The sequence below is a fragment of the Sulfuritalea sp. genome (assembly GCF_031426875.1).
GTDB lineage: Bacteria > Pseudomonadota > Gammaproteobacteria > Burkholderiales > Rhodocyclaceae > Sulfuritalea.
In genome coordinates, this window is sequence record NZ_JASJPC010000008.1 from 55,280 (window position 1) to 166,719 (window position 111,440).

Consider the following 111,440-nt stretch of genomic DNA (forward strand, 5'->3'; position numbering starts at 1 on the left):
CGCTCGGCCAGCGCCTTGCATTCCTCGACGCCGTCGGCCATGACCACGCCGCCGCCGGAAATGATCACCGGGAATTTGGCCTGCGCCAGCAGTTCGGCCGCTTCGTTGAGGCTCTTCTCGCCGCCCGGGCCGCGATCGAGGCGGAAGGGCTGGGGAATCTCGCAGGTGATGTCGCCGTAGAAATAGTCGCGCGGGATGTTGAGCTGGGTCGGGCCCATTTCGCTCATGGCACGGTCGAAGCAGCGGCCGGTGTATTCGGCCATGCGCTTGGGATTATTCACATGGCCCTGGTACTTGGTGAATTCCTCGAACATCGGCAACTGGTTGGCCTCCTGGAAGCCGCCCAGGCCCATGCCCATGGTGCCGGTTTCCGGCGTCACGAGCACCACCGGGCTGTGCGCCCAGTAGGCGGCGGCGATGGCCGTCACGCAGTTGCTGATGCCGGGGCCGTTCTGGCCGATACAGACGCCGTGGCGGCCGGAAACGCGCGAATAGCCGTCGGCCATGTGGCCGGCGCCCTGCTCATGCACCACCGGGATCAGGCGGATGCCGGCCGGGGCGAAGATGTCCATGGCGTCCATGAAGGCCGAACCCATGATGCCGAACATGTCGGTCACGCCGTTGGCGACCATGGTTTCGACGAAGGCTTCGGACGGGGTCATGCGGGTCGGGCCTTCGGGCACCGTACGCGGGTCTGGCTTGCTCATGATCTGCTTGCTCTCCTCGATGGGGAATCGATAAATCGGTACCGAATCGATACCGAATCGATACCAAATGTTCCGATATTCAAAATCAGACCCGACTTTAGAGGCTAAAAAAGCGAAAGTCAATAAAAAATGAAACATCTTGTACCGATAAATCAAATTCGCTATGATGCGTGGACCATGAATGAACCAAGATCGACTCCCCAGCCGGAACCGCTGCGCATCGACGGCGACACCCCGGCCTTGCGCCTGTTCGCCCTGCTCGAAGTCATCGCCGGCCGCGACCAGTTCTTCAACCTGCAGGGCCTGGTCGACGAAACCGGCCTGCCCAAGCCGACCGTGCATCGCATGCTGCAGCAGCTCGAAGCCGCCGGCATGCTGCAGCGGGAAAGCGACGGCCGCCACTACAGCACCGGCCTGCGCCTGCGCCGGCTGGCCGAGAACCTGCTGCTCAACAACACCGTACATGGCGCGCGCCACGCGGTGCTGCGCAAGCTGGTCGAGGAAGTCGGCGAAAGCTGCAACATCACCGCGCTGTCGGGCAGCGAAGTGCTCTATCTCGACCGCGTCGAGACCGTCGCGCCGCTGCGCTTCTACCTCCATCCGGGATCGCGCGTGCCCGCCCACTGTTCGGCCAGCGGCAAGCTGTTCCTGGCGCAGATGAGCGCAAGCCAGCGCAAGCGCCTGCTCGAACAGGTGCCGTTGGAGCGCTACACGCCGCGCACCATCACCGACCCCACCCTGCTGGAAGCCGAAATCCGGCGCGTGAAGCAGGACGGCCATGCCTGCGACGACGAGGAGTTTCTGCCGGGCCTGTTCTGCGTCGCCATGCTGGTGCCGGCCGCCGACGGCGGCCGCTCGAATACCGGCATCGCGATCCAGGCCCCGGTGATGCGCCTGTCGCACGACCGGCTCGGCGAACTGTTGCCGCCGCTACGCCGCGCCGCGGAAGCCATCGCCGCGATCGACGCCGCGGCGATGCCCTCAGCCGGCGGCCGGGCCAGCGCGTGACGGAAAACCTTGCCGGTGGTCCCGACCGCGAGGTCTCGGTGCGCGAGACCTTCGGCATCGATGTCGACCTGAGGGTGCCGGCCTTCGGCGAGCGCGACGACCACGTGCCGGAAATCGACACGGTGTACCGCTTCAACCCCGAGGTGACGCTGGCCATCCTCGCCGGCTTCGCCAACGATCGCCGGGTGATGTTGCAGGGTATGCACGGCACCGGCAAATCGACCCACATCGAGCAGGTCGCGGCGCGGCTCAACTGGCCCTGCGTGCGCATCAATCTCGACGGCCACATCAGCCGCCTCGACCTGGTCGGCAAGGATGCCATCGTACTCAAGGACGGCCTGCAGGTCACCGCCTTCCAGGAAGGCATCGTGCCCTGGGCGCTGCAGCGGCCGGTGGCGCTGATCTTCGACGAATACGACGCCGGCCGCCCCGACGTGATGTTCGTGATCCAGCGCATCCTCGAACGCGACGGCAAGTTCACCCTGCTCGACCAGAACCGCGTGATCAAGCCGCATCCTGCGTTCCGCCTGTTCGCCACCTCGAACACGGTCGGGCTGGGCAACCTCTCCGGCCTCTACCACGGCACGCAGATGCTCAACCACGCCCAGATCGATCGCTGGAACATCGTCGCCACACTCAACTACTTGCCGCACGCCGAAGAGGTCGCGATCGTGCTGGCGCGCGTGCCGGGCAAGGACAACGAACGCGGCCGGCAACTGGTCGGCTCGATGGTCGCGGTGGCGGACCTGACGCGCAAGGGCTTCGCCGTCGGCGACCTGTCCACGCTGATGTCGCCGCGCACCGTGATCAGCTGGGCGGAGAACTGCGAAATCTTCCGCGACCCGGCGCTGGCCTTCCGGCTTTCCTTTCTCAACAAGTGCGACGATGCCGAGCGACCCATCGTCGCCGAGTACTACCAGCGCTGCTTCGGAGCCGAACTCGACGAATCCTGGATGCGCTCGACGCATCGGGAATGAGCGCTGTTCGGCAGGCGCAACAGATTGAGGAACTCTGCGCCGCCACGCTGCGCGCCCTGACCGGCGACAGCGAACTGCATTACGCCGGGCATCGCCTGCAACGCGGCTCGCGTGTGATTCCGGCCTATGCGCCGCATCTGCAAACCAACGCCACCGCTGACGATTTCGCTGCCTGCCGCGCCGCCGCCGACGGCATGGCGCTGCGCCTGCTGCACAGCGATGCCGACCTGCACCGCGGCCATTGCCCGTCCGACCCGGTCGAGCGGCTGATCTTCGAACTGCTCGAACAGTTGCGCGTCGAGACCCTGGTGCCGACGGCCATGCCGGGCATGGCCGGCAACCTGCGCCTGCGCTTCGAAGCCTGGTCGCGCGCCTTCCACGCATCGGGACTGACCGACAGCAGTCTCGGCATCCTGCTCTACACCGTGACGCAGATCTGCTGGTCGCGCCTCAATGCCCTGCCGGTACTGGAAGAGGACTTGATCGAGACCACGCGCGCCGGCATTGCGGCGGTGATCGGCACGCCGCTGGCCGGACTGCGCCGGTCGCGCCACGACCAGGCAGCGTTCGCCCTGCATGCGCTGGCCATCGCCCGCATCGTCGGCGAGCGCGTGCGCGCCGAAGACGAAGATAGCAGCGACGAAAGAGATGCAGCAAAGGAGGCTGCAAAGCGCAGCTTCGCCCTGCTGCTGGATTTCGAGCGGGAAGAAACCGAAGCCTTCGCCGCCACAAGCTCGGGCGAGAGCAAGGCGTTCAAGGAAAGCGAATCAGGCTATCGCGTGTTCACCACGCGCTTCGACGTCGAAGTGAATGCGGCCGGGCTGGTGCGCAAGGCGCTGCTGGTCGAATACCGCCGGCGCCTCGATGCGCGCGTGGCACGCCAGGGCATCAACCTCTCGCGCCTGGCGCGGGTGTTCGCCGCCGTGCTGACCACGCCCGAGCGCGACGGCTGGCGCTTCGATGAGGAGGACGGGCGCATCGACGGTCGGCGCCTGGCGCAACTCGTCAGCTCGCCGGCCGAGCGCCGCCTGTTCCGCCAGGAGCATTTGCGGCCGCGGGCCACCAGCGCGGTCGGCATCCTGATCGACTGCTCCGGCTCGATGAGCGGTCTGGCCGAAACCCTGGCAACCCTGGTCGACATCCTGGTGCGCGCGCTGGACATGGCCGGCGTCGACAGCGAGGTGCTGGGCTTCACTACGGGCGCGTGGAACGGCGGCCGTGCCTGGAAGGAATGGCAGGCCCAGGGCCGACCGCCGCAGCCGGGGCGGCTCAACGAGGTTTGCCACCTGGTGTTCAAGAATGCCGGGCGCAACTGGCGGCGCTCGCGTGCCAACATCGCGGCGCTGCTCAAGGCCGACCTGTTCCGCGAGGGCATCGACGGCGAGGCGGTGGACTGGGCCTGCGACCGCCTGCTGGCGCGCACGGCCGAACGGCGCATCCTGCTGGTGATTTCCGACGGCTGCCCGATGGACAGCGCCACGGCCCTGGCCAACGACGCTTTCTACCTCGACAACCATCTGAAGGAGGTCGTAGCGCGGCGCGAACGCCAGGGTAAGGTTCAGATCCTCGGCTTCGGCGTCGGGCTCGACCTCAGTCCGTTTTATCGCCGTGTCGCCAGCGCCAACTTTGCGCAGGGTCTCGACAACCAGCTGTTCTTCGACATCGCCGGCCTGCTGCGCAAGCGCTAGCAGGCTCCGGGTCAGGACTCAGCGGGTTCGAAGGTGCTCGCCATGTCCGCCGCGGCGCGTTGCAGGCTGGGCACGAACTCCAGCGCGCGGCCGATCGAGAGCCGCGCGACCGGTGCCTGCAGGGCCACGCTGGCGATCATGCGGCCTTTCGCATCCATGACCGGCACGGCGATCCCGACCACCCCGGCCTGGAGTTCCTCGTTGTTCAGGCCCACCTTGGTGATCGCGATGCTTTCCAGCTGAGCCTCGATGGTCGCGGCGTCGGTGATGGTGTTGTCGGTGTAGCGCTTGAAACTCAGGGACTCCAGGATCCGGCGCCGCTTGGCCCTGGGCATCTGGCTGAGGAACAGCTTGCCGCTCGAGGTGCAATGCAGCGGCACGCGCGACCCCGGCTTGAGGTTGGCCTTGAGCGACCAATCGGTTTCGATGCGATCGATGTAGATGATCTCGTCGCCGCCGAACATCGCCAGGTTGCAGGTTTCGCCGATCTCATCGACCAGGCGGCGCAGGATCACGCGACGTTCGGCACGGACCGAGTTGTTGGTCATGACGTCGAGGCCGAAACGCGCCAGGCGATGTCCGACGCCATAGCTCTTGCCGGTCGGTTCGCGCTGCATCAGGCCGGCGGCTTCGAGCATCGAGAGGATGCGGAAAGCCGTTGCAGGCGGCAGGCCGGACTGCTCGACGATTTCGGACAGCGCCACCGGACGTTCCGACTTCACCACGATTTCCATGATGGCAAAGGCCCTCAAGGCTGCCGCCGACACGTTGCTGGCTTCGGTCATTGAAGCTCGACTCCACAGGATTGCGATGGCATCAGTATATAAGCGCGGCAGGCCGCATGAATCATAAATATCAAAAAATGGAATAAATATTTTCGTTAATGCGAAATTTAGTTGGAAATTTTGGTTAAGGTCGCGTATATTTCAAAAAAACGAAACACGTTGTTTCGTTTACCAGCCCACCAGAAGGCCACCGCGCAACACAGACCCAGAACAACGTCAGGAGGAGACCACCATGCAACTCACGACCCCGAAACTGTTCCGCGAAGTACTGTTTTTCCTGGCAGCGCTGTTTGCTGTCACCGGCGCCATCGGCCAGGAAAAATACCCGCAGCGCCCAATCGAATTCATCGTGCCCTGGGGACCGGGCGGCGGCGCCGATCAATTGGCGCGCAAGCTGGGCAAGCTGCTCGAAGCCGACCTCAAAACCTCGTTCCCGGTGATCAATGTTCCGGGCGCCACCGGCAATACCGGCATGACCAAGCTGCTCAGCGGACAGGCCGATGGCTATTCGATGGCCATCCTGATCGGCGACACCGCCGCGACGCTGGTCGCGGGCGGTGCGCGCTGGAAGCTGGCCGACGTCACGCCGTTGGCTATTGCCATCCGCCAGCCGTCCGGGCTCTTCGTCAAGGCCGACAGCCGCTTCAAGACCTGGAACGACGTGGTCGCCGAAGCCAAGGCCAAGCCCGGCACGCTCAAGGTGGCGATTCTCGGCTTCGGCAGCGCCGACGACATCACGATGAACTTCCTCGCCGGCAAAGGCATCAAGGTGATCGGCGTACCCTTCGCCAGTCCCGGCGAGCGCTACAGCTCGATTCTTGGCGGACACGCCGACCTGCTGTTCGAGCAGGCCGGCGACATCCACAGCTTCCTCACCAGCAAGCAGATGCGGCCGCTGATCGTCTTCGGCGAGGAGCGCATGGAAGAGTTCCCGGATGTCGTCTCGTCCAAGGAAGCCGGCCTCGAAATCTACCTGCCGCAGTTCCGCTCGCTGGTGATGAAAGCCGGTACCGACCCGCAGCGCGTCAAGCTGGTGGCCGACGCCATCGCCCGCGCCGTGAAGTCGCCCGAGTACGCGGCCTTCCTCAAGGAGTCGCTGGCGCGCAAGGACAGCTTCCTGCCGGCTTCCGAGGCGCAGACCTTCATCGCCGGCGAGGTCGACACCATGCTGAAATTCAGCCCCAAGAAGTAAGACGGCCCAAATCGAACCGGAACGGGAATAGCCATGCTGAACCGCTTGCTGCGCGCTGCGCCCTACCTCGTGGTGCAGTTGGCCGCGATATATCTCTACCAGGTGGCGGGCCGCATCGAGTTTCCGGCGGCCCCGGGCCGGATCGGGCCGGATTTCTGGCCCAAGTCCATCCTGGTGCTGCTGGGCCTGGTCTGCGTCTATGAAATCATCAAGAACCTGCTGATCGGCGAGACCTTCACTGCGGCCGGCCTGCTCGAAAAACTCATGAAGGACAGCGGGGCAAACGCAGGCGAGGAGAAGCTGCGCAGCTACCCGCTGCTGCTCGTCAGCGGCATCGTGCTGACCATCATTTATGTCGTCACCATCGACAAGCTCGGTTTCTTCCTCGCCACGATCGCCTACCTGGCGCTGTTCATGGTCATCGGGCGCTATCGGCGCTGGGGCGTCATTGCCATCGCCAGCGTGCTCGGTGCGCTGGGGTTGATGTTCATTTTCATGAAAGTGGTTTACGTGTCCTTGCCGCTCGGGGTCGAGCCTTTCTCGGCGGTTTCGCTCTGGCTGCTGGCAACCATGGGAGTACATTGATGGATGCCCTGATCCACCTCGGCAACGGTTTCCTGCAGGTGCTGCAGCCGGCCAACCTGCTGGTGCTGTGCATCGGCCTGGTGCTGGGCATGCTGGTCGCCGTGCTGCCCGGCCTGACTCTGGTGATGGGCGTGGTTCTGGCGCTGCCTTTCACCTACACCATGGAATTGCTGCCGGCGATCATCCTGCTGACGGCCATGTATGTCTCCGGAACCTACGGTGGCGCCTTCACCGCGATCCTGTTCCGCATTCCGGGCGAGCCGATCGACGTACCCCTGCTGTGGGACGGCTACACCATGGCACGCCAGGGCCAGCCGGCCAAGGCCCTGGGCTGGACCCTGTTCGCCGCGCTGGGCGGCGGCCTGATCACGACCCTGGTCATGGTGCTGGCATCGGGGCCGGTAGCCAAGTTCGCCCTGACATTTTCGTCGCCCGAGTACTTCGCCATCATCATCTTCGGCCTCGCCAGCGTGGTATCGCTCGGCGGCGGCTCGATCACCAATGCCGCCATCAGCCTGATGCTCGGCCTGCTGATCGCCACCGTCGGCGTCGATTCGATTTACGGCGCCGAGCGTTTCGCCTTCGGCGTGTCCTTCCTCCAGGATGGCATCGAGTACCTGCTGGTGATGGTCGGCGCCTACGGCCTCGGCGAGGTGTTCACCCGCATGGAAAAAGGCTTTGCCGGCGACGGCACGACGGCCGATACGGATCGCCGCATCAGCACCGAATTCCCGACGCTGGCCGAGATGCTCAGGCTCAAGATGACCTTCCTGCGCAGTTCGCTGGTCGGCATCGTGGTCGGCATCATCCCGGGTGCCGGCGCCACCGTCGCCTCCTTCGTCGCCTACGGCGCCGAAGGCCAGTACGGCAAGCGCGGCAAGGAACTCGGCAGCGGCATCGCCGAAGGCATCGTCGCGCCGCAGACGGCAGCGACCTCGTCGGTCGGCGGCGCGATGATCCCGCTCTTGACCATGGGCATCCCCGGCAGCGGCGCCACCGCCATCATCCTCGGGGCCTTCCTGCTGCACGGCATGCAGCCTGGACCGCAGGTCTTCGTCACCTCGGGGCCTTTCGTCTATGCCGTGTTCGCCTCGATTTTCCTTGGCGTCATCGGCATGTGCATCATCGGCTACTTCGCCATCAAGCCCCTAGTCAAGGTGCTCGAACTGCCCGAGGCGGTGGTCTCCGCGTTTGTCGTGCTGTTCTGCTTCATCGGTGCCTTCGCCGCGCGCAACAACCTGTCCGATCTCTACGTCATCATGGGCTTCGGCATCCTCGGTTACCTGTTCGAGAAGTTCGATTTCCCCATTGCACCGATGGTGCTCGGCGTCATTCTCGGGCCGCTGGCCGAAAGCTCTTTCATGACCATGATGGTCAGCCACGGCAACGACTGGACGGTACTGATGGGACGGCCAATCAGCGCCACCGTCATGGTGCTGGCAGTAATTGCACTGGTGTATCCGATTCAACGACAACTGCGCGAACGAACCCGGCGCAACGGAACATAGCGGCAGCGAGGCCGCATCGGCATGGACAAGATCGTCACCCCCCTGATAAACGCGGCGCGCGCGGCGCAGCGCCAATTCGAACAGTGCAGCCAGGAGCAGGTCGATGAGGCCGTGCTTGCCGTCGGCTGGGCCATCATGGAGCCGGGGCGCAATCGCACGCTGGCGGAAATGGCGGTACGCGACACCGGGCTGGGCAACGTCGAGGACAAGATTCAGAAGAACTACCGCAAGACCCTCGGCCTGCTGCGCGACCTCAAGGGCGTCAGGACGGTAGGCGTGATCGCCGAATACCCGGAACTCGGCCTGGTCGAAATCGCGCGCCCGGTCGGCGTCGTGGTCGCCATCACGCCCTCCACCAACCCCGGGGCGACACCCGCCAACAAGATCATCAACGCCCTCAAGTGCCGCAACGCGGTGATCGTCGCTCCGTCGCCCAAGGGGCTATCCACCTGCGCCGCGCTGGTCGGCTACATCCACGCCGAACTGCAGAAGCTCGGCTTGCCGCTCGACCTGGTCCAGCACCTGCCGGCGCCGGTGACCAAGGAAGCCACCCAGGCGCTGATGAAGCAGGCCGACCTGGTGGTGGCCACGGGATCGCAGAACAACATCCGCGCCGCCGCGACCTGCGGCACGCCGGCCTTCGGCGTCGGCGCCGGCAATGTCGCCGCGATCGTCGATGTCGGCGCCGATCTCGATGCGGCCGCTGCCGCAATCGCCGCCTCGAAAACCTTCGACAACGCGACCAGTTGTTCGTCGGAGAACAGCGTCATCGTTCTCGATCAGGTATATGCGCAGGCGGTCGCCGCACTTCAGGCCGTCGGCGGCATCGTGCTGAACAGCGACGAGAAAGCCCGGCTGCAGGCGGCAATGTGGCCGCAAGGCAAGCTGTCGAGCGCGGTCACCGCGCAGGCGGCGGCCAGGCTTGCCGAACTGGCGGGACTGACGGACGAGCGATTCAGGCACGCCCGCTTCCTGATGGTCGAAGAAACCGGAACCGGTCCGGCCTATCCGTTTTCCGGCGAAAAGCTGTCGCCGGTGCTGACCGTCTATCGGGCGCGCGACTTCGACGATGCCTGCCGCCTGGTCGGCGACATCTATGCCTTCCAGGGCGCCGGCCACTCGGTCGGCATCCACACCGACGACGACGCGCACATCCTGCGCCTCGGCCTGGAACTGCCGGTCAGCCGCGTCATCGTGAACCAGGCGCACTGTTTCGCCACCGGCGGCGCCTTCGACAACGGCCTGCCGTTTTCGCTGTCGATGGGTTGCGGCACCTGGGGCGGCAACAACTTCTCCGACAACATGACTTACCGGCAGTACATGAACACCACGCGCATAGCGCGCAAGATTGCGCCGCGCATGCCGAGCGACGAGGAAATCTTCGGCGACTACCTGCGGCGGCATGGTGCCTAGGCATACTTTCCCCAATCCCGACCGAGAGCCTGCGGCCATGCAAAGAACCATCCGCGACCATGTGGATCACCAGGCGGCCGAGCGTCCCGAGGCGACCTACCTGATCGCTCCCGAAAGCGGGCGCAGCATGAGTTTCGGCGCGCTGCAAAGCGCCTCGCGCCGCCTTGCGCACAGCCTCATTGCGCGCGGCATCGAGCCCGGCGACAAAGTCGCCCTGCTGATGCCGAACGGGTACCAGACCTGCCGCCTGTTCGTCGGCGTCATGTATGGCGGATTCTGCGTCACGCCGATCAACCTCCTGGCACAGGCCAGCCAGCTGGCCTACGTGCTCGAGCACTGCGACGCCAAGCTGGTCTTCGTCTCGCCCGACCAGCTCGGACGCCTGAACGAAGCGCTGACTGCCGTCCCGCGTTCGATCGAAGTGGTGGTCTGCCATCCGGATGTCGAGGAATTCATCGAGGGCGCAGAAACCGAGGCTGGCCTGCCGCCGCTCACGGAGGATTCCGCGGCATTGCTGATGTACACCTCGGGTACCACGGGCAAGCCGAAAGGCGTGGTGCTGAGCCACCGCGCGGTGATTGCCGGCGGCGAATATGTTTCCCGCGCGCATCAACTGACCGAGGCGGATCGCGTCATGGCCGTGCTGCCGCTGTACCACATCAACGCGCAGATCGTCACCGCCACCGCGCCTCTGGTGCATGGCGGCAGCCTGGTGCTGCCGCAGCGCTTCAGTGCCTCAACCTTCTGGGAGACTGTCGCCGCACAGCGCTGCACCTGGATCAACGTGGTGCCGACCATCATCGTCTACCTGCTCAACGGCGCGACGCCGAAGGACAAGGGACTCGACACCTCCGCGGTGCGCTTCTGCCGCTCGGCCTCGGCGCCGTTGGCGCCCAGCCACCACCGGGCCTTCGAGGACAAGTTCGGCATCGGCATCATCGAGACCATGGGCCTGACCGAAACCGCAGCGCCCTGTTTCACCAACCCGCTCGACCCAACGCGACGCAAGATCGGCAGCCCGGGCCAGGCCTACGGCAACGCCGCGAAAATCATCGATGCCACGGGCAAGACCCTGGCGCCGTGCCAGACCGGCGAGATCATGATCCGCGGCGACAATGTCATGCAGTGCTATTACAAGAATCCCGAGGAAACCGCGAAGAGCATCACCGCGGATGGCTGGCTGCATACCGGAGACCTCGGCTATCTCGACGAGGACGGCTTTGTCTTCGTCACCGGCCGCCTCAAGGAACTGATCATAAAGGGTGGCGAGAACATCGCACCGCGCGAGATCGACGAGGCCCTGCTCAGGCACCCGGCCCTGCTCGAAGCCGCCGCCGTAGGCATTCCCGACGACAACTACGGCCAGGAGATCATGGCCTGCGTGGTGCTCAAGCCGGACCAGACCTGCTCCGAGGCGGAATTGCGCAGCTACTGCGAGGCTGCGCTGGGCAATTACAAGACGCCGCGCCAATTCCGCTTCGTGCAGGAGCTGCCGAAGGGCCCGTCGGGCAAGGTGCAAAGGCTGAAGCTGCTTGAGCTCCTTGCTGCGACGACGCAAAGAGACAGTCCCTAACCGAAATTGCCGGTGGCGCGCCTTGGGCAGCCCACATCCTTCAAAGCGGGCCAAGCCTCAAGTTTTCAATGCGCCGCATCGCAAGTCGAAACGCATTGTGCATTGCGTTTTGACGTCACAGATTCCGATTTCGTTTCATTTGTCGGCTTCCCTATCGATTTGTCTTGCCAGCGGAGACGGTTTTTAACGATAGTTCGCGCATGCAATATTGAAACGTATCGTTTCATATTTACACTGATGCGGCGCCGTAGAAACGTACGGCAGGGAGGAAGCGGGGATGTCCTTAGTTTTCGACTACATCGTAGTCGGCGCCGGATCGGCGGGCTGTGTCCTGGCCAATCGGTTATCGGAGGATCCCCTGAAAAGCGTCCTGCTGCTCGAGGCCGGCGGCGACGACTGGAATCCCTGGATTCACATTCCGGTCGGTTACTTCAAGACCATGCATGACCCGAAGCTGGACTGGTGCTATCTGACCGAACCGGATCCGGGCATCGCCAATCGCCAGCTCCAATGGCCGCGCGGCAAGGTGCTGGGCGGTTCCAGTTCCCTCAACGGTTTGTTGTACATTCGCGGCCAGCGGGCCGACTACGATCACTGGGCGGATTTGGGCAACCCGGGCTGGCGTTACGACGATGTGCTGCCCTATTTCCGGAAGTCGGAAGACCAGCAGCGCGGGGCCAACGAGTATCACGGAGTCGGCGGGCCGCAGAAGGTTTCGGATCTTCGCCTGAATCGCCCGATCGCCGACCACTTCGTCAGGGCGGCCCAGGAAATCGGCATTCCCTTCAACGAGGATCCGAACGGGGCGGAACAGGAAGGCGTCAGCTATTTCCAGCAGACGGCACACAAGGGGCTGCGCTGGAGCACGGCAAAAGGCTTCCTCAAGCCCGCGCGTCGACGCCCGAATCTGCAGCTTGAAACCCGCGCCCAGACCACGCGCGTGCTGTTCGAGGGCAGGCGTGCCGTCGGTGTCGAATTCATGCAGGGCGACCATAGGCGACAGGCCACGGCCAGAGCTGAAGTGATCCTGTCGGCCGGTGCGATCGGTTCGCCACAGATTTTGCAGTGTTCAGGGATCGGCTCCGCCGGACTGCTGCAGCGGGTGGGCGTGCCGGTGGTGCTCGACTTGCCCGGGGTGGGAGAAAACCTCCAGGATCACCTTCAGGTCAGGCTGGTGTTCAAGACCCGCGAGCGCACGCTGAACGACGAGGTCAATAGTCCGCTGAACAAACTGTGGATCGGCATGCAGTACATCCTGTCGCGGACCGGCCCGCTTACGCTGGCCGCGAGTCAGGTCGCGATCTTCACGCGCTCCGGCCCCAATGTGACCCGGCCGGACATCCAGTTCCACATGCAGCCACTGAGCGCGGACAAGCCCGGTGAAGGGGCGCATCGCTTTTCCGCCTTTACGTCGTCGGTCTGTCAACTGCGCCCGTTCAGCCGCGGACGCATCGAAATCAAGTCGGCCGATGCCCTGAAGTACCCGACGATCCATCCGAATTACCTGTCGGATCAACGGGATTATCCGGTGGTCATAGGCGGCATCAGAATGGCCCGCCGCATCGCGCAAGCGCCTGCGCTGGCTCCCCATATTGTTTCCGAATTCGTACCGGGGGCGCAATTCCAGACCGACGCGCAACTGCTCGACGCGGCAAGGCGCTACAGCCAGACGATCTATCACCCGGTGGGCACCTGCAAGATGGGCACCGACTCCTTGGCGGTGGTCGATGAGCGGCTCAGGGTGCGCGGCATTTCCGGATTGCGCGTGGTCGATGCGTCGATCATGCCGGAGATCGTCTCCGGCAACACCAACGCGCCAACAATAATGATTGCCGAGAAGGCCGCCGACATGATTCGCCAGGATGCCGGCAAGTGAAGAATTTTGGAATTGCCCATGAGGCAATGGTGGACTCCTTGTGATCCGACGGATTCCGGAGTCCGGTTTTTAAAATAACGGAGGAGGCAATGATGGCGACTTTGATACGGAAATTCTTGATGGGTGCCGTCGCGGCAATGCTGGTCACCGCCGGCGGCATGGCACAGGCGCAGCAAGTGACGCGGATGAAAATCCAGACGGCGGTTCCGACCGCGAGCATCTACTTCGACTTGATGAAACGCTTCGGCGAACGCGTGGACAAGATGTCCAACGGCCGCATCAAGATGGAGATCCTGCCCGACGGCGCAGTGGTCAACGCCTTCGAGATCCTCGACGCGGTGGACAAGGGCGTGGTCGACGGCGGCTTCGCCTGGACGCACTACTGGTCGGGCAAGAACAGTGCGGCGGCCCTGTTCTCGAATCCGGCCGCGGGCTCCGGCACCGGCATGGACCAGATCTCGCACATGGCCTGGCTGTCGCAGGGCGGCGGCAATGCCCTCTACGAAAAGCTCTACGAACAGGGCCTGAAGATGAACATCAAGCCCTTCATGATGCAACCGATGGGTCCCGATCCCTTCGGCTGGTTCAAGACGCCGATCAACTCGATCGCCGACATGAAGAAAATGAAATACCGCTCGCCTCCCGGATTGACGGGCGAGGTTTTCAAGGAAATGGGCATCACCGCGGTGGCCATGCCGGGCGGCGAGATCGTTCCGGCCGCACAGCGCGGCGTGATCGACGCGGCCGAATGGATCGGTCCGGCGGACGACATGATTCTCGGCTTCCATAACGTGTTCAAGCATTACTACCTGCAGGGTCTGCATCAGTCGTCGGACATCGGCGAGATACTGATCAACAAGACGGTCTGGAACAAGCTGCCGGCGGACCTGAAGGCGGTGGTCGAGGGCGCCGTGATGGCGACTATCACCGAAACCTACGCCTTCAATGTGGATCGCAACGCGAAGGCGCTGGAGAAGCTGCAGAAGGATCACAAGGTCATCGTGCATGACACGCCGAAGGAGTTCTTCGCCGCCTTCCTCAAGGCAACCAACATCGTGTATGACCGCGAGGCGGCGCGCAATCCCTTGTTCAAGGAAGTTCTGGAATCGCAACGCGCCTATGCCAAGGTCGTGGTGCCTTACTGGACCAAGATCAACGGCCTGTATTACGGTCTCGGCGCCGAAGCAGTCGCCCACAAATAGTCGCCGCCAAGCGCGATCATGGCGGTGCGCGGCGGAAGCCGTGCACCGCATTCAACCTGCTGGAATACGCTTGGATACAGGACTCATGACCGGACATCCCTCAAAACTGCTGCGCATCGCGCACGCGCTCGATCCGATCGCCATCTGGACCGGAAAGCTCACCGCATGGCTGATCATCCCGATGGTGCTGTCGCTGGTCTATGAAGTCGTGGCGCGCTACGTCTTCGATTCGCCGACGCTGTGGGCCTACGACATGACCTTCATGCTCTATGGCGCCTTCTTCATGCTGGGATCGGCCTATACGCTGCAGCGCAAAGGGCACATCCGCACCGATTCGCTCTACGGCGGTTGGTCGCCGCGCACCCAGGGCATCGTCGATGCGGTTTGCTATATCGTGATGTTCATGCCCTTCGCCGCGATATTCCTGTGGTTCGGCTGGAGTTACTTTCTCAAGGCATTCATGACCGGCGAACGCTTCGTCAGCAGTCCCTGGATGCCGATCACCTGGCCCTTCAAGATGGCCATGCCCCTGACCGGATTGCTGCTGGCGATCCAGGGCGTCTCAGAATTCTGCAAGAGCCTCGATGCCGCGATAAGCGGACGCTGGCCGGAAGGCGCCGGACAGACCGGCCTCGGCAGGGAGGCGACATGAGCAACGAAATTTTCGGGCTGCTGGCCCTGGTGGCCCTGTTCGGCATCATTTTCATCGGCTTTCCGATCGCCTTCACGCTGGGCGCCGTGGCGCTCGGCGCCGGCTTCATCGCGTATGGGCCGATGGTGTTCGATCTCGCGGTGCTGCAGACCTTCTCGGTGATGAAGGACACCGTGCTGGCCTCGATTCCCTTCTTTCTGTTCATGGGCTTCCTGCTCGAACAGTCCGGCCTGATGGAGCGCATGTTCACTGGCATACAGCAGTTGCTGGCCGGGCTGCGCGGCTCGCTTTACCTGGCGGTGCTGATCACGGCGACGATTTTCGCGGCGGCCACGGGCATCGTCGGCTCGGCGGTGACCCTGCTCGGCGTCATGGCCGGGCCGGCGATGATCAAGAGCGGCTACGACACCAGGCTCAGCGCCGGGGCGATCGCCGCCGGCGGCACGCTGGGCATACTGATCCCGCCCTCGGTGATGCTGATCGTCATGGGGCCGGTGGTCGGGGTGCCGGCGACGGACCTGTTCGCCGCGGCGGTGATCCCGGGCCTGCTGCTGTCCACCATCTTCACCATGTGGTGCCTGGTGCGCTGCTGGCTCAATCCGGCGCTCGGCCCCGCGCTGCCGCCGGAAATGCGCGCCAGCTCGATGGCAGCGGTGGTGCGCGACCTGGTGATCGGCGTCGTGCCGGTGATCGTGGTGATCATCGCCACGCTGGGCGTGATCCTGATGGGCATCGCGACGCCGACCGACGCCGGCGCGGTGGGCTGCGCCGCCGTGTTCATCCTGACGCTGCTCTCCCGGCGCATGACAATGGCGAAGATACGCCGCTCGGCCTACCAGACGCTCGAGGTATCGAGCATGATCCTGATGCTGGTCACCGCATCGAACCTGTTCGGCGCGGTGTTCTCGCGCCTGGGCAGCGCCGAGTATCTGGCCAGCCTGCTGACCAGCCTGGCCCTGCCGCCGACGCTGATGCTGATCGTGATCCTGGGCCTGATCTTCATCCTCGGCTGGCCGCTGGAATGGGTGCCCATCGTGCTCATCGTGGTGCCCATCGTGCTGCCCATCGTCCAGGCGCTGAACATCGACCTGATCTGGTTCTGCACCCTGGTCGCGATGACGCTGCAGACCGCCTGGCTTTCACCGCCGGTGGCGCTGTCCGCCTATTTCCTCAAGGGCGTGGTGCCGCAATGGGAACTCAAGGATATCTACGCCGGCATGGTCCAGTTCATGGTCCTGCAACTCGTGGGAGTCGGCCTGGTGCTGGCATTTCCGCAATTGGCAACCTGGCTGGTCACCCGCAATTAGAACCGGAGAGACTCCAACATGCTAGCCAAAGACGTCATGACAACGGCGATCCTCACCGTGACACCCGATACGGATGTGGGGGAGATCGCCCGCACTCTGCTCGATGCCCACATCAGCGCAGTTCCCGTGATCGCCCAGGACGGCAACCTGGTCGGCATCGTCAGCGAAGGCGACCTGCTGCACCGCGCCGAGGCGGAAACGCGCCGCCGTCCGTCATGGTGGTTGCGCCTGCTGGCAACTCCGGAGGAATCGTCGGAGCGCTACTTGCGGGAATTCGGCCGGCGTGCGCGCGATGTGATGACCCGCGACGTGATTACCGTCGAGCCTGATACCCCGCTCACCGAAATCGCCGCCATGCTCGAAAAATTCCACATCAAGCGCGTGCCGGTGATGGAGCACGGCAAACTCGTCGGCATCGTCAGTCGCGCCAATCTGCTGCGCGGCGTGGCGACGTGGCAAAAGCCCAGCGATGTCCGCATCGAGGACTCGGCCCTGCGCAGCTTGTTGCTGAAGGCGCTGAGCGAAGCCGACCTGCCGATGCACCTGGTCAATGTCACGGTCACCGACGGCGCGGTGGAGCTTTGGGGCGTGGTGGACTCGGAGCTGCAGATCGAGGCGGCACGCGCCGCGGCGGAAGCCACGGTCGGCGTGCTGCGGCTGGAAAACCACCTGGTCCGGAAACGCTGACCACGCGGGTGGCGCCGAAATCCCTGCGCAAGGCGAAACGCTGTGCTGGGATAGACTTCGGCGTCACCACCCGCCGGCAAGGATCGGGTAACGGGGAAAAATCCACCGAGGAGACGGGACATCAAGCGAAGCAAGGCCCTGACGGGTCAATATCACACGGCGGCATGGGTCGAGTCCGGTGCGGATGAGTCGCAGGAAGGCGTGGATGAGGAAACGAGCGAGGACATCCGGCGCCTGCGGCCGCTGACCGTCCTCGAACACCTGAGCGAAGCGTCGCAGCCGCTGACCCTGGCGCAGCTGGCAAGCATGATGCGGGTGCCGAAAAGCACCCTGATGCGGCTTTTGCGGGCGATGGAAGCGCAGGGCTATCTGCTGCACATGCCGGCCGAACGCGGCTATGTGCCGGGAACCCGCTCGACCACCCTGGCCCTGCGGATGCTGCGCGGCTCCAACATCCGGCGCGACTGCCGGGCGGTTCTGCGCAACCTGGTCCGCTCGCTCGGCGAAACCTGCAACCTGACCGTACCGGATGCCGGCCGCGTACTCTATGTGGAACGCATAGACACGACGGCGCCGCTGCGCATGCATCTGCAGCCCGGCATCTGGGTGCCGATGCATTGCACGGCCAGCGGCAAGCTGTTTCTCGCGTCGATGCCGCTGCTGGAAAGGCGCGGCATCCTGGACCAGATGCCGCTGCCGCGACATTCGCCGCGCACCATCACCGAGCGCCGTGAACTTGACGCGGAACTGGATCGAATCGCCCGCCGCGGGGTGGGCATAGACAACGAGGAGTTCGTCCTGGGCATGGTCGCCGTGGCAGTGCCGGTGCGAGGCGAGGACGGCAAGCTGGTGGCGGCGGTTGCCTGTCACGCGCCGACGGCACGCCGCTCGCTGGATGAACTGCTGAACTGCGTTCCGGAGTTGCGCACGGCGGCCAATGCCATGCAGCGAATCCTGTGCCCGGCAAAATACTGACCGTGCGCGGCAAGGACTGAACGTCCAAATCTGTTGATCTTCCAATCGCCACGCAGCAGACTCGCGGGATAATCCGGGTTTGCCGCCGAATGGAAGTTCCGATGTTTGCGCATGACGCCTGTTGCCCTTTTGCTCGGTCAGTCCCGGCCGGTTTGCAGTGACGCGACTCATCCTCGCCCTCATGTGGCTGCTGCACTGGCTGCCGCTGCCCGTGCTGGCGGTCTTCGGCCGCGTGCTCGGCCTGGTCTTGTATGTTCTGGTGCGCGAGCGGCGGCAGGTCACCCTGACCAACCTGGGCCTGTGCTTTCCGCAGCTATCGCCGGCCGAAAAGTCGACGCTGGCGCGCCGCCACCTGATGGCATTCGGCCGCAGCTTCCTCGAACTCGGGCTCTGGTGGTGGGCCTCGCCGGCGCGCATGCGGCGCCTGGTGCGGCTCGAAGGCGCCGAGAAGCTCGCCGCCTACAAGGGCCGCCCGGTGATCCTGCTGGTGCCGCATTTCGTCGGCATCGACGCCGGCGGCATGCGCCTGGCGCTGGAACTGGAGCGGGGACTGGTGGCGATTTACACCCACCAGAAGAACCGCGTCTTCGAGGCGGCGATGAACAAGGGCCGCTGCCGCTTCGGCAACTTCGAGATGGTGTCGCGCCAGGAAGGCACCCGCCGCGCGCTCAAGGCGGTGAAGGCCGGCCGCGTTTTCCATTACTCGCCGGATATGGATTACGGCCCCAAGGAGTCGGTCTTCGTGCCCTTCTTCGGCGTGTCGACGGCCACCATCACCGGCCTGTCCCGCCTGGCCCGACTGACCGGGGCGACCGTGATCCCGCTGGTGACGCGCATGGAGAACCGGGGTTGGCAAACTCGCTACGTCGCCACGGTCGGCGAACCCTGGGCGGACTTTCCCGGCGCCGGCGAGCTTGCGGACGCGCGCCGGCTGAATACCTTCATCGAAGCCGAGGTGCTGCGCTCGCCGGAACAGTATTACTGGCTGCACAAACGCTTCAAGACGCGGCCGCCGGGCGAAAAAGGGCTTTATTGACCCCTCAATTGCCGAAAGTTGGCGCTGGCGACACGGCGTATGCTCCGCCCATGAAGATACGCTTCACCAAGATGCACGGCCTCGGCAACGATTTCGTCGTGCTCGACGCCATCAACCAGGACTTCGTGCCGACGCCGGCGCAGGCGCGCTGGCTCGCCGACCGGCACTTCGGCGTCGGCTGCGACCAGATCCTGGTGGTCGAGCGCGCCAGCGCGCCCGGTGTCGATTTCCGTTACCGCATTTTCAATGCCGACGGCGGCGAGGTCGAGCAATGCGGCAATGGCGCGCGCTGCTTCGTGCGCTTCGTGCATGAGCAGGGACTGACGAGCGCGCGCGCGATCCGCGTCGAGACCCAGTCCGGCCTGATCACGCCGCGGCTGGAAGCCGACGGCCAGGTCACCGTCGATATGGGCGTGCCGCGCTTCCTGCCGGCCGAGATTCCCTTCGACAGCCCATTGAGGGAAATGAGCGATGCCGTGGTGCAGCCGCTCGACGTGAACGGTACGCAGATCGACATCAGCGTGGTCTCGATGGGCAACCCGCATGCGGTGCAGGTGGTGGCCGACGTCGACGTCGCGCCGGTGGCGACGCAGGGCCCGCTGATCGAAACCCACCCGCGCTTTCCGCGCCGGGTCAATGCCGGTTTCATGCAGATCGTGGACCGCCACGCGATCCGCCTGCGCGTCTATGAACGCGGCGCCGGCGAAACCCTGGCCTGCGGCACCGGCGCCTGCGCTGCCGTGGTGGCCGGCATCCGCCGCGGCCTGCTAGATACTCCGGTGCGCGTCGCGACGCGCGGCGGCGAACTGTCGATCGCCTGGGCCGGCAGCGCCGCCGACGGCGCCCACCCGGTCCTGATGACCGGCCCGGCGACCACCGTATTCAACGCAGAAATCGAACTCCCGAACAACCTCACAGAAAGCTGATATGAAATCGGAAGACGTCGCCCGCTATCTCCACGATCACCCGGAATTCTTCGACCAGTATGCCGACCTGCTGACCCTGGTCACGCTGCCCGATCCGCACAGCGGACGCGCCATCTCGATCACCGAAAAGCAGCTGTTCAACCTGCGCGACAAGGTGCGCACCCTCGAATCGAAACTGGTCGAGCTGATCAGCTTCGGCGAGGAGAACGACGTCATTTCCGACAAGGTGCATGGCCTGGCGGTGGCCCTGATCGCCGCCGGCGACCTGGCCGGCGTGGTGCGTGCGCTGTATTCGCATCTGGGCGGCGCCTTCGCCGTGCCGCATGTCACGCTGCGGCTATGGGGCATCGGGTCCGGCGACGGGAATGAATTCGCCGCCGTGGCGGATGGCGTCAGGGACTTTGCCGCGCGCCTGCAGCAACCCTACTGCGGCACGACGAAGGAACAGCAGGCGCTGGCCTGGTTCGGCGATGCCGCGGCGAATCTGCGTTCGATGACCCAGTTGCCGCTGCGCGACGCCGCCGGCAACTGCTTCGGCCTGCTGGTGATGGCCAGCGACGAGCCGGACCGCTTCTATCCGGAGCTCGGCACGCTCTACCTGGAACGCATCGGCGCCATGGCCGCGGCGGCCCTGCTCAGAGTCGCCGCCTGAGGCAATGGACGGTTCGGTCGAGCAGTTTCTCGCCGAACTGGCCCTGCAACGCCGCGCCAGCCCGCATACCATCGCCGCCTATCGCCGCGACCTGGAGCGCCTGACGGCGCTGGCCGGCGAACTCGCACCGGCGGCGCTGCAAACACCGCAGCTCAGGCGCGGCCTGATGCAATTGCATGCCCGGGAACTCGCGCCGCGCTCCATCGCCCGCACCCTCTCGGCCTGGCGCAGCTACTACAGCTGGCTGGCGCGACGCGGCGCCATAGCGCTGAATCCCGCGGCCGGCCTGCGCGCGCCGAAACGCCCGCGCAGCCTGCCCAAGGCGCTGGGCATCGACCAGGCGGCGGCCCTGCTCGACCGCCCGGCCGCGAGCGAGACCCGCGACCCGCTGCAACTGCGCGACGCCGCGATGTTCGAACTGCTGTATTCCTCCGGCCTGCGCCTGTCCGAACTGGTGAGCCTCGACTGGCCCGGCGGGCTCGATCTGGGCGCCGGCGAAGTCACCGTCACCGGCAAGCGCGAAAAGACGCGCAAGGTGCCGGTCGGTGACCAGGCGCTCGCCGCCTTGCGGGCGTGGCTGGCGCTGCGCCCGCAATTCGCGCCGGACGACCAGCCGGCGCTGTTCACCGGCCGCCACGGCACCCGGCTGACGGCACGCCAGGTGCAAAGCCGCCTCGCGCAATGGGCGCAACGCCAGGGCGTCGGCGTCCATGTACATCCGCACATGCTGCGCCATTCCTTCGCCTCGCATGTGCTGCAAAGCTCGGGCGACCTGCGCGCAGTGCAGGAAATGCTCGGCCACGCCAGCATCGCGGCGACGCAGATCTATACCCATCTCGACTTCCAGCATCTGGCGAAGATCTACGACGCCGCCCATCCGCGCGCGAAGAAGGCCTGAAAAGTCCTCGCGCGCCGGGCCGGCGGGCCGGCGCGCCGGTCTACAATGCAGGCCCAGCCCCATTCACGCATCCCGCCCTGCCATGTCCCTGCGAATCGGAATCAACGGCTACGGCCGCATCGGCCGCTGCTTTCTGCGCGCGCTGCAGGAATCCTCCCTGCGCGACCAGCTCTGCGTGGTGGCCATCAACGAGCCGGCCGACATCGAAAGCATGGCCTACCTGACGCGCTTCGATTCGACCCACGGCCGCTTCCCCGGCAAGGTCGAGGTATGCGGCGAAACGCTGTGCATCGACGAGTGGTGCATTCAGGTGTCGCATGCCCGCACGCCGCAGGAAGTGGACTGGCGCGCGCTCGATCTCGACCTGCTGGTCGAGGCTTCCGGACAATATGCAAGCCGCCGCGAGCTCGATGCCTTTCTCGACGCCGGCTGCCCGCGCATCCTGCTCTCGCACCCGGGGCACAGCGCCGAAGACGTCGATCGCACCATCGTCTTCGGCAGCAACCACGAAACCCTGACGGGAAACGAGCGCATCGTCTCCGCCGCGTCCTGCACCACCAATGCCATCGTTCCCGTGCTGGCGATGCTCGACGCCGCCTGCGGCATCGAGCACGCCATGATGACCACGCTGCATTCGGTGATGAACGACCAGCCGCCGATCGACGGCTATCACCATGCCGACCTGCGCCGCACGCGGTCCTCGATGCAGTCGATCATCCCGGTCGCCACCGGGCTGGCGCGCGGCGTCGCACGCCTGCTGCCGCAGCTGGCCGACCGGGTCGAGGCCAAGTCGATCCGCGTGCCGGTGACCAATGTCTCGGCCATCGACCTGGTGGCGACGCTGACGCGCCCCGGCACGGTCGCCGGGATCAACGCCAGCCTGCGCCGCGCCGTCGATCAGGGTTTCCCCGGGCAGATCGCCTACACCGAGGAAGCCCATGCCTCGGTCGACTTCAACCACAGCCCGCATTCGGCGATCATCGATGCCAGCCAGACGCGCATGAGCGGGCCGCAACTGGTGAATCTGCTGATCTGGTTCGACAACGAATGGGGCTTCGCCAACCGCATGCTCGAACTGGCCGCCTTCTGGGGGCGCCGCATGCCGCCGGCAGACGCGGTTGCGCCAAGCGCGCGCCGTCCCGCCAGCGCCAACTCTCGAATCCGGCCCGGCCGGGTCAGCCGCCCGCCAGCGCGCGCAGCCCGAGCAGCACGGCCATGCCGGCGATGAAGGGCAGCCAGGGATTGCGCGACAGCAGCGCGGCGGCAACGGCGGCGATGACGCCGGCGAGCTTGGGATTCAGCGGCGCGAAATCGCCGCCGGCCACCAGCACGTCGGGCACCACGATGGCCGCCAGCGCCGCCGCCGGCGCATAGCGCAGCGCGCGCTGCACCACCGAAGGCAGGCGCACGCGGCCGCCGAGAACGATGAAGCTGGCCCGCGGCAGCGTCGTCGCCAGCCCGATCAGCACAAACGTCAGCCACAGCGTCAGTTCTTCGCTCATGCCTTTTCTCCCTTGGCATGCCAATGCTCGGCGGCAAAGCCGGCGAGGATGCCGACCACGATGGCGACGATCAGCCCCAGGCGCAGCGGCATGCCGCGCAGGAGCACCGCCGTGGCGCCGCTGCTCACAGCGGCGACCAGCATCGGCCGCTGCCTCGCCAGCGGGACCAGCAGCACCAGCAGGGCGATGGTGGCCATGAATTCCAGCGACCAGTGCTTCGGGATCGAGCCGGCGGCGAGCACCCCGACCAGGGCAAACGCCTGCCATAGCGCCCAGGACCAGAGCGAGGGCGCCAGGTAGTAGCCGAGCCGCCAGCGCGGGTCCTCGACCGTGAGCATCTTCTCCAGGCAGCAGGCGAACACGCCGTCGGTCAGCAGATGGCCGGCGAACCAGCGCCGCGGCGTATCGACGCCGCGAAAGCCCTCGGCGATGGCGGCGCTGAAAATGATGAAGCGCAGATTCAGCGCCAGCGCCGTGACCACGATCAGCCACAGCGGCGCGCCGATCCCGATCAGCGGCAGCGTGCCGAGCTGGGCGGTGCCGGCGAAGACGATGAGGTTCATGCCCATCGCCTGCGTCGGCGTGAAGCCGGTGCTGATCATGGCCATGCCGGTGACCATGGCCCAGGGAATCAGGCCCACCGACATGGGCAGGAAGCTGCGGAAGCCCTCGCGGGCGCCGGCGCGGAAAAATGAACTTGGCATGAAGGGGAAGCGGTAACGAGTCCCCTGCATTGTATGAAGATTCGCCGCCGGCCCGCCAGCGCAGACTTTTACTCACTGCCACCGCACCTAACGCCGATCCGGTTGACTTTGGCGACTCGTGCTGCTCTGTCTTTTGACGAACTGGTTTCGCACGACTGGCCGCAGCAAGCTGCCTTGAACTATCGGTAACATACTGTTATTGCTAATCTATAAAGCTTGAGTTATATTTATGCGTAAATTTACTCATAAATATCACCATGCTTGATTTCCAACGTTCCCATCTGAAGGTTTTGGTCCAGCGATTGGCGGAACCTGCCTATCGATTGGTGGTGGTAACAGGACCGCGTCAGGTGGGAAAAACAACCCTCGTGCGGGCAGCGCTACGGAATTTCGAGCACAGCAAATACGTCAGTGCCGATGCGACCGAAGAGCCAAGCTTCGCTGCATTTTCCATGTCCCCGGATGAAACCATGGAATCGCCAGGCGTTCGCCGGGATGCAACCTGGTTGGTTCGCGTATGGCAGGAAGCCCGGTTGCTGGCGAAGCAGGCGTACGAAAACGGCTTCATTCTGGCGATCGACGAAATTCAGGCCATTCCGCAGTGGTCGGAGGTGATCAAGGGACTTTGGGATGCAGACCGTTTGGCGGGGCTCGATCTGCGCGTGGTGCTGCTGGGATCTTCTCCACTTTTAGTGCAGAAGGGCCTGAGGGAGAGTCTTGCCGGGCGGTTCGAGCCGATTCCCATGGTCAGCCACTGGAGCTATCCAGAAATGCACGATGCTTTCGGGCTTTCGCTTGACGACTATCTCTACTTCGGCGGCTACCCCGGCAGCGCGAGCTGGGTCAGGGACGAACCACGCTGGCGAAATTATGTGCTGGAGGCCTTGATCCATCCTGCCATCAGCAAGGACATCCTCCTGTTGAATCGGGTCGACAAGCCTGCTCTGTTAAGCCAGTTATTCCAACTTGGCTGCGAGTACTCTGGCCAAATCCTGGCCCTGAGCAAGATGGCGCCGCATCTTCAGGACGATGGTGAAAAAGCTCATACGGCAACGCTGTCCCACTACCTGGAATTGATGACCCAGGCCGGCTTGCTGACCGGCCTGCAGAAATATACGGGAAGCAAACTAAGGCGGCGTGGATCGAGTCCGAAGCTGCTGGTCCTGAATACCGCCATGATGTCCCTGGCCAATGGCGCGGACTTTGTCGCCGCCCGGCAGGACCGTACTCACTGGGGCCGCTTGGTGGAAAGTGCGGTCGGAGCCCATCTGTTCAACACCGGCGTTCCCGACTGCCAGCTGTACTACTGGTCGGAAGCTTCCGACGAGGTTGATTTCGTCCTGGCCCGAGGGCGGCTGCTGACGGCAATCGAGGTCAAGAGCGGCCGCAAGCGCGCCCATGTGCGCGGCTTCGATGCCTTCGAGAATGCCTTTGGCCAATGTCGCAGGCTGGTTGTGGGCGAAGGTGGCATTTCCTTGCCGGAGTTCTTCTCGTTCCCGGCCGAACATTGGTTGCCGGAAAAGCCGTGAATTGCCATCTGGTTCCCCGCACCTGTACTTATTACGACGGAGCGGGCAGCCATTCGCTACCCCTGTCCGATCTGCGCTCCCTGCATGCCTACGTGCTGCTGGGGGAACCCGGAGCCGGCAAATCCTCCGCGTTCGAACAGGAAACGGAGAAATGCGAAGGAACGCTAATTCGTGCGCGTGAATTCATCGAACTGCCGATCGCTCAGGAATGGCGGCACAAGACCCTGTTTATCGACGGTCTCGATGAAATGCGCGCGGGTTCAGAGGATGGCCGCAAACCACTCGACGCCATTCGCCGCCGTCTCGCCGAATTGGATACGCCACCATTCCGTATCTCCTGTCGCGAGGCCGACTGGCTAGGCGACAGCGACCGGGTCGCGCTCGAATACCTGGCGGGTGACGCAGGCCTGCGGGTAGTGCATCTGGACGATCTGGATCGGACTGCACGTCTCTCCATCTTGCAAAACAGAGGCGTTACCGATGCCGAGGACTTTCTGCGTCGTGCCGACGAACAGCGCTTGGGCGATCTGCTGGGAAATCCGCTGACCCTGAAACTACTCGCTGACACTGTCGGCAACGGCACGTCCTGGCCAGAAACTCGGGCAGACCTCTACCGCCTGGCCTGCGAACATCTCGTACAGGAACCGAATCCGGAGCATCGCGCCGCAAAACGCGGCAAGGTTGTTCCCGATGCCGAACTGCTGAATGCGGCGGGGGAACTTTGCGCAATCCTGCTTCTTTCGGGGCGGGAGGGTGTCGCGCTCGATGTAGGCAATGCCAACGCCGCCCACCCCGCACTGGCGCAACTGTCCGTCACGGACGCGGATAAATCGCAGCGGGCGGTGCAGACACGGCTATTCGTCGCCGATGGGCAAGACAACCATCGCCGCCCCATACATCGGACGTTTGCGGAGTATCTGGCAGCACGCCATCTGGCTCAGCGCATTCAGGTGCGCGGACTGCCGTTGAGCCGTGTATTGGCTTGGATGGGTAACAGCGACGGAGGTGTCGTAGCGGGGCTACGGGGCCTGCACGCCTGGCTGGCCGTGCATTGTCCAGCCTGTCGCGACACACTGATCGAGCGCGACCCGTTGGGCGTCCTGCTCTATGGCGACGCGGCCGGTTTTGCGACTGCCGATCGATTGAAGGTATTGCGGGCATTGGAGCAGGAAGCGCGACGCTATCCATGGTTCCGCAATGTCGATTGGCGCAGTTCCCCGTTTGGTGCGCTGGGCAAGCCGGATATGGCAGACGCTCTGCGGCCTTATCTCGATTCACCATCCCGCGACAAAGGCAGTCAGGCTTTTCTCGATTGCGTACTCGCGGCGCTGATTCACGGAGAGGCAATTCCTGAACTGACGCCGTCGCTCTGGGCCATCGTGCATGACGCGAGCTACTGGCCTGACCTACGAGGCCATGCTCTGGAAGCTTGGCGGCGTTCGAACCAAGACGTGCAATTCCTGCTGGAACTCCTGGAAGAAATTCGCCAAAACGCGGTCGAGGATACGGATGACGAACTTCTGGGCTACCTCCTGACTGAGCTGTATCCAACTTTCATCGATCCAAAGCGGATCGTCGCTTTTCTACATCCACCGAAGCGCCAATCGTTTATCGGCACCTACGTCTATTTCTGGGAACATCAGGTAGTCGCCCGTACGCCCGTGGAACAATTGCCGCATCTGCTGGATTCCGTGGCGGCAACTGGGTTGCCATCGGACGAGTCCCGCGACTTCTTGCTTCTGGAAGCAATCGGCGAACTGGTCATCATGACTTTGGAGCGATTGGTGCACGAGCCCGAAGTGCAGCGCCTTGCTGCGTGGCTGGACATAGGGCTTGATAAGTATCGAAGTTCACGACTGGACGTCAAGCATTCCGCACGGATCGGCGCGTGGCTCACCGCTCACCCCGAGTCCTATCAAGCCTTGATTCTCCATGCCGTCCAGCAGTGCCCGAGCGACGACCAGTTGCAACATCAGATATTCGACCGCGAGGCGCGTCTTTACGACGCGGCAGCGCCGGAAGGATTCGATGTGTGGTGTTTCGCTCAAGCCGAGTCCCAGGTGTCCGATGTACGGGCCAAATACTTTTTCGACAAGGCGGTTCAATCGTTAGTTTTCAAGTCCGGCTGGGAGCATGTGAACATTGATGGCCTCCTTTCCTGGTGCGCGACCCGACCGCGCTTTCAAGCTTGGCTCGATGCTTGGCTATATCAGGAAATACCTGAATGGAGGCTCCGCAACGCGGAACGAAGGCTGAATCGAGACGAAACCGACAAGGCTAAGCGCGCCGACTGGCTACGACATCTGCGTAAGCATATCGATGCAATCCGGGAAGGCACTGCACCCTCTGGCGTACTTTATGATTTGGCTCGGGTCCACCAAGGTACGCTCTTCGGGACCAAGGAAGGTTCGCCGCTTGAGCGCATGGAAAGACTGTTCGAAGGAGATACCTCCCTGACCCAAGCAACCCTGCTCGGCCTGCGTCGCTGCGTAACGCGCGGCAATCTACCGACGATGGCCGAGGTATTGGACCTGGCCCGGAAAGGACACTGGCACTACATCCGCCTTCCTTGCCTCGTCGGTATGGAACTGCTCCACCAAGACGATCCGCAAGACATCCTCGCGCTTGGCGACGGTGTATTGATGCGGATGCTGGTGTTCCGCTTTACCTACGATGAAGGCGATCAATCGGGTTGGCTTGGTTTGTTGCTGCTGGAACGGCCCACTTTGGTGGCCGATGCTTTGGTCGCCTACGCGACACCAATGTTCAAGGCAGGCCATGAGCATATCTCTTATCTGCATGCCCTTGCCCGCGATGCGGATTGGGCGAGAGTTGCCGCCTTCGCGGCACCTCGCCTGTTGCAGGCATTGCCGTATCGGATGAAAAAGAATCAAGGACGCCAGCTCGAAAATCTGTTGATGGCGGCCTTGCGTCATGCGCGTCCAATCCTGCTGCCGCTGCTGGAAGCGCGCTTGGAACTCCGCAGCTTGGACGCCGGACAACGGGTAATGCTACTGGCGTGCGCCACGCTGATCGACCCGAATCGTCACGCCGAAGCCCTTGAAGCTTATGTGGGAAGCAGCCAGACCAAGGCTGCCGTGCTGAGGTCATTCCTCCGTCCGCGCTGGGGAGAACAAGCCGCTCATGACGAATTACCGGAAAACCTGCTTCATCTGTTTCTCCGTATGTTGGGACCCACAGCCTCACCCCAACAAATGCATCTCGATGGGTGGGTCAGTCCGGATCAAGAAACCGCGAGATACGTCGGCCACCTGATTTCGCAATTGGGTGGCCGGCCTGGCTTGCCTGCCCGGCAGGCTCTGGAATCCCTGATGCACGACAAGCGCGTAAGCGCGTGGCAAAGCGAGCTTCGCCATGCCGTTGAATCCCAGCGCGTCGTCAGCCGCGAGGCTGCCTATCGGGCACCGGACGCAACGGCCCTGGCGGAAGCACTGAAAGACGGCAAGCCGGCGAATTCCGCCGATCTGGCGGCGCTGGTGGTCGAGCATCTGCACGAAATCGGCAAAGTCCTACGTCACGGCGACACCAACGGCTACCGCCACTTCTGGATCGACAAAACGCCTGCGCAACCGGCACTGGAAAACGAGTGTCGAAACTACCTGCTTGACCTGCTGCGACCAAGACTCTTGCCCATGAACATCGAGGCCCAACCGGAAGCCTATTTCGCAGACGAGAAGCGCGCCGACATCAAAGTCTCTTATCGCTCGGGGCGCTGGATCGTGCCGGTCGAAATCAAGCGCGACTGCAACTCAAACGTCTGGCGTGCGGTGGGCAATCAACTGGCCCGCTACGCCCAGGACCCGGCGGCCGACGGTTACGGCATATATGCAGTGCTCTGGTTTGGTGGCAAAGGCATGCCCTTACCACCGTCGGGCACCAGACCTCGAACTGCAGCCGATGTAGAGCGGGAACTGAACGCCATCCTGACGCCGCTTGAGCGGATTCATATAGGCGTCGTGGTGCTGGACGTAAGTCTGTAGGCACGATTAGATCAGCAGGCAACAAAATGCGGCCGGCAGCGATCATATGCCGGCCGTTCGTTGAACGAATCAGCGCGCCGCTGGTTTGTAGATCTGGTCGAAGCTGCCGCCGTCGGCGAAGTGGGTCTTCTGCGCCTTCTGCCATCCGCCGAAGACTTCGTCGATGGTGATCAGCTTGACCGGGGCGAAGGTCTTGGCGTACTTCGCCGCGACCTTCTTGTCGATCGGCCGGTAGTAGTTGCGGCCGGCGATGTCCCGGCCTTCCTCGGAATACAGGTAGTGCAGGTAGGCTTCGGCCACCTCGCGCGTGCCGTGCTTGTCGACATATTTGTCGACCACGGTGACCGGCGGCTCGATCAGAATGGACAAGGACGGCACGACGATTTCCACCCCGGGTCTACCACCGTGCGGGCCGAGTTCCTTGACCACCAGGTAGACTTCGTTTCCCCAGGCCAGCGGCACGTCGCCTAGTCGGAGCGTAGGCAACGTTGAGCAGGCTGAGGTCGGCGGCCTGTGCGCCCAGCGAAATGCCGAGCAGGGCCGCGAGTAGCGTGGAGCGGATCATGAGTGTTGCCTCTATCGGTTGGGATGGAGGAACTCTAGCGATTGCCGACCGCGAAGCGAACCAAGAATTTGCGGATTGGATATTCCCGACTTTGCTATGGGTCGACGCTGCGGCCGTTCAGGTTTGCGGCAGATGGCCTTCGGCAAGGGCGGCGCGATACACCTTCAATGCCACGTGCGCGTCATCGGCGGCGTAGAGCATCTGGCGCTCGGTCAGCCGCGGATGGGCCCAGTTGGAGGTGGTGGTGCGCTTGGATTTCTGCATGCGCCGGCCGAGGTAGCGGGCGACGGCCGTTTTCGCCCCCAGAGTCTGCCGCGGTTGGTCGGAGGGCAGCGCGCGCGAAAGATCGAGTACATGCTGCGCCTCGATGCCGAGGCGCGCCCGCAACTGCGCCAGATCGCTGCCGAGACCGAAGCCCACTTTCAGGATGCGCCGCGATTCGAGGATTTCCTGCAGGCCGTGGTGATGCAGGTGGTGCTCCATCTGCACCCTGACCGGAAACAGATAGACGCGGTCCGCCGTCGCCAGTTGAATCAGGTGCGGCCCGGTCGACACCTCGCCCTTGGCGAAGGTCGGCTTGGCCTCGGTGTCGAAGCCGAGCACGGTCTCCGCCAGCAACAGCCGACAGGCATCGGCCGCGGCCGCCGGCGCATCGACCAGCACCACGTCGGCGATGGCGATGCCCTGATAGGGCGGCAATTCGGCAAGCAGGCCTGTGTCGGGGAGAGTGTCCAAGGTGTCGTGTGCGGTTGAGCGGGTCGGCGCGGCAGGGCAGCACCGTCGGATTGGCCGCTGGAACCGGATTGCGGCGGCGTTTTGGTGGGATCGAAGTCTATAGGATCATGGCCGCAACTCGGTTTACAATTGCAGGCTTCAACGTGTACGAGTTCCCGGGCATGTCCGAAACTGCATTCTGCTACCACTGTCGTCAGCATCATCCGAAGACGGAGATGCGCCAGATCGAGACCAAGGCCGGCAAGCGCTGGCGCTGCATCCGCAGCATCGAGGCCACGCGCCAGGGCCAGGCCGCGCGCGAAGCCTACGGCCGCCAGGTTTCCGAGATGAACAAGTCCGAGGCGCAAAGCCGGGCGCGACTGTCCAAGCCGATCGTCGTCTGACGGCGGCCCCGCCCGCATCGGCCGACCATGATGCTGCGCGGGTTTGTCCTCCTCCTGCCGGCCCTGCTCGCCGCCTGCGCGCCACTGCCATCGGGCCAGGGGCGCGGCGCGCTGTGGCAGCCTTCGCCGAACTTCGACCAGCGCCGGCCGAATTTCGTCATCCTGCACCAGACCACCAATGACAATGTCGAACGGGCGCTGGCGACGCTGACCGACCCAGAGCGCCGCGTCAGCGCCCACTACCTGATCGGCCGCGACGGCACCGTCATGCAACTGGTCGATGAGGCCGCCCGCGCCTGGCATGCCGGCGAATCCCGCTGGGGCGGCATGAGCGATCTCAACTCGGCCTCGATCGGCATCGAACTCGACAACACCGGCGAGGAGGAATTCGCCGAGCCGCAGATCCTCGCCCTGCTGGCGCTGCTCGACGAACTGCGCAGGCGCCATGCCATCCCGGCGGCCAACTATCTGGCGCACGGCGATGTGGCGCCGACGCGCAAGGTCGATCCGAGCCGCCGCTTCCCCTGGCGAAGACTCGCCGCGCAGGGCTTCGGCCTCTGGTGCGACGCGCCGCCGGCGACGGCCCCGGCCGGCTTCGATGCGCTGCTCGGCCTGCAGGCGCTGGGTTATGACGTCGCCGTCCCCGCCGCCGCGCGCGCGGCCTTCCGCCGCCACTTCCTGGCGCAGGATGCCGAGTCCGAACTGGCGCCCGACGAGCAGGCCTTGCTGCACTGCCTGCTGCAGCAGAAACTGCGGCCGCAAGCCCGTGGCCCGGCCGCCCCCGCCGCACTGGAGTGAAGCCGTGACCCGGACCCGCTACGCCGACATTGCCGCCTACCTCACCAAGGATGGCTCTGAGATCCGCGAACTCATGCATCCCGCCGTGCACGGCAACCGACTGCAAAGCCTGGCCGAAGCCAGCGTCGCGCCGGGCCGGCGCACGCGCCTGCATCGCCATGCGCTGAGCGAGGAGCTGTACCACGTCACCTCGGGCAGCGGCCTCATGACCCTGGGCGACACCCGCTTCAAAGTTGGCGCTGGCGATACGGTGCTGATCCCGCCCGGCACGCCGCATTGCATCGAAGCCGGCGGCGCCGAAGTCCTGACCATCCTCTGCTGCTGCAGCCCGCCCTATGCGCACGAGGATACCGAGTTGCTGGAGGCGGACTGATGGCGCCACGCACGGCCGCCCGAAGGCGCGCCAGTCGTCACCCGGAGCCGCGCCGCGGCGAACCATTGTCACCCCCTCGCTTGGCGAGGGGGCTGGGGGGAGGGTAGTCCAGTGGCGGGCAACCTGTTCGCCGACCTGCCGCCCGCGACAGCGCAAACCGCCGAGCGCTTCGACACCCTGCTGGCGCGGCCCGGACTGCGCATCGAGCGCATCGTGTCCACCGGCCAGGCCAGCCCGCCGGGCTTCTGGTACCGGCAGGAAGATGCCGAATGGGTGGCGCTGCTGGGCGGCGAAGCCCTGCTGCGCTTCGAGGACGAAGCCGAGGCGCGGCACTTGCGCGCCGGCGACTGGCTGTACATCGCCCCGCAGCGGCGCCACCGCGTGGACTGGACCGCAGAAGAAACGCCGACGGTCTGGCTGGCCGTGCATCACACCGGCGACTGATTCGGCGCCAGACTCAAGAGTTGGCGCTGGCGCTACGGCGCCGCGCCTGGACTAGTACGCAGACATGTTGAAACCGATGGATGTAGGAGCGAGCTTGCTCGCGACAACGGCTTATCGCGAGCAAGCTCGCTCCTACAGGGAATGCGCCTTTTCCTTGCGCCTTTTCCTTGTTGACTGACTACTAGCCGCCGGCCTTGCCCAGGGAGAGCTTGAGCGGAACCTCGTGGTCATTGCCTTCGTGCTTCCCGGGCTCGCCGAGTATCACCCGCGCAGCCGGCGCACCGGCCTCCTTCAGCGTGGCCAGCGCGGCCTCGCCGCGTGCCTGCGCGAGCTGACGCAGCCGATCGTCGGGCAGGACTTCCTTGTCGCGCAGGCGCTGGTAGAGCACGGCATGAAAGTCGGCGCCCTTCAGCGCGCCGACTTCGCTTTCGCTGAGCTGGCGCGGCGGCCGCATCAGGCCGGTCAGGCGCGACATGACCCTGCCGCCCAGGCTTTCCTCAAGCTGGCCCGGATTGGCGCTGCGGAAGCCCTGCTTGAGCCCGGCCAGCTCGGCCTTGCCGAAGCGCTCGGCGAACAGCTCTTCGAGCGCCGCCTGGATCTGCGGCTGGCGCAGCGCAACCGGTCCCGGATCGCCCTTGGTGTCGCCGCTATTGCTACCGCTGTTGCCACCGCTGTTTCCTCTCTGGTAGCCGCTTTTTTGCAGCAGCGTGCGACGCAGTTGCAGGTCCTGCAGTGCGCTGCGGTCGGCTTCGTTCCAGCTGCCCTGCAGCGTCAGCGCCAGCGCCGGACGCTTGTTCAGCGCCGCGGCGAGCTTGACCAGCTTCTCTCGTTCCGGCGGCGTCAGGCGCCGCGCGCCGGCGTCGAAGGCGATGCTTTCGAGTTTCTCGTCGCCGCCGCCGAACAGCGCACCGAGCGCGCGGAAAGGCGCGGTGACGATCTTGATCAGGACATTGGTGATGACTTTCCAGACCAGGCCGCCATAGCTGAACTGCGGATCGTCGAGGCTGCCGCTGACCGGCAGGCCGAGGTCGATACGGCCATCGGAATCCTCCAGCAGGGCGATCGCCAGATCGAGCGGCAAATCCTTCGCGGTCGGGCTGGCGATGCGCTCGCCGAGCACCAGACGCTCCATCACCACCTTGTTCTGGCTTTGCAACTGGCGCTTCTTGATCACGTATTCGAGATCGAGCGAGAGCTTGCCGGAATTTATCCGGCGTCCGGCGAAGGTCGCCGAATAAGGCGTCAGCCGCGTCATCTCGACATTGCGGAAGATCACCCGGATGTCCATGAAGTCGGTCGGATCGAAAATATCCACCTGGCCCGCGGCGCGTGCCAGGCCGTATTCGTCCACCTCGCCGTCGAGTTCGAGCTGGGCATGGGCGCCGGGGCGCGAGGAAAGCCCGGCCAGCGATCCGCGCAAGCGATGGATGCGCGCGCCGAAGGGCAGCAGCAGCGACTGGTCGGCAAAATCGAGTTCACCGTTGCGAAAACGCAGGCGATCGATGTCGACCAGGAAAGCCGCCGCGGCCTGCGGCTTCGCTGCGGCGGCCGCTGCCGGCGCCGCAGCCGCGGTGGCAGCGGCCGCGCCGCCGGCTGGCGCCGCCGGCGGCGCACTGTCGGTTGCTGGCGCATCGCCGCGGCGCAGGATGCGCTTGAAATTGGTCGACTTGTCCGCCGCGATCAGCAGCTGCGTATCGAGACCATCGAGCGTCAGTTCGGCGATATGAAGCTGCTTCGCCGTCACTTCGAGCTGGCGCGTCGCCAGCGACTTCCAGGCGAGGAAAGCCGTCTGCGTGCCGGCCTCGTTGAGGCGCAGGTCGCTCAGCGCCAGGCTGCCGCGATAGGCCGTGGTTTTTTCGTTGTGCACCAGCTTGCCGGCGGCGGCCAGACGACCGCCGGCAAGGTCGAGCGCGGCGTAGCGGCCGAGGAAGGCCTGCGCCGGCTTGAGCGCCAGGTCGTCGAGCTTGAGCTGCAGCTCCGCGGCCGCCGTGGCCGGTACCAGCTTGCCGTCGAGCGTCAGGCTGCCGCCGCCGGTGACGCGCAACGCGGCCTTGAGCGGCAACGGCTTCTGCAGTTTGTCGCTGACGCCTGCCACGCTGAGCGCGATGTCGGCGAATCCCAGTTCGAGCGCCGGCTTGGTCGATTCGTCGCGCAGGCTGGCGTCGAAGCCGCTCAAGGCGACGCGTTCGATTTCGTAGCGCCAGGGCGCGGCCGGCGGTTCCGCCTTGGCCGGCGCTACCGATGCCGCCGGCGCCAGCGCCTGCAGCACGGCCAGCAGGTCGATCGCGCCCTTGGCGTCGCGTCGCGCGGCGATGCTGCCGCCCTTCAACTCGACGGCGCCGATCTTCGCGCTGCGCCGCTCCAGGTCGATCTGCGTCGGCGCCAGGGCGATCGCGGTCAGCGACAACATATTGCCGCGCGTCTTGCCGTCGCGTGCCGCTTCGAGGCGGGTCCCGCGCAGTTCCAGGGCGCCGAATTCGAGCTGCCGCGTGGCGAGTTCGAAGCGACCCCGCTGCAGCTCGATGGCCTCCACGGCGAGCAGCGGCGCGCCCGGCGCCCGCGGTTTGCGCAACGCGAGCCCGGCGAGCTTGACGGTAATCGGGTCGAGCTTCAGTTCGAGCTTGCCCGCGGCATGGCCGACGCGGTAGTCCAGATCCAGGCTGGCGACGCCATCGGGTGGCGCGAGGCCGAGTTCGGGCGGCAGATGCGGCTGGAGCAGGGCAGCGAGCTTGCCCAGGTCGATGCCGCGCAGATCGATATGGCCGCTGGAACCCAGCGGGTTGAGCGTGGCTTCGCCGGTCCATTCGAGCTGGGCGCCGAAGGCGGTCTTCGCCGTCAGCCTGAAGCGGCCCGAGTCGTCGGGCAGGGTCGAGATGTCCTTGAGTTCGAGGTCGAAGGATTCGATCCGGCTGACAAAGGGCGGCACGCTGCGCCGGTCGGCGATATCGGCCTGCGCCCCGGTCAGCGCCAGATGCCGGATATCGATGCGCGGCAGCGGCGCAGCGGGCTTGGGCTCGTCCTTGCCGACAAACGCGGCCAGCAGGCGGCTCCAGTTCAGCGGGCCCTGCGCGCCGTCGCGCAGTATTGCGCTGGCCCGCAGGCCGTCGAGCCGGATGTCGTCGAACACCAGGCCGCGCTGCGTAATGCTGGCGGCGGAGAGATCGACCAAGAGTTCGTTGAAGGCCAGCAGCGGCGCGCCTTCCGGGTCTTCGAGCGTGAACTCGCGCAGGCGCAGACTGAGCGCCAAGAGATTGAATTCCGGCTTGGCCAGGCTCAGGCGGTGGCCGCTTTTCTCGGCGACGATCTGCTGCGCCTGCGACTGCAGGATGCCCGGCAGCGCCAGCCAAACCACGCCGAACAAGATGAACACGGCGGCGGCGGCAAACAGGATTGCCTTGCTCATGCGCTGAAGCGTGATCGCCATGTCTTTGTCCTATGGAAATACCGGCGGCAGACTCATCAAGCGTGGCCTATGCCGGCATAGTACGCCACGACGCCTAGCCGGAGCGCACTGCGGGCCGACCGCCAGCGGCCCGCGTCATCAGTCGCCGCAGCCAGGCCTTGCGCATTTCTTCCAGCAGCCACATCGCCGCGGCGCCGGCCAGCGCCAGCAGCCAGACCTCGACGCCGATGGCCGCGGTGCCGAACAGCCAGTTGCCGGCCGGGGTGTAGATGATGAACAGGATCACGCCGAGTTCCGCCGCCAGCCCCAACAGGATGTAGCGATTGCTGAAGAGTCCGAAGGACAGCGAGGACTTGAACGGGTGGCGGCACAGGAACACATTCATCATCTGCATCACCACGATCGCGGCCAGGCAGGCCGAGGTCGCCTGCAGGTACAGCGGATCGTTCCTGTCGAGGGCTACGCCGTAATGCCAGCCGGCGGCTTCGAGCACGAAGCAGAACACCGCCATGGCCGCCGCAGCTTCCAGCACGCCGAGAAACAGGTAGGCACGGGCCAGCAGACCCCAGGACAGCAGCCGCTCGCCGCGTGCCCGCGGCGGCCGTTGCATCACCTGCGGATCGGGCTTTTCGGCGCCCAGCGCGAGGGCCGGCAGCATGTCGGTGCCGAGGTCGACAGCGAGGATCTGGATGATGGTCAGCGGCAGCGGAATGCGGAACAGGACGAAGGCCAAATAGGGCACCAGTTCGGGAATGTTCGAACTCAGGATGTAGGTGAGGAACTTGCGGATGTTGTCGAACACCGCGCGTCCTTCCTCGATCGCGGCGACGATGCTGGCGAAGTTGTCGTCGAGCAGGATCAGGTCGGCCGCCTCCTTTGCCACGTCGGTGCCGCTGATACCCATGGCGATGCCGATGTCGGCGGTCTTCAGTGCCGGCGCGTCATTCACGCCGTCGCCGGTCACTGCGACGATCTCGCCCTTTTTCTGCAAGGCTTGGACGATCAGCATCTTCTGTTCGGCGGCGACGCGGGCGAAGATGATCTCCTTGGCATCGAGCGCGAGTTGCAGGTGCGCCGGCGATATGGCGCGCAGTTCGTCGCCGCCGATCACCACCGGCTGTTCGGATTTGACCAGGCCGATCTGGCGCGCGATCGCCAGTGCCGTGTGCGGATGGTCGCCGGTGACCATGATGATGCGGATGCCGGCGCTGGCGCAACGCGCCACGGCATCGGGAACTTCCGCTCGCGGCGGGTCTTCCAGCCCGACCAGCCCGGAGAGGATCATGCCGCGTTCTTCGTTCGGCATGCCATCGTTGACTGAGCAATGGGCAAAGGCCAGCACACGCAGCCCGGCCTCGGCCATCTGCCGCTGAGCCGCCAGCAGGCGGGTTCTTGCCAGCGGATCGAGCGGCACCGGTTCGGCGTCACCCGCGGCGTCGAACTGGACGAAGTCGCAGGCCGCCAGCACGGTCTCCGGCGCGCCCTTGCAGTAGAGCATGTGGCCCTGCGGTGTTGCGCAGAGTACCGACATGCGCTTGCGGTCGGTGTCGAAGGGAATCTCGTCGATCCGCTTGTGGTCGGCAAGTTCACCGGCTACCTGCCGGCCCATGGCGGCCAGCGCCACTTCCATCGGGTCGCCGAGCAGCGAGTTTTGACCATGCGCATCGACGATCTTCAGGCTGTGGCAGAGCGCCGCATTGACGAACAGCTCGCGGTTATCGTCCGTCAGGCGCGACTGCGAAGCGAGGTCGTCAAAGTCGAGAAAACCGCCGCCCAGCCACAGGCGCTGCACCGACATGCGGTTCTGGGTCAGTGTGCCGGTCTTGTCGCAGCAAATCGTCGTCGTCGAACCCAGCGCTTCGACGGCAGGCAGGTGACGCACCAGGGCGTTGCGCTTGGCCATGCGCTGCGTTGCCATGGCCAGCGACAGGGTCACCGTCGGCAGCAAGCCTTCCGGCACGTTGGCGACGATGATGCCGATGGCAAACAGCAGATTCTCCCAGGTCGGCAGGCCCATCGCCTGACCGACGAAGAACAGCGCCACGCCCATGCCCGTGGCGAGCGCCGCGACGATGCGCGAAAGGCGCGCAATTTCGCGCTGCAGCGGCGACGAGGCCGCGCCGGCCGTCTGCGTCAGGTGGGCGATGCGGCCGAACTCGGTGCGCATGCCGGTGGCGTACACCACGGCACGCGCCTGCCCCGAGACCACAGCGGTTCCGGCCAGCACCACGTTCTTTGCATAGAGCGGCGAATCTTCGGCACTGGGATCGGTGTTGCGCGCCTTGGGCAGGGATTCGCCGGTCACCGTCGCGGTGTTCACGCGCAGCGCGAAGGCCTCGATCAGGCGGCAGTCGGCCGGAATGAAATTTCCTTCTTCCAGCAGCACGATGTCGCCGGGCACCAGTTCGCTGGCCAGCAGCTCGACGATCGCTCCGCCGCGCAGCGCCTGCACCTTCTGCGGCAAAAGCTGACGCAGCGCCGCCACGGCCTGTTCGGCCCGGTATTCCTGCCAGAAGGCAAATATGCCATTGACGACGATGACGCCGACGATGGCGAAACCGAGGCGGCCCATGCCCTGGCCCGGATCGAAATAGTCGGCGAGGAAGGCCAGTGCGGCGCCGATCCACAGGATGATGGCGAAGAAATGGGTGAATTCGCGGGCAAAGCCGAGCAGCAGATGCTCGCGCGCGACTTCCTCGACATGGTTCGGCCCGAACTCGGCCAAGCGGCGCGCCGCCTCGTCGGCAGTCAGGCCGGCCGCCGTGGTCTTCAGGCTGGCAAGCGCCTGCTCGGTGTCGAGGCCATGGATATGCATGGCCTAGCCCATCATCTGACTCCGGCGCGTTGCAGTCGTGCCCGCAACGCGGCGATTTCATCGAGCAGGTCGAGCGCCAGCGCCACGCCGGGCGGATTGATTTCCAGATCCTGCGACAGGCGCAACGCCAGCCGCGCGCGGCGCAGCGATTCGCCGCTGAAGCGCCAGTCCTGGGGAGAGCTGCCCGCCGGTTCCAGCACGCCCTCGAAAACCCAGGCCAGCACGTGCTCCTCTTCGGCGCTGCAGGCCTGACAGAGTTCCACCAGCGTAAATCGAACTTCCTCTTCGACCACCGGCCCCTCTATGTATGTCATGGCGATTGGGTTCATCAGGCTCATTCCTCCAGGGCTTGTCTGGGGTTGAAGTCAAAGGCCTCGGCCATCGCGCGGTAAGCCTCGCGCGCGGCTTCGCTGTCGGCCGGCGGCAGGGCGATGGTCAGCACCACGTACAGGTCGCCCGGCGGCGTGCCAGGAATACCGCGGCCTTTCAGGCGCAACTGGCGACCTGCCACCGAGCCGGGTGGAATCGTCAGGCGCACCGGTCCTTCCGGCGTCGGCGCCATCACCGCGGCGCCCAGCGCCGCTTCCCAGGGCGCCAGCGGCAGGTTTGCATAGACATCGCGGCCGTCGGCGCGAAACTTCGGATCGGGCTTGAAGACGATTTCCAGGTAGAGGTCGCCCGCCGCGCCGCCGCCCAGCCCTGGAGCGCCCTGGCCGGTCAGACGCAGGTGCTGGCCGGCACGAATGCCTTTGGGAATACTCACGTCGAGCTTGCGCTCCTGCAGGGCAACGCGGCCCTCTGCGTCGAGCTCCGGCATGCGCAGCGCAATGCTGCGCTGGGCGCCACGGTAGGCATCGAGCAGATCGATCTGCACCTTGGCATGGTGGTCCTGACCCTGGGCGCGCATGTGTCCGCGCTGGCCGGTCCCGAAATGGTGACCGAACAGGGCTTCGAAGAAGTCGCTGTGCTCGCCGCCTGGACCGGCGCCGAAGTCGCCGCCGCTGAATTCGAAGCCGGTATCCCAGCCCGGCGGCGGCTGAAAGTCCTGCCCGGCCTTCCACTGGCTGCCCATCTGATCGTAGGCCGCGCGCTTCTCGGGGTCCTTCAGCACCGCATAGGCTTCACCCAGCTCCTTGAAGCGCGCCTCGGCATCTGGATCCTTGCTCACGTCCGGATGGAATTTGCGCGCCAGCTTGCGGTAGGCGTGCTTGACCTCGTCCTGGGTTGCGCTGCGCGTCAGGCCGAGGATCTCGTAGTAATCCTTGAACTTCATGATGCGGGGCTCATCGCCGCGATCTGCACGCCGTTGCCCGCTGCTGCCCGCTGCTGCCTGATGCGGATCAGGCCGGCTGGCGGCGGTCGAGGTATTCGCGCAAGCGGCGCCATGCCTGCCAGCCGATAAACGCCCGGCGTCCCCAGCGCCAGGCCCTGCGCGGCCGGACCACGGCCAGCGCGACGCCGGCGGCGACCACCAGTTGCGGGTTGCGCCCCATCCAGCGGGCACCTTCGACCGCGCAATCCGCCGCGCCGAAAACCGGCGCCAACCCGGCGGCATGGCGGCCGAAATCGCTGCGCAGGCTCGCGCTGGCGATCTGCAGTCGCTGCCTCTTCAAGGCAAGTTCGAGCGCGCCGGCGTTCACAGCGGTCCGCCGCCGTCCCTTGCCGACAAGGCATCCCGGTCCTTGCGCAGTTCGGCCAAACTGCCGGAAAACAGCGTCGAGCCGGCGCGTGCCCGGCTCATCGCCAGCGCCAGGCAGACACCGCCGGCGCCGAGGAAAAGCGCCGAAAAAACGCCGAGAGCAAGCAGACGATGGCTTTCCCACAGCATCACGGTGAGAAAGATGGCAAGGAAGATCAGGCCGGCTGCGATGCACAGAAAGGCGGCGGCGCCATAAGCCAGCAGGGAAATCAGCCGCACCCTCTCCGCGGCCACTTCGACACCGAGGAGTTCGAGGCGATTGTGCAGCAGCTTGACGCCGGTGCCGAGCAAACCCTTGCTCGACGCGAACAAACCACCCTGGTCCGGCGTGCCGCCGGCCGCATCAGCCATGGCTGGGTTCAGCGACGACCGATCAGCAGGCCGACGATGAAACCGAATCCGGCCGCGACTCCGACCGAACGCCAGGGATTGTCATGCACGTAGTCGTCGGCGGCGCGGCCGACCTGCTTGGCCTTGTCCACCACCACCGCCTCGGCTTCAGCCAGCTTGATCTTGGCGGCAGCAAGACTATCCTGGGTCCGCGCGCGGATCTCGGCGACCTTCTCACCCGCCTGGCCCGCGGTGGCGCGCAGCAGTTCTTCCGTGTCGGCGATCACCAGCTTTACGTCGGCGATCAGTTTGTCCTTGGTTACATCCGTCATGTCGCTCATGTTTCTCTCCTGGAATAAAGGTCTTGCAGTTGAAGGCTACCCATTTTGTCGCTGCGCCGCAATGATCCATGTCATACGCAACTGAAGTCGTAATCCACCGTCAGCGGCGCGTGATCGGAGAAACGCTGCGCCTTGTAGACCGCCGCCCGGCGCGCAGAAGCCGCGAGGCCCGGCGTCGCGATCTGGTAGTCGATGCGCCAGCCGACGTTCTTGGCCCAGGCCTGGCCCCGGTTCGACCACCAGGTGTAAGCCTCGCCGGTCGCTTCCGGCAGCAACTTCCGATGCACGTCCACCCAGCCCAGATCGTCGAATACCGACGACAGCCAGGCGCGCTCCTCGGGCAGGAAGCCGGAGTTCTTCTGGTTGGACTTCCAGTTCTTCAGGTCGATTTCCCGGTGCGCGATATTCCAGTCGCCGCACAGCAGGATTTCCCGCCCGGCGCGCCGGGCATCGTCGGCCAGGCGTTCCAGTTGCGGCCGGAACTGGTCGAGGAAGCGGAACTTGGCCTGCTGCCGCTCTTCCGAGCTGGAGCCCGAGGGCAGGTAGAGCGAGACCACCGACAGCTTGCCGAAATCCGCTTGCAGGTAGCGCCCCTCGGCATCGAACTCGGGGTTGCCGAAACCCTCGACGATGCGGTCGGGCGCCTGCCGCGAATAGATGCCGACGCCGCTGTAGCCTTTCTTCTCGGCCGCGTGGAAAAAGCCGTTGAAGCCCGCCGGCGCGCGCAGCGCCGGGCTCAGGTCGGGCAGTTGCGCCTTGAGTTCCTGGACGCAGACGACGTCGGCCTGCTGCGTCGCCAGCCAGTCGAAAATCCCCTTGCCGGCCGCGGAACGGATACCGTTGAGATTCAGAGTGAGTATTCGGAGCATGTGTCTGTGCATGTAGAATGCGCTGGATGAATGCGAACGCCGACCACACCGCCGCCAGCGAGTTGAGCCGCGAGTTTATCGCCTTCGCCTGCGAGCTGGGCGTGTTGCGCTTTGGCGAATTCAAGACCAAGGCCGGGCGCCTGAGCCCCTATTTCTTCAATGCCGGATTGTTCAACGATGGCGCATCGCTGGCGCGCCTCAGCGATTTCTACGCGCGCCGCATGCTGGCGGCCGGCGTGCAGTTCGATGTGCTGTTCGGGCCCGCTTACAAGGGCATTCCGCTCGCCGCGGGCACCGCCATGGCGCTCGCCGGCCTGGGGCACAACACGCCCTATGCCTATAACCGCAAGGAAGCCAAGGACCACGGCGAAGGCGGCACGCTGGTCGGGGCGCCGCTCAAGGGACGCGTGCTGATCATCGACGACGTGATTTCCGCGGGCACTTCGGTACGCGAATCGGTGGAACTGATCCGCGCCGCCGGCGCCGAACCTGCCGCCGTGCTGATTGCCCTCGATCGCCAGGAACGCGGCCAGGGTGAGCTTTCGGCGGTACAGGAAGTGGAACGAAATTACGGCATGCCGGTGATCAGCGTTGCCAGCCTGACCGATTTGATCGATTATCTGTCCGGCCATTCGGAACTTGAAAGCAAGCTCTCCGCCGTGCGTGCCTATCGCCTGCGTTACGGCATCGACTGATGCCCTCCACATCTCCAGGGAGAACCCCCATGCGCCTGATTTCCGCCCTGCTGTTTGCCTCCTCCGCCCTGCTGGCCATGGGCGCCGCCGCCCAGACCCGCATCTATTGCTGCGATGACGCCAACGGACGCAAGGTCTGCGGCGACTTCCTGCCCACCGCCTGCCAGGGTCGGGCCTACGAGGAGCGCGACAATCGCGGCTTTGTTTCGAAAAAGGTCGAGGCGCCGCTGACAGCGGAGCAGCAGGCACGCCGCGCCGCCGAACTGGCCAGGAAGGAAGAGGAAGCCAAGAGGGCCGCCGAGGAGCGTCGCCGCAACCTGGCCTTGCTGGCGACCTATTCCAGCGAAAAGGACATCAACTCGGCGCAGACCCGCGCCCTGGCCGAAATCGACAAGAACATGAAGCAGGCCCAGCAGCGTCTGGAGGAAGCCAACAAGCGCAAGAAGAAACTGGAAAGCGACAGGGAGTTCTACCGGGGCAAGCCTTTGCCCGAGCAGGTCAAGGCGGATATCCGCGACAACGAGAAGGAGATCGCGGCGCAAAAGACCGCGGTCGCCGCCAAGTCCAAGGAAATGGACGAAGTCCGCAGCCGCTTCGCCGACGAGAAGAAACGCTATCTTGAACTGACCGGCAAGAAGTCGATGGAAGCCGCGCCTGCCGCGCCTGCCGCGCCGGCTCCTGCACCCGCCGCAGAGCCTGCCGCCGCGCCTGCGGCACCGACTTCTTCGAAGCCGGCCGCGCCGTCCTCGAAGAAACCGGCCGAATAAGCTTCCTCTGCCGCCGGGTCAGGCGCCGAGTTTTTTCTTCAGCAGGTCGGTGACCTGCTGCGGATTGGCCTTGCCGCGGGTGGCCTTCATGGCCTGTCCGACCAGGGCATTGAAGGCCTTTTCCTTGCCGGCACGGTATTCGTCGACCGACTTCTGGTTGGCGGCCAGCACTTCATCGACCAGCGCCTCGATCGCGCCGGTATCGGTGATCTGCTTCCAGCCCTTGGCATCGATTACCGCGTCGGCATCCTTGCCGTCGCCGGCCCAGAGCGCGTCGAAGACATCCCTGGCAATCTTGTTGGAAATCGTGTTGTCGGCAATGCGGCGCACGATGCCGGCGAGCTGCGGCGCCGACAGCGGGGCGGCGGCGATCTCCAGCCCCTCCTTGTTGAGGCGCGCTGACAGTTCGCCCATGATCCAGTTGGCGACCGGCTTGGCGTTTTCGCGGCCGGCGGACTCCAGCGCGGCCTCGAAGTAGGCCGCCATCTCGCGCGACGCCGTCAGCGCCGCCGCGTCGTAGGCGGAAAGCCCCAACTCGGACTGGAAGCGCTGCTGCATGGCCTGCGGCAATTCGGGCAAGCCCGATTGCACCTGGGCGATCCAGTCCGCCTTGATTTCCAGCGGCAGCAGGTCAGGGTCGGGGAAATAACGATAGTCGTGCGCGTCTTCCTTGGTGCGCATAGCGCGCGTCTCGCCCGTGTCGGGATCGAACAGCACCGTGGCCTGGCGAATCGCACGGCCTTCCTCGATTTCGGCGATCTGCCACTGCACCTCGAAGTCGATCGCCTGCTGCATGAAGCGGAAGGAATTCAGGTTCTTGATCTCGCGCCGGGTGCCGAGAGGCTGACCCGGACGGCGCACCGAGACGTTGGCGTCGCAGCGGAAGGAGCCTTCCTGCATGTTGCCGTCGCAGATGCCGATCCATTGCACCAGCGCATGCAGCGCGCGGGCGTAGGCGACCGCCTCGGCCGACGAGCGCATGTCCGGCTCGGTGACGATTTCCAGCAGCGGCGTGCCGGCGCGATTGAGGTCGATGCCGGTGCGGCCGTGGAAGTCCTCGTGCAGGGACTTGCCGGCATCTTCTTCGAGGTGGGCGCGCGTCAGATGGACGAATTTCTCCACCGCCGTCGCATTTGGGTCATTTGCAGCACCAACTCTTATCGCCAGGCCGCCGCCGGAGACCACGGGGATCTCGAACTGGCTGATCTGGTAGCCCTTGGGCAGGTCCGGGTAGAAGTAGTTCTTGCGCGCGAACACCGAGCGCGGCGCGATCGTGGCGCCCACGGCGAGGCCGAACTTGATGGCGCAGACCACGGCCTCGCGGTTGAGCACCGGCAATACGCCGGGCAGCGCGATATCGACCGCGCTGGCCTGGACGTTGGGCTCGGCGCCGAAGGCGATGCTGCTGCCGGAAAATATCTTCGATTTCGTTTGCAACTGGGCGTGGGTTTCCAGCCCGATCACGACTTCCCATTGCTTATCCCGGCTCATTTCGCCACCTCTGCCGATTTGGGCATTTGCACGTGCCAGTCGGTAACTTGCTGGTATTTGTGCGCAACGTTCAACATCCTGGCTTCATCAAACAGGTTGCCAATGATCTGCAGGCCGACCGGCATGTTGTTCCGGCCGAAGCCGCAGGGCAGCGACATGCCCGGCAGGCCGGCGAGATTGGTGGAGATGGTGTAGATGTCCGACAGGTACATCTGCACCGGATCGGCGCTCTTGGCGCCGAAGGCGAAGGCCACCGAGGGCGAGGTCGGCCCCATGATCACGTCGCATTGCTGGAAGGCGGCCTTGAAGTCGGCGGCGATCAGGCGGCGAATCTTTTGCGCCTGGAGGTAGTAGGCGTCGTAATAGCCGTGGGACAGCACATAGGTGCCGATCAGTATCCGGCGCTTGACCTCGGCGCCGAAGCCCTGCGCCCGGCTGCGCGAATACATCTCGGCCAGGTCGGCATAATCCGGCGCACGGTAGCCGTAGCGCACGCCGTCGAAGCGCGAGAGATTGGAACTGGCCTCGGCCGGGGCGATCACGTAATAGGCCGGCACGGAAAGACCGGAATTGGGCAGTTGCACCTCGACCGTGACGGCGCCCAGCTTGCGATACTCGGCCAGCGCCGCCTCGACCGCGGCGCGCACGTCCTCATCCATGCCCGCGCCGAAAAATTCCTGCGGCAGGCCGATCCTCAGGCCGGCCAGCGGCTGATTCAGGTCGCGCGTGTAATCCTCGGCCGGGCGTTCGAGCGAGGTCGAGTCGCGCGCATCGAAACCGGCCATGGCATTGAGCAGCAGCGCGCAGTCTTCGGCGCTCTTCGCCATCGGCCCGGCCTGGTCGAGACTGGAGGCAAAGGCGATCATGCCGTAGCGCGACACCGCGCCATAGGTCGGCTTGAGCCCGGTCAGCCCGCACAGGGCCGCCGGCTGGCGGATCGAGCCGCCGGTGTCGGTGCCCGTCGCCGCAGGGCTGAGCCGCGCCGCGATGGCGGCCGCCGAGCCGCCCGAGGAACCGCCGGGTACGCAGGAGAGGTTCCAGGGGTTCTTCACCGGGCCGAAATACGAGGATTCGTTCGACGAGCCCATGGCGAACTCGTCCATGTTGAGCTTGCCCAGCATGACCATGCCGGCGCCGGCGAGCTTGTCGACGACATGGGCATCGTAGGGGGCGACGAAGTTCTCCAGCATCTTCGAGCCGCAGCTCGTGCGCCAGCCCTTGGTGCAAAAAATATCCTTGTGCGCCAAGGGGATGCCGCACAGAGGCGAAATCGCCGGGGCACCAGCGCCAAGTCTTCTGGTCTCGTCGGCGGCTTGCGCCTGGGCCAGGGTCTTGTCGCGGTCGAGCGCGATGAAGGCGTTGAGGTCGGGATTGAGCCGCTCGATGCGGTCGAGGAACAGCGTCGCCAGCTCGACGGCCGAGACTTTTTTGGCTGCCAGCGCTGCGGACAACTGCTTGAGAGAGGCGTTGATCATTTCATTTCGTCGCCGTAACGCGGCGGCGCCAATCAGTAGCCCCCGCCCTCGGGGCGGGGGAGGGGGGGTGGGGGGACTTTGCGGGTGAATGAAGCGATAGCTTCATTCCACCACCCTCGGCACAAGGTAAAGCCCGGCTTCGGTTTCCGGTGCCACGGCCTGGAAGTCGGCGCGGCGGTCGCTCTCGGTGACGACGTCGGCGCGCAGGCGCTGCACCACATCGACGGCATGCGCCATCGGCTCGATGCCGGCGGTATCGACGGCCTGCAGTTGCTCGATGAAGCCGAGGATGTCGTTCAGTTGGTCGCGCGTGGTTTCGCGCTCCGCCGCCGAGAGTTCGATGCGGGACAAAAGAGCGATGCGGGAGACGTCTTCCAGATTCAGGGACATGGCGACAAGTGGGGTTGATGACGGGGCCCCGTCGGAAACCAGGCCGGCGCATTGGCCGAATCGACGGGCGCGATAGGTTATCATATGCGACCTTCTGGCCCCAGCCCTTCCTGGGCGGGCTTCAACATTGGAACCACGATGTTCGGCTTTCTCCGCTCCTATTTTTCCAACGATCTCGCGATTGACCTCGGTACCGCCAACACGTTGATTTACGTGCGCGGCAAGGGCGTCGTGCTCGACGAGCCTTCGGTCGTCGCCATCCGCATCGAAGGCGGTCCCAACGCCAAAAAGACCATCCAGGCCGTCGGCCGCGAGGCCAAGGGCATGATCGGGCGCAATCCCAAGGAAATCCAGGTCATCCGCCCGCTCAAGGACGGCGTCATCGCCGACTTCACCGTCACCGAGCAGATGCTCAAGCAGTTCATCAAGCGCGTGCACGAGTCGCGCCTGTTCTCGCCCAGTCCGCGCATCATCATCTGCGTGCCCTCGGGCTCGACCCAGGTCGAACGCCGTGCCATCCGCGAATCCGCGCTCGGCGCCGGCGCCTCGCAGGTGTACCTGATCGAGGAGCCGATGGCCGCGGCGATCGGCGCCGGCCTGCCGGTGTCGGACGCCACCGGCTCGATGGTGGTCGACATCGGCGGCGGCACCACCGAAGTGGGCGTGATTTCGCTGGGCGGCATGGTTTATGCCAACTCTGTGCGCGTCGGCGGCGACAAGTTCGACGAGGCGATCATCTCCTACATCAGCCGCAACTACGGCATGCAGATCGGCGACAACAGCGCCGAGAACATCAAGAAGCAGATCGGCTCGGCCTTCCCCGGCGCCGAAGTGCGCGAGATGGAAGTCTCCGGCATCAACCGTGCCGAGGGCATCCCGCGCAAGTTCACGATTTCCTCCAACGAAGTTCTCGAAGCCCTGTCCGAACCGCTCAACCAGGTGGTCAAGGCGGTCAAGGACGCGCTGGAAAAAACCCCGCCCGAACTCGGCGCCGACATCGCCGAGCGCGGCCTGGTGCTGACCGGCGGCGGCGCCTTGCTGCACGACCTGGACCGCCTGCTGACCGAGGAAACCGGCCTGCCGGTGATCGTCGCCGACGATCCCTTGACCTGCGTCGCACGCGGCTCCGGCATGGCGCTTGAAAAGATGGACAAACTTGGCAGTATTTTCGCCAACGAGTAAAGCCCGCCCCGTGTAGCTTGCAGATTGGTCCCGTAGCTGCAGAACGCCGGGGCTCACCGGGTCTCCATCACATTTCGAGGGCGTAATGCCTTGATGTCCGTCGCTGGCCATGTTCCGCCACCCTTTTTCAAACGGGGTCCGGCGCCGCTCGTGCGGCTGGCATTTTTCGTCTCGCTTTCCCTGCTGCTGCTGATCGCCGACCTGCGCTTCCATACCCTGGAATGGGCGCGCCTGGCCGTCGCCACGGTCGCCTGGCCGCTACAGCGCGTGACCTGGATGCCGATCGACGCAGCCGGCGATTTCGGCGCCTATCTGGCACGACAATCCACGCTGCTGAAGGAGAACCAGGAACTGCGCCGGCGCCAGCTGGAAGCCGCCAACCTGCTGCTGCGCCAGCAGCACCTGGAGCAGGAGAACCTGCGCTTGCGCGCCCTGCTCGACATGCGTGCGCGGCTGCCGGTGGAAGGCCGCATCGCCGAGATCCTGTATGCGGCACGCGATCCGTTTTCGCGGCGGGTGATCATCGACAAGGGCAGCCAGCATGGCATTGCCGGCGGCCAGGCGGTGGTGGATGAGGTCGGCGTGATCGGCCAGGTGGTGCGGGTGTTCCCGCTCACGGCGGAAGTATTGCTGCTCACCGACAAGGATCAGGCGATACCCGTCGAAGTGCAGCGCAACGGCTTGCGCGCGGTACTGGCCGGCGTCGGCGCCGGCATGATGGAACTGCGCTTCCTGGCGTCGAACGCCGAGGTGCAGGTGGGCGACGTGCTGGTGACTTCGGGACTCGACGGGGTCTATCTGCGCGGCCTGCCGGTGGCCAAGGTGGTCAAGATCGACCGCGACAGTTCCTACTCCTTCGCGCGCATCACCTGCGCGCCGCTGGCCGGCGTCGAACGCCACGGCCTGACCCTGGTGCTGGGCGCCCGCACGGCCCTGCCGCCACAGCCCGACGACGCGCCGGCGACTCCCGAGCGACCCGCCGGCGGCAAGCGCATCAAGAAAAAGGCTAAATGACAACGACCCTACCCCCAGCCCCCGTCCCACGGCCGGCTTTGCACAGCCGGCCGGCTGCGGCAGCACGGAGCAGTGCTCCGCGAATTCCTGCCTCCGCCCCCATGGAAGGAGTGACCACGGTTCAACCGCTACGCGGTTTCCATGTTTTTGGCTGCACGCCCCCTTGGGGCGGCCCGGCGGAGGCGTAGATGCAACCCACCCATTCCTCGCGCCGCATCCTGCTGCCGGTCAGAAACTGGTTCATCGTGCTGACGCTGTTCCTTGCCCTGCTGCTGAACCTGGTTCCTTTCGGCCGTTTGCCCGGCATTCCCGACTGGGTGGCGCTGGTGCTGGCCTTCTGGTGCGTGCACCAGCCGCTGAAAGTCGGCATGGCGGCGGGCTTTGTGCTCGGCCTGGCGATGGACGTCGCCGATGCCAGCGTAATGGGACAGCATGCGCTGGCCTATGTACTGCTGGCCTTTGCCGCGGCGGGCCTGTCGCGCCGCGTGCTGTGGTTTCCCCTGGCGCAGCAGGCACTGCATGTATTGCCGCTGTTCCTCGGCATGCAGCTGGTGATGATGATCGCGCGCATGATCGGCGGCGCCGAGTTTCCCGGCGTGCTGTGGTTTCTTTCCAGCTTCGTCGCTGCGCTGCTCTGGCATCCGGTGACCTACCTGCTGCTGATTCCGCAGTTCCGCCCGGAAGACAAGGACGTCCATCGACCGATATGATCAGGGCCTTTTCCCCAATCCCCTTCCCACGAGAAGGGGGTGACATCGGTTCGGGGCGGCCCGTCGCCGGCGCGCGCTAATGGAATTCAAGAACCCACAGCAGGAACTCGAGCGCTTCCGCGCGCGGCTTGTGGCGGCGGGCGGCTTCGTGCTGCTCTGCTTCACCTTGCTGTTCGCCCGCTTCGTCTGGCTGCAGGTGGTCCAGCACGAGTACTACCAGACCCGCGCCGAAGACAATCGCATATCGCTGGTGCCGATCGTGCCCAACCGCGGCCTCATCGTCGACCGCAACGGAGTCGTGCTGGCGCGCAACTATCCGGCCTATACCCTGGAAATCGTTCCCTCCAAGACCGGCCAGCCGGAACAGGTCATCGATGGCCTGGCGGAGATCATCGACATCCAGCCCAAGGACCGCAAGCGCTTCCGGCAACTGCTGGAAGAAAGCCGCAACTTCGAATCGCTGCCGATCCGCACCCGCCTGACCGACGAGGAGGTGGCGAAGTTCATCGCCCATCGCTACCGCTTCCCCGGCGTGGACATCAAGGCGCGGCTGTTTCGCCAGTATCCGGGCGGCGCCTTCGCCTCGCACCTGCTGGGCTATATCGGTCGCGTCAATGACCGCGATCTGGAGAAGATCGAGGCCCGCGAGGGCGAGGCCAACTATCGCGGCACCGAACACTTCGGCAAGACCGGGCTGGAACAGCGCTACGAGTTCGAGCTGCACGGCGAAACCGGCTTCGAGCAGGTCGAGGTCGATGCCGGCGGACGTGCCGTGCGCACCCTGGCGCGCAGCGCGCCGGTGCCCGGCAACAACCTGACGCTGACCGTCGACGCCGAACTGCAGCGCATCGCCGAGCAGGCCTTCGGCGACCGCCGTGGCGCGCTGGTCGCCATCGATCCGGCCAGCGGCGGCATCCTGGCTCTGGTGGCAGTGCCCAATTACGATCCCAACCTGTTCGTCGACGGCATCGACACGCAGAACTGGAAGGAACTCAACGAGTCTCCCGACAAGCCCATGGTCAACCGCGCGCTCAACGGCGCCTACCCGCCGGGTTCCACCTTCAAGCCCTTCATGGCGCTGGGCGCCCTGACGCTGGGCAAGCGGCGTCCCGAGCAGGTGATTTCCGACCCCGGCTTTTTCAACTTCGGCGGCCACCATTTCCGCGACGACAAGAAGGGCGGCCACGGCATGGTGGATATGTACAAATCCATCGTGCATTCCTGCGACACCTACTACTACATGCTGGCCAACGACATGGGCATCGACAACATCGCGGCCTTCATGGGCAGCCTGGGCTTCGGCAGCCGCACCGGGATCGACATCGACGGCGAATCGGAAGGCGTGCTGCCCTCGCAGGAGTGGAAGAAGAAGCGCTTCAAGAAGCCCGAGCAGCAGAAATGGTATGCCGGCGAAACCATCTCGATCGGCATCGGCCAGGGCTACAACGCCTACACGCCGATCCAACTGGCGCACGCCACGGCGATCGTCGCCAACAACGGCGTGGTGTTCCGTCCGCATCTGGTGAAGCACATCACCGACACCAGGACCGGCAACAAGACCCTGATCGAGCCGCAGCCGGTGCGCAACCTGGGCCTCAAGCCCGAGCATCTCGAGGTGATCAGAAATGCCATGGTCGGCGTGAACAAGGAAGGCACCGGCGCCCGCGCCTTCGCCGGCGCCGAATATGTCTCGGCCGGCAAGACCGGCACGGCCCAGGTGTATTCGCTGAAGGGCGCGGACTACAAGGCGGGAAGCGTCAAGCACGAACTGCGCGACCATGCCCTGTTCATCGCCTTCGCGCCGGCCGAGCAACCGAAGATCGCGCTTGCCGTGCTGGTCGAAAACGGCGGCTTCGGCGCCCAGGCCGCCGCCCCGATCGCGCGCCAGGTGCTCGACTACTATCTGCTCGGCAAGCGGCCGCAGGCGCCCGCCCCCGTCGACGAGGCCGCCGTAGAGGAGGACGAGGAATGAACCACGGCATCGGTCTGGCCATGCTCCGCAATTTCGCGCAGCGCCTGGTGGCGCCGATCGACGGACCCCTGATGCTGATCGCCGGCCTGCTGCTGCTGCTCGCGGTGGGCATGATGGGCAGTGCCTCGCCCGAACGGCTCAATACGCAACTGGTCAATGTCGCGGTGGCGCTGGTGGTGATGCGGATCGCGGCCCAGGTGCCGCCGCAGCGCCTGATGCACATGGCGGTGCCGATCTACCTGGCCGGCTTGCTGCTGCTGATCGCCGTGGCCCTGTTCGGTGACGTATCGAAGGGCGCGCGACGCTGGCTCAATCTCGGCTTCATGCGCACGCAGCCGTCCGAGCTGATGAAGATCGCCATGCCGCTGTTGCTCGCCTGGTACTTCCAGCAGCGCGAAGCCATGCCGCGCCTGCGCGACTACGCCATCGCCGCCGTCCTGCTGCTGCTGCCGGTGGCCCTGATCGCACGCCAGCCCGACCTGGGCACGGCCGTGCTGGTGCTGGCGGCCGGCTTCTACGTGATCTTCTTTGCCGGACTGTCGTGGAAGATCATGATCGGCATGGCCGTTGCCGCGGCAGCCGCCGCACCGCTGGCCTGGAACATGCTACACGACTACCAGAGGAATCGCATCATCACCCTGCTGGACCCGGAAAAGGACCCGCTGGGCAAGGGCTTCCACATCATCCAGTCGACCATCGCGATCGGTTCCGGCGGCATCTTCGGCAAGGGCTGGCGGGAGGGTACCCAGGCGCAACTGGAGTTCATCCCCGAGCGCCACACCGACTTCATCTTCGCGGTGTTCTCCGAGGAGTTCGGCCTGCTCGGCAACCTGCTGCTGCTCTTGCTCTACGCGCTGCTGATCGCCCGCGGCCTGCTGATCGCGGCCAATGCGGCGACGCTGTTCTCGCGCCTGCTGGCCGGCGCGGTGACCATGATTTTCTTCACCTACGCCTTCGTCAACATGGGCATGGTGTCCGGCATCCTGCCGGTGGTCGGCGTGCCGTTGCCGCTGATCAGCTACGGCGGCACGGCCCTGGTGACGCTGTTCATCGGCATCGGCATCCTGATGTCGATTCACGGCAATCGCATGCTGGTGCAGAAGTGAAGACCAGAAGCTTTTTGGCCACAGAGGACACAGAGAGCACAGAGAAGGGCAAAGAGAGCTTTCCCTCTGTGCGCTCTGTGTCCTCTGTGGCAAACAGGTTTTGCTGTTTGAGTCGTTTGTCGTTTCTGTTTCTGGCAACCTTGCTCGCCGCTTGCGGCACGCAGGCGCCGCGCCCGGTCATCGACCGCGCCGAGGCGCCCGCGGTCGCCGTACCGGACTCTGTCTGCCTGGGATGCCCCTTCGGGGGCAGGCAAGCGGCAACTCCCGGCGGCACGGCAAAAAAACCGGCGCCGGTGATCAAGTACAGCGGCGGTTTCTACCAGGACGACGGGCCCGGCGACCAGCCGCCGCCGGAAGTCATCGACGCGATTCCCGATGCGGTGCCGAAGCCGGAGCCGCTGCATCGCTTCGCCAACAACCCCTACTCGGTGTTCGGGCGCGACTACGTGCCGCTGCGCACGCTGCAGCCCTACAAGGCGCGCGGCACCGGCAGTTGGTACGGGCGCAAGTTCCATGGCCAGAAGACCTCCAGCGGCGAGCCCTACGACATGTACGGCATGACCGCCGCGCATCCGACGCTGCCGATCCCGTCCTATGTCCGCGTCAGCAATCCGGCCAACGGCCGCGCGGTGGTGGTGCGCGTCAATGACCGCGGCCCCTTCCATGCCGGACGCGAGATCGACCTTTCGTGGACCGCCGCCTGGAAGCTCGGCTATATCGGCAGCGGCAGCGCGGTGGTCGAGGTCGAGAGCGTCCTGCCCGGCCAGACCCTCGCCGCGGCAGCGCCGCCGCCGACCCCGCCGCAAACAGTCGAAAATGACGACCCGATCGCCAGGCTGGCGGCGGCCGCAGCCGAACCGCCGCTGCCGCAGGTGCAGGATGCGCGCGGCCATTTCCTGCAACTGGGCGCCTTCGGCAATCGCGACAATGCCGAGGCCTTGCGCGCACGCCTGACGCGCGAACTCGGCGAACTGTCCGCCAAGCTGGTGGTGCAAGCGGCCGGCAAGCTGTTCCGCGTCCAGCTCGGGCCCTGGCCCGATGCCGCGGCGGCGCAACTGGCCGGCGGACGCCTGCGCGAAATCCTCGGCATGGCGCCGGTGATCGTGCAGCGCTAGCGCCGGCCGCTCGGGCAAAGCGGTGGCCTCGGGTGCGCCGCTTATAATCCGCAGTCTTTGCCACTCCGAACTCTTCGATGCGATTCCTTGCTTTCATCTTCGCCCTGCTGCCGATTGCGGCCAGCTACGCCCAGGCTATCCCCGCGCCCAATCTGAGCGCCCGCGCCTGGATCCTGATGGACTACGCCAGCGGTCAGGTGCTGGCCGCGCAGGACGCCGACACGCGCCTGGAACCGGCCTCGCTGACCAAGGTCATGACCACTTATCTGGTCGCCGAGGCGCTGGCGCAGAAGCGACTGGACCTGCAGCAACCGGTCACGGTGTCCGAGCGCGCCTGGCGCACCCAGGGGTCGCGCAGCTTCGTGCCGGTGAACAAGGGTGTCTCGGTCGATGACCTGTTCAAGGGCATGGTGATCCAGTCCGGCAATGACGCCTCGGTGGCGCTGGCCGAAGCCATCGGCGGCAGCGAGGAGGCCTTCGCCGCGATGATGAACCGCACGGCGCAGCGCATGGGCCTCAAGGACACGAACTTCCTCAATGCCAGCGGCTACTTCGAAGGCCCGGCGCCCAACCACTATTCGACGCCGCGCGACCTGGCGCGGCTGGCCGCGGCGCTGATCCGCGACCATCCGGAAACCCATGCCCTGCACGCGACCAAGGAATACACCTACAACGGCATCCGTCAGCACAATCGCAACCGCCTGCTGTGGGCCGATCCGACCGTCGATGGCCTCAAGACCGGGCATTCGAATGCGGCCGGCTACTGCCTGATCGCCACCGCCAAGCGCGGTCCGCGGCGATTGATCTCCGTGGTGCTCGGTACGCCCTCCGAAGAAGCCCGTACCCGCGATTCGCTGAACCTGCTCAACTGGGGCTACACCGCGTTCGAATCGGTCAAGCTCTACGACAAGGGCCAGGCAGTTTCCCAGCTCAAGGTCTTCAAGGGCGCGCAAAACCTGGTCGGCGCCGGCTTCGCCGAGGATTTCGTGATCTCGGTGCCGCGCGGCATGGCCGACAAGGTCAGCGCGCAAATGGTCAGCCGGCAGCCGCTGGTCGCCCCCGTGGCGGCAGGCGCCGTGATCGGCACACTGAAGCTGGCGGTGGGCGGCCAGCCCTGGGGCGAATACCCCGTTGTCGCGCAGAGCGCGGTGCCCCTGGCCGGCTTCTTCGGCCGGCTGTGGGACGACATCCGGTTGTACTTCCAATGACGGCGCGGGTCTTCCTCAATGGGCAGTGGCTTGCGCCAAAAGACGCCAATGTCTCCGTCATGGATCGCGGCTTCCTTTTCGGCGACGGCGTGTATGAGGTGATCCCCGTCTATTCGCGGCGGCCGTTCCGCCTCGAACAGCATCTGGCGCGATTGCAGCAAAGCCTCGACGGCATCCAGCTAGTCAATCCGCATGGTATGGCGGAATGGATCGCGATCATCTCGCAGCTGGCGCAGGAAGCCGAATGGGAAGACCAGTCGATCTACGTTCAGGTCACGCGCGGGCCGATGGCGGTGCGCAACCACGCCTTTCCGAAGGAGATTCGGCCCACCGTGGTGGTACTCGCCGAGCCGATGCTGACGCCGCCTGCCGGCCAGCGCGAGCAGGGTATCGCCGCGGTTTCCGCGGCCGACATCCGCTGGCTGCGCTGCGACCTGAAAACCACCTCGCTCCTGGCCAACTGTCTGCTGCGCCAGATGGCCGTGGCCGCCGGTTGCGTCGAGACCGTGCTGTTCCGCGACGGCTTCCTCACCGAAGGCTCGGCCTCCTCTATTTTCGTGGTCAAGGACGGCGTCCTGCTGGCGCCGATCAAGAACCACCTGATGCTGCCCGGCATCACCTACGACATGGCGCTCGAACTCGCCGCGCAGCACGGCCTGCCGCATGAAGTGCGCGACATCACCGAAGCCGAGACGCGCGGCGCCGACGAACTCTGGATGTGCTCCTCGACCAAGGAAGTGCTGCCCATCGTCACGCTCGACGGCAGGAAAGTCGGCGCTGGCGGCACGCCGGGTCCGGTGTTCGCGCAGATGTACGCCTGGTATCAGGAGTTCAAGGCGACGGTGATGCGCGGTGGGTAGCACCATTCGCCGGGCTGCCCCAAGAATGGTGCAGCGTAAGACATGGAGCCGCGCAGCGGCGAACCGTCGTCACCCCCTTCCCCGGGAAGGGGGATGGGGGGCAGGTCGATGACCACCCTGCTCGAGTTTCCCTGCGACTTCCCGCTGAAGATCATGGGCGCCAACGACGCAGGTTTCGCGCAGGCGATCGCCGCCGTAGTGCTCAGGCACGCCCCGGACTTCGACGTCGCGACCATGGAAATGCGTGCCTCGAAAGCCGGCAACTATCTTTCGCTGACCTGCACCGTGCGCGCCGTTTCGCAAGCCCAGCTCGATGCGCTTTACCGCGAATTGACGGCGCACCCCGCAGTCAAAGTCGTATTGTGATCGTCAAGACCCTGGGGCGCGTCGATTACGCAGCGACTTTCGCCGCGATGCAGGAGTTCACCGCCGCGCGCGCTGCCGACACCGAAGACGAACTCTGGATTTGCGAGCATCCGCCTGTCTTCACCCAGGGCCTCTCGGGCAAGCCCGAGCACCTGCTGCGCGACATCGGCATTCCCGTGGTGCAGATCGACCGCGGCGGTCAGATCACCTACCACGGCCCCGGCCAGGTCGTGGTCTATTTGCTGCTCGACCTGCGCCGGCGCGAGATCACGGTGCGCGGCCTGGTCAATCGCATCGAGCAAGCCGTGATCGACCTGCTCGCTGGCTACGGCGTCAGCGCAGCGCGGCTGGAGGGCGCGCCCGGCGTTTATGTCGGCAATGCCAAGATCGCCGCGCTGGGCCTGCGCATCAAGCACGGCTGCAGCTACCACGGCGTATCGCTCAATGTCGACATGGATCTGGCGCCCTACACCGCGATCAACCCTTGCGGCTACGAGGGCATGGCGGTCACCCAACTGCGTGCGTATTTGCCACAATGGCGCAGCGCCGATGGAACTGCGATAGTAGGCAAGGCCCTGGCAGAACAGCTGGCCCGGCAACTGGACGAAACGATATGACGACGAAGCAAAAAGGCGAGGCCAAGACCGCCCGCATCCCGATCAAGGTGGTGCCCGCCGCAACGACCCTGAAAAAGCCCGACTGGATCCGCGTCAAGGCCGGCAGCAGCGCGGGCCGCTTCGGCGAGATCAAGCAGATCCTGCGCGAACACCATTTGCATACGGTGTGCGAGGAAGCCACCTGCCCCAACATCGGCGAATGCTTCGGCAACGGCACGGCGACTTTCATGATCCTCGGCGACCTGTGCACGCGGCGCTGCCCCTTCTGCGACGTCGGCCACGGCAAGCCGCTGCCGCCCGACGCGGAGGAGCCGGAGAAGCTCGCGCGCACCATCGCCGCAATGAAACTCAAGTACGTGGTGATCACCAGCGTCGACCGCGACGACCTGCGCGACGGCGGCGCCCAGCACTTCGCCGACTGCATCGCGAAAGTGCGCGAATATTCGCCGGGAACGAAAATCGAAGTGCTGGTGCCGGACTTCCGCGGCCGCCTCGACATCGCGCTGGACATCCTCGCGGCAACCCCGCCCGACGTGATGAACCACAACATGGAAACCGTGCCGCGGCTCTACAAGCAGGCGCGCCCCGGCGCCGACTACCAAAACTCGCTGCAGCTGCTGAAAGCTTTCAGGGCGCGCGTACCCGGCGTGCCGACCAAGTCCGGCCTCATGGTGGGCCTCGGCGAAACCGACGAGGAAATCCTCGACACCCTGCGCGACCTGCGCGCCCATGAGGTCGAGATGCTGACCATCGGCCAGTACCTGGCGCCTTCCGGCCACCACCTGCCGGTGCTGCGCTACGTGCACCCCGACATCTTCGCCATGTACGCCAGAGAAGCCGAAGCCATGGGTTTCACCCACGCCGCCTCGGCGCCGCTGGTGCGCTCCAGCTACCACGCCGACCAGCAGGCGCACGGCGCCGGAATTGCCGGCACCTGAGAGTTGGCGATGGCGGGACGGCGGTCAAGCCGCCTTGCGCCCCTTCAATTCCTCGCGAATTACCCGGCGAACGGTTTCGGCGATATCGGCGGTTTGCACGGAGGACTTCAGCGTTTCATTGATCAGCGTCTGGTAACCGCGCTCGCCGGCCATATGCTTGAAATGCTCGACGAGGGCGGCGTCGAGGTAGAGCGTGACCCGCTTCTTCGGCAGGACGACGCGCCCCGCGGATCGCTTGCGAAGTATCAGCTTGCCGTCATCGATGTCGGCCTGGGTGATAGGGGTGTCGTCGTCAAGTGTTGGGGTAGTAGATTTTTTCTTCATGGCGTTCTGCCTTTCGCATCGAAATCACCCTGATTTCTTCGTCAGTCTCCGCGGTAGCAATGGCTACCGCTTGTCCGTGCAGCAGGCCCAAGGTGATGAACCGCCGTTCCTCGTAGGCGAATCTCCTGTGTTCAAACGTTACGCTGGCCGGGTTTTCGATCACCTGCGGCGCATCCACGAAATCGTAGCCATGTTTCTTCAGGTTGGCCGCTTGCTTCCTCGGATCATGCGAATAGCGCATTAAAGCAATATATGTATGTTTATCTGCACAGTCAAGCAGCTCTGCGGGCTCGCTAGGCGCAATCGCCGCGCAAGGCGGCGACGTCCGTCTGCAACCTTTCCGGCATTGCCTCCGCTGCCTGCACGGCGGCGCCGATGACCAGTTCGATGCGCGAGAACACGCCGCGGCGGAAGGGCCGGGTCATCGCCGGACCGTCCTTGCGCGAGAAGAAGCTGCCCCAGAGTCCGCGCAGGGCCATCGGCACCACGGGCACCGGGTTGCGCGCGAGGATGCGCGTGATGCCGGGGCGGAAGGGGTTGATGTTGCCGTCGGCGGTGATCTTGCCTTCGGGGAATATGCCGACCAGATCGCCGGCATCGAGGGCCCTGCCGACTTCCTCGAAGGCCTTTTCCATCATCGCCGGGTTTTCCCTGGCCGAGGCGATGGGGATGGCCTTGCTGGTGCGGAAGACGAAGTTCAGCACCGGCCAGCGGAAGATGCCGTGGTCCATGACGAAGCGGATCGGACGCCGGCAGGCCGCCATGATCACCAGCGCATCGACGAAGCTAACGTGGTTGCAGACGATCACCGCCGGGCCCTCGTCCGGCACCTGGTCGAGGTTTTCCACGCGCAGGCGATACACGCTGTGGATCAGCATCCAGACCACGAAGCGCAGCAGGAATTCGGGCACCAGGCCGTAGATGAACAGCGCCACCGCGGCGTTGCACAGCGCCGCCACGGCGAACAGCATCGGGATGGTCAGGCCGGCCGCGAGCAGGCCGGCGGCGCAGAGCGCACCGACCACCATGAACAGCGCGTTCATGATGTTGTTGGCGGCGATGATGCGGGCGCCGTGCTCCGGGTTCGAACGCTGCTGCACCAGGGCGTAGAGCGGGACGATGAAGAAGCCGCCGAAGATGCCGAGCAGGACCAGGTCGAGCAGCACATGCCAGGTCGTGCCGGCTTCGAGCAGCGCCAGCGCGCCCAGCGGCAGCGGTGCCGGTGCGGCGGGCGAGGCCAGCGCGAGGTCGAGGGCGAACACGGTCATGCCGATCGAGCCCAGCGGCACCAGACCGAGTTCGACGCGGCGCGCCGAGAGTTTTTCGCAGAGCAGCGAACCGATGCCGATGCCGAAGGTGAAGGTCGCCAGCAGCAGGGTCACCGCGGTTTCGCTGCCGCCCAGCACGTTCTTCGTGTAGGCGGGAAACTGGGCGAGGAACAGCGCGCCGAACAGCCAGAACCACGAAATCCCCATGATGGAAAGAAACACGGTCTGGTTCTCGCGGGCGAACTGGATGTTGCGCCAGGTCTCGGTCAGCGGATTGATGCTGATGGCAAGAGTTGGCGCTGGCGGCACGGCGAGCGGGATCGCACGCGAGGCGATATAGCCGGCGACGGCGATCGCCAGCCCGGCGGCGGTGATCCAGGCCGTGCCGCCCTCGCTGCCGGCCAGCAGTCCGCCGAGCAGGGTGCCGACCAGGATGGCGATGAAGGTGCCGGCCTCGATCAGCGCGTTGCCGCCGACCAGTTCCTCGCTCTTCAGGTGCTGCGGCAGGATCGCGTATTTCACCGGGCCGAACAGCGTCGAATGCAGGCCCAGCAGGAACAGGGCGACGAACAGCACCGCAATGCTGTGCAGCACGAAGCCCGCCCCGGCGACGAGCACGATGCCGATCTCCAGCAGCTTGACCATTTGCGCCAGGCGCGACTTGTCGTACTTGTCGGCGAGCTGCCCCGCCGTCGCGGAAAACAGGAAAAAGGGCAGGATGAAGATGCCCGCGGCGAGGTTGGCCAGCAGTTCCGGCTTGATCGTGGTCCAGCTTGCCGCCTGGAAGGTCAGCAGCACGACCATGGCGTTCTTCAGCACGTTGTCGTTGAGCGCGCCGAGAAACTGGGTGACGAACAGGGGAGCGAAGCGGCGCGCGCGCAGCAGGCCGGATTGGGTACTCATCGGGAATAGTCCTTGATAAGGCGTGACGTTGGCAGGTTCCGAAGCGAGGTCGAATTGTCGCAGGAATGACGGACGCCGTGAATAGAAATGCCGATCAGATAGCGACGGCGCCGCGACGCTGCGGCCTGTCGAGAGGCAGCGTGCGCAAGCGCAGCGGCGCACCGCCCAAGCCGGAACGCTGCATCCAGGCGAACACCGAATCGACCGTGACGGTGTCGATCTGCCCGGCCATGCGCCGGCCGAAGGGATGGTCGTCGAAGGCGATGTGCGCCGACGATACGCGCGCACCGAGGCGCGTCAGCGACGAAATCTGCAGCGTCGTCGGCCGGTAGTCGTGGGCGCGCAGCCAGTCGCGCGCCGCCGCGCGGCTGGTGACGGCGGGTTCCGCCAGCAGCGCCAGGGTTTCGATCGCCCACTGGTTGCTTTGCTGGTAGGGCCCCGACCACGGGTAGGCGAGCATGTTGTAGCGCGGCTCGTGCAGCGCGGTCAGCACGCCGTCATCCTTGAGTTGCTCTGCCAGACGCAAGGCGAGCTCGGGCTTCAGCACCACCACCCCGGCTTCATGGACGTGGAGCCCGTCGCCGAAGAATTCGGCCAGACCCTGCCGGTACAGCGCGCTGCGACTGCTGCCGCACTGGTTGAGCTTATGCACCACGCGCCAGGCGCCGCGGCCGTCGAGCGCCGCGTCGTCGCGATAGGCGATGCCCAGATGCGAATAGCGCAGGCCGTACTGGCCAAGATCCTGTCCGGCGCGCGCGATCAGAACAACCCGGGTGCCGTCGCGCTGCGCCATCCCGTCGAGTTGTGCGGCGACACTGGCGGCGAGCGCCAGGTCGCGCCGCATCGAATCGAGGCTGGGCCGGCGCGGTTCGCAGTTCTGTCCGGCCAGGACCGGACCGGCGACGGCGATCAGGCACGCCACGGCCAGCGCGGCGCACAGCGCGCGGCGGACCATGTTCATCAAGCGGGTCGCCGTGTTCATCACCGTATCCTCTCGTTGTAGAGCAGCGATTCGCCCAAGGCATTGGGCACCAGGCAGATCACCTCGCCGGCGACCGAGAGCAGCCAGCCGGCGGCGATGGCGGTCACCGAGATCGCGGTGCCGGCCACCACCAGCGATGCGGCGGCGGCTTCGCCCGAGAAGCGCAGGCTGGCGGTGGCGCCGTCCGAAACGCGGCGCAGCAGCCACACCGTGCCCGAGGCGGAGGCCTCGACCGCGACCACGGTCAGCATGGCGCCGGCGCTGAGGATCATCACCGGTGCGGCGCTTAAAACCGCGACCGGCAGCGACAGCGAGAGGCTGGATGCGGCGCTGGCGTCGGCACCATGGGCATGCGTCGGCGCGGTCAGCAGCGCGGCGGCGGGAGCGAGTGCGATGCCGATCAGGGCGCGCAAGGCGCAGCGGCGGGATGTGTCGTGTGTCATGAGTATCTCCTTTGGTAGGCGCAGGGTTCAGTGGTTGGCGGCAGCGGGGTCGCCGGCGGGCAGGACAAGGCCGGGGTCCTGTGCGCGTTCGAGCCGCTCGGCCTCGTAGGCGTCGCGCAGGGTCTTGGCCAGCGTGAAAGCCGAGGAAATCAGGTAAAGCCAGCTCACCAGCAGGTAGGCTTTCCAGGTCGGATTGATCTCCATGCGCCACAGGCCCCAGGCGGTGAGCGCCATGGACAGGGCGAAGCCGCCCCAGACCACCATGGCCCACAGCGGGGTATCCGAAGGAGCGAGGGCGTTGTCGCGCACGTACTTGGACAGCGCGAAGGCCGACGAGAGGCAGAAGAAATAGCCCATGACCATGAAGGCGCGGTCGAGGTCGCCGCCCGGCAGCCAGGCCAGGCCGGTGCCGCAGACCAGCACGGCGATGCCGAAGGAAATCCAGACCTGCATGCGCCAAGCGCCGGTGTCGCGTTGCATGATGCGTACGGTGTTTTCCATGATGTGCTCCTTTGTCGTATGTCGGGTGTCGGGTGACGGGCGCATCATCGGCAAGGCGCGCCGACGGTACAAGCAAGGGCGACGATGTGCCATTTATCTCGACTTGTAGTATCGTTTGCGGCTACTTTTCCCCGGTATTGTCAATGTCATGAGCACCACCGCCGATCTGCTTGCGCTGCTCAAGAGCGAACTCAAAACCGCCGGCGTCACCTACGCCGTGGTCGCCGAACGCCTCGGCATGGCCGAATCCAGCGTCAAGCGGATGTTCTCGAAGGACGGCGACATGCCGCTGTCGCGCATCGACGACATCTGCCGCATCATCAATCTGGACTTTGCCGACCTCGCCCGCCGCGTTGCCGATACCGCGCCGCTGATGCTGGAGCTGACGCTGGCGCAGGAAAAAGCCGTGGTGGCCGACCGCACGCTGCTGGTGGTGGCGATCTGCGTCATGAGCCAGGTGCCGGCCGAGGAAATCCTCGCCATCTACGAGCTGAGCGAGGCGAAATTGGTCAAGGCGCTGGCGCAGCTGGACCGCATCGGCATCATCGACCTGCGCCCCGGCAACCGCTACCGGCTCAAGGTGGCCAAGGGTTTCCGCTGGCTGCCGCACGGCCCGGTGATGGAGTTCTTCCGCAAGGAGGTGTTGCACGACTATTTCGCCGGCGGCTTCGACGGCGAATCCGAAATGCTGATGGTGGTGCATGGCGAGATCGGCCGCGGCCTGGCCAATTCCTTCCGCGAGCGCCTGATGCGCGTCGGCCAGGATTTTTCCAACCAGCACCTGGCCGACCAGAAGCTGCCGGCCGAGCAGCGCCGCCCCTACACCATCGTCATCGGCATGCGTTCATGGCTGATGGCGGCGCTGGCCGACATGCAGCGGCGCAAGCCCTGAGCCGGACCGGGCGCGGATTACGCCGGTTGCCGGCTAGGGCGCGGCGCATGAACCCGCTGCACCAGGCGCATGACGATCAGCGCGGCCGCCGCGGTGGCGAGCAGGTGTTTGAGCGTATGGCCGGTGATGGCGCCCAGCGCGGCAGCGATCTCGTGGTCGTTGAGTTCGGCGAACTTGGCGACGACATAGATTGCCAGGGCGGAACCGAAGGCCAGGCGATCGGCGCCGGGCATACGGTAAATCCATTGCCAGAGCGGGATCAGCAGGATCGGCAGGACCTGCAGCAGCAGATAGGGGCGCAGGTCGCCGTTGCCCCCATTACCCCCATTACCCGCCAAGTCCGTGAAATACCACCAGGCGACGCTGAGGACGGCGACCAGTGCGAGCCATGAGACGAGTTTGCCGCTTTCCCGCTGGCGGACATCGCCCCAGACGCCGGCCAGCAATCCGGCACAGGCCAGGGCGATCGGCAGGCGGTCCCAGACCAGGCTGGCATTGTCGGGCGCGAGGTGGTACCAGGACGAGCCCAGGGCGGTCAACAACAGTCCGACCAGGAACAACCGGTAGCCGGCCCAGCCGCAGCGCAGCTCGGGATGCGCGCGCAGCGGAGCGAGCTTGATCCAGCCCCAGAGCGCCGCCAGCGCGAAGCCGAGATTGGACGTCACGTCGCAAAAATGCGGAACGCCGAAACGCAGAGTCTGGTCGGCGAAGTCGTGATATCCGGCGGGCTGGTGAATCGGGCCGTGGAACAGCGCGGCGGTGACCAACAGGACCGTAACGAGCAGCGGAAGACGGTGTTGCAGGGATTTCATGGCGTTCTCCTGAGTGATTCAGGCTCAGGATGCGAGCGGTCGGCAAGCGGGTAAACCGAATATCTCAAAGGCGCATCGATTGGCACGAAGGGTATTGGCTGCCGATACCGGGCCGCCCATTTTCACTGCTGACGCCAGGCAAGGCAAATGCAATAATGGCAGGCAACAAAAACGGAGGAGACCAGAATGGAAAAGCTGTGGCTGAAGCAGTATCCCGCCGGCGTACCTGCTGATATCGACGTCAATCAATACCAGACCGTCTCGCAAGTGCTCGAGGAGTCGATGAAGAATTATGCCGCGCGCACGGCCTTCATCTGCATGGGCAAGTCGATTTCCTATGCCCAGCTCGATACGCTGTCGCGCAATCTCGGCGCCTGGCTGCAGTCGCGCGGGCTGGCGTCCGGCGCGCGCGTCGCGCTGATGATGCCGAACATCATGCAATACCCGGTCTGCGTCGCCGCGGTGCTGCGCGCCGGTTATGTCGTGGTCAATGTCAATCCGCTGTACACGCCGCGCGAACTCGAACACCAGCTCAAGGACAGCGGCGCCGAAGCCATCGTCATCATCGAGAACTTCGCCACGACGCTGGAGAAGGTCGTCGCCAACACGCCCGTCAAGCACGTGGTGGTGGCCGCCATGGGCGACCTGCTGGGCGGCCTCAAGGGCATGCTGGTGAATTTCGTGGTGCGCAAGGTGAAGAAAATGGTGCCGGCGTTTTCGCTGCCGGGTTCGCTGCGCTTCAACGACGCCGTCGCCCAGGGCGCCGGCATGACGCTGAAACCGGTGGCACGCACGCCGGACGACGTCGCCTTCCTGCAATACACGGGCGGCACCACCGGCGTCTCGAAGGGCGCCACGCTGCAGAACCGCAACGTCGTCGCCAACATGCTGCAGGTCGAGGCCTGGATGCAGCCGGCGATCGACACCCACAGCGAAACCCAGAACAACTTCGTCTGCGCCCTGCCCCTGTACCACATCTTCGCGCTGACGGTGTGCAACATGATCGGCATGCGCACCGGCTCCTGCAACCTGCTGATTCCCAACCCGCGCGACATCCCGGGCTTCGTCAAGGAACTGTCCACCTTCAAGTTCAATGTCTTCCCCTGCCTCAACACGCTGTTCAACGCGCTGGCCAACAACCCGGAATTCGCCAAGCTGGATTTCTCCACGCTCAAGATCAGCCTCGGCGGCGGCATGGCGACCCAGCGGCCGGTGGCCGAGCGCTGGATGGCGCTGACCGGCAGCGCGATCGTCGAAGGCTACGGCCTGTCGGAAACCTCGCCGGTGGCGACCTGCAACGTCGCCAACCTCAAGGGCTTCACCGGCACCATCGGCCTGCCCCTGCCCTCGACCGAAATCGCCATCCGCGACGAGAACGGCAACGACCTGCCGCTCGGCGAATCCGGCGAGATCTGCATCCGCGGTCCGCAGGTGATGGCCGGTTACTGGAACCGCCCCGACGAGACGGCGAACGTCATGACCGCCGACGGCTTCTTCAAGTCGGGCGATGTCGGCATCATGGACGGCGAAGGCGCCACGCGCATCGTCGATCGCAAGAAGGACATGGTGCTGGTATCGGGTTTCAACGTCTATCCGAGCGAAGTCGAGGAGGTGGCCGTCACGCATCCGGGCGTGCTCGAGGCCGCGGTGATCGGCGTGCCTGACGAGCACTCAGGCGAAGTCGTCAAGCTGTTCATCGTCAAGAAGGACCCGGCGCTGACCGAAGCCGCGCTGCAGGACTTCCTCAAGGAACAGCTCACTGGCTACAAGCGGCCGAAGTACATCGAGTTCCGCGCCGACCTGCCGAAGTCGCCGGTGGGCAAGATCCTGCGCCGCGAACTGCGGCCCAAGAGCTGACGCCCGCGCGCCGCTGCCCACCGGTGGCGGCGCATAATCAAGCCTTCATTCGCGAAAAATCGACCATGCGCTTTGTCCTCATCCTGCTCGCCGGCCTGCTGCTGGCCGGCGCCGCCCATGCGCTGTCGCTGGCCGACATCTCCGGCAGGGACGCCAGCGGCGGCCTCAAGGAAGCCCTGACCCAGGGCGCCGGCAAGGCCGTAGACCTGCTCGGCAGGCAGGACGGTTTCCTCGGCAATCCGAAGGTGAAGATTCCGCTGCCCGAAAGCGTGCAGCAGATCGAGGGCCTGCTGCGCGGACTCGGCATGGGCCGCCAGGCCGACGAACTGATCAATGCCATGAACCGCGCCGCCGAGGCCGCGGTGCCCCAGGCCAAAACCCTGCTGGTGAACTCGATCAGGCAGATGTCGCTGCAGGATGCCAAGGGCATCCTGTCGGGCGGCGAGGATTCGGCCACGCAGTATTTCCGCCGCAGCACCGCAGGACCCTTGACCGAGAAGTTCAAGCCTGTGGTGAAGAAGGCCATGGCCAAGGTGAAACTCGCCGAGAAGTACGACCAGTTGGCCGGCAAGGCCGCCAAGCTGGGCCTGGTGCGCGAACAGGATGCGCAACTGGAAAACTACGTGACGCAAAAGACGCTCGACGGGCTTTACCTGATGATCGCCGAGGAAGAAAAGGCGATCCGCAAGGATCCCGCCGGGGCGGCCGGCAAACTGGCGCAGAAGGTCTTCGGCGCGCTCAGATAAAGCCGGTAAGACGGCAAGAGTTGGCGCTGGCGACCCGGCGCCGCGAAAGCATACATCCATGGTCAAACTCAACGCGGCGCAGCAGGAAGCCGTGCATCACCTCGACAGCCCCCTGCTGGTGCTGGCCGGCGCCGGCTCGGGCAAGACGCGCGTGATCACGCACAAGATCGCCTGGCTGGTCGACGAGTATGGCGTCAAGCCCTCGCAGATCGCCGCCATCACCTTCACCAACAAGGCGGCGAAGGAAATGAAGGAGCGCGTCGGCAAGCTGATCGGCGCGCGCGCCGAAGGCCTCATCGTCAGCACCTTCCACGCCCTCGGGGTGCGCATCCTGCGCCAGGAGGCCGCCGCCGTGGGCCTCAAGCCGGGCTTCTCGATCCTCGATGCGGCCGACACCACGGCGCTGTTCCAGGAACTCGCCGGCAATATCGACAAGGGCCGGCTGCGCGCGCTGCAGTCGCGCATCTCGCTGTGGAAGAACCAGCTCATCGAGCCGGCCGCGGCGCTGCAGCAGGCCGCGGACGAAACCGAATCCGCCGCAGCCACGCTTTACGCCGCTTACGAACGCACGCTGCGCGCCTATCAGGCTGTGGATTTCGACGACCTGATCCGCCTGCCGGTAGCACTGTTCACCGAGCACGAAGAAGTCGCGCAGCGCTGGCGCAGCCGCATCTGGCATTTGCTTGTGGACGAATACCAGGACACCAATCGCGGCCAGTACCGGCTGGTGCAGCTGCTGACCCAGGGCCGCGACTCCTTCACCGCGGTCGGCGACGACGACCAGTCGATCTACGCCTGGCGCGGCGCCGACAGCGAGAACCTGCGCCTGCTCAAACACGACTATCCGAGCCTCAAGGTGGTCAAACTGGAACAGAACTACCGCTCCACTTCGCGCATCCTGCATGCCGCCAACACGCTGATCGCCAACAACCCCAAGCTGTTCGAAAAAAAGCTGTGGTCCGAGCACGGCCAGGGCGAGGCGATCCACATCCAGACCTGCCGCGACGGCGACCACGAGGCCGAGTGGGTCGCCTCGCGCCTCTCGGCCCATCGCTTCGAGCGGCGCACCAAGTTCTCCGATTACGCCATCCTCTATCGCGGCAACCACCAGGCGCGCGCCATCGAGCAGCAATTGCGCGCCCAACGCATTCCCTATGTCATCTCGGGCGGGCAATCCTTCTTCGACCGCGCCGAGATCAAGGACCTCACCTGCTACCTGCGCCTGCTGGCCAACCAGGACGACGATCCGGCCTTCATCCGCGCCGTGACCACGCCCAAGCGCGGCATCGGCGGCACCACGCTGGAAGGGCTCGGCCGCGCCGCCGGGCGCAGCCACCAGGGCCTGTTCGCCAGCATCTACGCGCCGGGGCTGGACGCCGAGCTCAACACCAAGCAGCGCACCGCGCTGCGCGAGTTCGGCGACTTCATCAAGCGCATCGAAGCGCGCGCCGCGAAAGAGCCGGCCGCGCAGGTGCTGAACGATTTGCTCAAGGCCATCGGCTACGAAAGCTGGCTGTTCGAAGCGCTCGATGTGCGCGAGGCCGAAACCAAATGGGCCAATGTCTGCGACTTCGTCGAATGGCTGGGCAGGAAGGGCGAGGAGGAAAGCAAGAACCTGCTCGAACTGGCGCAGTCCGTCGCGTTGCTGTCGATGCTCGACAAGGGCGAAGATGAACAGGATGCGGTGCAACTCGCCACGCTGCACGCGGCGAAGGGCCTCGAATTCCGCCATGTCTTCCTGGTCGGCGTCGAGGAAGGCCTGCTGCCGCATCGCGACTCGCTCGATGCGGCGCGCATGGAAGAAGAGCGGCGCCTGATGTATGTCGGCATCACGCGCGCGCAGGCCAGCCTGACCGTGAGCTGGTGCGAGAAGCGCAAGCAGGGCCGCGAATGGATGCCGCGCGAGCCCTCGCGCTTCATCGCCGAAATGGGCGAGGCGGCGCAGAAAGCCTCGGTGCAAGGCAATACCGTGCCGGAGCCCGAGGCCGCCCGTGCCAGGGCCGGCGCCTTGCGCGCCATGCTCGCTGGCAAGCGCTAGATGTCGACAATCCTGTGGGACCGGCTTCAGCCGGCGAGGGTCAAGGCGGACTGAAGTCCGCCCTACAAAACCCGCAGGGCGCCCCCTGTAGGGCCGGCTTCAGCCGGCCATGGCGCTGGAAGAAAAAAGGGACCGCTGCGGTCCCTTGCTCCTGGCGCGCCTATGCGCCTGCTTACTTCGCCGCCGGTTCCTTGAAGCTGGCGCCGGACTTGTTCGCCATATAGACGATGGTGCGCGCCAGTTCGGTATCGTTGGCGTCCGAGCCGCCCCTGGGCGGCATGGCATTCTTGCCGGCAATCGCCGACTTCATCAGGCCATCGAGACCCAGCGCGATGCGCGGCGCCCAGGCGGCCTTGTCGCCCAGCTTCGGCGCGTTGGCCACGCCGGCCTCATGACAGGCGCCGCAGATGGCCTTGTAGATCTGCTCGCCGCTGCGCTCGCCGCCGGCAGCGGCTGCCGGGGCCGCCAGTTCGACGCGGGCCACGGGAGCGATGCGCTGGTTGGCGGCTTCCGCGTCGCCTGCGGGGCGGCCGCCCATGGCGATTGCGGATACGGAGAGAACAAGCACGCCCGCCGCTGCGAGGGTGCGGATATTCGAATGGACCATGAGCAGCCTTCCCGGAAGAGTCAAACAGAGCGGGCGATTATAGCGGATACACCCGTCCCGCAATGGACGCCGCCCCCCGAACGGGTTATGCTTCGCCCCCTCGCGCGCTCGTAGCTCAATGGATAGAGTACTGGCCTCCGAAGCCAGGGGTTGTGGGTTCGATCCCCGCCGAGCGCGCCAAACTCCCCGTCCAAATCCCCTTCGCGTCACCTTACGTGTATGCCGCGTCACGCGGCCTCATTCGCCTGCTTGTCTTCGAGCAGCCGCACCAGGGCGTGCAGGACGCGATTGACCGGCGTCGCGATGCCCAGCGCCTCGCCGCGGCGCAGCACGTAGCCGTTGAGGTGGTCGATTTCGCTGCGCTTGCCGCGCGCCAAATCCTGGGCGGTGGACGACAACTGGCTGGGCATGGTCCGCACGATGTCGGCCACGGCCTGATGGATGTCGCCGGGCAGGGTCACGCCTTCGGCCTGGGCCACGGCCAGACATTCGGCGACGATGTCGCGCATCACCCCATCCACACCGGTGCCCGCGACGACGCGGCCGTAGGGCAGCTGCGTGATGGCCGAGAGCGCGTTCCAGGCGCAATTGATGATCAGCTTGGCCCACAGCGCGCCGGCGACATTGTCGGAGACCTGCACCGGCACGCCGGCGGCGGCGAACAGCCGCGCCAGTTCGGCGCCGTGGGGCGACGGCCCGATCACCAGCTCGCCGCGCCCGCGGTGTTTGACATGCCCCGGCCCGGCCATTTCGGCCGCAACATAGACCACGGCCGGCAGCACCTCGCGCCCGAGCAGCACCTGCAGGCGGTCGGCATTATCGACGCCGTTCTGCAGGCTCAGGATGATTGCGTCGGCGGCCAGGTGCGGCGCCATTTCCGCGGCGGCCGTCGCGGTATCGGTCGACTTGACGCAGCACAGCACCAGTTGCGCCCCTGCCACGCCGCCGGCATCGGTGCCGGCCTCCAGCGCGACATGCTCGCGGAAGGATTGCGCATCCAGCAGCAGGCCGTCGCGCTCGATCGCCGCGACGTGCTGCGGCCGTCCGACCAGGACCACCGCATGGCCGGCGCGGGCCAGCATTCCACCGTAATAGCAACCCACCGCACCGGCGCCCATCACCGCAATCTTCATTTCGCCCTCCTGTTCGTCATACACATCCGCCGCCGGCCAACTTACCCGGGAAACCTTCAGGCCGAGATTAGCAGCCCGCAGGCCCGGCCGCAGAAAGTTGACGCTGGCAAGACGGCGCCTGCGCGTCCACGCGCAGCGCGATGCAGGGCGGCGTGGTCGTGCCCGCGCAGATCGCGACGGAACCAGACGAGGGCGGCGGGCATGGGATGATCGAACGGGGATACTCGGGAAGGTACTGACAGATTACAATGACGCCAGATCCATGGAAACCGTCAGTCTCGCCAACCACTTTCTGATCGCCATGCCCGCCATGGCCGACCCGAATTTTTCCCGCACCCTGACCTACATCTGCGAACACAACGCCGACGGCGCGATCGGCATCATCGTCAATCGCCCGATGGACATGAACCTCGCCGGACTGTTCGACCGTGTCAGCATTCCTCTCGAAGACCAGCAAGCCGAGGCCCGCTTCGCCGGACTGCCGGTGTATTTCGGCGGCCCGGTGCAGACCGATCGCGGCTTCGTGCTGCACCGGCCGGCCGGGCAATGGCAGTCTTCGCTCAGCATCAGCGATGAAATCGCGCTGACCAGTTCGCGCGACATCCTCCAGTCCATGGGCAGCACCGGCCTGCCGGCCGAAGTGCTGGTCAGCCTCGGCTATGCCGGCTGGACCGCCGGACAGCTCGAATGGGAGCTGTCGCAAAACGCCTGGCTGACGGTGGAAGCCGACGTCGGCATCATCTTCTATGTGCCGCCCGAAGAACGGCTGCCGGCGGCGATGCAACTGCTCGGCGTGGATTTCGCCAATCTGTCCGAAGTGGCCGGACATGCCTGAGCGCCTGCCGCCGGGCCGCCCCAAGGCAAGCGCAGCGTTCGACCCGGAGCCGCCCGTGGGCGGCGAACCAGCGTCACCCCCGCCGGGGCGGGGAGCGGGGGGTGGGGGCCTTGCTGCTGCGGGTTCGGTACTGGCTTTCGATTTCGGCACCAAGCGCATCGGCGTCGCCATCGGTACCCTGCTCGGTGCGGGTCGCTCCGCTGCGGCACGGCCGCTGACCACTATCGACGCCGAAGGCAACGATGCGCGCTTCGACGCCATCGCCCGGCTCATCGCCGAATGGCAGCCGGTGCAATTGCTGGTGGGCCGGCCCCTCAACGAGGACGGCACGCCGCACGAAATGACGGCACGCTGCACGCGCTTCGCCAACCAGTTGCGCGGGCGTTTCCGCCTACCGGTCGATGAAGTCGACGAGCGCTTCAGCTCCACCGCGGCCGAGGCGAACCTGCGCGAGCGCGGACTGTCCTGGCAGCAACGCAAACTGCAGGTCGATGCCGAAGCCGCCTGCATCATTCTCCAAACCTGGTTCGACAACCATGCCGCAACGCCTGCCACTGCCTGACGCCGAAGCGCTCTGCGCCACCCTCGCCGAGGCCATGCGGCCCCACGTCGACCCTGCCGCGACGGCGCTGGTGGGCATCCACACCGGCGGCGTCTGGGTTGCCGAGCGCCTGCATGCGGCGCTGGGCCTGAAGCTGCCGCCCGGCTCGATGGATGTCTCCTTCTATCGCGACGACTTCCATCAGCGTGGCCTGCATGCCAACGCCAAGACCTCGCAGATTCCCTTCGAGGTCGACGGCGCGCACATCGTGATCGTCGATGACGTATTGCACACCGGCCGCACCATCCGCGCGGCCATGAACGAACTGTTCGACTACGGCCGGCCGGCGAGGATAGACCTCGCCGTGCTGATCGACCGCGGCGGCCGCGAGCTGCCCATCGCCCCCGGTTTCTGTGCGCATGCCCTGAGCCTGCCTGCCGCGCAGATGCTGGCGCTGGAGCGGGACGCAGACGGCGGGCTCTCCTTCCGGGTGATAGAGAAATGAGCTTCATGAACGGCGGCGGCAACCCGCAACTCAACCGGCACGGCGAACTCAACCACCTGCTGACCATCGAAGGCCTGCCGCGCGAGGTGCTCGAGCGCATCCTCGATACCGCCGCGCCCTTTACCGAAGTCGCCGAGCGCGAGGTGAAGAAAGTGCCGCTGTTGCGCGGCAAGAGCGTGTTCAACCTGTTCTTCGAGAACTCGACGCGCACCCGCACCACTTTCGAGATCGCCGCCAAGCGGCTTTCCGCCGACGTCATCAATCTCAACATCAACACCTCGTCGGCGAGCAAGGGCGAGACCCTGCTCGACACCGCCGACAACCTCGCGGCGATGCAGGCCGACATGTTCGTCGTGCGCCATGCCTCCTCCGGCGCGCCCTACCTGATCGCGCAGCACCTGGGCGCCACCGGGCGCGACCACATCCACGTGGTGAATGCCGGCGACGGCCGCCATGCGCATCCGACGCAAGGCCTGCTGGACATGTACACCATCCGCCACTACAAGAAGGACTTCACCCAGCTGACCGTGGCCATCGTCGGCGACGTGCTGCATTCGCGCGTGGCGCGCAGCCAGATCCATGCCCTGACCACGCTGGGCGTGCCCGAAGTGCGCGTGATCGGCCCCAAGACCCTGCTGCCGACCGGCGTCGAACGCCTCGGCGTCAGGGTGTTCAACGACATGCGCGAAGGCCTGCGCGGCGTCGATGTGGTGATGATGCTGCGGCTGCAGAACGAACGCATGCAGGGCGCACTGCTGCCCTCGACCCAGGAATATTTCAAGTCCTACGGCCTGACCCCGGAAAAACTCGCGCTGGCCAAGCCCGACGCCATCGTCATGCATCCGGGACCGATGAACCGCGGCGTCGAAATCGATTCGGCGGTGGCCGACGGCGGCCAGGCGGTGATCCTGCCGCAGGTCACCTTCGGCATTGCGGTGCGTATGGCCGTGATGGCGATGCTGGCGGGGAACTGAGATTGGTGGAATCCCAGTGATATCGCTGGAACTTGCTCGCTACAGGAGCGCATCACAAAGGGCACGCGTATTTAGCGAGTCCTGGATCGAAGCCAACTTTGATTGCCCAAAGTGTTTCGGCTCGTTAGAACGGACTCCTAACAATACTTCGGCGAAGGACTTCGTATGCTCTCCATGCGGGTATGGGTTTGAGTTGAAAAGCAAGCAAGGACTATTCGGAAATCAGGTAGTTGACGGTGCATATCAGACTATGTTGGCTTCGATACGCTCCGATGCCCGTCCCCATTTGTTGCTGCTCAGCTATACCACGGACTATCAAGTTCGTGACGTCACTGCTGTTCCAAGGCAATTTCTGATTGAGGAAATTGTTATTCCACGAAAGCCGCTTGGGCAACATTGCCGCAGAGCGGGCTGGCAAGGCTGTAACCTCAACATCGGTATGCTGCCACTCGATGGTCGAATTAAGTTTGTCTCCAATTTCCGGAACGCTCCTCGTGAAATCGTAAGTGCTGCTTGGAAGCAGGCTGAATTCTTGGACAATTACAAAGCCGCCAAACGAAGCTGGATCGCAGTCACCATGGCGTTAGTTCGGCAACTTAACAAACGCTCCTTTACGCTTGGCGAGCTATATGAGCTTGAAGGCGAAGCAAGAAAGGCTTTCCCGAACAACGCGCACGTCAAAGAGAAATTGCGCCAGCAACTTCAGCATCTCCGCGACAGAGGGTGGTTGCATTTCGAGAGTAAGGGGAATTACCGTCTTTCTGATGCTACGTTACGAGTAACAGACTAATCGCGCAGGATAGCCACTATGTCGACAGAATCCAGACTCACGTCTAACCGATCTCCCAACGCGAAGCCTCGAGTTCTCGTCGTCGTTTCAGGAGGCGTCGCTGACTTCATAGCGGACGACGGTGTTGATGTGGTGATTTTCGATTGGGATGACTATGAATCGGCCGCAGAGATTACGCCTAAGCCACCAAGGCGTTTTGAGGACTTGGCTGTTGAATGCGGCATCCCCGTTTCAGGCGACTTGGCGATAGCGACAGCATGAAAATCCACATCAAGAATGGCCGGCTGATCGACCCGGCGAGCAAGACCGACAAGGCGCTCGACCTGTTCGTCGGCGCCGGACGCATAGTTGGCGTTGGCAACCCGCCGGCAGGATGGGGTGCCGATGGGGCCAACAGCGTGCTCGACGCGACGGGTTGCATCGTCTGCCCCGGCCTGGTCGATCTGGCGGCGCGGCTGCGCGAACCGGGCTTTGAATACCGCGCCACGCTGGAATCCGAAATGGCGGCGGCGGCGGCCGGCGGCGTGACGCGGCTGGCCTGTCCGCCGGACACCGATCCGGTGCTGGACGAACCGGGCCTGGTGGAAATGCTGACCCATCGCGCGCGCCTGCCCGATTTCGCCCACGTCCATCCGGTCGGCGCGCTGACCACGCAACTGGAAGGCAAGGCGCTGACCGAAATGGCGGAGCTCAGCGAGGCCGGTTGCGTCGCCTTCGGCCAGGCCAATCGCGCCATCGTCGACACCCAGGTGCTGCTGCGCGCCATGATGTATGCGGCGACCTTCGATTTCCCGGTCTGGCTGCAGGCGCAGGATCCCTTCCTGGCCCGCAAGGGCGTCGCCCACGACGGCGAGGTCGCGGCCCGCCTGGGCCTGGCCGGAATCCCGGTGGCGGCCGAAACCATCGCCCTGGCGACCATCCTGCACCTGGCGCGCGAGACCGGCGCGCGAGTTCATGTCACGCGGATTTCATCGGCAGCCGGGGTGGACATGATCGTCGCCGCGCGCGCCGCCGGCATCGCGGTGACCTGCGACGTCGGTGTCCATCACCTGCACCTGTGCGAGATGGACGTGGGTTTCTTCAACGCCCACGCCCGGCTCGACCCGCCGCTGCGCTCGCAGCGCGATCGAGATGCCCTGCGCGCCGGGCTGGCTTCGGGCGCGATCAACGCGCTGTGTTCGGACCACACCCCGGTCGATGACGACGGCAAGCAGATGCCGTTCGAGGAAGCCGAGATCGGCGCCACCGGACTGGAACTGCTGCTGCCGCTGACGCTCAAATGGGCCCAGGAAATCAAGCTGCCGCTGGTGACCGCCCTGGCGCGCGTGACCTCCGACCCGGCGCGCATACTCGGCGTCAAGGCCGGCAGCCTGAGCCTCGGCAGCGCCGCCGACATCTGCATCTTCGATCCGCTGGCCGAATTCCGCGTGACGCGCGAAAACCTCAGAAGCCAGGGCAAGAACACACCCTTCCTCGGCATGGAGTTTCCCGGCCGCGTGCGCTATACGCTGATCGACGGCCACCTGGCCTTCGACGGCACGCTCGGCTAGGGCGAATCCGGACCGGCAGCGATCCCGGAACAAGCTTTCCGGCATAAAAAAGCCAGCCCCGCGGGGCTGGCTTTTTGTTTGCGGCCTTGCTTCGCTTTGCGCGTCGGGAATTCCGCTGCGCAGGCCGACCTTAGTGGCCGGAGGCGCTGGAGCTGCCGACGCCGGTTTCCGAGCGGATCAGCTGCGCCGGGAACAAGGCGCGTTCCTTGGCCGCCTGGGCGCTGCGGTCGAGCAGGGAGACGATCCAGATCACGGCGAAGGCCGCGGTCATCGAGAAGATCGCCGGCGACGCGTAGGGGAACAGCGCCGAGCCCTTGGGGTTGCCCAGGGTGGCTTCCCACACCGCCGGGGAGACGACGGTCAGCGCCACGGAGAGGATCAGACCCACCGTACCGCCGGCCACCGCACCCTTGGTGGTGCAATCCTTCCACAGCACGGACATGAACAGCACCGGGAAATTGGCCGAGCAGGCCACGGCGAAAGCCAGCATCACCATGAAGGCCACGTTCTGCTTCTCGAAAATGATGCCGAGCAGCACGGCGAGAACGCCGAGGCATACCGTGGTGATCTTCGAGACGCGCAGTTCGGTCGCGGAATCGACCTTGCCCTTGCGCCACACCGAAGCGTAGAGGTCGTGCGATACGGCCGACGCGCCGGAGAGCGTGAGGCCTGCCACCACCGCCAGAATCGTGGCGAAGGCCACGGCGGAGATGAAGCCCATGAACAGGTCGCCGCCGACCGCCTTCGACAGATGCACGGCCGCCATGTTGCCGCCGCCCTTGAGGCCCTTGGCGAGTTCGCCGCCGACGAAATAGTCCGCCGGGTTGGGGATCAGGTTGGTGATGGCGCCGAAGCCGATGATGAAGGTCAGGATATAGAAATAGCCGATCCAGGTCGTCGCCCAGGCCACCGACTTGCGGGCTTCCTTGGCGCTGGGCACGGTGAAGAAGCGCATCAGGATGTGCGGCAGGCCGGCGGTGCCGAACATCAGCGCCATGCCGACCGAGATCGCCGACACCGGATCGGTGATCAGCGCGCCCGGACCCATGATGGAATCGTGCTTGGCATGCACCTCGACGGCCTTGGCGAACATCGCCTCGGGGCTGAAACCGAACTGGAACATCACCGCCAGGGCCATGAAGGTGGCGCCGACGAGCAACATGCAGGCCTTGATGATCTGCACCCAGGTGGTCGCCGTCATGCCGCCGAACAGCACGTAGATCATCATGATCGCGCCGACCATGACCACCGCCAGCGTGTACTCGAGACCGAATAGCAGCTTGATCAGCTGGCCGGCACCGACCATCTGCGCGATCAGGTAGAAGGCCACCACGACCAGCGAACCCATCGCCGCGAAGCTGCGGATGGGACCCGGATCGAAGCGGTAACCGGCGACGTCGGCGAAGGTAAACTTGCCGAGATTGCGCAGGCGTTCCGCCATCAGGAAGGTGATCACCGGCCAGCCGACCAGCCAGCCGATCGAGAAGATCAGGCCGTCGAAGCCGGAAGCGAAGACCAGTCCGGAAATACCCAGGAAGGAAGCCGCCGACATGTAGTCGCCGGCGATCGCCAGGCCGTTCTGGAAGCCGGTGATGCCGCCGCCGGCGGTGTAGAAGTCGGCCGCCGTCTTGGTCTTGGCTGCCGCCCACTTGGTGATCCACAGCGTGATGCCGACGAAGATCGCGAACATCGTGATCGCGGTCCAGTTGGTCGCCTGCTTTTGCGCCTGACCGAGGTCGGCGCCGGCGGCAAGGACGAATCCGGCCGCCAGGAGGGCGGTCGCGCCGCCGAGAATGTGCCTGAGCTTGATCACTTGGAAGCCTCCTTGACGATGTCGTCCTTCATCGCGTCGAACTCGGTGTTGGCGCGGCGAACGTAAATCGCGGTGATGATGATGGTGAATACGAGTACGCCCAGGCCCAGCGGGATGCCGACGGACATCACGGCTCCCTCGCTGACCTTGGTCGCCAGGAAAGGCTTGTTGAAGGCGATCAGCAGGATGTAGCCGAAGTACACCACCATCATCAGGATCGACATGATGATCGAATAGTTGTTGCGGATGCTGACCATTTTCAGGAACTTCGGATTCTTCTGAATCCGTTCGACAATGTCGTCTTTCATGCTTGCTCCACAGTACGGAAGGGATACCAACAATCGCGTTTTATTGCAACGCAGCATTCTGGGCCCGGGGTCTTACGCCGCACTTACGCGACGTGTAAGCCGGCCGTCAGCAAACGACCATGGCCCGGCAGGCGTCCGGGACCTTTGACGTTCGGGCATCGAAACCCTATAATTCGCACCCTTTGCGGCTAGGTAGCTCAGTTGGTAGAGCAACGGATTGAAAATCCGTGTGTCGGCAGTTCGATTCTGCCCCTGGCCACCAACATCAGCACGGGGGTTCCTTGGAACCCCCGTGCTTGTTTGCAGATCCGCCTGCCGGCCTTCACGGCCCGGTTCTGCCTGCGGGCACCGCTCCGCCCGACGCGACAGCCCGGATACAATCGCCGCATGACTTCCGTTGCCGATCACCAGCGCCGCTTCGGCGGCATCGAGCGCCTGTACGGGGCCGGCGCACTGGCGCGCGCCGCGGCCGCGCATGTCGTGGTGGTGGGCATCGGCGGGGTCGGTTCCTGGGCGGCGGAAGCCCTGGCGCGGTCGGCAATCGGGCAACTGACCCTGATCGATCTCGACCACGTCGCCGAATCCAACATCAATCGCCAGATCCACGCCCTCGATTCGACACTGGGCGCGGCCAAGACCGCGGCCATGGCGGCGCGCATTGCGCAGATCAATCCGGCCTGCGTGGTCAATACGGTGGAGGAGTTCATCGACGAGCGCAATCCGGCGAGCCTGATCCCGCCCTGCAGCGCGGTGCTCGACGCGATCGACCATGTGCGCGCCAAGGCGGCCCTGATCGCCTGGTGCCGCCGCGCCGGGATTCGCGTGGTGACCACCGGCGCTGCCGGCGGCCGCAGCGACCCGACGCGGATCGAGGTCATCGACCTGTCGCGCACCACGCAGGATGCGCTGGCCTCCAAGGTCCGCGCGCAGTTGCGCAAGGATTACGGCTTCCCGCGCGATCCGAAGAAGAAGTTCGGCGTCGACTGCGTGTTCTCAGCGGAGCCAATTCGGCGACCGGCGCATATCCTCGGCGGCTTTGCACAGCCGCCGACCGGCGTGGGCGCGGAGCAGTGCTCCGCGAATTCCCCACACCGTCCCGCCAGCGCCAACTCTTGCGCGGTCGATGAGGGCTTCGATGCCGGCGCCGGGCTCAACTGCGCCGGTTACGGTTCCGCGGTGGCGGTCACGGCAAGTTTCGGCTTCGCCGCGGCGGCACGGGTTCTCGCCGGTATACTTCCGGCATGACGAATCCGCCCGTGGTGCCAGTGGTCCTGGTTACCGGCGCCGCGCGTCGCGTCGGTGCCGAGATCGCGCGCAGCCTGCACGCCGCGGGCGCCTGCGTGGCGATTCACTATCGCGCGTCTTCCGCCGCGGCGGATGCGCTGGCCGCGACGCTGAACGCGGCACGCCCGGACGCGGCGGGCGAATCCGCCGCCTGCTTCGCCGCCGACCTGCTCGACATGGCGGCGCTGCCGCGCCTGGTGGCGGCCGTGGTGGCACGCTTCGGCCGGCTCGATGCGCTGGTGAACAACGCCTCCTCGTTCTACGCCACGCGGCTCGACGGCGTCGACGCGGCAGCCTGGGACGACCTGATCGGCACCAACCTCAAGGCCCCGCTGTTCCTCGCCCAGGCCGCGGCGCCGCATCTCGAAACCAGCGGCGGCTGCATCGTCAATATCACCGACATCCACGCCGAGCGCCCGCTCAAGGACTATCCGCTGTACTGCGCGACCAAGGCCGGCCTGCTCGGCCTGACCCGTGCCCTGGCGCTGGAACTCGGGCCGCGGGTACGGGTGAATGCGGTGGCGCCCGGCGCCATCGAATGGCCCCAGGGCACGGATGACTTTCCGCCGCAGGTGCGCGCGGCTATCATTCAGAACACACTGCTGAAGCGGGTCGGCTCGCCCGCCGACATCGCGCGCGCCGTGAAATTTCTTGTCTTCGATGCTCCCTATGTCACCGGGCAGGTGATCAATGTCGACGGCGGCCGGACCGCCCATCTATGAACGCTCCGCTGACCGCAAGCACCGCTCCGACTGCCCGCCAGGCACAGAAAACCGCCTTCGAGGCGAATAAACTCGCCAAGCGCCTGCGCCGCGAGGTGGGCCAGGCGATCGCCGACTTCAACATGATCGAGGCCGGCGACAAGGTCATGGTCTGCCTCTCCGGCGGCAAGGATTCCTTCGCCCTGCTCGACGTGCTGCTGTTCCTGCGCGAGCATGCGCCGATCGCCTTCGATATCGTCGCCGTCAATCTCGACCAGAAGCAGCCCGGCTTTCCCGCCGAAGTGCTGCCCGACTACTTGCGCAGCATCGACGTGCCCTTCCACATCGAGAACGAGGACACTTATTCCATCGTCAAGCGCGTGATCCCGGAGGGCAAAACAACCTGCTCACTCTGTTCGCGATTGAGGCGCGGCGTGCTGTACCGCGTCGCCGGCGAACTGGGGGCGACCAAGATCGCGCTCGGCCATCATCGCGACGACATCCTGCAGACCCTGTTCCTCAACATGTTCTTCGCCGGCAAGCTGAAATCCATGCCGCCCAAGCTGGTCTCCGACGACGGCCGCAACATCGTGATCCGCCCGCTGGCCTATTGCCGCGAGAGCGATCTGGAGACCTGGGCCGCGGTGCGCGACTTCCCGATCATTCCCTGCAACCTCTGCGGTTCACAGCCCAACCTGCAGCGCCAGCAGGTCAAACAGATGCTGAACGACTGGGACAAGCGCTTTCCGGGGCGCATCGAGACCATGTTCCGCAGCCTGGGCAATGTCGTGCCCTCGCATCTGCTCGACGCCCGCCTGTTCGACTTCGCCGGCCTCGCGGCGACCGGCACGCCCGATCCGGAAGGCGACATCGCCTTCGATCCGCCGGCCATGCCGCTTGAAGCGGCGCAGCCCGTCGGCTTTGCGGCAAAGGACGACTGATGGACGCCCGCCGCCTCCCCGCGCGCCACGGCGTACTCTGGCTGCTGGCCGGCTTTGCCCTGTTTCGCCGCCATCCGCCGCTGATGACGGCGCTGACCTTCGGCTACCTGCTGACCGTGATCGTGGTCAATCTGATTCCGAAAATCGGCCCCTTCCTGCTGCCGCTGCTGCTGCCGACCCTGACCGTCCTGCTGGCCAACGGCAGCCGCGCCATCGAACGCGGCCAGACCTTCGACGGCGACACCCTGGGCTTCGGCATCAGCGCCCAGCGCGTCGGCCTGCTGCGCCTCGGCGGCCTGCACCTGGTGGGTTCCAGCCTGCTGGTGCTGGGCGGCGCAGCGCTGGGCGAACCGATCAACATCAGCGACGGCATGGATCAGGAAGAAGCACTGGCGCTCGCCACCGATCTCGGCATCCTGCTGGTGCTGGCCTCGCCGCTGTTGATGGCCTTCTGGTTCGCGCCCTTGCTGACCGCCTGGAACGGCGTCGGCGCCGGCAAATCGCTGTTCTTCAGCTTCGTCGCCAGTTGGCGCAACTGGCGCGCCTTCGCCATGTACGGACTGGTGCTGGCCCTGGTCGGCGCCCTGGTGCCGGGCCTGATCCTGATCGTCGCCGGCTTGCTGTCGCAGACCCTGCTCGACATCCTGTCGGTGGCGCTGCGCATGCTGCTGATCTTCGTGCTGGCGCCGACCATGGTGGCCAGCGTGTACCTGTCCTATCGCGACGTGTTCGCAGCACCCGTGACCGTGCCTGCGTCAGTGCCGGCCCAGGCCGATGAGTGAGCCCGGCGCGGGAGTGCTCGGCCTGTTCGGCGGCACCTTCGATCCGCTGCACGTTGCGCACCTGCGCCTGGCCCTGGAAGCGCGTGAGGCCCTGGGCCTGGCCGAGGTCTGCCTGATTCCGGCCGGCAAGCCGGCCTTACGCGAGGCGCCGCAATGCGCCGCCGCCGATCGCCTGGCGATGGTGGAGCTGGCGCTGGCCGACATGCCGGGATTCGGCGTCGACGCGACCGAAGTGCGGCAGGCAGGTATCCCGCCAACCAGCGTGGCAGCAAACGTGGCAGCAAGCGCGGCGCCGAGTTACACGATCGACACCCTGGAACGCCAGCGCCGCCTGCACGGCGTGCAGCGACCGCTGGTGCTGCTGCTCGGCGCCGATGCCTTCGCCCGGATCGAAGCCTGGCATCGCTGGCGCGAACTGTTCGGCCTGGCGCATATCGCCGTGGCGACGCGGCCGGGGCATGACTTGAAAGTTGGCGCTGGCGAGGCGGCGCTGGATGCCGAATTTGCCGCGCGCCGTGGTGTCGCCGCCGATCTCGCCGGCGCCCCGGCCGGCCGCATCGTGCCCTTCGCCATCACCGCGCTGGAGATTTCCGCCAGCGCCATCCGCCGACGCCTGGCAAGCGGCCTCAGCGTACGCTATCTGGTTCCCGAGGCCGTTCTCGACTATATTGATTCCCATCAGCTCTACCGGACTTCGCATGGACATTAGAAAACTTCAGAAAATCGCCGTCGCCGCCCTCGAGGACATCAAGGCCAAGGACATCGAGGTGCTCAACACGAGCAAAATCTCGGCCCTGTTCGACCGCGTGATCATCGCCACCGGCGATTCCAATCGTCACGTCAGGTCCCTGGCGCGCAACGTCTATGACAAGGTCAAGGAGGCCGGCGGCGAGGTGATCGGCATCGAGGGCGAGGAGACCGGCGAATGGGTGCTGGTCGACCTCGGCGACATCGTGGTGCATGTCATGCAACCTGCGGTGCGCGTCTATTACAACCTCGAAGAATTGTGGAAGGTGGTGCCCAAGCGCCCGCGCAAGAAAGCCGACAGCGACGCCGGCGGCGAATGAAACTGATCGTCGCGGCCGTGTCCGCGCGGCCGCCGGAATGGGTGGCGACCGGCTGGGCCGAGTACGCCAAGCGCATGCCGCGCGAACTGCCGCTGGAACTGCTGGAGATCCGGCCCGAGCCGCGCAGCTCGGGCAAGAGCGCGGAGGCCATGATGGCGCTGGAGGCGGCGCGCATCGACGCGCAACTGCCGGCCGGCTGCCGCCGCATCGCGCTCGACGAGCGCGGCGAGGCGCCGACCACGCGGCAACTGGCCGAGCGTCTGGCAAAATGGATGGCCGGCGGCGATCACGTGGCCTTCATCATCGGCGGCCCCGACGGACTCGATCCGCGGATCAAGAACAGCGCCGACGAAACCCTGCGCCTTTCCAGCCTGACCCTGCCCCACGCCCTGGTGCGCGTAATCCTCGCCGAGGCGCTGTACCGTGCCGCGAGTGTGATAAAGGGCCACCCTTATCATCGCGACTGATTTATGCTTGAACGATTTGCCACCCACACTGCCCAAGAATAATGGATCCGCGCATCTACCTTGCCTCCCGAAGTCCGCGCCGCCGCGAGTTGCTGACCCAGATCGGCGTGCGCTTCGACCTGCTGCTGTTCCGCGGCGGGCCGCGCGAGGACGAGGAAGTCAACGAAGACTGGCTGCCCGGGGAGAGCGCGGAAGACTACGTGCAGCGCGTGGCGCGGGCCAAGGCGGTCTTCGGCGCCGCCCTCCTGGCGCGCCGGCCGCTGGTGGTGCACCCGGTGCTGGCGGCCGACACCACGCTCGACCTGGATGGGGAGATCATCGGCAAACCGAAGGACGAAGCCGACGCGGCGGAAATCCTGGCGCGACTCTCCGGCCGCAGCCATCGCGTGCTGACCGCCGTCGCCATGGCCAAGTACGAGCGCGTCGAGCACTGCCTGTCGGTCAGCGAAGTGCGCTTCCGGGCGCTCAGCGCCAAGGAAATCGGGCGTTACGTGCGCAGCGGCGAACCGATGGACAAGGCCGGCGCCTACGGCATCCAGGGTCGCGCCGCGGTGTTCATCGAAGAGATACGCGGCTCGCATTCCGGCATCGTCGGCCTGCCGCTGTGCGAAACCGCGCTGCTGCTGCGCGACTTCGGTTATCCGCTGTGACGGCGCTGCCGCGCCAGCGCCGTGAGGAGGACAGGGGCCCGTGATGACCGAACAGTTCCTGATCAATTTCACGCCGCAGGAAACCCGCGTCGCCCTGCTGCAGCAGGGCGTGGTGCAGGAACTGCACATCGAGCGCACCGACGGCCGCGGCATCGTCGGCAACGTCTATCTCGGCCGCGTCGTGCGGGTGCTCCCCGGCATGCAGTCGGCATTCATCGAAATCGGCCTGGAGCGCACCGCCTTCCTGCACGTAGCCGACATCTGGAGCGAACGTCCGGCCGGCAACGGCCATGGCAACCACGAAACGCGCCCCATCGAACGCATCCTGAGCGAAGGCCAATCGCTGATGGTGCAGGTGCAGAAAGATCCGATCGGCACCAAGGGCGCGCGGCTGACCACGCAGATCTCCATCGCCGGGCGCCTGCTGGTGCACCTGCCGCAGGACACCCACATCGGCATCTCGCAGCGCATCGGCGAGGAAGCCGAGCGCGAGCGGCTGCGCGCGCGCATCCAGGCCCTGCTGCCGGCCGACCAGCCCGGCGGCTACATCCTGCGCACCGTCGCCGCCGACGCCGCCGACGACGACTTGGCGGCCGACATCGCCTACCTGCGCCGCATCTGGCGCGAGATCAAGAGCCGCAGCATCGGCGCCCTGCCGCCGATGCTGCTGCACCACGACCTGACCCTGGCGCAGCGCGTGCTGCGCGACCTGGTCAGCAGCGAAACCAGCAGCGTCATCATCGACTCGCGGGAGAACTTCCAGAAACTGCAGAACTTCGCCCACGAATACGTGCCGCAGGTTTCCGACCGCCTGACGCACTACACCGGCGAACGGCCGCTGTTCGACCTGCACGGCGTCGAGGATGAAATCCAGAAGGCGCTGGCGCGCCGCGTCGATCTCAAGTCGGGCGGCTACCTGATCTTCGACCAGACCGAGGCGATGACCACGGTCGACGTGAATACCGGCGGCTATGTCGGCTCGCGCAATTTCGACGACACGATTTTCAAGACCAATCTCGAAGCAGCGCAAACCATCGCGCGCCAGCTCAGACTGCGCAACCTGGGTGGCATCATCATCGCCGACTTCATCGACATGGAAGACGAGGAACACAAGGCGGCGGTGCTCGCCGAATTCAACAAGGCGCTGGCACGCGACCACACGCGGATCACGGTTTCCGGCTTCACCCAGCTCGGCCTGGTCGAGATGACCCGGAAGCGCACGCGCGAGAGCCTCGCCCACATCCTCTGCGAACCCTGCCCCACCTGCGGCGGGCGCGGCGAGGTGAAGACCGCGCAAACAGTTTGCTACGAGGTGCTGCGCGAACTGCTGCGCGAGGCGCGGCAGTTCACCGCGCGCGAAATGCGTGTGCTCGCCGCGCCGGCCGTGATCGACCTGTTTCTCGAAGAGGAATCGCAGGCGCTGGCCATGCTGTCCGAGTTCATCGGCCTGCCGATTTCGCTCCACGCGGAGAGCGGCTACACCCAGGAGCAGTTCGACATCGTTCTGATGTAGCGTTAAAATCCGCCGCGACGCGGGTGTCGTATAACGGCATTACCTCAGCTTCCCAAGCTGATGAAGAGGGTTCGACTCCCTTCACCCGCTCCAGAAAAATCATCCCGGCCGGCGGCTGCGCCGGCGCGACTTTCCGGCGCGACTTTCCGGCGAAAATCCCATGGCGATCTGGCACACCTGCTTTCCCCTGGACGAGGCCAACCGGCGTGGCCAGGGCTGCGCCAACGGCCATCTCGGCATCGAGCTGATCGAGGCTGGCGAGGACTACCTGAAGGGGCGCATGCCGGTCGACCAGCGCACCCGGCAGCCTGCGGGCGTGCTCCATGGCGGAGTCTCGCTGGTGCTGGCCGAAACCCTGACGTCCTGGGCAGCGGCGTTTGTCGTCGATCCCGAAAAATTCCACTGCGTCGGCCAGGAAATCAACGCCAACCATGTGCGCGCCGCCGAAAGCGGCTGGGTCTACGGCGTGGCGCGGCCTTTGCACCTGGGACGCAGCAGCCACGTCTGGGATGTGCGCATCCACGACGAAGCGCAGCGGCTGATCTGCGTTTCGCGCGTCACCATGGCCGTCCTGGCGACGCCGAACCGCTACTGAACTGAAAAGCGGGACGGGCTTGCCGGCCCGTCCCGCTTTTCCGGGTGAAGCGCCGCTGTTACTGCTGCGTGGTTTCGGCCTTGACCGCGACCCACTTGCCGGCACGCAGTTCGATCGAGTACTGCTCCAGCGATTCGAAGCGATAGGGCTTGCCGGACTGCTTGCCCTGCTCGACCACCACCGACCTCAGGCTGATGCGGTCGCAGGTCATGCCTCCGGAGAGGTCGGTCAGGCGCGCATCGGTCCACACGCGGCGCTGCTTGTAGTCCTTGAGCCCCTTCATGGCAGCGATGGTGCTCTGGGCCAGTTCGTCGCGCAGGAGATCGACGCTGGTCATCTTGCCGTCCTTGTCCTTCACCGTGGCACGCACCGCGACGTCAGGCGCGAACATGGCGATGATCGCCTGTGCATCGGCCTTGGCGATCGCGCCGTCGAGTTGCGCCAGCCAGGTCTTGGCGATATCGGTCGGCGCACAGGCGGCAGCGGCGGCGGCGGCGCCGGGCGACTTGCGCCTTTGCTCGAGTTGCTTCTTGCTTTCCTGGTCGGCCGTCTGCGAATAGCGGTCGAGTTCGGAGTCGAATTCGCCGGGCATGTAAAAACTCGGCACCTTGTCGAGCAGTACCGGCAACAGGATGGTCAGCAGCGCCCGGTCCTTGGTCTTGGCCTGCGCGCGCACGAAGCCGACCTTGCCCGGATCGATATCGAGCTTGTTGTCGCCGACCTGCATGGTGGTTCCGCCGCGGTTCACCTTGTCGTAGGTGCCCTCCGGGTTGGAAGTCTCCCGGGCCAGCTCCGGCGACAGCACGTAGGGCTCGTGGTCGGTGCCGCGAATGCCGATGGTGGCCGAAGCGGTGACGATGTTGTGCCCGGAACGGTTGGTCTGGGCGATCCAGCCGCTGATCACGCGCAACGAGCCGGTGACGAGCCGCATCGTGAAGCCGTCGGAGGGCTTGTCCTCGGCGGCGAATTTTTCGGCGATGAATTCGGTGCCGGGACGGACCGCGACCACGCCCGCATCCTCGGTCCTGAGCACGGCCTCCGCCTGCGGCGCGGCGCGCACGCGCTCACCGACGTAAACCGGATCGCCCTCGCGCAGCTTTCTGCTGGCGTTGCCTCGCACCGCGGTGATTTCGCCGCGCATACGCCAGACCGTGGCGAACCGGGCGGCGCCGGCCGGGGCCGGAGCGGCGGCAGCGGCGGCGGAATTCGATGTTGTTGGCGCCGCCAGGCTCGGCAATGCAGCGCCCATGAGCAAAAAACACAAACCCAAGGCGCCAAATCCGGCGCGATTAAAAGTCCATTCCATTTTGCGCTCCCTCAGTATCCGAAAAATACAAGACTCATCGTTTGATTCAAGCATACTTGCGGAATGCCCGCCATGCAATTGTTGGCATTCCCCGGCAAGAACTTCAGGCTGCCAACAGCGTCCGCGACGACCGGCCCGCCAGCCGTATTCCTTCAACAATCAACGGCTGGAACGTCCGTTCCCGCCTCCGGCGCGGCCGGAATTGCGCCGCTTCAGCGCCGCACCAGGTTCCACACCATCGCCACGCCGTCCAGCAGCAGGTCGCCGATATCGGCGTTCAGGGCGTTGCCGCGTTCGCGCCGCTGCCGGCTGCGTTCGCGTTCGCTGAACAGGATCGTCTCCGCCAGCAGCGCCGGAGCCGGCGCAGCGGCCTGTTTCAGCGCAAGCTGCTGATAGCCGGCCAGCGCCTGTTCGACCGCCTGCGGGTCGAGGATCGCGATCGGCGCCCGACAGTGGCCGCAGGCGCTTTCCTTGCGGATATCCACCGCGGCGCCGCAACCGGTGCAGCGCACCACGCCGATGCGGGCGCTGATTTCCTTGATCTCGGCACCGCTCAGCTGGCGCACGAAGCCCTTTTCGATCATGAACTGGCCAAAGCTGATGAAGCGACCGTGCTGGCCGCAGCGCAGGTAGTTGAACAGGCCGCTCTTGACCCGGTCCTGCGAATGGATCAGGCGCTCGTTGCAACGCGGGCAGCGCAAGGGGTTCGCCAGCGGCAGGCGCTGGTCGTCGCGGTGCTGGTGGATCAGCCGGAACAGTTCGACGACGCCGGCGGGCGCGAGTTGCAGGCTCTCGTAGTCGTCGAACCAGATGCCCTGGCAGGCGAAACAGAGGTCGAGCTCGACGTCGCCGTTGAGTTTGCGCGGGAAACGTTGCGCGCTCATCGGCGCCCGGCAGGAGGGGCAGGCGCCGGGGACAGTCGACGGCATTGCGTTCATCAGGACATGGTCCGCGACAACTGCGTCGCCCGCTTCGGATCGAGCCTGCGCGTCATGGGCCCAGTCAGTACTCGCTTCTGCCGCTGCCGGCAGCGAGGGGACGGATCACGCCGCAGGCCACGCGCTTGCCCGAATTGCCGGCCGGCTGCGACCGGTAGTCGTCGGCATCGGCATGGATCACCACGCTGCGCTGGAGAATGCCGCCGGGTCCCTGGGTCAGCGAGAGCATATCCACCTCGACGGCAAGCACCGCCTTGCCCGCACTGTCGGCCACCAGATTGGGCATGTCGCCGGCATGGCGGTCATTGCCGCCGTGATGGCCGTGCGACCTGCCGGCGGGGTTGAAGTGGCCCTTGGCGCTGCTGGCATCGGGCGCGCTGCAGTCGCCGGCTTCATGCACATGGAAGCCGTGCTGGCCCGGTGTCAGGCCGGTGACACGAGCCTCGACGCGCAGTTTCTGGCCGACGGCCTGGAAGTCGACCGTGCCGCTGACGCTGCTGCCGGAGCGCGCGTCGAGCGTCGCGCTGGCCTTCGGCCCGGCGGCTTCCATGCCGGCGCAGGCGGCGAGCAGGCTGCCCGCCGCGGCAAGGGCGGCGATGCGCGCAGTCGGGTACATAGTGGCGTAAATGCGCTGCTGAAGAGTGCGTTGCGTTGTCATGACTTTGCTCCTCGCGTTGGGTGGCGGAAGAGAGCGGGAGTCGACCCACCGCGAACCGCATGGCGACCCCTGCCGCTTTTGAAGACCGGCCGCCCCACCGGGGAAACCGCCCTTCCGATGATGTTATGGATTTAAGCATGCGTGGCTCGCACCGCTGCTGCGCAATATGTGCCCCTCACGCACGCGGCGAGTGTAGCCGATAAGAATGCCGGCCGTGTTACCGGCCGTGTGCCTCGCTTCGGTCAGCCTCGGCAGACGGCGCTTGACCGGAATCATTCCGCTTTTGCCGGATGCGTGCGAAGCTGTCGTTTGCGCTTTGCGCAACGCCAAAGCGGATCAGGGAGAAGAAAAATGGATGCACGCGACCCGGCGACGCAGTTGCCGTGGCAGAGAATGCTGGGCATCGAATTCAGCCCGGTCAGCCACCGCGAACGGCTGATATCGGCGCTCGGGGGCTTTGTCGCCCTGCTGCTGGTATTCGCCCTGAGCCGCTCGCTGCTCGACGCCGGCGCGGCGCCGATCCTGATGCTGTCGATCGCCTCCTCGGCCGTGCTGCTGTTTGCGGTGCCGCACGGCGCCCTGTCGCAACCCTGGCCGGTGCTGGGCGGCCATCTGGTGTCGGCCGCCATCGGCGTCGCCTGCGCCCGCCATGTGCCCGACCCGCTGCTGGCGGCAAGCCTCGCCACCGGCCTGGCGATCGGCGCCATGCACTACCTGCGTTGCATCCATCCGCCGGCCGCGGCCACGGCGCTGGCGGCGGTGCTGGGTAGCGAGCAGGTGCGCGCCCTTGGCTACAGCTTCCTGGTGACGCCGGTGCTGATCAACGTGCTGATCATCCTGGCCGTCGCCGTGGCCTTCAATGCGCTGTTCCCCTGGCGCCGCTACCCGGCCTTGCTGGCCCGCCGGGCCGTCCCGGCAGCTCCCGCGACAGCCGACTACGAGGCGATTTCGCACGAAGACTTCGTCTTCGCCCTGACGCAGATGGATTCCTTCATCGACGTGTCCGAGGAGGATCTGCTGCGCATCTACAGCCTTGCCACCGGCCGCCACCGCGAGATGGCGGCGCAAGCCGCCATCGGGCAGCCGTCCTGAATCCGCAGCCCTCGTCGATCGGCGTGCCGCGTTCAGGCCATGCGGCTCATGCGCTTCCATAGCGTGGTGCGCGACATGCCGAGGCGGCGCGCAGCCTCGGCCTTGTTGCCGCCCGATTCCTGCAGCACGCGCAGGATCAGCGCCTGTTCTTGCTCGGCCGTCGCCGGCGCCATGTAGTAGCGCGTCAGCTGCAGGCCGGCGACAGGCATCGCTTCCGCCGGAGCCGCGGACTCGGCGGCCAGTTCCGGCAACAGATGGCGCGGCAGGATGGTCGGTCCGTCGGACTGCACCACGGCATATTCCAGGGCGTTGAACAACTGCCTGACGTTGCCCGGCCAGTCGTAGGATTCCATGGCCAGCATCGCCTCGGGCGAGAGCCGCAGGTCCGGCCGCCGATAGCGCTCGGCCAGGTCGCCGAGCAGCTTGCTGGTCAGCAGCGGAATGTCGTCACGATGTTCGCGCAGGGCCGGCACATGCAGCGGCAGCACGCGCAAGCGGTAATACAGATCCTCGCGGAACTCGCCGCGCCTGACCATGGCCGAGAGGTCGCGGTGCGTGGCGGCGACGACCCGCACGTCCACGCGGCGCGACAGGTTCTCGCCGACGCGGACGACCTCGCGTTCCTGCAGCACGCGCAATAGCCTGATCTGGGTGGCGGGCGAGATTTCGCCGATCTCGTCGAGCAGCAGGGTGCCGCCGTTGGCCGCCTCGAAGCGTCCGAGGCGCGCCGCCGTGGCGCCGGAAAAGGCCCCCTTGGCGTGGCCGAAGAGTTCCGATTCCTGTAGGTTTTCCGGCAGCGCGGCGCAATGCACGGCGATGTAGGGGCCCTTGGCGCGCACGGAATTGTCGTGCAGCGCCCGCGCCACCAGCTCCTTGCCGACGCCGCTCTCGCCGGTGACCAGCACCGTGGCCTCGCTCGCCGCGGCGCGCAGCACCTTCTGGTAAAGATCCTGCATTGCCGAACTGCGGCCGATCAGGCCGCCGAGCTGCCAGCGCTCGCGCACCTTCGCCTCCAGTTCCATTTCGCGTGAACAGTCGCGCAGGATGATCGCGCAATACAGTCCGCCATCGTTGGGCGGCAGCAGCATGGCCCACATGCGCAGCGAGATGTCGGTGCCCTGCGGCCCCTTGAGGACGATGTCCTGGATCTTGCCGTCCTCGCCCGGCGCCGGCGTCAGCGAACAATAGCCGCGGGTTTCGCATTCGCGCGCGCACTGCGTGCCGGCGAACAGCGTCGGACACAGGCTGTCGATGATCACGGCACGGTGCTGGCCGACCATGCGCAGCGCGGCCGTGTTGATTTCCAGAATCCTGCGCGCGGGATCGAGGAACAACACGCCTTCCTCCAGGCTGTCGAGAAAGCCTTGCAGCATCTTCATGGTCGGCATCGGGGATGTCCTCCTTGTTTGGCGTCGGGATTCGTCAGGTGTTCAGAATGAACGTTCAGGAGAACGTTCATTGACGACATGAAACATATATCACATTCCCAACAAAACAAGAAATATGTTTCATATCAAGTGGCTGACAGGCCTGGCATGGCGCTCGCTAACTGTTGGATGCGTATCGGGAAATTGCCCGCCAACCAAAGGAGGATACGAAATGAACGTCAAAAAATGCCTGGCGCCGCTGCTGCTTGGCGGCCTGCTCGCTGCGACGGCCCACGCCGAGCCTGTGGCGAAGCCGGATCCGCTGCTTGCCAGCTTCCAGCGCCTGCTCGATCACCAACCGGCGCAAAGCGTCCCGGCAGTCCCGCCCGGCCTCGGCGCGGACCCGCTGCGCAACAGCGTGAGCCTGGTGCTCTGGGAAAAGCAGGAGCGGTCCTTCCACCTCCTGGCGAATCTCAGCCCGACGCCTGGTCCGAATCTCGGCCGCCTCGTCGCGCCGCGCCAAGCAGCGCCATCGACAGCTCGTTAAGGAACCCATGATGCAAGAAATCGCCTGGCAGCTTTCCCTGGTACTCATGACGCTGGTCGCCTTCGGCTTCGGCTTCGTCGCCATCAACTCCGGCGTCCGCGTGGAAGACTACACGCCGCTGCAAAAGCGCGCCTACCGGATCCGCAGCAAGCTGTTCTGGACGCTGGTGGCGGGGCTCGGGCCGGCGATGATCTACACCCTGCTCGACCTGCCCTACGGCGCCAGCCGCGCCGGCAACCAGGCCGGCCCGGCGCAGGTGGTCGAAGCCACCGGCCACCAGTGGCGCTGGGAACTCAGCCGCGACCGCGTCGTCAAGGACCAGCCGGTGGAGTTCCGCGTCACCAGCGCCGACATCAACCACGGCTTCGGCATCTACGACGCCGACATGCACCTGGTGGCGCAGACCCAGGCCATGCCCGGCTACACCAACACGCTGCGCCACACCTTCACCGCGGATGGCACCTACAAGATCCTGTGCATGGAGTACTGCGGCATCGCGCACCACAACATGATGTCCGAAATCAAAGTCGGCAGCCTGTAAAGAGGAAACCAAAATGGCGAACACCACCTACGAGCACACTCCCGATCGCGGGGCCACGGCCGGCGTGCTGGCCTACCTGGGCACCGCCTGCGCCGTGCTGCTGCTGATGATGCTGGTCGGCCTGCTGATGCGGCTGGAACAGGCGCAGATCATCGATATCGGCGCGAACTGGTTCTACGAACTGATGACCCTGCACGGCGCCGGCATGGTCGGTATCGCCGGCATCGCCGGGGCCGCCGTGATGTGGCATTTCCTGCGCCAGTACGTGGATTTGTCGCCCGGCATTTTCATGGCCAACCTGGCGCTGTTCCTGGTCGGCGTGGCGATGATCATCACCAGCATCGTGTTCGGGCATTTCCACGGCGCCTGGACCTTCCTCTACCCGATGCCGTCCAAGGCCATGGGCATGTGGAGCCAGGAAGCGGCAGCCCTGTTCATGGGCGGGCTGCTGGTGATCGGCGTCGGCTTCCTCTTGATGCACCTCGACATCGCGCGCGCCATCATCGTCCGCTACGGCAACTTCGCCCGCGCCCTGGGCTGGCCGCAGCTCTTCGGCCATGACGACGGCAACGCGCCGCCGCCGACCGTGGTGGCGAGCACCATGGTCACCATCGTGAACATCGTCGGCCTGGTGGTCGGCGCCAGCATCCTGACCATGATGCTGGTGAACCTCTACCTGCCCGAGTTCACCATCGACCCGATGCTGGCCAAGGGCATGATCTACTTCTTCGGCCACGTCTTCATCAACGCCACGATCTACATGGCGGTGATCGCGGTCTACGAAATCCTGCCGCGCTACACCCAGCGCCCGTGGAAAGCCAACAAGGTCTTCCTCGCTTCATGGACCGCATCGACGCTGATGGTGATGTTCATCTTCCCGCACCACCTGCTGATGGATTTCGCCTTCCCGCAATGGATGCTGATCATGGGCCACATCATCGGCTACCTGAACACCGTGCCGATCCTGGTGGTCACCGGCTACGGCGCGCTGATGATCGTGTTCCGCTCCGGCATCCGCTGGGACATGGCCTCGCGCCTGCTGTTCATCTCGCTCTTCGGCTGGGCCGCGGGCGCCATGCCGGCCTTCATCGACGGCACGATCACGGTCAATTACGTGATGCACAACACGCTGTGGGTGCCGGGGCATTTCCACACCTACCTGCTGCTGGGCATGGTGGCGATGGTCTTCGGCTTCGTCTACTACCTCGGCAAGCCGGCGCAGCACGCTCCTGAAAGCTGGCTCGATCGCGCCGCCTTCTGGGGCTTCACCAGCGGCGCGCTGGGCTTCACCCTGAGCTTCCTCTACGCCGGCAAGGAAAGCGTGGCGCGCCGCTATGCGGTGCATCTGCCCGAGTGGCTGCCCTACGACCGCATCGGCTCGCTGTTCGCGGCGCTGGTGGTCGCCTCGTCGCTGATCTTCGTGCTGCGCTTCTTCAGCCGCCTCGGCGCGGCCGGCCGCGACTACACGCGGGCCCCGCTGGCACAGGGCGCGGCGGCATGAAAGCGGGCAGGACCGGGCTGGTCGCCACCGCCCTGATGACCCTGCTCGGCATCGGCGTGTTCTGGTCGGGCACCGACGGCTTCACCGCCTTCACCGCCGAAACCGCGCGCCGCGCCGACGTCCTGCGCAGCCCGCGCAGCCTGCCCGCGGCGGCGCTGGAAGACCAGGACGGCCGCCGCTTCAGCCTGCAGGATTACCAGGGCCGGCTGCTCGCGGTGGAGTTCATCTACACGCGCTGCACCACCCTCTGCCGCAGCCTCGGCATGGCCTTCCGCCAGGTCCGCGAGCGCCTGCCGGCGCAGGCGCTGGGGCGCGAGGTGGCCCTGCTCAGCATCAGCTTCGACGCCGCGCGCGACGACCCGGCCAGCCTCAAGGCCTATGGCCAGGCCTTCGGTGCCGACGGCGCGCACTGGCGCATCGCGCGCATCCGCAGCCCGGACGAAGTCGCGCCGCTGTTGGCGGCCTTCGGCGTCGTGGTGATCCCCGACGGGCTCGGCGGCTTCGAGCACAACGCCGCCATCCACCTGCTCGGCCGCGACGGCAAGCTGGCGCAGATCAGCGACATCGACCAGCCCGTAGCGTTCGCCGACCGCATCGCGAGATCGTTATGAACCGACACACCGTATGGCAAACGCATGACCGGCGGAAACAACATCTCCTCCCCCTTCAAGGGGGAGGCCGGGAGGGGGATGGGGGACGAACCGGGCGTTCTGTCGGCGTGTCACCACCGGTTTGCCCCATCCCCACCCCCACCCTCCCCTTGAAGGGGAGGGAGTTGGCGCTTCATGCGACTACCCTGCGGCACACCCGCATCGGCCTCGGCGCCTGCTATCTGTTCCTCGCCACACCCGTGGCGCGCAGCGCGCTGGAAGCCGCGATGAGCACCCACATGCTGCTGCAGATTCCGCTCTTGGCCGTCGCCGGCGTGCTGCTCGCGCGCCTGCTGCCGGCGCGCCGCCAGGAGGCGCTGCTGGCCGCCTGCGGCGGCGCGCTGCCCTTGGTCGTGCTGGCGCTGTTCGCCTCCAGCTACTGGATGCTGCCGCGCGCGCTGGATGCCGCGCTCGGCGACCCGCTGACCGAGGCCGCCAAATTCATCAGCCTGCCGCTGCTGGTCGGCCTGCCGCTGGCGCTGGCCTGGCGCCAGCTCACGGCCATCGGCCGCGGCTTCGTGTGGACCAATTTCATCAGCATGCTGGCGGTGCTCGGCTGGCTCTACATCGCCGCGCCGGTGCGCGTCTGCAACAACTACCTGGTCGACGAACAGGGCAGCACCGGCTGGCTGATGGTGAAGCTCGCGCTGCTGCTGTTCGCCGGCTGGCTGGGCACCCTGTTCGTCGGCGGCACGCCCGCGTCTCAGGACGCACCGGCCGGCGGCGGCGACCGGCAAGCCAATCCGGCCTGAAGGAGAAACCGATGGACTACGTCGCACCCGCTCAGCTGATGGAAGAAATCGGCGCCGCCGCCGCGAAGAAAGCCGCGCTCGGCACCCAGGCCATGCTGCTCAAAGGCTTTCTTTCCGGCGCGCTGCTGGCCTATGCCACCGCCTTCGCCTTCAAGGCCGCCGACGGTTTCACGGGCGGCGCCGCGGCGCTGATCGCCGGCGCGGTGTTCCCGGTCGGCTTCGCGATGATCGTGCTGCTCGGCCTGGAACTGGCCACCGGCAACTTCGCCGTGTTGCCGGTCGGCATCGCGCGCGGCAAGGTCAGCTGGGAACAGACGCTGCGCAACTGGGGCTGGGTCTATCTGGGTAATTTCCTCGGCTGCGCGTTCACCGGCTTCCTCATCGCGCTGGCCCTGACCGAAGCCTTCATCCAGGGCCCGGGACCGCTCGGCGCCAAGCTCATCGCCGTGGCCGAAGCGAAAACGCTCAGCTACCAGCACGCCGGCATCAACGGCTGGCTGACCGCCTTCGTCAAGGGCGTGCTGTGCAACTGGATGGTCGCGCTGGGCACCGTACTGGCGCTGAGCTCCACCGCCAGCACCGGCAAAATCGCCTCGATCTGGCTGCCGGTGTCGACCTTCTTCGCCCTCGCGCTGGAGCATTCCATCGTCAATATGTTCGTGATCCCCACCGCCATGATGCTCGGCGCCGAGATCACGGTAACGCAATGGCTGTTGTGGAACCAGTTGCCGGTGACGCTGGGCAACATCGTCGGCGGCGCCGTGCTGACCGGCCTGCTGCTGCATTGCTGCAACCCGGCCGGCGCGCAAGGCCGGATCGAGCCGCAACGCCAGGGACTGACCCCAACCGAGGCCGCCATCAGCCCCGCTGCGCCGCCTTGAAGGCCGAGAAATCCGACTTGCGGTAATGCTTCTCCGAAACGAAACGATCCAGCAGCAGCGCGTCCTCGGTGGTCTTCAGCCCGCCGGAGAGCCGCGCCACCTCCTTGCCCTGGCCGTCGAGGAAGACCAACACCGGCCGCAGCTTGCGCGGATTGAAGCGCTTGACCGTGGCATGACGCGGATCATCGTCATCCATGTCCAGTTCGACGAAATCGGCATGGACGCCGACATAGTTCTTGATGAATCTGGCACTGACTTCGGGCCTGCGCAGCACACTCACGGTGTAGCGGCACGTCCCTCAGTTCAGGTGATCGCCGAAGTACAGCAGGGCATGGCGCTCGGGCATGGCCTTCAATTTCGCCACGGCCGCAATGTCGTCGCCGACCAGCGGCACCACGCCATCGAGGCGGTCGGCCGCTGCCGCCGGCAGGCTGAATGCGGCGGCAAGCAGAAAACTGAACAGGTAAAACAGGCGTCTCATCGGGGGCTCCTCGGTTGGCCTGCGGCGATCGCGCATAGCAGCAGACAGTGTAATTCGGGTTTTGGTTCCGGAAACCGCGACGCCGCGGAGCCGATTCCGGCAACGACAATCGCGCGCCGCCGCGGGCAGCATGCCTCGTCAGTCAAGAGTTGGCGCTGGCGGGACGGCGATTCTGTTTGTGGCCGATTTGTTTTCCACCCCCGAGCAAGGGCGTGCGGTCACGGCCTGCAAGACCGGTGTCCCCCGGAGGGCCGAGCGGTCAGCTGCGACCCGTTGCGGCGTGCAGCTTGAGCCCGAGCGCGGCGACGACTTTAAGGATGGTATCGAAACCTGGACTACGCTCGCCGGACAGCGCCTTGTAAAGGCTTTCGCGGGACAGCCCGGCATCCCGAGCGACCTGTGACATGCCCTTGGCGCGAGCGATATCGCCAAGTGCCTTGGCAATGAAGGCGGCATCCCCATTGGCTTCTTCAAGGCAGGCTTCAAGGTAAGCCGCCATCTCCTCGGGAGTTCTGAGGTGCTCGGAAACGTCATAGCGAGTGGTGACGGTTTTGGCCATGGTTGCTACTCCAAAAGATTACGTGCGAGACGCAAGGCGGCCTTGATGTCTCTGGCTTGGGTACTCTTGTCTCCACCGGCCAGCAGGATGATCAACTCTCGCCCCCGCTTCTTGAAATACACCCGGTAACCGGGACCGTAGTCGATCCGCAACTCCGAGACACCTTCGCCGATCGGCTCGACGTCCCCGGGGTTTCCGGCAGCGAGCCGTTCAATCCTGGCCTGGACGCGCGCCCTCGCCTGAAGGTCGCGCAAGGCGTCGAGCCACTGAGCGAAGAGGTCAGTTTTGCGAATTTCTATCAAGAAGGCACTGTAGCCATGCGGCTACATATTGTCAATATCACGGAATCGAATGCGAGACTCACCCATTTGATTTGGCACATTCGATCCAAGAGTTGGCGCTGGCGGGACGGCGACGCACCGTCAATTGGCCCCGAAGCGGGCCTCCAAATCGCCGCGGTTACCAACGCCCTGGCAGTCGTTAAGGATTCCTTAATAACTGAATTTCCTGCCAGCTTGGCCGCCGCTTGAACTGTCAAGAAATCCTTGACAGTTGCTGCTGCGGCCCGTTGGCTGCTCACGCGGTTACATCCTTCAGCATGGCCATGATGTCCTTTTCGTGAGCGAGGATTTCGGCCTCGATCTCTTTCAGCAGGCGCGGCACTTCGCATTCGATCAAATTTAGCCTAGCCTATTTGATTCCGATCCCGTCGTCGGTATATATGACGTGGCGGTTGCCCTCAACTGCTCCGCATAGTTGAAAATGTCATCGACGCTTTCCAATGGCAATTGTTCTTCATCCTTACTTCCGTTGAAGATTCCGAGCCGAAGCTTTTGGGTATTGTTGAATCGCAAACGGCAGATTGGCTTTCGGTTATTGTCGTCAAGGAGAATTGCACAATAGCTTTGGGCATCGCGCATAACGATGCGCCGCGGAGTTACAAGTTCTCTAAGAATTGCGCGGACGGCGTGGAATCCCTCAATTTCTTCCGGCGAGGTCGCAACCTGGGGCTCGGTTGATGGATCGACTGGAATCACGGGAGCAGCGGGAGTAGCTGCCGGTGCCGATTCAGAAGCCATGGCTCCTTTAAGCCTCTCGTTAATGCGTTCCGCAATGAGTTGCTCGAATGCGCGCTTGGCGATGAGCGTGAACTGGTCTTTCACAGTGGGAGTGAAGCGTCTGTTTCCAAGCAGATCGGCCGAAACGAGGCGCACAAATTCCTCGGAAGGATTGGCCATCCATTCAGCCAAACGGTTTTGAATGGCTCGCGTGAACTTGAGGTCGTTGGCAGTGGTCAGGATCGTATCCAGATCAAAAGCCGACTTCGCGAATTTCTTCAGTTCCTCAACGTCGCGGTCCTTGAATTCAAGAATGTTGAATTCAAAGAATGGCTTTTCGTCCATCTTGTTTGGCTGTTCGAGATCGGTGAAGAACCTATAAATGAAACCGTTCGTCAGAACGCCAAAGCGAGCAGAAGTGACATGGAAGTATCGGAAGAGCTGGCCGGCGTGATTGATATTCAGGTCGGCACCAGCTTTTTTGCACTCAAAAAGAATGATCGGCTTACCGTCTTTCAGAACCGCATAGTCGACCTTCTCGCCCTTCTTTGTGCCGACGTCAGCAACAAACTCGGGTGTCACTTCCATCGGATCGAAGACGTTGTAGCCGAGTATCTGAATAAGTGGCATGACCATGGAGGTCTTCGTAGCCTCCTCCGTTTGGATCATGTCCTTGGTGTTCGCGATCCGTGACGACAGTACGCGTAGGTGATCAATGAAGTCCATCGGTTCTCTCCCCTAAGTAAAGTTGTGTGATTGGCGCTTCGTCCTCATCGCTGCAAAAAAATGGGCCTTAACGTGGAGCCGGCCGGCGCTGCGCGGATTTATCGCACAGAGCTGGTTGAGCACGGTTGGGGGCGTATCGGATGTGTTCATTTGATGCGCCGAAGCACCCCCATTTCCGTGCGGACTGAATTGGGACCCGTGACGGTGTAACGCATTGCCATGCCTTTAGCTATGCCGTCTTGGTAAGTGACGATAACGTCATTGCCTTTTACTTCGTAGGAAACTTTCTCGATGATACCGAGAGCCTCGGTTTCGCCATGCCTGAACTTAACGGTCATCGGCACTAGGCCACTCATCTTCCAGGTTCCTGCCAGAGGTCCAGGGTCGCCACTAGAGCAACCAGCGATAGACAACAAACATGCAAGGGTTAGTAAGAAGCGAAATGGATTGGTCATGATGACGTGAGCCAGAAGATAAATTGTTTAGGCCCCGCACTAAGCATTGAGATCTCGCTTTGCAATTGTGCGAAGCGCGGAAAGACATTTGGCAATTGCTGCACCCTCGGCGTCCAGATGCTCCCAGTACGACGGGGCGCCCGATGCCTCAAGCAATTCGCTGTTGAGGGTGTCGAGAAGTGCTACGGCCGCTGGAGAGAAGATTAGTGCTCCCATGTCGGTGAGCCGTCTCAAGTCAGAGCGCCCCTTCGCATATGAAGTCAGGAGTTCAGTTTTGGCCTTCTCGTCAATTTCGTGGCCTTGTACCTCAGCCCGCATTTCAGTCTCGGTGCAGTGTTTCATGAAATGCAGCGCCTCAATGACCTTTGTGTATGAGTCAAGACGACGCTCAAACCATTTCTCCGAACGAAAGCGGCTCAGCGAGAGCTTGACCGTAAGCCATGCCGTCAGGACTGCCACCGGGATACCAGCAAGGATATTCAGTAGAGGTTGCCAGTCGCTCATGAATGAGAGGCCCGACGTTTGAATTCACCGATGCTGCGTGGCTTTTTCGCGCAGCGTCCGGTGGAATGATGGGTTGGGCCTCTGGGTGACAATTGCATAGATTTGCCTTAAAGGCGATCTACGACAGCGGCGGGGATGCTATGAATCATGAGGCAATGAGGTCGGCTCGTTGGCCTGACTACAAGAATCTCAGTCAGTACTTCGGATTGTGCTTTTGTCCGATCACCCTTCCCTTGGTTAGCTGCTTTGACGTGATCCAGCGCTCGCTCACGCGCTTGCTTCTCATCCGAAGCAGTAACAACAAGCTCTCGGACGCTTTCATCGCCTTGTGTGTGAATGTAGACCCGAAACAACCTTTCCATTTCAGTACTCCTTTGCTGAGTCAAAAAGCGTAACGGTGCAGAAAGTCGGGGTTTGTAAGGCGGAATACCGACCGGAAGTAGCTATGAATTTCGGAAGCCAGTGAGCGTTGCCTTGTCATGTGATAAGAGGCCCAACGAATAGCGTCTATCCGCCGCAATGACCCTCCGTGCTCGACTCACTCTCCCTCAGCGGCGGATAAACGCTATTCGTTATGCGTCGCTCAAAAATGACAGAACATCTATTTCTTTCTCGCTCGGCCTGATGCTGATTTTCCTTTTGGGGTGTCGATTACAGCAAGCATCGCCGCTCGCCCCCCTTTTTTGTTTGCTTCGAGTACCTTCTTTAGTAATGCTACCGACTGTTGCCCTGCGCCGATCCAGCCGACTCTTGCGAGTTGGATAAACTCGGTATTGTTCAAGTAACGCGGGCAGTTGTGATATCCAACTGACAGCCCACCTTTAACCCCGATGGCCTCTGGCACAGTGAGGAACTCCCTTAAATGGGGTTCCGATAATGTGATTCCTGGAACTAGGCTGTCATCTCGCGCATCTGGACGGAACTGCTCGCAAAACTTAAAGTAAAAAGGCTCATCGTTAAGGCGATAGCTCCAGATTGTCGGAGAACATGGGGAGGCCGATATCGTTTTGGTGGCAGCACGAAAGGCGGCCATGCTGCCTAGCTGTGAATGGAGATTGGATGATGGACTAACTTGATATGCCCATCCTTCACCCCCTTTGGCCATCCTCTTGTATTGCAGGAGCAAAAAGTTCTCGTAGCAGGTGCTGTAGATAATTAGATCGATGCCGAGTACGGTTTCGAGGTCTGTCTTATCCACTACGTGAACACGTACTGAGCGATCTGAACCATCCGAGAACACCGCTGAGTGTGAAGCTTGTGGTCCGAGCAATAAGTTGAAAACTCTTGCATCATGCTCAAGAAGACTTCGTTCCTGAATTGGCAAGGCATCCAGCAAATCAAGGATTGAATTGGCCTTCTCAATGTTGTCAACTTTCATCGCCTTCATCACGGATGCGCGATCAAGTTGTGCGATATCCAGTGTCAGGCCAAGTCCGTCACGTTGCTCATTCAGTCGTTCGACACGGTTTGATTGGCCCAATATGCGGCGTTCTGTCTCACGCGAAGAAATGAGCTGTGCAACTGCTTCAGCGGACTTTGGGCGAGCCCGACAAAGCTCAACGATCAAGGCGTCCCAGGTAGTCGGTTCAGTTCGCTTTAAAGTTTCAGGAGTACAGACCACCGAATGCAGGTCAGTAACAAGAAATTCCGAATCTGTAACTGGCTCATCGAAGACAACCATCTTCGACATTCGCATTTTTAGTTTTCCTGAACCGCCGCTGCCATGCATTCGTTCCATCAGTGCGATCGCAGATATTGAGATAGGCGCAGCGTTTAGCACAAGCAAGACCAATTCTCTCCGCTCAAATGACCAGTCGAGTGCGGAGAATGATTCTGTAAGCTCTGTGCCCGAATGGAGGCGTTCTGCGAGCCACTGGGTTCGCTCTGGCTCAAATGTCAGAACAAAACCAGAATATTGAATAGGCGCTTTCGTCTTCCTTTTCGGCATGGCAATTACCTAAAACGCATCCAAAAGATAGCAACGTAGAGACGCATAACCTGAAATGTAGGCCATTACAAATGCCCAGATACAGACTCTTGTGTCCGGATTTGGCAATCCAAATGCGCACATGACAATCGCCGAGTTCCCATATTCAGGCATAGCAGTAGTTTCCATAGATAGGCATTTGTGTTGGCTATCGCATGTACTGCGCGACCTGGACGAACGAGTAAATGACGCCAGCTTAGCCCCCTTCCATGCCGCTCGCAAGCCTCGCGGCGCAGGTGGGGCGGACGCGGCGGCGGCCCTTATGAGCCGCCGAGCGAGGAGCCGTGCCAGAAGTTTTCCGCTGGCGTTGTTTGACGCCGTCCCGCGCAGCGGCGTTCAGGCGCGCAAAGCGAGAAGTGAGTTTAGCCAGCAGCCTGGCGCGGCCCCGCAGCGAGGGGAGCCGCAGGCCGGCGTTCAGGGGCGACGACGCGGCCGGTCCGCCGGGGCTGGAAAAAAGCCTGGACGCCGTTTTGCGCCGGGTTGACGGATGCATCGCCGTGTCGCCAGCGCCAACTCTTGAGCCAATCAGGCGCAATCAAAGGGGCCGTGCTCGAATTGAATTCGCATCGCCGTGAATAGCACGATTACCGGAACCACAGCGGTCGGAGTGTGGCCTCTTCGGTAAGAGTTGGCGCTGATGAAGCCGTTGCGGATGGCGACACGGCGAAGTTTCCGCACTCATCTCTTGCCCTTGGCCGCATTGCTCTTGCTGGCCTTGTCTTCCGTCACAAATCCAATCGACCGCTTGGGCGGATCGGGCGGGGTCATGAGCTGGCGGATGACCTCGAATACTTGCTTCAACTGCGCACGGGTGTTTTGCGCGAAGGTATCGTGCCGCATCGACAGAGCCTCGGTCTTTTCTTCGAGTTCGTTCAAGCGCGCGGCCAGATCGCCGTGGATGGCCGCCAGTTCGCGCACGCGCACGAAGGTGCGCATGATCTCGATATTGACGACGATGGCGCGCGGGCTGTTGAGTACCGACGAGAGCATGGCGACGCCTTGCTCGGTGAAGGCATAGGGCGCGGTACGACGACCGCCGCGCCCGGTGTTTGAGGTCACAATTTGTGATCTCAAAGCCGCAAGGTCTTGATTCTCCATCTGGAACATGAAGTCGCTGGGGAAGCGATCGAGGTTGCGCTTGACGGCCTGCACCAGGATGCGGGTTTCCACGCCGTAGAGTTCGGCGAGGTCGCTGTCGAGCATCACCCGCTGCTCGCGCAGCACGACGATGCGGCTGCCGATCAATGATTGCAGCGGAGCAGCGGCTTGCCCGGTGCTCACTTGACGCTCTCCAGCTCCGCCGCCCGCCATTCACCGTTGATCAGAGGTTCTGGATTGTTCATTGGTGGCCTTCGCTGTTTCAGAACGGCGCTGATCGCAGGTATCGCACGAACATCGCACACGACGAAATGACGCCAGCTTAGCCCCCTTCCATGCCGCTCGCAAGCCTGAGGCGCAGGCGGGGCGGGCGCGGCGGCGGCCCTTATGAGCCGCCGAGCGAGGAGCCGTGCCAGGAGATTTCCGCTGGCGTTGTCCGACGCCGTCCCGCGCAGCGGCGTTCAGGCGCGCAAAGCGAGAAGCGAGTTTAGCCAGCGGCCTGGCGCGGCCCCGCAGCGAGGGGAGCCGCAGGCCGGCGAGTCAGGGACGGCGACGCGCCCGGTCCACCGGGGCAGGGGCATGGCCCTGGACTCCGGCTTGCGCCGGGGTGACGGATTCACATTCGCCGGAGGGATACGTCGCCGTGTCTCCAGCGCCAACTCTTGAGCCAATCAGGCGTTGTAATCGATCCTTTGCGGATCGTTGACGTCCAGGAAGCGCTGGTTGCCAGCGCGGCCGATCAAGACGGCGCCACGACCCATTTCGGCACCGCCGGAACGCGGGATCAGCACCGGCCACCTGTTTGACCCCGGCGCAGTGCGACAATCCGCCGGTGCCGAGCATCCCTGCCGAACAAACAGTCCAAACCAAGTTCACAATAGCGCTATGTCAAACCCGTTAGCGATTCCGACTGCCGACATCACCGGCCTGCTGCTGGCAGGCGGCATGGGGCGGCGCATGGGTGGCGCGGACAAGGGGCTGATCGCCCTCGACGGCGTGCCGATGGCGAGCATGGTGCTGGAGCGCCTGCGGCCCCAGGTCGGCGCGTTGCTGATCAACGCCAATCGCCATCTCGATCGGTGGCAGGCCTACGGACTACCCGTGGTGAGCGACGAGATCGGCGGCTTTTCGGGGCCGCTGGCCGGGATCCATGCCGGCTTGCTGGCGAGCACGACACCCTGGCTGCTGACCGTGCCCTGCGATTCGCCGTATTTCCCGCTGGACCTCGCCCGCCGGCTCGCGGCCGCTGCCGCCGTGAGCGGCGCGCGGCTTGCCGTGGCGCGCTGCGACGGCCGGCTGCAGCCGGTGTTCGCCTTGCTGCGGCGCGAGTTGCTGCCTGCGCTCGAAGCCTATCTGCAGGGCGGCGGCCGCAGGATGGAAACCTGGCTCGCCGAGGTTGGCAGCATCGCGGTCGATTTCGACGACATGGCGGCCTTCGCCAATATCAATACGCCCGAGGAGCTGGAGCAACTGGGCCGACGTTAGGCGGCAACGAAGCAGGAAAGCGGTACAACGCGAACTCAGTAGACCAGGGTCGCCCATTCCGGATCGAGCGCACGATCGACGAAGGCGCTGGCGGCTATCGTGCCGGCATACTCCGGAATCAAGGCTTCGTCCTTGGCGACCAGCGCGCCCATGGCCATGGCGCAGGCGCGAAAGCTGACATCGAGGTTTGCCGCCTGACGCATCATGTTGTAGATCGAAGTTTCGCTCTCCGGCCAGGGTCGCAGGCCATCGGCGACGCCGGCCACCAGCAGGCGCACGGCCGGGCCGGCGAAGTGAATTTCCACTTCGCAATCGAAGGCTGCCGCTGCGGCGGCGTGTACGAAGGGCGTGGCGCAGAGCTGCGGACGCTCCGGCGTGGCCGACCAGAGCAGGATGGCGAGCTTGCTGCGCCGTGGGTTCACAGGACTACCCTCCCCCCAGCCCCCAGCCCGAGGCAGGGGGTGACGGCAGTTCGCCGCTGCGCGGCTCCGGATATGGGATGGCGCCCCTTCGGGCGGCCGTGCGGGCCGCTCACAGGAACTCCGCGTCGGGTTCGCTGCGCCGCAGGTGCTCGCGATAACTGGTCGCATCGATCAAGCCGGCGCGCTCCGCCTCCCAGGCGAGGGGCCGCCCGCGCACCATCCAGCCGGCATGATAGGGGTCGCGATTGATCATGGCCGGACGCTCCTCGGCAGCCTCGTTGGCTTCCAGCAGCACCAACGACAATGGCGCATGCACGGCGAGCACGGTCTTGGCGCATTCGACCGTGCCCAGGCCGCGCCCCAGCGCCACTTCGGCGCCCTTCGGCTTGGCCGTGAAGCCGATGATCTCGCCCGCGAGAAAGATGCCGAAGGCGCTGGCGCCGATCACCACCTCGGCGCCCTCGCGCCTCACCCACATGTCGTACTGCGGATGGTAGAGCAGGCCGTCGGGCACGGCGCCGCGAAAGGTCGGGCTCATGAGACTGGCGGAAGAGAGCGGGAGTCGAACCCACCAGGGACCGCATGGCGACCCCTGCCGGTTTTGAAGACCGGCCGCCCCACCGGGGAACGTTCTCTTCCGTTGTTGAACATCATCGTGACAGCCACTCCGGAGGGGTGTCGCGGCTTCGCAACAGGTGCTCGTCGCGGACGCGGCGAGTGTAGCCGATGCGGTCGAAGAATTCGAGGATGTGGATCGCCACCTTGCGTCCGCCGCCGCCATCGCGGTAAATAATGTCGCGCAGATCGGCGGCGCGCGCGGCGGCCTTTTCGGCGTTGAGCTCGGCGACGATGGCGGCGAGTTGCGCCACCGCTTCTGCGGTGAAGTAATGGTCGTGCGCCACCGGATAGAGCTCGCCGGCCCGCGCCAGGCGGCGGAACAACTGGCGCACCACGTCCTCGGCGGTGCCCGAATCGCGCGCCACGTCGCGCACCCGCGGCGGGCCGAGGGACTGGGCATCGAGCAGGGGCTTCAGCACGGCGAACAGCTCGCGGTCGCCGGCGGCGAGACTGGCCCGGTGCTCGGGCAGATGCAGCCAGGCGCGGGAGGCACTCAGCCTTCCCGCGCCGAGCAGTTCGGCCACCAGCGCGTCGAAGGCGGCGCGCGCCAGGGTCGGCAGGGTCAGCCGGCGCAGGCGCTCGCGCTCGACACCGACCATGTCGGGGGCGCGCAGGTGTTCGGTGGCAAGCGCCGCCAGCAGGCGTTCGCCCAGCGCCTGCCAGCAGGCTGCGGCGAAGCCGATCTGCTCCTCGCCGCTCTCCACCACGCGCAGGCCGGCCGCCTGCCACAGCGCCGCGGCCGCGTCGTCGGCCAGATTCCAGTTGGCGGCGAAGCGCTCGAGATCGACGCCGGCAGCCGATTGTCCGGCCAGCAGATGCAGGCTCGTCGCCGGATCGTCGTCGCGCAGCGCGGCGAGCAGCGCCAGCCGGGCCGGGCTGCGCTTGTGCCGCGTCGGCGGAAAACAGTCGAGCACGCGCCCGCCGGCGATGCTGTGGCGGGCCGAGGCGTCGCGCAGCACGAAGCGGTCGCCGCGCACCGCCAGCGTCTCGCGGTCGAGCAGGATTTCGGCCAGCGCAGTGGCGCCGGGCGCGAGCAGGTCGCCTTCGAGCAGTGCGACGCGGCCGGTGATGTCGGCGGCGCCGAGATGGACATGCACCGGCGTCCAGTGCTTGAGCGCGGCCTGCGTCGCGGGCACGCGCAGTTCGGCCTGGAAGCGCGTCAAACTGCGCGCAGCGGCGGGTTCGACGACCCACATACCGCGCTCGATGTCCTGCTTTTCGAAATCGCCGGCCAGCGCCAGCGCGCAGCGCTCGCCGGCCTGGCCGTGAGTGGCCGGACGATCCTGCACATGCAGGCTTTTCACGCGCGCCCTGATTCCGCCATGACTGCCGCGTTGCGCAGGGGCGATGTTCACCGTGTCGCCAGCGCCAACTCTTCCCGAGAAGGCGGTGCCGGTGACCACCGTGCCCAGCCCTGCCAGCGTGAAGCAGCGGTCGATGGCGAGGCGGAAGCGGCCCGTGGCGCGGCGCGCCGGGTGCGCGGCGGCCGCCGCGTCGAGATGGGCGCGCAGCTCGGCGACGCCCGCGCCGGTGGTCGCCGACAGCGCGAACACCGGGCTGCCCTGCAGGCGCGTGCCGGCCAGCAGGGCCTCGATCTCTTCGCGCGCCGCGGCGATGCGCGGGGCATCGACCGCATCGCACTTGGTCAGCGCCACCGCGCCGCGATGGAGGCCGAGCAGGTCGAGCAGTTCCAGGTGCTCGCGCGTCTGCGGCATCGGGCCGTCGTCGGCGGCGATCACCAGCAGCACGAAGTCGATGCCGGTGGCGCCGGCCAGCATGTTGTGCACCAGCTTCTCGTGGCCGGGCACGTCGATGAAGCCGAGCACCGAACCGTCGGCCTGGGGGACGTAGGCATAGCCGAGGTCGAGCGTGATGCCGCGCGCCTTCTCCTGCGGCAGGCGATCGGCATCGACGCCGGTAAGCGCCTTCACCAGCGTGGTCTTGCCGTGGTCGATGTGACCCGCAGTTCCGATAATCATGTGCCGATAATCATTTCACGACAATCATGCGGCCGTGACTTCCTTCGAGCTCAGCTTGTACACGAAGCTCGCGGGGTCGAGGCTGTCGAACCGGCCCGTATCGTTCTCGGCCTGCGGATACATCAGGAAGGGGACCTTCGCGCCGCTCGAACCCGGCAGCTTGAGGTCGTGGGCGAAGTTGTAGGCCAGCCAGTTCATCTCCCAGGCGCCGAAGAGTTTTTGCCGCGCGGCGACCACGACATCGTCACGCAGCGTAAGACCGGGCTTTTCCTCCAGCACCACCTTGCGCACGTCGGCCGGATCGACCGGCACCCAGCCGAAGTTCGCCAGCCAGACCTCGGCCCGGCAGTGTTGCGCGCGGCTGATGTCGCCGCTCTTGCCCAGGCTCTTGTAGCCGAAGCGCGAATCGGCCACACGCACGCCATACACGTCGCGCGCCGGCAGGCCGATGGCGCGGGCCAGGCCCACGTACAACGCATTGAGGTCGGCGCACTTGCCGCTGAGGTTGCCGGTTTCGAGCATGGCGCGGATGTCGCCGGTGCCGCAGCCCTTGGTCTTCGGATTGCGCTCGGTGTTGTCCACCACCCATTCGTAGATCGCCCGCGCCTGGTCGAGGTCGCTCCTGGCGCCCTTGGTGATTTCCACCGCGGTTTTACGCACGATACCGCCGGTCGGCAGCAGTTCGGTGGCGCGCGTATAGAGCGCGCGGCTGGCGCGGTCGAGGTCGGCCACCTTGCCCGGCCGGGCCAGATCGATGGCGCGGTCGCGCGTGGCGAAGCGGCTCACGACTTCCAGCAGCGGCGCGGGCTCGCCGGCATCCCATTGCGCGGCCAGCATCTGCGAGCCATAGGCCGGATCGCGCACTTGCTGCACGGCGGCGGCGCTGCCCTGCCAGAGGTTGCCCATCGGCTTTATCCAGGCGGCATCGTCGACGGCGGGCAGCGGCAGCCAGGCGCGCGGCGCGCCGCTGGCTGCCGAGAGTTCGAGACGGCTGGTGACTTCGAACACGCGCCAGCCGTTGGCCGGGTCGGGGTTGAAGCCGCCAGCGGCTAAGCCAAAGCGCGGTACGGACAACGCTGCCGCGGAAAGTGCGGCGGTCTTGATGAAAGCACGTCGGTCCATGGTTTTCTCCGGGGGGATTAGTGGATGAGTCTTGTTAGTTGCTTGTCTATGGCGGGCGCATCCCAGTCGATGGCGCCCTGGCCGCGCAGGACAACGCGATGGCGGCGATCGAGGACGACGGTGGTCGGCAGCACGCGTGCGTCCCAGGCGCGGCTGATGGTTTGCTCGCGGTCGTGCAGCACCGGCAAGGTCTGCTTTTCGGGCAGGGTTTCCCAGAGGAACTCCTCCACCCGTTTGGCATTGTCGGCAACGGCGACGGTCAGCACGGTCAGGCCCTGCGCCTGCCAGCGCGTGGCGAGGCTGGCCAGCGCGGGCATTTCCTCGCGACAGGGTTCGCACCAGGTGGCCCAGAAGTTGATCAGCACGGGCTTGCCCCGGTGCTGCGCCAGCAACTGCGCGAGTCGCCGGTCCGCGCCGGCCGGCACGCTGCGCGGCGCGACCGGCTTGAGCACGGCGCTGTCGGCAGCGAACGCCGGCGACTGCAGCAGCAGCCAGACCAGCGGCGCCGCAATCGCAGGGAGGAACAGGCCTCGTCGCCTCATGCTGTCTCCGTTTGTGCGGCCTGTGCGGCCAGCACCGCGGGCAAGCCCGCCAGCGCCGCCGCGAACTCGAATTCCTCGCCAAGCTCCAGGCAGCGCAGATCGAGCAGCAAGGCACCGTCCTCGATGCGACCGATGAGCGGCCTGGACAAGCTGCGCAGGCCGCGCTCGATGCGGTTCAGCACGCCGCCGCGCCGCGCCTGCGGCCGGATGGCGAAGCCGGCCGAGGGCAGGCGGTCGATCGGCAGCGAGCCGGAGCCGATCTGCGATCCCAGCTGGATGATCGTCGCCGTCACCGGAAGTTCCGCCAGCGCCGCCTGCAGCGCCGGCAGCAGGCGCGCCGCCTGGGCCGCGATTTCGGCCTCGGGCCGCGTCAATTGGCGCAGCGCGGTGAGGCGCAGGTGCAGCCGCGCGGGGTCGCGGTAAAGCGCCAGCACCGCTTCGAGCGCCGCCAGCGTCAGCTTGCCGACGCGCAGCGCGCGCTTCAACGGGTTCTTCTTGATCTTCGCGATGAGATCCTTGCGCCCGACCAGCAGGCCGGCCTGCGGCCCGCCCAGCAGCTTGTCGCCGGAGAAGCAGACGAGGTCGGCGCCGGCGGCGATCGCCTCGGCCGCGGTCGGCTCGTGCGGCAGGCCATAGGCCGTGAGGTCGGCCAGCGTGCCGCTGCCCAGGTCGATGACGAAGGGCAGCCCGTGTTGATGCGCCAGCGCGGCGAGTTCGACTTCCGGCACGGCATGGGTGAAACCATGGATCGCGTAATTGCTGGCGTGGACCTTCATCAGCATCGCCGTGCGCGCAGCGCCGGCCGCCAGCGCTTCGGCGAAATCCTTGAGATGGGTGCGGTTGGTGGTGCCGACTTCGACCAGTTTGGCGCCGGCGCGGCTCATGATGTCGGGCACGCGAAAGGCGCCGCCGATCTCGACCAGTTCGCCGCGCGAAACGATCACCTGCTTTTTCTGCGCCAGGGTGTTGAGCAGCAGGAACACCGCCGCGGCATTGTTGTTCACCACCGTCGCGGCTTCGGCGCCGGTCAGTTCGCAGAGCAGCCCATCGACCACGCTGTCGCGGTCGCCGCGGCCGCCCGACTCGATGTCGTATTCCAGCGCGCAGGGCGCACGCGCGGCGGCGATCAGCGCCTGCACGGCCTCCTCGGGCAGCGGCGCGCGGCCGAGGTTGGTGTGCAGCACGGTGCCGGAGAGGTTGAACACCGGGCGCAATTTCGGGCGCATTGCCGCCGTCACGCCAGCGCCAACTCTTGCGATCAGCGCCGCGTCGTCGGGCAGCGGCGCACCCTGCCTGATTTCGCCGCGCGCCGCGGCGAGCACCGCGCGGATGCCGCCGGTGACCACGGCATGACCGTGGGCGTCGACCAGCGCGGCGAGCGTCGGCGCGGACAGCAGGCGGTCGACGGAAGGAAGTTGCGAAAGTGGATTCATGATTTCACCCGAACCGGGCAGAAACGCGATGGATTGATTCTAAAGCATCCTGCCGCCCGCGTGCTTCAGCCGCCCGGCACCAGCAGCAGGTTGGGCCCGCTGCGGGCATAGCCGGCTTCGTCGACCAGGATGTCGAGGGCCAGCGTGGCAAGGTCGTCGGCAACCGGATCGACCGGGCCCTTTTCGGTATAGACGATCTTGAGGTAGCTCTTGCAGGAATCGCAGGTTTCGGCGCGCACGGCCCCCGCGCCCTGTTTGCCTTCGGCTTCGAGGTGGCGGTAGCTGATGCCTTCGGTGGCGTCGCAGGCGGAGCACTTGACGCGCACCAGGTTCCATTCGGTATTGCACAGGGCGCAGTGCAGGTAGCGCAGACCGCCGACCTCGCCGATGCCGCGCACCACGCTGGCGACCGGCAGGAAGCCGCAGCAGGGGCAGACGCCGGGCACGTCGAGCGCGGCGATCTGGGCAGCGCCGAGGCGCGCCGCGCCGGCGGTCCATAGCACTTGCAGGGCGGCGGCGACATAGGGCAGCAGGGCAGCATCGTCGCCATAGAGTTCGGTATGCAGCACGCGCTCGGCCAGCGCCTCGATGCGTTTCGCATCATAGGCGGCGAGCCGCGCCAGATCCTTGCGGGCGGGTTCCGGCGCCGCCGGGGAGACGGCGGCGATGATCTGCAGCAGGCAGTTGCGCCAGGCCGGGTCGCGCGGCCAGGACTGCGCCGGCAGCAGCGGCATGCGGTGCTCGCGGGCCAGCGCCAGCGCTGCCGCGGCGGGCAGCGTCAACGGCGGCAGCACTTGCAGCGCCTGGTGCTGCGCGCGAGTGATGGCCGCCAGAAAGTGCAGCCAGTCGCTTAAGCTGTGGCCGGCGGCGAG

The 111,440-nt window shown here is 65.2% G+C and carries 114 protein-coding genes, 5 tRNA genes and 1 pseudogene (2 of these 120 running past the window's edge); 69 read left to right on the forward strand and 51 right to left on the reverse strand.

The window, feature by feature from the left end:
- Positions 1–707: the start of a sulfoacetaldehyde acetyltransferase gene (xsc, locus tag RMO95_RS03820; RefSeq protein WP_310449267.1), read on the reverse strand. 1,105 nt of this gene lie to the left of the window's left edge; 707 of the gene's 1,812 nt are visible here — the first part of the coding sequence; the start codon lies at positions 705–707; its stop codon lies beyond the left edge, outside the window.
- A 177-nt stretch (positions 708–884) separates the two neighbouring features.
- Between xsc and RMO95_RS03825 the strand changes: the two genes are divergently transcribed.
- The 3 genes from RMO95_RS03825 to RMO95_RS03835 are packed head-to-tail and all read left to right on the forward strand — an operon-like array spanning position 885 to position 4,380.
- The gene (locus tag RMO95_RS03825) at positions 885–1,715 is read left to right on the forward strand and encodes an IclR family transcriptional regulator (RefSeq protein WP_310449268.1); all 831 of its coding nucleotides are present in this window, start codon (positions 885–887) and stop codon (positions 1,713–1,715) included.
- The gene (locus RMO95_RS03830; protein ID WP_310449269.1) at positions 1,712–2,692 is read left to right on the forward strand and encodes an AAA family ATPase; all 981 of its coding nucleotides are present in this window, start codon (positions 1,712–1,714) and stop codon (positions 2,690–2,692) included. The genes RMO95_RS03825 and RMO95_RS03830 overlap by 4 nt, the downstream gene beginning before the upstream one ends.
- Complete coding sequence (locus tag RMO95_RS03835; protein ID WP_310449270.1) at positions 2,689–4,380, forward strand: cobaltochelatase CobT-related protein; 1,692 nt, start codon at positions 2,689–2,691, stop codon at positions 4,378–4,380. The genes RMO95_RS03830 and RMO95_RS03835 overlap by 4 nt, the downstream gene beginning before the upstream one ends.
- 11 nt (positions 4,381–4,391) lie before the next feature.
- Here RMO95_RS03835 and RMO95_RS03840 read toward each other — a convergent pair whose 3' ends face one another.
- Positions 4,392–5,165: an IclR family transcriptional regulator gene (locus RMO95_RS03840; protein ID WP_310449271.1), complete on the reverse strand. Its 774-nt coding sequence runs from the start codon at positions 5,163–5,165 to the stop codon at positions 4,392–4,394.
- Positions 5,166–5,397: 232 nt separating this feature from the next.
- Between RMO95_RS03840 and RMO95_RS03845 the strand changes: the two genes are divergently transcribed.
- The 16 genes from RMO95_RS03845 (at position 5,398) to RMO95_RS03920 (ending at position 22,875) form a co-directional block, all read left to right on the forward strand.
- Positions 5,398–6,357 (forward strand): tripartite tricarboxylate transporter substrate binding protein, encoded by a 960-nt coding sequence (locus tag RMO95_RS03845; protein WP_310449272.1) that lies wholly within the window; start codon positions 5,398–5,400, stop codon positions 6,355–6,357.
- A gap of 33 nt (positions 6,358–6,390) precedes the next feature.
- The gene (locus RMO95_RS03850; RefSeq protein WP_310449273.1) at positions 6,391–6,942 is read left to right on the forward strand and encodes a tripartite tricarboxylate transporter TctB family protein; all 552 of its coding nucleotides are present in this window, start codon (positions 6,391–6,393) and stop codon (positions 6,940–6,942) included.
- Positions 6,942–8,450 carry a tripartite tricarboxylate transporter permease gene (locus RMO95_RS03855; protein ID WP_310449274.1) on the forward strand — a complete coding sequence of 503 codons (1,509 nt, stop codon included), beginning with the start codon at positions 6,942–6,944 and terminating at the stop codon, positions 8,448–8,450. The genes RMO95_RS03850 and RMO95_RS03855 overlap by 1 nt, the downstream gene beginning before the upstream one ends.
- Before the next feature lie 21 nt (positions 8,451–8,471).
- A complete protein-coding gene (sauS, locus tag RMO95_RS03860; RefSeq protein WP_310449275.1) occupies positions 8,472–9,863 on the forward strand; it encodes an acylating sulfoacetaldehyde dehydrogenase in 1,392 nt (463 codons plus the stop codon).
- A 37-nt stretch (positions 9,864–9,900) separates the two neighbouring features.
- Positions 9,901–11,436, forward strand: coding sequence for an AMP-binding protein (locus RMO95_RS03865; RefSeq protein WP_310449276.1), 1,536 nt, complete (start codon positions 9,901–9,903; stop codon positions 11,434–11,436).
- Between the two features lie 277 nt (positions 11,437–11,713).
- Positions 11,714–13,312: a choline dehydrogenase gene (locus tag RMO95_RS03870; RefSeq protein WP_310449277.1), complete on the forward strand. Its 1,599-nt coding sequence runs from the start codon at positions 11,714–11,716 to the stop codon at positions 13,310–13,312.
- Positions 13,313–13,431: 119 nt separating this feature from the next.
- Complete coding sequence (locus RMO95_RS03875) at positions 13,432–14,514, forward strand: TRAP transporter substrate-binding protein (protein WP_310449278.1); 1,083 nt, start codon at positions 13,432–13,434, stop codon at positions 14,512–14,514.
- Positions 14,515–14,599: 85 nt separating this feature from the next.
- On the forward strand, positions 14,600–15,166 hold the full coding sequence (locus RMO95_RS03880; protein ID WP_310449279.1) for a TRAP transporter small permease subunit: 567 nt from the start codon (positions 14,600–14,602) through the stop codon (positions 15,164–15,166).
- A complete protein-coding gene (locus RMO95_RS03885; RefSeq protein WP_310449280.1) occupies positions 15,163–16,473 on the forward strand; it encodes a TRAP transporter large permease subunit in 1,311 nt (436 codons plus the stop codon). Before RMO95_RS03880 ends, RMO95_RS03885 begins: the two co-directional genes overlap by 4 nt.
- An 18-nt stretch (positions 16,474–16,491) precedes the next feature.
- Positions 16,492–17,160, forward strand: a complete 669-nt coding sequence (locus tag RMO95_RS03890) for a CBS domain-containing protein (protein WP_310449281.1) — start codon at positions 16,492–16,494, stop codon at positions 17,158–17,160.
- Between the two features lie 201 nt (positions 17,161–17,361).
- Positions 17,362–18,135, forward strand: a complete 774-nt coding sequence (locus RMO95_RS03895; RefSeq protein ID WP_310449282.1) for an IclR family transcriptional regulator — start codon at positions 17,362–17,364, stop codon at positions 18,133–18,135.
- Positions 18,136–18,292: 157 nt separating this feature from the next.
- Positions 18,293–19,171 carry a lipid A biosynthesis acyltransferase gene (locus RMO95_RS03900; RefSeq protein ID WP_310449283.1) on the forward strand — a complete coding sequence of 293 codons (879 nt, stop codon included), beginning with the start codon at positions 18,293–18,295 and terminating at the stop codon, positions 19,169–19,171.
- 50 nt (positions 19,172–19,221) lie between these two features.
- Positions 19,222–20,097 (forward strand): diaminopimelate epimerase, encoded by an 876-nt coding sequence (gene dapF / locus RMO95_RS03905; RefSeq protein WP_310449284.1) that lies wholly within the window; start codon positions 19,222–19,224, stop codon positions 20,095–20,097.
- 1 nt (position 20,098) lies between these two features.
- Positions 20,099–20,749, forward strand: coding sequence for a DUF484 family protein (locus RMO95_RS03910; protein WP_310449285.1), 651 nt, complete (start codon positions 20,099–20,101; stop codon positions 20,747–20,749).
- A gap of 4 nt (positions 20,750–20,753) precedes the next feature.
- Positions 20,754–21,647, forward strand: a complete 894-nt coding sequence (gene xerC / locus RMO95_RS03915) for a tyrosine recombinase XerC (protein WP_310449286.1) — start codon at positions 20,754–20,756, stop codon at positions 21,645–21,647.
- An 82-nt stretch (positions 21,648–21,729) separates the two neighbouring features.
- A complete protein-coding gene (locus tag RMO95_RS03920) occupies positions 21,730–22,875 on the forward strand; it encodes a type I glyceraldehyde-3-phosphate dehydrogenase (RefSeq protein ID WP_310449287.1) in 1,146 nt (381 codons plus the stop codon).
- Here RMO95_RS03920 and RMO95_RS03925 read toward each other — a convergent pair.
- Together RMO95_RS03925 and RMO95_RS03930 are read right to left on the reverse strand one after the other, a co-directional pair.
- Complete coding sequence (locus RMO95_RS03925; RefSeq protein ID WP_310449288.1) at positions 22,823–23,149, reverse strand: AzlD domain-containing protein; 327 nt, start codon at positions 23,147–23,149, stop codon at positions 22,823–22,825. The genes RMO95_RS03920 and RMO95_RS03925 overlap by 53 nt on opposite strands.
- On the reverse strand, positions 23,146–23,853 hold the full coding sequence (locus tag RMO95_RS03930; protein WP_310449289.1) for an AzlC family ABC transporter permease: 708 nt from the start codon (positions 23,851–23,853) through the stop codon (positions 23,146–23,148). Before RMO95_RS03930 ends, RMO95_RS03925 begins: the two co-directional genes overlap by 4 nt.
- 257 nt (positions 23,854–24,110) lie before the next feature.
- Between RMO95_RS03930 and RMO95_RS03935 the strand changes: the two genes are divergently transcribed.
- Together RMO95_RS03935 and RMO95_RS03940 are read left to right on the forward strand one after the other, a co-directional pair.
- Complete coding sequence (locus RMO95_RS03935) at positions 24,111–25,382, forward strand: ATP-binding protein (RefSeq protein WP_310449290.1); 1,272 nt, start codon at positions 24,111–24,113, stop codon at positions 25,380–25,382.
- Positions 25,361–29,383 carry a hypothetical protein gene (locus RMO95_RS03940; RefSeq protein ID WP_310449291.1) on the forward strand — a complete coding sequence of 1,341 codons (4,023 nt, stop codon included), beginning with the start codon at positions 25,361–25,363 and terminating at the stop codon, positions 29,381–29,383. Before RMO95_RS03935 ends, RMO95_RS03940 begins: the two co-directional genes overlap by 22 nt.
- Before the next feature lie 69 nt (positions 29,384–29,452).
- On the opposite strand, the pseudogene RMO95_RS03945 reads toward RMO95_RS03940, so the two are convergent.
- Both RMO95_RS03945 and RMO95_RS03950 read right to left on the reverse strand, forming a co-directional pair.
- Positions 29,453–29,854: pseudogene (locus RMO95_RS03945) on the reverse strand (substrate-binding domain-containing protein); the annotation flags it as partial.
- Positions 29,855–30,065: 211 nt separating this feature from the next.
- Positions 30,066–30,683: a 3'-5' exonuclease gene (locus RMO95_RS03950; protein ID WP_310449292.1), complete on the reverse strand. Its 618-nt coding sequence runs from the start codon at positions 30,681–30,683 to the stop codon at positions 30,066–30,068.
- Between the two features lie 161 nt (positions 30,684–30,844).
- Here RMO95_RS03950 and RMO95_RS03955 point away from each other — a divergent pair, with 161 nt between their 5' ends.
- The 4 genes from RMO95_RS03955 to RMO95_RS03970 all read left to right on the forward strand — a co-directional run bounded on the left by RMO95_RS03955 (position 30,845) and on the right by RMO95_RS03970 (position 32,681).
- Positions 30,845–31,066 (forward strand): hypothetical protein, encoded by a 222-nt coding sequence (locus RMO95_RS03955; RefSeq protein ID WP_310449293.1) that lies wholly within the window; start codon positions 30,845–30,847, stop codon positions 31,064–31,066.
- Positions 31,067–31,093: 27 nt separating this feature from the next.
- Positions 31,094–31,864 (forward strand): N-acetylmuramoyl-L-alanine amidase, encoded by a 771-nt coding sequence (locus tag RMO95_RS03960; protein WP_310449294.1) that lies wholly within the window; start codon positions 31,094–31,096, stop codon positions 31,862–31,864.
- A gap of 4 nt (positions 31,865–31,868) precedes the next feature.
- On the forward strand, positions 31,869–32,237 hold the full coding sequence (locus RMO95_RS03965) for a cupin domain-containing protein (protein WP_310449295.1): 369 nt from the start codon (positions 31,869–31,871) through the stop codon (positions 32,235–32,237).
- Positions 32,238–32,348: 111 nt separating this feature from the next.
- Positions 32,349–32,681, forward strand: a complete 333-nt coding sequence (locus RMO95_RS03970; protein ID WP_310449296.1) for a cupin domain-containing protein — start codon at positions 32,349–32,351, stop codon at positions 32,679–32,681.
- 181 nt (positions 32,682–32,862) lie between these two features.
- On the opposite strand, the gene RMO95_RS03975 is transcribed toward RMO95_RS03970, so the two are convergent.
- The 8 genes from RMO95_RS03975 to RMO95_RS04010 form a co-directional block, all read right to left on the reverse strand.
- Positions 32,863–36,105 (reverse strand): DUF748 domain-containing protein, encoded by a 3,243-nt coding sequence (locus tag RMO95_RS03975; RefSeq protein WP_310449297.1) that lies wholly within the window; start codon positions 36,103–36,105, stop codon positions 32,863–32,865.
- Positions 36,106–36,178: 73 nt separating this feature from the next.
- Entirely contained in the window at positions 36,179–38,899 is a 2,721-nt protein-coding gene (locus RMO95_RS03980; protein WP_310449298.1) for a cation-transporting P-type ATPase, read from the reverse strand.
- Positions 38,900–38,910: 11 nt separating this feature from the next.
- Positions 38,911–39,228 carry a chaperone modulator CbpM gene (locus tag RMO95_RS03985; protein ID WP_310449299.1) on the reverse strand — a complete coding sequence of 106 codons (318 nt, stop codon included), beginning with the start codon at positions 39,226–39,228 and terminating at the stop codon, positions 38,911–38,913.
- Positions 39,229–39,233: 5 nt separating this feature from the next.
- Positions 39,234–40,172 (reverse strand): DnaJ C-terminal domain-containing protein, encoded by a 939-nt coding sequence (locus tag RMO95_RS03990; protein WP_310449300.1) that lies wholly within the window; start codon positions 40,170–40,172, stop codon positions 39,234–39,236.
- Positions 40,173–40,239: 67 nt separating this feature from the next.
- The gene (locus RMO95_RS03995; protein ID WP_310449301.1) at positions 40,240–40,539 is read right to left on the reverse strand and encodes a YqjK family protein; all 300 of its coding nucleotides are present in this window, start codon (positions 40,537–40,539) and stop codon (positions 40,240–40,242) included.
- Positions 40,536–40,949 carry a phage holin family protein gene (locus tag RMO95_RS04000; RefSeq protein WP_310449302.1) on the reverse strand — a complete coding sequence of 138 codons (414 nt, stop codon included), beginning with the start codon at positions 40,947–40,949 and terminating at the stop codon, positions 40,536–40,538. The genes RMO95_RS03995 and RMO95_RS04000 overlap by 4 nt, the downstream gene beginning before the upstream one ends.
- Positions 40,950–40,957: 8 nt before the next feature.
- On the reverse strand, positions 40,958–41,269 hold the full coding sequence (locus tag RMO95_RS04005) for a YqjD family protein (RefSeq protein WP_310449303.1): 312 nt from the start codon (positions 41,267–41,269) through the stop codon (positions 40,958–40,960).
- Positions 41,270–41,340: 71 nt separating this feature from the next.
- The gene (locus RMO95_RS04010; protein WP_310449304.1) at positions 41,341–42,138 is read right to left on the reverse strand and encodes an exodeoxyribonuclease III; all 798 of its coding nucleotides are present in this window, start codon (positions 42,136–42,138) and stop codon (positions 41,341–41,343) included.
- A gap of 26 nt (positions 42,139–42,164) precedes the next feature.
- Between RMO95_RS04010 and pyrE the strand changes: the two genes are divergently transcribed.
- On the forward strand, positions 42,165–42,833 hold the full coding sequence (pyrE, locus tag RMO95_RS04015; protein WP_310449305.1) for an orotate phosphoribosyltransferase: 669 nt from the start codon (positions 42,165–42,167) through the stop codon (positions 42,831–42,833).
- A 29-nt stretch (positions 42,834–42,862) separates the two neighbouring features.
- Positions 42,863–43,600 (forward strand): DUF4124 domain-containing protein, encoded by a 738-nt coding sequence (locus RMO95_RS04020; protein ID WP_310449306.1) that lies wholly within the window; start codon positions 42,863–42,865, stop codon positions 43,598–43,600.
- Positions 43,601–43,618: 18 nt separating this feature from the next.
- On the opposite strand, the gene gatB is transcribed toward RMO95_RS04020, so the two are convergent.
- The 3 genes from gatB to gatC form a co-directional block, all read right to left on the reverse strand.
- Entirely contained in the window at positions 43,619–45,091 is a 1,473-nt protein-coding gene (gene gatB, locus RMO95_RS04025; RefSeq protein WP_310449307.1) for an Asp-tRNA(Asn)/Glu-tRNA(Gln) amidotransferase subunit GatB, read from the reverse strand.
- Positions 45,088–46,566, reverse strand: a complete 1,479-nt coding sequence (gatA, locus tag RMO95_RS04030) for an Asp-tRNA(Asn)/Glu-tRNA(Gln) amidotransferase subunit GatA (RefSeq protein WP_310449308.1) — start codon at positions 46,564–46,566, stop codon at positions 45,088–45,090. Before gatA ends, gatB begins: the two co-directional genes overlap by 4 nt.
- Positions 46,567–46,668: 102 nt before the next feature.
- Entirely contained in the window at positions 46,669–46,956 is a 288-nt protein-coding gene (gene gatC, locus RMO95_RS04035) for an Asp-tRNA(Asn)/Glu-tRNA(Gln) amidotransferase subunit GatC (RefSeq protein WP_310449309.1), read from the reverse strand.
- Positions 46,957–47,094: 138 nt separating this feature from the next.
- Between gatC and RMO95_RS04040 the strand changes: the two genes are divergently transcribed.
- The 11 genes from RMO95_RS04040 (at position 47,095) to lipA (ending at position 58,044) form a co-directional block, all read left to right on the forward strand.
- The gene (locus RMO95_RS04040) at positions 47,095–48,138 is read left to right on the forward strand and encodes a rod shape-determining protein (protein WP_310449310.1); all 1,044 of its coding nucleotides are present in this window, start codon (positions 47,095–47,097) and stop codon (positions 48,136–48,138) included.
- Positions 48,139–48,231: 93 nt separating this feature from the next.
- Entirely contained in the window at positions 48,232–49,152 is a 921-nt protein-coding gene (mreC, locus tag RMO95_RS04045; protein ID WP_310449311.1) for a rod shape-determining protein MreC, read from the forward strand.
- A gap of 188 nt (positions 49,153–49,340) precedes the next feature.
- A complete protein-coding gene (mreD, locus tag RMO95_RS04050) occupies positions 49,341–49,862 on the forward strand; it encodes a rod shape-determining protein MreD (protein WP_310449312.1) in 522 nt (173 codons plus the stop codon).
- A 79-nt stretch (positions 49,863–49,941) separates the two neighbouring features.
- Entirely contained in the window at positions 49,942–51,834 is a 1,893-nt protein-coding gene (mrdA, locus tag RMO95_RS04055) for a penicillin-binding protein 2 (RefSeq protein WP_310449313.1), read from the forward strand.
- Positions 51,835–51,854: 20 nt separating this feature from the next.
- The gene (gene rodA, locus RMO95_RS04060) at positions 51,855–52,940 is read left to right on the forward strand and encodes a rod shape-determining protein RodA (RefSeq protein ID WP_310449467.1); all 1,086 of its coding nucleotides are present in this window, start codon (positions 51,855–51,857) and stop codon (positions 52,938–52,940) included.
- Positions 52,941–53,047: 107 nt separating this feature from the next.
- A complete protein-coding gene (locus RMO95_RS04065; RefSeq protein ID WP_310449314.1) occupies positions 53,048–54,055 on the forward strand; it encodes a septal ring lytic transglycosylase RlpA family protein in 1,008 nt (335 codons plus the stop codon).
- 77 nt (positions 54,056–54,132) lie between these two features.
- A complete protein-coding gene (locus RMO95_RS04070; protein WP_310449315.1) occupies positions 54,133–55,263 on the forward strand; it encodes a D-alanyl-D-alanine carboxypeptidase family protein in 1,131 nt (376 codons plus the stop codon).
- Complete coding sequence (locus RMO95_RS04075; RefSeq protein ID WP_310449316.1) at positions 55,260–56,123, forward strand: D-amino acid aminotransferase; 864 nt, start codon at positions 55,260–55,262, stop codon at positions 56,121–56,123. Before RMO95_RS04070 ends, RMO95_RS04075 begins: the two co-directional genes overlap by 4 nt.
- 108 nt (positions 56,124–56,231) lie before the next feature.
- Complete coding sequence (locus RMO95_RS04080; RefSeq protein ID WP_310449317.1) at positions 56,232–56,489, forward strand: DUF493 domain-containing protein; 258 nt, start codon at positions 56,232–56,234, stop codon at positions 56,487–56,489.
- Positions 56,486–57,106 carry a lipoyl(octanoyl) transferase LipB gene (gene lipB / locus RMO95_RS04085; RefSeq protein ID WP_310449318.1) on the forward strand — a complete coding sequence of 207 codons (621 nt, stop codon included), beginning with the start codon at positions 56,486–56,488 and terminating at the stop codon, positions 57,104–57,106. Before RMO95_RS04080 ends, lipB begins: the two co-directional genes overlap by 4 nt.
- The gene (lipA, locus tag RMO95_RS04090; protein WP_310449319.1) at positions 57,103–58,044 is read left to right on the forward strand and encodes a lipoyl synthase; all 942 of its coding nucleotides are present in this window, start codon (positions 57,103–57,105) and stop codon (positions 58,042–58,044) included. Before lipB ends, lipA begins: the two co-directional genes overlap by 4 nt.
- 24 nt (positions 58,045–58,068) lie before the next feature.
- Here lipA and RMO95_RS04095 read toward each other — a convergent pair whose 3' ends face one another.
- The 6 genes from RMO95_RS04095 to RMO95_RS04120 all read right to left on the reverse strand — a co-directional run bounded on the left by RMO95_RS04095 (position 58,069) and on the right by RMO95_RS04120 (position 62,465).
- Complete coding sequence (locus RMO95_RS04095; RefSeq protein WP_310449320.1) at positions 58,069–58,368, reverse strand: BrnA antitoxin family protein; 300 nt, start codon at positions 58,366–58,368, stop codon at positions 58,069–58,071.
- Positions 58,337–58,609: a BrnT family toxin gene (locus RMO95_RS04100; protein WP_310449321.1), complete on the reverse strand. Its 273-nt coding sequence runs from the start codon at positions 58,607–58,609 to the stop codon at positions 58,337–58,339. The genes RMO95_RS04095 and RMO95_RS04100 overlap by 32 nt, the downstream gene beginning before the upstream one ends.
- 52 nt (positions 58,610–58,661) lie before the next feature.
- On the reverse strand, positions 58,662–60,539 hold the full coding sequence (locus tag RMO95_RS04105) for an MFS transporter (protein ID WP_310449322.1): 1,878 nt from the start codon (positions 60,537–60,539) through the stop codon (positions 58,662–58,664).
- Between the two features lie 94 nt (positions 60,540–60,633).
- Positions 60,634–61,521 (reverse strand): DUF2145 domain-containing protein, encoded by an 888-nt coding sequence (locus tag RMO95_RS04110; protein ID WP_310449323.1) that lies wholly within the window; start codon positions 61,519–61,521, stop codon positions 60,634–60,636.
- Complete coding sequence (locus RMO95_RS04115) at positions 61,521–61,964, reverse strand: hypothetical protein (protein ID WP_310449324.1); 444 nt, start codon at positions 61,962–61,964, stop codon at positions 61,521–61,523. The genes RMO95_RS04110 and RMO95_RS04115 overlap by 1 nt, the downstream gene beginning before the upstream one ends.
- 27 nt (positions 61,965–61,991) lie before the next feature.
- On the reverse strand, positions 61,992–62,465 hold the full coding sequence (locus RMO95_RS04120) for a YiaA/YiaB family inner membrane protein (protein ID WP_310449325.1): 474 nt from the start codon (positions 62,463–62,465) through the stop codon (positions 61,992–61,994).
- 148 nt (positions 62,466–62,613) lie between these two features.
- On the opposite strand from RMO95_RS04120, the gene RMO95_RS04125 reads away from it, so the two are divergent.
- Entirely contained in the window at positions 62,614–63,357 is a 744-nt protein-coding gene (locus tag RMO95_RS04125; RefSeq protein WP_310449326.1) for a helix-turn-helix transcriptional regulator, read from the forward strand.
- Positions 63,358–63,374: 17 nt separating this feature from the next.
- Here the strand turns inward: RMO95_RS04125 and RMO95_RS04130 are convergent, their stop codons facing one another.
- Complete coding sequence (locus RMO95_RS04130; protein WP_310449327.1) at positions 63,375–64,169, reverse strand: hypothetical protein; 795 nt, start codon at positions 64,167–64,169, stop codon at positions 63,375–63,377.
- 186 nt (positions 64,170–64,355) lie between these two features.
- On the opposite strand from RMO95_RS04130, the gene RMO95_RS04135 reads away from it, so the two are divergent.
- From RMO95_RS04135 to RMO95_RS04145, 3 genes are all read left to right on the forward strand, one after another.
- Positions 64,356–66,026 (forward strand): long-chain-fatty-acid--CoA ligase, encoded by a 1,671-nt coding sequence (locus RMO95_RS04135; protein ID WP_310449328.1) that lies wholly within the window; start codon positions 64,356–64,358, stop codon positions 66,024–66,026.
- A 65-nt stretch (positions 66,027–66,091) separates the two neighbouring features.
- Complete coding sequence (locus tag RMO95_RS04140) at positions 66,092–66,772, forward strand: DUF4197 domain-containing protein (protein WP_310449329.1); 681 nt, start codon at positions 66,092–66,094, stop codon at positions 66,770–66,772.
- Positions 66,773–66,830: 58 nt separating this feature from the next.
- A complete protein-coding gene (locus RMO95_RS04145) occupies positions 66,831–68,810 on the forward strand; it encodes a UvrD-helicase domain-containing protein (RefSeq protein WP_310449330.1) in 1,980 nt (659 codons plus the stop codon).
- Positions 68,811–68,982: 172 nt separating this feature from the next.
- Here RMO95_RS04145 and RMO95_RS04150 read toward each other — a convergent pair whose 3' ends face one another.
- Positions 68,983–69,417, reverse strand: coding sequence for a c-type cytochrome (locus RMO95_RS04150; RefSeq protein ID WP_310449331.1), 435 nt, complete (start codon positions 69,415–69,417; stop codon positions 68,983–68,985).
- Positions 69,418–69,521: 104 nt separating this feature from the next.
- Between RMO95_RS04150 and RMO95_RS04155 the strand changes: the two genes are divergently transcribed.
- Positions 69,522–69,597: transfer RNA gene (locus RMO95_RS04155), tRNA-Arg, on the forward strand.
- A gap of 47 nt (positions 69,598–69,644) precedes the next feature.
- On the opposite strand, the gene RMO95_RS04160 is transcribed toward RMO95_RS04155, so the two are convergent.
- Entirely contained in the window at positions 69,645–70,550 is a 906-nt protein-coding gene (locus RMO95_RS04160) for a 2-dehydropantoate 2-reductase (protein ID WP_310449332.1), read from the reverse strand.
- 56 nt (positions 70,551–70,606) lie between these two features.
- Complete coding sequence (locus RMO95_RS23105; RefSeq protein WP_409574926.1) at positions 70,607–70,753, reverse strand: deoxyribodipyrimidine photo-lyase; 147 nt, start codon at positions 70,751–70,753, stop codon at positions 70,607–70,609.
- A 59-nt stretch (positions 70,754–70,812) separates the two neighbouring features.
- Here RMO95_RS23105 and RMO95_RS04165 point away from each other — a divergent pair, with 59 nt between their 5' ends.
- The 6 genes from RMO95_RS04165 (at position 70,813) to RMO95_RS04190 (ending at position 75,745) form a co-directional block, all read left to right on the forward strand.
- Positions 70,813–71,385 carry a YqgE/AlgH family protein gene (locus RMO95_RS04165; protein ID WP_310449333.1) on the forward strand — a complete coding sequence of 191 codons (573 nt, stop codon included), beginning with the start codon at positions 70,813–70,815 and terminating at the stop codon, positions 71,383–71,385.
- A complete protein-coding gene (gene ruvX, locus RMO95_RS04170) occupies positions 71,378–71,947 on the forward strand; it encodes a Holliday junction resolvase RuvX (RefSeq protein ID WP_310449334.1) in 570 nt (189 codons plus the stop codon). Before RMO95_RS04165 ends, ruvX begins: the two co-directional genes overlap by 8 nt.
- Positions 71,934–72,431 carry a bifunctional pyr operon transcriptional regulator/uracil phosphoribosyltransferase PyrR gene (pyrR, locus tag RMO95_RS04175; protein ID WP_310449468.1) on the forward strand — a complete coding sequence of 166 codons (498 nt, stop codon included), beginning with the start codon at positions 71,934–71,936 and terminating at the stop codon, positions 72,429–72,431. The genes ruvX and pyrR overlap by 14 nt, the downstream gene beginning before the upstream one ends.
- A gap of 5 nt (positions 72,432–72,436) precedes the next feature.
- The gene (locus RMO95_RS04180) at positions 72,437–73,405 is read left to right on the forward strand and encodes an aspartate carbamoyltransferase catalytic subunit (RefSeq protein WP_310449469.1); all 969 of its coding nucleotides are present in this window, start codon (positions 72,437–72,439) and stop codon (positions 73,403–73,405) included.
- A 16-nt stretch (positions 73,406–73,421) separates the two neighbouring features.
- Positions 73,422–74,195 carry a DpnI domain-containing protein gene (locus RMO95_RS04185; RefSeq protein WP_310449335.1) on the forward strand — a complete coding sequence of 258 codons (774 nt, stop codon included), beginning with the start codon at positions 73,422–73,424 and terminating at the stop codon, positions 74,193–74,195.
- Between the two features lie 257 nt (positions 74,196–74,452).
- Complete coding sequence (locus RMO95_RS04190) at positions 74,453–75,745, forward strand: dihydroorotase (protein WP_310449336.1); 1,293 nt, start codon at positions 74,453–74,455, stop codon at positions 75,743–75,745.
- A gap of 130 nt (positions 75,746–75,875) precedes the next feature.
- On the opposite strand, the gene RMO95_RS04195 is transcribed toward RMO95_RS04190, so the two are convergent.
- Positions 75,876–77,558 carry a cation acetate symporter gene (locus RMO95_RS04195; protein ID WP_310449337.1) on the reverse strand — a complete coding sequence of 561 codons (1,683 nt, stop codon included), beginning with the start codon at positions 77,556–77,558 and terminating at the stop codon, positions 75,876–75,878.
- Positions 77,555–77,866: a DUF485 domain-containing protein gene (locus RMO95_RS04200; RefSeq protein WP_310449338.1), complete on the reverse strand. Its 312-nt coding sequence runs from the start codon at positions 77,864–77,866 to the stop codon at positions 77,555–77,557. The genes RMO95_RS04195 and RMO95_RS04200 overlap by 4 nt, the downstream gene beginning before the upstream one ends.
- 186 nt (positions 77,867–78,052) lie before the next feature.
- Here RMO95_RS04200 and RMO95_RS04205 point away from each other — a divergent pair.
- From RMO95_RS04205 to RMO95_RS04260, 12 genes are all read left to right on the forward strand, one after another.
- Positions 78,053–78,128, forward strand: a tRNA-Phe gene (locus RMO95_RS04205).
- A gap of 125 nt (positions 78,129–78,253) precedes the next feature.
- A complete protein-coding gene (locus RMO95_RS04210; protein ID WP_310449339.1) occupies positions 78,254–79,111 on the forward strand; it encodes a tRNA threonylcarbamoyladenosine dehydratase in 858 nt (285 codons plus the stop codon).
- Positions 79,108–79,872 carry a pteridine reductase gene (locus RMO95_RS04215; protein ID WP_310449340.1) on the forward strand — a complete coding sequence of 255 codons (765 nt, stop codon included), beginning with the start codon at positions 79,108–79,110 and terminating at the stop codon, positions 79,870–79,872. The genes RMO95_RS04210 and RMO95_RS04215 overlap by 4 nt, the downstream gene beginning before the upstream one ends.
- On the forward strand, positions 79,869–80,792 hold the full coding sequence (ttcA, locus tag RMO95_RS04220) for a tRNA 2-thiocytidine(32) synthetase TtcA (RefSeq protein ID WP_310449341.1): 924 nt from the start codon (positions 79,869–79,871) through the stop codon (positions 80,790–80,792). The genes RMO95_RS04215 and ttcA overlap by 4 nt, the downstream gene beginning before the upstream one ends.
- On the forward strand, positions 80,792–81,574 hold the full coding sequence (locus RMO95_RS04225) for a BPSS1780 family membrane protein (RefSeq protein WP_310449342.1): 783 nt from the start codon (positions 80,792–80,794) through the stop codon (positions 81,572–81,574). The genes ttcA and RMO95_RS04225 overlap by 1 nt, the downstream gene beginning before the upstream one ends.
- Positions 81,567–82,283 carry a nicotinate-nucleotide adenylyltransferase gene (nadD, locus tag RMO95_RS04230; RefSeq protein ID WP_310449343.1) on the forward strand — a complete coding sequence of 239 codons (717 nt, stop codon included), beginning with the start codon at positions 81,567–81,569 and terminating at the stop codon, positions 82,281–82,283. The genes RMO95_RS04225 and nadD overlap by 8 nt, the downstream gene beginning before the upstream one ends.
- Positions 82,273–82,641 (forward strand): ribosome silencing factor, encoded by a 369-nt coding sequence (rsfS, locus tag RMO95_RS04235; RefSeq protein WP_310449344.1) that lies wholly within the window; start codon positions 82,273–82,275, stop codon positions 82,639–82,641. The genes nadD and rsfS overlap by 11 nt, the downstream gene beginning before the upstream one ends.
- On the forward strand, positions 82,638–83,108 hold the full coding sequence (rlmH, locus tag RMO95_RS04240) for a 23S rRNA (pseudouridine(1915)-N(3))-methyltransferase RlmH (protein ID WP_310449345.1): 471 nt from the start codon (positions 82,638–82,640) through the stop codon (positions 83,106–83,108). The genes rsfS and rlmH overlap by 4 nt, the downstream gene beginning before the upstream one ends.
- 41 nt (positions 83,109–83,149) lie before the next feature.
- Positions 83,150–83,758 carry a nucleoside triphosphate pyrophosphatase gene (locus RMO95_RS04245; protein ID WP_310449346.1) on the forward strand — a complete coding sequence of 203 codons (609 nt, stop codon included), beginning with the start codon at positions 83,150–83,152 and terminating at the stop codon, positions 83,756–83,758.
- Positions 83,759–83,801: 43 nt separating this feature from the next.
- Complete coding sequence (rng, locus tag RMO95_RS04250; RefSeq protein WP_310449347.1) at positions 83,802–85,271, forward strand: ribonuclease G; 1,470 nt, start codon at positions 83,802–83,804, stop codon at positions 85,269–85,271.
- 19 nt (positions 85,272–85,290) lie between these two features.
- A tRNA-Gly gene (locus RMO95_RS04255) sits at positions 85,291–85,364 on the forward strand.
- 67 nt (positions 85,365–85,431) lie between these two features.
- Complete coding sequence (locus tag RMO95_RS04260) at positions 85,432–85,866, forward strand: hotdog fold thioesterase (protein WP_310449348.1); 435 nt, start codon at positions 85,432–85,434, stop codon at positions 85,864–85,866.
- 58 nt (positions 85,867–85,924) lie between these two features.
- On the opposite strand, the gene RMO95_RS04265 is transcribed toward RMO95_RS04260, so the two are convergent.
- The 4 genes from RMO95_RS04265 to RMO95_RS04280 form a co-directional block, all read right to left on the reverse strand.
- Entirely contained in the window at positions 85,925–87,172 is a 1,248-nt protein-coding gene (locus tag RMO95_RS04265; protein WP_310449349.1) for a hypothetical protein, read from the reverse strand.
- A gap of 212 nt (positions 87,173–87,384) precedes the next feature.
- Positions 87,385–88,110 (reverse strand): zf-TFIIB domain-containing protein, encoded by a 726-nt coding sequence (locus RMO95_RS04270; RefSeq protein ID WP_310449350.1) that lies wholly within the window; start codon positions 88,108–88,110, stop codon positions 87,385–87,387.
- A gap of 64 nt (positions 88,111–88,174) precedes the next feature.
- A complete protein-coding gene (locus RMO95_RS04275) occupies positions 88,175–88,768 on the reverse strand; it encodes a superoxide dismutase family protein (protein ID WP_310449351.1) in 594 nt (197 codons plus the stop codon).
- A 21-nt stretch (positions 88,769–88,789) separates the two neighbouring features.
- Positions 88,790–88,884 (reverse strand) — tRNA-Sec (locus RMO95_RS04280).
- Positions 88,885–89,119: 235 nt separating this feature from the next.
- Here RMO95_RS04280 and RMO95_RS04285 point away from each other — a divergent pair.
- Positions 89,120–89,860 (forward strand): HPP family protein, encoded by a 741-nt coding sequence (locus RMO95_RS04285; RefSeq protein WP_310449352.1) that lies wholly within the window; start codon positions 89,120–89,122, stop codon positions 89,858–89,860.
- A 32-nt stretch (positions 89,861–89,892) separates the two neighbouring features.
- On the opposite strand, the gene RMO95_RS04290 is transcribed toward RMO95_RS04285, so the two are convergent.
- On the reverse strand, positions 89,893–91,239 hold the full coding sequence (locus tag RMO95_RS04290; protein WP_310449353.1) for a sigma 54-interacting transcriptional regulator: 1,347 nt from the start codon (positions 91,237–91,239) through the stop codon (positions 89,893–89,895).
- Positions 91,240–91,459: 220 nt separating this feature from the next.
- Here RMO95_RS04290 and RMO95_RS04295 point away from each other — a divergent pair, with 220 nt between their 5' ends.
- The 6 genes from RMO95_RS04295 to RMO95_RS04320 all read left to right on the forward strand — a co-directional run bounded on the left by RMO95_RS04295 (position 91,460) and on the right by RMO95_RS04320 (position 96,099).
- Complete coding sequence (locus tag RMO95_RS04295; protein WP_310449354.1) at positions 91,460–91,774, forward strand: hypothetical protein; 315 nt, start codon at positions 91,460–91,462, stop codon at positions 91,772–91,774.
- Between the two features lie 7 nt (positions 91,775–91,781).
- Complete coding sequence (locus RMO95_RS04300) at positions 91,782–92,315, forward strand: cytochrome C oxidase subunit II (RefSeq protein WP_310449355.1); 534 nt, start codon at positions 91,782–91,784, stop codon at positions 92,313–92,315.
- Between the two features lie 13 nt (positions 92,316–92,328).
- On the forward strand, positions 92,329–93,816 hold the full coding sequence (locus RMO95_RS04305; protein WP_310449356.1) for a cbb3-type cytochrome c oxidase subunit I: 1,488 nt from the start codon (positions 92,329–92,331) through the stop codon (positions 93,814–93,816).
- Positions 93,813–94,427: an SCO family protein gene (locus tag RMO95_RS04310; RefSeq protein ID WP_310449357.1), complete on the forward strand. Its 615-nt coding sequence runs from the start codon at positions 93,813–93,815 to the stop codon at positions 94,425–94,427. Before RMO95_RS04305 ends, RMO95_RS04310 begins: the two co-directional genes overlap by 4 nt.
- A 164-nt stretch (positions 94,428–94,591) precedes the next feature.
- Positions 94,592–95,218 carry a hypothetical protein gene (locus RMO95_RS04315; protein WP_310449358.1) on the forward strand — a complete coding sequence of 209 codons (627 nt, stop codon included), beginning with the start codon at positions 94,592–94,594 and terminating at the stop codon, positions 95,216–95,218.
- Positions 95,219–95,229: 11 nt separating this feature from the next.
- The gene (locus tag RMO95_RS04320; protein ID WP_310449359.1) at positions 95,230–96,099 is read left to right on the forward strand and encodes a formate/nitrite transporter family protein; all 870 of its coding nucleotides are present in this window, start codon (positions 95,230–95,232) and stop codon (positions 96,097–96,099) included.
- On the opposite strand, the gene RMO95_RS04325 is transcribed toward RMO95_RS04320, so the two are convergent.
- From RMO95_RS04325 to RMO95_RS04365, 9 genes are all read right to left on the reverse strand, one after another.
- Positions 96,077–96,379 (reverse strand): hypothetical protein, encoded by a 303-nt coding sequence (locus tag RMO95_RS04325; protein WP_310449360.1) that lies wholly within the window; start codon positions 96,377–96,379, stop codon positions 96,077–96,079. The two genes, RMO95_RS04320 and RMO95_RS04325, sit on opposite strands and share 23 nt — an antisense overlap.
- A gap of 18 nt (positions 96,380–96,397) precedes the next feature.
- On the reverse strand, positions 96,398–96,580 hold the full coding sequence (locus RMO95_RS04330) for a hypothetical protein (RefSeq protein WP_310449361.1): 183 nt from the start codon (positions 96,578–96,580) through the stop codon (positions 96,398–96,400).
- Positions 96,581–96,839: 259 nt separating this feature from the next.
- The gene (locus RMO95_RS04335; protein WP_310449362.1) at positions 96,840–97,139 is read right to left on the reverse strand and encodes an addiction module antidote protein; all 300 of its coding nucleotides are present in this window, start codon (positions 97,137–97,139) and stop codon (positions 96,840–96,842) included.
- Positions 97,140–97,144: 5 nt separating this feature from the next.
- Positions 97,145–97,441 (reverse strand): type II toxin-antitoxin system RelE/ParE family toxin, encoded by a 297-nt coding sequence (locus RMO95_RS04340; RefSeq protein WP_310449363.1) that lies wholly within the window; start codon positions 97,439–97,441, stop codon positions 97,145–97,147.
- 378 nt (positions 97,442–97,819) lie between these two features.
- Positions 97,820–98,923, reverse strand: coding sequence for a type I restriction endonuclease (locus RMO95_RS04345; RefSeq protein ID WP_310449364.1), 1,104 nt, complete (start codon positions 98,921–98,923; stop codon positions 97,820–97,822).
- 146 nt (positions 98,924–99,069) lie between these two features.
- Complete coding sequence (locus tag RMO95_RS04350; RefSeq protein WP_310449365.1) at positions 99,070–99,378, reverse strand: hypothetical protein; 309 nt, start codon at positions 99,376–99,378, stop codon at positions 99,070–99,072.
- Between the two features lie 39 nt (positions 99,379–99,417).
- A complete protein-coding gene (locus RMO95_RS04355; protein ID WP_310449366.1) occupies positions 99,418–99,882 on the reverse strand; it encodes a hypothetical protein in 465 nt (154 codons plus the stop codon).
- Positions 99,883–100,483: 601 nt separating this feature from the next.
- Positions 100,484–101,830, reverse strand: a complete 1,347-nt coding sequence (locus tag RMO95_RS04360) for a hypothetical protein (RefSeq protein ID WP_310449367.1) — start codon at positions 101,828–101,830, stop codon at positions 100,484–100,486.
- Between the two features lie 717 nt (positions 101,831–102,547).
- Complete coding sequence (locus RMO95_RS04365) at positions 102,548–103,150, reverse strand: ORF6N domain-containing protein (protein WP_310449368.1); 603 nt, start codon at positions 103,148–103,150, stop codon at positions 102,548–102,550.
- 702 nt (positions 103,151–103,852) lie between these two features.
- On the opposite strand from RMO95_RS04365, the gene mobA reads away from it, so the two are divergent.
- Positions 103,853–104,452, forward strand: coding sequence for a molybdenum cofactor guanylyltransferase MobA (gene mobA, locus RMO95_RS04370; protein ID WP_310449369.1), 600 nt, complete (start codon positions 103,853–103,855; stop codon positions 104,450–104,452).
- A 35-nt stretch (positions 104,453–104,487) separates the two neighbouring features.
- Here the strand turns inward: mobA and RMO95_RS04375 are convergent, their stop codons facing one another.
- From RMO95_RS04375 to fdhE, 8 genes are all read right to left on the reverse strand, one after another.
- Positions 104,488–104,874, reverse strand: coding sequence for a DsrE family protein (locus tag RMO95_RS04375; protein WP_310449370.1), 387 nt, complete (start codon positions 104,872–104,874; stop codon positions 104,488–104,490).
- Between the two features lie 109 nt (positions 104,875–104,983).
- Positions 104,984–105,412 (reverse strand): glycine cleavage system protein H, encoded by a 429-nt coding sequence (locus RMO95_RS04380; RefSeq protein WP_310449371.1) that lies wholly within the window; start codon positions 105,410–105,412, stop codon positions 104,984–104,986.
- 5 nt (positions 105,413–105,417) lie between these two features.
- Positions 105,418–105,513: transfer RNA gene (locus RMO95_RS04385), tRNA-Sec, on the reverse strand.
- Between the two features lie 11 nt (positions 105,514–105,524).
- Positions 105,525–107,471: a selenocysteine-specific translation elongation factor gene (gene selB, locus RMO95_RS04390; RefSeq protein WP_310449372.1), complete on the reverse strand. Its 1,947-nt coding sequence runs from the start codon at positions 107,469–107,471 to the stop codon at positions 105,525–105,527.
- Positions 107,472–107,495: 24 nt separating this feature from the next.
- Complete coding sequence (locus tag RMO95_RS04395) at positions 107,496–108,593, reverse strand: transglutaminase-like domain-containing protein (RefSeq protein WP_310449373.1); 1,098 nt, start codon at positions 108,591–108,593, stop codon at positions 107,496–107,498.
- 17 nt (positions 108,594–108,610) lie between these two features.
- The gene (locus RMO95_RS04400; protein WP_310449374.1) at positions 108,611–109,135 is read right to left on the reverse strand and encodes a TlpA family protein disulfide reductase; all 525 of its coding nucleotides are present in this window, start codon (positions 109,133–109,135) and stop codon (positions 108,611–108,613) included.
- Entirely contained in the window at positions 109,132–110,568 is a 1,437-nt protein-coding gene (gene selA, locus RMO95_RS04405; RefSeq protein WP_310449375.1) for an L-seryl-tRNA(Sec) selenium transferase, read from the reverse strand. The genes RMO95_RS04400 and selA overlap by 4 nt, the downstream gene beginning before the upstream one ends.
- A gap of 65 nt (positions 110,569–110,633) precedes the next feature.
- On the reverse strand, positions 110,634–111,440 hold the 3' portion of the coding sequence (gene fdhE, locus RMO95_RS04410; RefSeq protein WP_310449376.1) for a formate dehydrogenase accessory protein FdhE. The gene runs 117 nt beyond the window's last position; the window shows 807 of its 924 coding nt (coding positions 118–924); the start codon falls outside the window, past its right edge; its stop codon occupies positions 110,634–110,636.

Excerpts from the sequence above, each read along its gene's own strand:
- RMO95_RS03825 (WP_310449268.1), top strand. The coding sequence starts at position 885 with ATGAATGAACCAAGATCGACTCCCCAGCCGGAACCGCTGCGCATCGAC.
- RMO95_RS03835 (WP_310449270.1), top strand. The coding sequence starts at position 2,689 with ATGAGCGCTGTTCGGCAGGCGCAACAGATTGAGGAACTCTGCGCCGCC.
- RMO95_RS03840 (WP_310449271.1), bottom strand. The coding sequence starts at position 5,165 with ATGACCGAAGCCAGCAACGTGTCGGCGGCAGCCTTGAGGGCCTTTGCC.
- RMO95_RS03845 (WP_310449272.1), top strand. The coding sequence starts at position 5,398 with ATGCAACTCACGACCCCGAAACTGTTCCGCGAAGTACTGTTTTTCCTG.
- RMO95_RS03850 (WP_310449273.1), top strand. The coding sequence starts at position 6,391 with ATGCTGAACCGCTTGCTGCGCGCTGCGCCCTACCTCGTGGTGCAGTTG.
- RMO95_RS03855 (WP_310449274.1), top strand. The coding sequence starts at position 6,942 with ATGGATGCCCTGATCCACCTCGGCAACGGTTTCCTGCAGGTGCTGCAG.
- sauS (WP_310449275.1), top strand. The coding sequence starts at position 8,472 with ATGGACAAGATCGTCACCCCCCTGATAAACGCGGCGCGCGCGGCGCAG.
- RMO95_RS03865 (WP_310449276.1), top strand. The coding sequence starts at position 9,901 with ATGCAAAGAACCATCCGCGACCATGTGGATCACCAGGCGGCCGAGCGT.
- RMO95_RS03870 (WP_310449277.1), top strand. The coding sequence starts at position 11,714 with ATGTCCTTAGTTTTCGACTACATCGTAGTCGGCGCCGGATCGGCGGGC.
- RMO95_RS03875 (WP_310449278.1), top strand. The coding sequence starts at position 13,432 with ATGGGTGCCGTCGCGGCAATGCTGGTCACCGCCGGCGGCATGGCACAG.
- RMO95_RS03880 (WP_310449279.1), top strand. The coding sequence starts at position 14,600 with ATGACCGGACATCCCTCAAAACTGCTGCGCATCGCGCACGCGCTCGAT.
- RMO95_RS03885 (WP_310449280.1), top strand. The coding sequence starts at position 15,163 with ATGAGCAACGAAATTTTCGGGCTGCTGGCCCTGGTGGCCCTGTTCGGC.
- RMO95_RS03890 (WP_310449281.1), top strand. The coding sequence starts at position 16,492 with ATGCTAGCCAAAGACGTCATGACAACGGCGATCCTCACCGTGACACCC.
- dapF (WP_310449284.1), top strand. The coding sequence starts at position 19,222 with ATGAAGATACGCTTCACCAAGATGCACGGCCTCGGCAACGATTTCGTC.
- RMO95_RS03910 (WP_310449285.1), top strand. The coding sequence starts at position 20,099 with ATGAAATCGGAAGACGTCGCCCGCTATCTCCACGATCACCCGGAATTC.
- xerC (WP_310449286.1), top strand. The coding sequence starts at position 20,754 with ATGGACGGTTCGGTCGAGCAGTTTCTCGCCGAACTGGCCCTGCAACGC.
- RMO95_RS03920 (WP_310449287.1), top strand. The coding sequence starts at position 21,730 with ATGTCCCTGCGAATCGGAATCAACGGCTACGGCCGCATCGGCCGCTGC.
- RMO95_RS03925 (WP_310449288.1), bottom strand. The coding sequence starts at position 23,149 with ATGAGCGAAGAACTGACGCTGTGGCTGACGTTTGTGCTGATCGGGCTG.
- RMO95_RS03930 (WP_310449289.1), bottom strand. The coding sequence starts at position 23,853 with ATGCCAAGTTCATTTTTCCGCGCCGGCGCCCGCGAGGGCTTCCGCAGC.
- RMO95_RS03935 (WP_310449290.1), top strand. The coding sequence starts at position 24,111 with ATGCTTGATTTCCAACGTTCCCATCTGAAGGTTTTGGTCCAGCGATTG.
- RMO95_RS03955 (WP_310449293.1), top strand. The coding sequence starts at position 30,845 with ATGTCCGAAACTGCATTCTGCTACCACTGTCGTCAGCATCATCCGAAG.
- RMO95_RS03960 (WP_310449294.1), top strand. The coding sequence starts at position 31,094 with ATGATGCTGCGCGGGTTTGTCCTCCTCCTGCCGGCCCTGCTCGCCGCC.
- RMO95_RS03975 (WP_310449297.1), bottom strand. The coding sequence starts at position 36,105 with ATGGCGATCACGCTTCAGCGCATGAGCAAGGCAATCCTGTTTGCCGCC.
- RMO95_RS03980 (WP_310449298.1), bottom strand. The coding sequence starts at position 38,899 with ATGCATATCCATGGCCTCGACACCGAGCAGGCGCTTGCCAGCCTGAAG.
- RMO95_RS03985 (WP_310449299.1), bottom strand. The coding sequence starts at position 39,228 with ATGAACCCAATCGCCATGACATACATAGAGGGGCCGGTGGTCGAAGAG.
- RMO95_RS03990 (WP_310449300.1), bottom strand. The coding sequence starts at position 40,172 with ATGAAGTTCAAGGATTACTACGAGATCCTCGGCCTGACGCGCAGCGCA.
- RMO95_RS04000 (WP_310449302.1), bottom strand. The coding sequence starts at position 40,949 with ATGGCTGATGCGGCCGGCGGCACGCCGGACCAGGGTGGTTTGTTCGCG.
- RMO95_RS04005 (WP_310449303.1), bottom strand. The coding sequence starts at position 41,269 with ATGAGCGACATGACGGATGTAACCAAGGACAAACTGATCGCCGACGTA.
- RMO95_RS04010 (WP_310449304.1), bottom strand. The coding sequence starts at position 42,138 with ATGCTCCGAATACTCACTCTGAATCTCAACGGTATCCGTTCCGCGGCC.
- pyrE (WP_310449305.1), top strand. The coding sequence starts at position 42,165 with ATGAATGCGAACGCCGACCACACCGCCGCCAGCGAGTTGAGCCGCGAG.
- RMO95_RS04020 (WP_310449306.1), top strand. The coding sequence starts at position 42,863 with ATGCGCCTGATTTCCGCCCTGCTGTTTGCCTCCTCCGCCCTGCTGGCC.
- gatB (WP_310449307.1), bottom strand. The coding sequence starts at position 45,091 with ATGAGCCGGGATAAGCAATGGGAAGTCGTGATCGGGCTGGAAACCCAC.
- gatA (WP_310449308.1), bottom strand. The coding sequence starts at position 46,566 with ATGATCAACGCCTCTCTCAAGCAGTTGTCCGCAGCGCTGGCAGCCAAA.
- gatC (WP_310449309.1), bottom strand. The coding sequence starts at position 46,956 with ATGTCCCTGAATCTGGAAGACGTCTCCCGCATCGCTCTTTTGTCCCGC.
- RMO95_RS04040 (WP_310449310.1), top strand. The coding sequence starts at position 47,095 with ATGTTCGGCTTTCTCCGCTCCTATTTTTCCAACGATCTCGCGATTGAC.
- mreC (WP_310449311.1), top strand. The coding sequence starts at position 48,232 with ATGTCCGTCGCTGGCCATGTTCCGCCACCCTTTTTCAAACGGGGTCCG.
- mreD (WP_310449312.1), top strand. The coding sequence starts at position 49,341 with ATGCAACCCACCCATTCCTCGCGCCGCATCCTGCTGCCGGTCAGAAAC.
- mrdA (WP_310449313.1), top strand. The coding sequence starts at position 49,942 with ATGGAATTCAAGAACCCACAGCAGGAACTCGAGCGCTTCCGCGCGCGG.
- rodA (WP_310449467.1), top strand. The coding sequence starts at position 51,855 with ATGCTCCGCAATTTCGCGCAGCGCCTGGTGGCGCCGATCGACGGACCC.
- RMO95_RS04070 (WP_310449315.1), top strand. The coding sequence starts at position 54,133 with ATGCGATTCCTTGCTTTCATCTTCGCCCTGCTGCCGATTGCGGCCAGC.
- RMO95_RS04075 (WP_310449316.1), top strand. The coding sequence starts at position 55,260 with ATGACGGCGCGGGTCTTCCTCAATGGGCAGTGGCTTGCGCCAAAAGAC.
- RMO95_RS04080 (WP_310449317.1), top strand. The coding sequence starts at position 56,232 with ATGACCACCCTGCTCGAGTTTCCCTGCGACTTCCCGCTGAAGATCATG.
- lipA (WP_310449319.1), top strand. The coding sequence starts at position 57,103 with ATGACGACGAAGCAAAAAGGCGAGGCCAAGACCGCCCGCATCCCGATC.
- RMO95_RS04095 (WP_310449320.1), bottom strand. The coding sequence starts at position 58,368 with ATGAAGAAAAAATCTACTACCCCAACACTTGACGACGACACCCCTATC.
- RMO95_RS04100 (WP_310449321.1), bottom strand. The coding sequence starts at position 58,609 with ATGCGCTATTCGCATGATCCGAGGAAGCAAGCGGCCAACCTGAAGAAA.
- RMO95_RS04105 (WP_310449322.1), bottom strand. The coding sequence starts at position 60,539 with ATGAGTACCCAATCCGGCCTGCTGCGCGCGCGCCGCTTCGCTCCCCTG.
- RMO95_RS04110 (WP_310449323.1), bottom strand. The coding sequence starts at position 61,521 with ATGAACACGGCGACCCGCTTGATGAACATGGTCCGCCGCGCGCTGTGC.
- RMO95_RS04115 (WP_310449324.1), bottom strand. The coding sequence starts at position 61,964 with ATGACACACGACACATCCCGCCGCTGCGCCTTGCGCGCCCTGATCGGC.
- RMO95_RS04120 (WP_310449325.1), bottom strand. The coding sequence starts at position 62,465 with ATGGAAAACACCGTACGCATCATGCAACGCGACACCGGCGCTTGGCGC.
- RMO95_RS04125 (WP_310449326.1), top strand. The coding sequence starts at position 62,614 with ATGAGCACCACCGCCGATCTGCTTGCGCTGCTCAAGAGCGAACTCAAA.
- RMO95_RS04130 (WP_310449327.1), bottom strand. The coding sequence starts at position 64,169 with ATGAAATCCCTGCAACACCGTCTTCCGCTGCTCGTTACGGTCCTGTTG.
- RMO95_RS04135 (WP_310449328.1), top strand. The coding sequence starts at position 64,356 with ATGGAAAAGCTGTGGCTGAAGCAGTATCCCGCCGGCGTACCTGCTGAT.
- RMO95_RS04140 (WP_310449329.1), top strand. The coding sequence starts at position 66,092 with ATGCGCTTTGTCCTCATCCTGCTCGCCGGCCTGCTGCTGGCCGGCGCC.
- RMO95_RS04145 (WP_310449330.1), top strand. The coding sequence starts at position 66,831 with ATGGTCAAACTCAACGCGGCGCAGCAGGAAGCCGTGCATCACCTCGAC.
- RMO95_RS04150 (WP_310449331.1), bottom strand. The coding sequence starts at position 69,417 with ATGGTCCATTCGAATATCCGCACCCTCGCAGCGGCGGGCGTGCTTGTT.
- RMO95_RS04160 (WP_310449332.1), bottom strand. The coding sequence starts at position 70,550 with ATGAAGATTGCGGTGATGGGCGCCGGTGCGGTGGGTTGCTATTACGGT.
- RMO95_RS23105 (WP_409574926.1), bottom strand. The coding sequence starts at position 70,753 with ATGCCCGCCGCCCTCGTCTGGTTCCGTCGCGATCTGCGCGGGCACGAC.
- RMO95_RS04165 (WP_310449333.1), top strand. The coding sequence starts at position 70,813 with ATGGAAACCGTCAGTCTCGCCAACCACTTTCTGATCGCCATGCCCGCC.
- ruvX (WP_310449334.1), top strand. The coding sequence starts at position 71,378 with ATGCCTGAGCGCCTGCCGCCGGGCCGCCCCAAGGCAAGCGCAGCGTTC.
- RMO95_RS04180 (WP_310449469.1), top strand. The coding sequence starts at position 72,437 with ATGAACGGCGGCGGCAACCCGCAACTCAACCGGCACGGCGAACTCAAC.
- RMO95_RS04190 (WP_310449336.1), top strand. The coding sequence starts at position 74,453 with ATGAAAATCCACATCAAGAATGGCCGGCTGATCGACCCGGCGAGCAAG.
- RMO95_RS04200 (WP_310449338.1), bottom strand. The coding sequence starts at position 77,866 with ATGAAAGACGACATTGTCGAACGGATTCAGAAGAATCCGAAGTTCCTG.
- RMO95_RS04210 (WP_310449339.1), top strand. The coding sequence starts at position 78,254 with ATGACTTCCGTTGCCGATCACCAGCGCCGCTTCGGCGGCATCGAGCGC.
- RMO95_RS04215 (WP_310449340.1), top strand. The coding sequence starts at position 79,108 with ATGACGAATCCGCCCGTGGTGCCAGTGGTCCTGGTTACCGGCGCCGCG.
- ttcA (WP_310449341.1), top strand. The coding sequence starts at position 79,869 with ATGAACGCTCCGCTGACCGCAAGCACCGCTCCGACTGCCCGCCAGGCA.
- RMO95_RS04225 (WP_310449342.1), top strand. The coding sequence starts at position 80,792 with ATGGACGCCCGCCGCCTCCCCGCGCGCCACGGCGTACTCTGGCTGCTG.
- nadD (WP_310449343.1), top strand. The coding sequence starts at position 81,567 with ATGAGTGAGCCCGGCGCGGGAGTGCTCGGCCTGTTCGGCGGCACCTTC.
- rsfS (WP_310449344.1), top strand. The coding sequence starts at position 82,273 with ATGGACATTAGAAAACTTCAGAAAATCGCCGTCGCCGCCCTCGAGGAC.
- rlmH (WP_310449345.1), top strand. The coding sequence starts at position 82,638 with ATGAAACTGATCGTCGCGGCCGTGTCCGCGCGGCCGCCGGAATGGGTG.
- RMO95_RS04245 (WP_310449346.1), top strand. The coding sequence starts at position 83,150 with ATGGATCCGCGCATCTACCTTGCCTCCCGAAGTCCGCGCCGCCGCGAG.
- rng (WP_310449347.1), top strand. The coding sequence starts at position 83,802 with ATGACCGAACAGTTCCTGATCAATTTCACGCCGCAGGAAACCCGCGTC.
- RMO95_RS04260 (WP_310449348.1), top strand. The coding sequence starts at position 85,432 with ATGGCGATCTGGCACACCTGCTTTCCCCTGGACGAGGCCAACCGGCGT.
- RMO95_RS04265 (WP_310449349.1), bottom strand. The coding sequence starts at position 87,172 with ATGGAATGGACTTTTAATCGCGCCGGATTTGGCGCCTTGGGTTTGTGT.
- RMO95_RS04270 (WP_310449350.1), bottom strand. The coding sequence starts at position 88,110 with ATGAACGCAATGCCGTCGACTGTCCCCGGCGCCTGCCCCTCCTGCCGG.
- RMO95_RS04275 (WP_310449351.1), bottom strand. The coding sequence starts at position 88,768 with ATGACAACGCAACGCACTCTTCAGCAGCGCATTTACGCCACTATGTAC.
- RMO95_RS04285 (WP_310449352.1), top strand. The coding sequence starts at position 89,120 with ATGGATGCACGCGACCCGGCGACGCAGTTGCCGTGGCAGAGAATGCTG.
- RMO95_RS04290 (WP_310449353.1), bottom strand. The coding sequence starts at position 91,239 with ATGAAGATGCTGCAAGGCTTTCTCGACAGCCTGGAGGAAGGCGTGTTG.
- RMO95_RS04295 (WP_310449354.1), top strand. The coding sequence starts at position 91,460 with ATGAACGTCAAAAAATGCCTGGCGCCGCTGCTGCTTGGCGGCCTGCTC.
- RMO95_RS04300 (WP_310449355.1), top strand. The coding sequence starts at position 91,782 with ATGATGCAAGAAATCGCCTGGCAGCTTTCCCTGGTACTCATGACGCTG.
- RMO95_RS04305 (WP_310449356.1), top strand. The coding sequence starts at position 92,329 with ATGGCGAACACCACCTACGAGCACACTCCCGATCGCGGGGCCACGGCC.
- RMO95_RS04310 (WP_310449357.1), top strand. The coding sequence starts at position 93,813 with ATGAAAGCGGGCAGGACCGGGCTGGTCGCCACCGCCCTGATGACCCTG.
- RMO95_RS04320 (WP_310449359.1), top strand. The coding sequence starts at position 95,230 with ATGGACTACGTCGCACCCGCTCAGCTGATGGAAGAAATCGGCGCCGCC.
- RMO95_RS04330 (WP_310449361.1), bottom strand. The coding sequence starts at position 96,580 with ATGAGACGCCTGTTTTACCTGTTCAGTTTTCTGCTTGCCGCCGCATTC.
- RMO95_RS04335 (WP_310449362.1), bottom strand. The coding sequence starts at position 97,139 with ATGGCCAAAACCGTCACCACTCGCTATGACGTTTCCGAGCACCTCAGA.
- RMO95_RS04345 (WP_310449364.1), bottom strand. The coding sequence starts at position 98,923 with ATGGACTTCATTGATCACCTACGCGTACTGTCGTCACGGATCGCGAAC.
- RMO95_RS04350 (WP_310449365.1), bottom strand. The coding sequence starts at position 99,378 with ATGACCAATCCATTTCGCTTCTTACTAACCCTTGCATGTTTGTTGTCT.
- RMO95_RS04355 (WP_310449366.1), bottom strand. The coding sequence starts at position 99,882 with ATGAGCGACTGGCAACCTCTACTGAATATCCTTGCTGGTATCCCGGTG.
- RMO95_RS04360 (WP_310449367.1), bottom strand. The coding sequence starts at position 101,830 with ATGCCGAAAAGGAAGACGAAAGCGCCTATTCAATATTCTGGTTTTGTT.
- mobA (WP_310449369.1), top strand. The coding sequence starts at position 103,853 with ATGTCAAACCCGTTAGCGATTCCGACTGCCGACATCACCGGCCTGCTG.
- RMO95_RS04380 (WP_310449371.1), bottom strand. The coding sequence starts at position 105,412 with ATGAGCCCGACCTTTCGCGGCGCCGTGCCCGACGGCCTGCTCTACCAT.
- selB (WP_310449372.1), bottom strand. The coding sequence starts at position 107,471 with ATGATTATCGGAACTGCGGGTCACATCGACCACGGCAAGACCACGCTG.
- RMO95_RS04395 (WP_310449373.1), bottom strand. The coding sequence starts at position 108,593 with ATGGACCGACGTGCTTTCATCAAGACCGCCGCACTTTCCGCGGCAGCG.
- RMO95_RS04400 (WP_310449374.1), bottom strand. The coding sequence starts at position 109,135 with ATGAGGCGACGAGGCCTGTTCCTCCCTGCGATTGCGGCGCCGCTGGTC.
- selA (WP_310449375.1), bottom strand. The coding sequence starts at position 110,568 with ATGAATCCACTTTCGCAACTTCCTTCCGTCGACCGCCTGCTGTCCGCG.